Origin of the sequence: Desulforhopalus sp., from assembly GCA_030247675.1 — a bacterium.
Lineage (GTDB): Bacteria > Desulfobacterota > Desulfobulbia > Desulfobulbales > Desulfocapsaceae > Desulforhopalus_A.
Genome location: JAOTRX010000002.1, coordinates 461,374 through 576,716, shown reverse-complemented (window position 1 = coordinate 576,716; position 115,343 = coordinate 461,374). Strand labels below are relative to the sequence as shown.

The window sequence follows — 115,343 nt, the reverse complement described above, 5'->3', positions numbered from 1 at the left end:
GCGTTAACGGCCACCAACATTCCCAACCCAAGAAAAAACACCACCATCCCGGAAAACTCATGGAGAAAACCCTGGGCGGCATCCGAGCCAATCTTCGTTGCCAGGATCGCCGTAAATGTCAGTCTACAGATATTGGCAAAGATGGCAATGGGGGCTGCGGCTAAAAAGAGAATAAGCTTTTTTGATTTAGGCAAGGCTGAGAGGATCGCCAAGGCGCCGCTCAAGGCAAACAGGGTAACGAGGGACCTCAGTCCAGAACAGGCGGCGACAACCTCAAGGGTGGTTTGGGCGAGGTGAAGGACATTGCCCTCACGGTAGATGGGGATACCCAGCAGGTAAACAACCTTTTCGGTGATAGCCGAGGCAAAGAGCTGCATGGGGAAAGCCAACTTGTTCCAGATAATTACCGGCAGAGGCACCATAAAGATGAGGTAGGCGACCGGGAGAAAGAGCATCTTCAGATACTGGTATCCGAGGAAAAAGAGCACCAGCCCGAGGAGTACTATTATCAGCGAGGTCCTTTGCAGGAAATACTCGGAGCCGATTTTGGCAACGATCAATTGGCAGAGCCCGGCAACGACAGCAAGCAGACCGTAGGTATTCGGTTTAATGACCAGGCGGCGAAGCTCATCGCGCAATGTGTATATAAAATATCCGGTCAGAACAGGGATGAAATACCCATGGGAGTAGTCGTCGTTTGTTCCCCAGTCAACCGCCAATTTTTTCAAGAAGGGGAAATACAGGGCCAGCAGGGCAGCCAGTATGATCAGGCAGGAAAGGGTTTCCCGTCTTCCCCACGCAGATTGCGACTCGCTCATAGCTGTCTCCCCGGCAGATGCTCTTCGAGAAGCGCCATGGTCTTCTCGGCAAATTGCTTTAATCGGGCCTCTGTCGCTTCGATCTGTTTATCCGGTACCGTCGACATGATCCGCACGAAGGTGCCGTCCCTGCGCTGCAGAAGCATCGCATCAAGAACCAGATAGATCTTCTCCCAGTATTCCGAGGCGATTATCCGTCCCCGGTTCTGGTACCAATACATGACAATCTGATACTCTCCGCCATTTCTGATAAGCATCTGCGAAACGGTAGCCCTGCCTTCGCCTTTGCCTCCGGCCGCCAGTTCAACATTTTTCACCCCGTCGATACCCCAGCCGCCGCCGGGCAGGCAGTTCTTCGGGGAGTGATACGCCCCACTGACCCCGACTGCCGTATAGTACCCGACATAGAGGTTTATCCGCGAGCCGGCATCATCGACATAGTTGTATTGCAGGTAATCGTCCACTCCCAGCATGTTGAGCACTTCGGCGGAAGACTGAAAGGTCTTGGCAAGATGGTATTCCCCGACCTGATGGGGAAAGTTGGCGAGACTTTTCTTGATCGGCACCGGCGTCACTGCCGAGGTCGTCCGCAGCATAAACCAGGTAGCCGCAAACAGCGCCAAGATGGCGAATACTCTGATGTTGTTTGTCATGCTTGTTTGTTGTCCAGCATTTTTATGTTGTATTCACCTCATGCCAAGCCGTAAGGTAGTCGTCCCCTGAACAATGCGGTGGTTCACCAGGTAAACAGCTCCATCTCAGCAGCCAGAGACAGTATAAGCCGGTGTTCATCAAAACTGTCGTTCTCCTTGTCCGAGTCCTGGCGCAAATAGTCATAGGTTAATTTCATTGTATACCACTGAGCGAACCTGTATCCCAGGCTGGATCCGGTACTCAGACGCCGGCGTTTGATGGTATCGGTCTCGGTGACGATGCTGTTTTCCTCCCCGGAAGAAGCCTCGGACTGGCCCTCGGCGAGATATTGGGCGGTAACCTCCTCCAGGTCCTCGTTGCGATAGAGGGTAAACAGAGCAAACTGGACATTCTGCAATACTTGGTAATTGAAGTCAAAGCGCGATTGCCAGAATTCCCGCCTTCCGCTCTCTTCGGCACCCGTAAAGTTCTGCACCTCAAAACCACGATTGGCACTGAGGAGGAAGGCGCCCCGTTCCAGGGCGTACTTCACCTTGGCGTTGGCATTGTAGCCCCATTCCCCGCTCTGGCCCTCGGTCACCTGCACGGATGGCCCAGTACCAAGGTTCAGGGTGAAATTCTTAGCAATATCCCATTGCCAGCCACCGGTCAGGTCATGCAGGGCGAGGTTGTCACGATCGGCGGCGTCATAAACTACCCCAAGGTAGTTATAGGTAAGGCTCAAAGGGTGATGGTCGATGATGCGGGAATCAACAACCATTGAGCCATGATACTCATGCAGATTGCGGTCCTGCAGCGCTTCAACGGCCTCTTCTTGCTCAGTATCTTGCCGAATAGCGTCATACAGGCCGCGGACATAGCCCCCCGCAACATTGACAGCCCACACGGCATCGAAGCGATGGCCAGCCGTCAGCGTGGCGGCATGACGATCATAATCCTCCAGATTGCCGTCTGGGTCGGCATCAATGTGCCGGAGGTTACCGAGGGAATAGCCAAGGGACAGAAGGCGGTCCTGCCCATAGGTATAATCAGAAACAAACCCAAGGTCGTTGGTCCAGTAGCGTCGGCGCTCAGCGGTGTCGGAGAGTCGCGCGGTATCATCGGCTACCGCAGTTGCAGTAGCATCAGCGGTCTTGTCGGTCAAAAGATAGCGTTCATTGAGCTTGAGCGCCCAGTTGGAGCTTATTGCCCGTTTGAGTGTCGCCGTCAGATCGTGGTCGATATCATGGTCATAGTTTGCCATGTCGTAACGAAAGCTCGGCAGATAGCGCAAGACAAGATCATCGCGAGCCGAGACCGATGACACGGCTATCATCGGCGACATCCGCAAGCGGTTATAGTCGCCTGCGGAATTTGCGGCGGTGGTGCTTGATGCCCGCTCGCCCGTGGATTCCTCGGTGTCACTTCCATCTTCTTTATCATACTGCCGGTCACTGTATTCATAGCTGGTCGTCAAACCACCGCTCACCTTTATGTCCCGGGCCAAGGTCAGAGACGCCCACATAACAATCCCGGTAGCAAGGCAAGATGTAAAGACGGCGGAGAGATGGCCCACCGATCCTCGTGACGACGCACCTTCTTGCATAGTCTCTCTGACTAATCGACGATTATGATATCGTCGGCTTCAATGGGCAGGTTCTTGTCGAGATCCTCACCTTCAAGTAAATCCCCGTAATCAAAGTTGAGGGTGTTTCCCTTGAAGAGCTGCTTATTCTTTTTCGGCCCCTTGCGCACCAGGGTTATGTCCTTTTTCGCCCACTCGCTGAAGCCGCCGCACCGGGCAATGACCTGCACGATGTTTATTGGATAGTCAAGAAAGTACACCCCTGGTTTAGCAACCTTACCCATGACCGTGTACCGCTTGCTGTTCCCTTGTACCAGTACCACGGACACGATAGGATCAGAAAACACGGATGTATACAGCTCTTTCAGGTAGTCAGCCAGCTGGGTCGGGGTAAAGCCGACGGCGTCAACATCGCCGATATGCTTGAGCGAAATCCGGCCGTCAATCCGCACCTGCACCCCCGAGGCACCGGCCCTTGGAGAATCTTCATTCTGCTCGCCCTTGCCTGCTGTTCCGGCAGGAACAGCAAAGGGGGCCATATCTCCCTCACCATAAATCTGGACGTACAGCACATCCCCGTGGCCTATGACATATTGTTCTTCAGAAGGCAGCGACGAGGATTTGCCCAGCACCTTCTCACGGGCATCGGCCATGGACTTCTCGGTGACCGGAACATCCGCCGTCGACTGGGCCGCCCAAGCGAAGTCAACAGAAGAGACGGCAAGAGCCACCCAGAGTAACAAAATCTTAGATATCGGCATATATCCCCTCAACTAGGTATCGAACTATTCAATTACTCTGTACTTTTGCCAGTGTATTCATTGCTTCTCCATAGAGCACAGTCATCAGCCATCTAACACAATGTATCTCGAATCATAGTTGCCCACTCATGCCGAATACAATCCGGGTAGCACTTAAATACCTCGCCGTTTTTGGTTCGGAACAATTTCTTCAATTCCTCATCATTGACTGAATTGTCATAAACATAGCCACGATCAGCTAGTGTAAGCCCAAATGCACAATTAGCCATTGATCTATAATATCTGGAAATAATCTTGCTTATTGGAACATCGTGGCCACCGGCCATAACTCTCCTTGCCACATGGGCGGCATTAATTTCCGGGTCGTCGGTGCCGATGAAGAAAAAACGTATAAAGAAACCGCACTCCTTTGCCCGATCCATTGGGACCCGCAATAACGATGAGTTTTGGCTTTTTCATGTCCTGCTCGTACGCAGGGTAAGTTGGCGATTCCGTACAGCCTGAAGTTCCTGCTGTAAGTTTTCCTTAACTTTATCTTTTAACTCTTTTGACTGAAGCCTTACCCACACCCCGATCTCGTGGGTAATTTGATCTAACTCTTTCTCAGACAACTCTCTATTTTTCATATTAAACCCTCATTTCGGCCATGAGAGGAAATCTCCTCTTCTTCGCCAGGAAAATAATCCCTCGCTTTTTAAAGCCACCTAGCAATAGTATTCGTGTGGCGCGGGAGACAAGCTACCCCATTTTTACCTTGCGCATTCGAATAATATCGTCTGAAGTTTCATCCACATGAATTAGTCTTCTTTAGTGTTTACGGCCTTGACTATAACACATATCCCTATCACTGCAAGTTTGCCACTACTAAGCCATTTTGGGCAATCCGATCGACCAGCCACAAACTTGGTTACCTTCGCTGTACCCATAAACTGTTTATGGAGAACGTGGGAAAAATGAATAGGAAATCTTCGTAATTTTATATAGACTATCAGCAGTCTATTTAACTTTATTCTTCAAGAAGGATACTTGCCTTTATGGTTTTCTGTCTAGAGTGCCTTCACTGACCTCAATTTGTCGCGGCTTGACATTACTGTTGAACTTATTTCCCATCCTCTCCTTTCATAAGGTCCCCCATGATTTCCAACCGTCTTTTTAATATCGTATTCTTACTGATCTTTTTCTGTTCAGTACCTGCCTGCTCCGATGACAACCAGAAAAAGGAAAAGCATTATTTAAAGGCCCTCGAATACATCAAGAAGGCTGACGATAAGGCGGCTATTATCGAGCTAAAAAATGCCATTCAGCTCGATGGCAAATTCGCCGACGCCAGATACCAGCTCGGGTTACTACACCTCAAGAGCGGCGATGCCCGGACGGCCTTTGCCGAGTTGCAGCGGACCGCAAGCCTTGATCCGAAAAATTTCGATGCAGCGGTAAAGGTCGCTGAATTCTACTTCCTGTCCCGCAACAAGGTTGAAAGCCGCAAGTATGTCGAACAGGTGCTGGCCTCCGATCCCGAATACCGTGATGCCCTTGCCCTTCTCGCTAATCTCGAATTGATCGACGGCAATGTTGCGAAGGCCAATGAGGCCATCGACAAGGCCCTGAAAAATACCCAGGAAAGCGACAAATTACATAATATCAAGGGACGCATCCTGGCGGCGGAACAAAAATGGGACGAGGCCGGAAAGGAGTTTAACAGGGCCATAGAACTCAGTCCTGATAATTTCAGCAATTATCAGACCCTTTTGATGCTCCACGAGCAGCGCAAGGATCAACCGGCCGCCCAGCAACTCCTGGCAACGATGCAAGCGAAGTTTCCGGAAAATGCCCAACTGCACCTTTTACTGGCTGGGATGTATCAAAAATCCGGTGACCTGGAAAAGGCTGAAAAGGCCATTTTGCAGGCAATCGAGCTGCAGAAGGAATCGGCACAGCTTCGCTTGACCCTCGCCGAGTTTTACAAAAACACCCAGCAGTTCGACAAGGCCGAACAATGCCTGAAAGACGCGGTTGCCGCATTTTCAAAAGAACTGCCAATTCAGGTAAGCCTAGCCGAGTTGCAATTCGATTTGCAGAAGTTCACTGAAGCTAAGGCGATAATCGACGCCATACTGGCATCCAACCCGGCCAATGGCGGGGCTAACCTGCTTAAAGCACGCTTTCTCATCAAGGATGGGAAAAACGAAGAGGCAATCCAAGTCCTTACCCCCCTTATGACCGATTACCCCAAATGGGCAGACCCGTTTTATTTCTCAGCCCTGACTCACTTGCGTATCGGGAAAATAGAGTTGGCGCAAAATGCCATTGAACTCGCTTTGCAAAACAATCCGGCAAACGATCGTTACCACACCCTCGCCGCTCAAATCCATCTGGTCAAGGGCAGCAGCGCCGATGCCGGCAAAGAGGCCACCACCGCACTGCGCATTAATCCGCGCAACTTTATCGCCGTGAAGATCCTGGTGCAGTCTTTCGTCCAGGGGAAAGAGTTTGAAAAAGCTATAAAAGTTGTTGAGTCCATCGATTCCAAGGTGGTTGCTGCCGATGCCGAACTGCTCGGGACCAGCGGCATGGCTTATCTCGGTATGAAGAATACCGAAAAAGCCAAACAGACCTTTACCTCTCTGCTTGCCCTCGTTCCGGATAATCCGCGAGCACTTGGTATCCTAGCCGCTTTAACAACCGGCAACGACCTCAACAAAGCTATAGCCTTCGTCAAGAATCATATAAACAGCCATCCGGCCGGCGGCCACTACCTCCTCCTCGGTGATCTCTACAGGAAGAATAAAAATCTCAACGAGGCCCTGCAGGCTTTTGAAAAGGCGCAAGAACTCAGCCCGGAAAACCCGCAGGGCTACATCCTGCGCGCCCAGCTGCTCCACGCAATGGGCAAGACAGAAGAAACAATCGCCCAATTCAATGAACTTTTACAAAACCAGCCAAACTCTGTTTCAGCCCTCATGGGGCTTGCCACTGCCTATGAAAGCCTTGAGCGATACGCCGATGCCAAAGCAAAATATCAACGAGCCTTGGAACTCCAGCCAAATCTTCCGGCGGCGGCCAACAACCTCGCCTGGCTGATAGCCTCGGAGGCGAATGGCGATCTAGGTGAGGCACTGCGGCTGGCGATGCAGGCGAAACAGGCCCTGCCCGATCAGTCGAACATTGCAGATACTCTTGGATGGGTGCATTACAAACGAAACTCCTATGGCCTGGCTATAACCCAATTCAAGCAAGCCCTGGAGACTCACCCCGATGATCCGGCAATCCGCTATCATCTCGCCCTCGCCCAATATGCCCAAGGTGAGAAACAGCAGGCTATGGATCTATTGGAGCAGGTTCTTGCCAGTGATATTGCTTTCAAAGAGCGGGAAGAGGCAAAGGCGGCGCTGAAGAGCTGGAAACAGTAGGATGGTATAAGGTTCCTGGCCATATGGGCCGGGAGCCTTTTTCTACCAGAGACCCTTCGCTTTCAAGCAGGGCCTTGTCAGACCGGCATGATCCGCGGATTATTTCCCCAAACAGAATTGGGCAAAGATGACGTCGAGGATGTCCTCGGTGGTAGTTTCTCCGACGATTTCCGCGAGGGCATCCAGGCACTCCTTGAGATCGACGGCAATAAGATCGTTGGTAAGCCCAACTTGCAGGGAAACCAGCACCCGCTCGTATGAATCAAGAGCTGCAAGCAATGCCTGTTTGTGCCGGAAATTAGGCGCACAGCCGCCTTCCTCCCACTGCTCACTGCCTGAGGTAATGGCTGCGAAGAGGGCTTTCTTCAACTCCTCTATACCCGACTGTTTTTTTGCCGAAATTGGGACACAATGACCGATACCGCTGAGCGAAGAAAGGTCGGGCATATTCTCACCACAGATATCGGTTTTATTCAGCACAGGCAGGACGGGTTTGTGACGAATCTGTTCGTACAACTGCAGGTCACCATCGGCAACAGGCCGTGAACCGTCAAGGAGAAAGACAACCAGATCGGCCTTATTAATGAGTTCTCTCGCCCTTTGGATGCCGAGGACCTCCACATCACCGGCATTGTCGCGAATTCCGGCGGTATCGATAATCTTCACCGGCACACCGAAGATGTCGATAATTTCTTCAATAGAATCCCTTGTCGTGCCGGGAATCGCGGTGACAAGCGCCCGGTCTTCCTGCAGTATGGCATTGAGAAGGCTTGATTTGCCGACGTTCGGCAGACCGGCGATGACGATAGCAACTCCCTCGCGGTAGACCCTGCCCCTCTCAGCATTGCCCACCAGGCCTTTCAGTCGGCTACCGACTTCAGCCTGCAATGATTCAATCAGGAGAGGGCGATCAACAATCTCCACATCCTCGTCAGGAAAGTCGATTGCCACCTCGACCAGGGCCCGCATGCGCACAAGGCTTTGGCGGATCGGATCGATCTGTCGGTAAAGTCCTCCTGACAGCTGTTCCTGAGCCAGATCAATACCTTTTCTGGTTTTTGCCGCGAGAATATCGATAACCGCCTCGGCCTGAGTCAGATCCAGCCGGCCATTGAGAAAGGCCCGTTTAGTAAACTCGCCGGGGCTAGCAAGAGTGGCACCACTTGCCAAGATGAGTTGCAGAACAGTATTCAGGACAAGAAAGCTGCCGTGACAGTGAATTTCGACAACATCTTCTCTGGTATAGGTGTGGGGGGCGGCCATATACACGGCCAAGACTTCATCGAGGATTTTACCATCTTCCGGCTGGCGGACATGACCATAATACAACCGGTGGCTGGTATAAGAACAGCCCGAGTCCTTTGGTGTAAAAATCTTTTGCAGAAGAGGAAGCGATTGTTTACCGCTTATACGAATTATGCCGATGCCGCCCGCACCCGGCGGGGTGGAGATGGCGGCAATAGTTGCATCACTGGCTGGAAGATTCACTTCATACTCCCGGACATGCTGCTCTTGGTGGAACGATCACGATTCGCGGTTTTGCTTCGAACCATTCTTTCCTTGTCGGCCCTTTCCCTGGGGGCGTTTGCGGCCGCCTGGGCGATTGCCTTTACCGGGTTTATAGATGAGGATCTTTTTGAATAACCCGTCACCCACCGACCGGCTGCGGATCTCCTTATCTTCTTGAAAGAACATGTGAATAACCCTGCGCTCGGAGGGGTTCAAGCCCGGCAGTACCTGGGTTTTACCGTCTAATTTGACGAGGCTGGCCAGTTCGGCTGCCTTGATTTTCAGTTCTTCAAGTCTTTTTTCCCGGAATGTCCCAACATTAATGGTAATTCTCAGCCGCTCAGGCACCTTGCGGCTGACAATCTTGCGCAGAATATACTGCAGGCTGTCGAGTACCTTGCCTTCAGGACCGGCAAGATTTTCTTCAAAGTCACCACGCAGGGTACAGGTGACTGCCAGGCCTGCTGTTTCCACCTCAATGGCCGAAGGAAAGCCCATGAGCTCAATAATCTGTAACAATTCCGCCCGGACGATCTCAACACTTTCCGGGCTGGCGTCGTCTTCCTGTTCTGCTTCGCCGAGGATCTCTTCGTCCTCTTCTTCGTCGTCATCGGTGACAGTCGCCGAACTCGCTGGCACCTCAACCGGATTGGTCTCTTCCATCAGTGGTTCTGTAGTCTCTTCCTCACTGCCGGCTACGGAATCAGGTTCAATATACGCGGTCTGCTCATCGGCCGCGATTTTTATCCCAGCCCTAATACGTGCTTTTTTGCGAATCAGACCAAATATTCCGGTAGAACCAGTTTCCACAACCTCGATATCAAGATTTTCTTGAGGAACACCAAGTTCCTCACAGGCCTTTTTAATCGCCTCAGCGACATCCTTGCCGTAATAATCGTTTTTGTCTACAGACATTGAGTTACCTTTTTCAAAAATATCTCGGTGCTATCCACGCTTTGAATGTTGCGTCGTGGCTTGTATCATTCAGGCGACCTGCGTAGCTTTCTGCGAATCGCGGTTGATCAGCACCTGTTGCAAGATAGACAGGAGGTTGTTAACAAACCAATACAATACAAGACCGGAAGCAAAATTGAGAAACATGAAGGTGAATATCACCGGCAGAAACATCATTATCTTGGCTTGTGCCGGGTCGGCCGTGGTAGGTGTGAGTTTTTGCTGGAAAAACATTGATGCGCCCATAAGCAGGGTCAACACCGGCAATCCACCTAAATACGGAATATCGAATCCAATCCATAACCGGTCCGGAGCAGAAAGGTCGGTTATCCACAGCATAAACGGGGCATGGCGCAACTCAATCCCCATCAGCAAGACCTTGTATAGAGCAAAAAATACCGGAATCTGCAAAACCATCGGCAGACAACCACCAAGAGGATTCACCTTGTAGGTTTTGTATAGGTTCATCACCTCCTGGTTCATCTTGGCCGGATCACCTTTGTACTTTTCCTTGATCTTGACCATCTTCGGCTGCAATTTCTGCATATTCTTCATCGACTTCATACCCTTCTGGGATATCGGCCAGAAGACCGCCTTGAAGAGTATTGTGACTAAAATGATCGCTATGCCGTAATTGTGAAAGTAGGTATAAAACCAATTGAGCAACCAGAGAGTTGGCTTGGCTATAACATCAAACCATCCGAAATTGATTGATTTATCAAGATTGTAGCCGATTTCTTTAAGCATCGTCAGCTTCTTCGGCCCGTAAAAGACATTATATTTGTACTCTTTTTCGGCACCGGGCTGCAGGGTATCGAGACTTCCGGCAAGCACCATTTTTGTTAAATCATTGTTGCCCTGCATGGAAAAGGAAACACCCGAACCTTCAAGCGGAACGAGGCCGCAGAGAAAATAATTGCCCTCGTACCCCGCCCAGTCGATCGTACCGGTAAGGGTCAAGGGACCATCCTTGAATTTATCGGCAGCATTTTCTTCGAGAGTACCGTTGACATAGGCCGCTGGCCCGGCAAACAAGAAACTCTCAGCAGGGCTGTCGACTCCCAGGAAATGCTTGTTGACGAGATGCATCTGCGGCATCCCCTGGACCATGGTCGCAGAGGCATTTTTCACTTTAACTGTTAACCCGATCAGGTAGTTATCGTTGGTAAAACTAAAAATTCTCTCAACAGTCAGACCGTTGGCAGCCTGGGCAACCATCCGCAAGTCGGTTTTTGCTGCATCACCAGTAAGTTTGATGTTTTCTTTGTCGCTGTCGTAAAGAACCTGGGTGCCAACAACGCTCCCCCAGGAAAATTGCAGAGGTGCTCCCTGGCTTGCCTCGGTTTTCACCAACTGCATTCCCGGTGAATCTTTAGCCTGGGTCTCTTTGTGTTCCTTCAGAATAAAACTTCTGAGTGCCCCGCCATCTTCAGAGATAATCGCGGTATACAGCTCAGTTTCTATGGTGATCTCCTTTGGCTTCCGATCATAAACCGGCGCTGGAGGTGCTGGAGATGCTGGAGCGACAACCGGTGCCACTGGCGCAGCAGATTGCGCAGTTTGCTGCACGGCACTCGGCTTGAGCGGCTCACCTGCCTGCTGTGGAGCCGGTTGATCAACACTTGCCGGCTTATCAAAACCAGCAAAAAAATATTGATAACCAACGAGAATAACAAAAGAAATAATAATCGCTAGAAAGGCTCTATAGTTATCCATGATAGGTACCGTGAATTATGTCAACACCAAGGGGGGATGTGTCGATTAACAGGAAGATCCGGCAAATGCCCCGCCTACTGTACCGGATCATAGCCACCTCGAGAAAATGGATGGCAGCGAAGGATACGACGAAGGCCGAGGTAACTTCCTCGAATGGCGCCATATTTTTCAATTGCCTGAATTGTATACGTGGAACATGTGGGGAAAAAACGGCAGCTTGGCGGCAGGAAGGGTGAAAGAAAGTATTTATACCCCCGCACGAGCCCAATAAAAACTGCTTTAAGGAAGTCGCTTCTCATCTTTTCATGCTTCCCGGGAACAACCAATGCGGCACGCAAGAGGAAACACCGCCGTGCTGATATCCTGAGGATGTGGAAAGAAAAAATCAGGCCGGACGGCAAAAACTATATCAAAACCACCCGGATACTGTTCCCGCCAAAGCCTGAATGACTCCCGAATTATTCGTTTCAGGCGGTTTCTCTTCACCGCTCCACGAATATTTCGATGAACACTTATCCCTAACCTGCTCGCTCCGAGTGTGTTCGGCGAACAGATCAGGGTAAAACCATCACCGTGCAAACGCTTCCCCCGGCTATAAACGTGCTCAAACTCCCACCCTTTTCGCAACAGGGCGTCTTTGCTGAGTCGTTTACCGGCCAAAGGTTACGCCGAAAGCCTTTTGCGTCCTCTTGCCCGGCGAGCCTGCAAAACCGCCCGGCCTCCCTTGGTGCTCATTCTCTCACGGAAGCCGTGGGTACGTTTACGCTTGAGATTACTTGGCTGAAATGTTCGCTTGCTCATTTTTACTTCCTCATCGGTATGGCATGGCTAAACCATGATGTTTTATGCTTCTACGATCGAAAAAATCACCGCACCACATAGGCTTGGCGGCCGCTCTTCGAACCATCTATTTCCCGCCTCGGCAGCACGGCCATGAGCGGAACGACAAATTACAAAACGAGAATATTAACCATACATGCTTCCCGGTGTCAAACATTTTTGTCCTTGCTCCCCGCCATATCTTGCGGAAGAACTGCAGCTGTGCTATGCTCCTGCCTGCAAAAATTGGCGTTTTTCATGCCTCCCGTTCATGTCCCGATTATTTCTTATAAGGTCCTTCACCGGTTTGGTCCTGTATGCCCGAATCTCCTCTGCCAACGTATGCCGATATTGATTGGGCAGGTCTACGAGCCAATGCCTTCGAAAAAAAAGGCTGGGTGAATAAAGGCCCGAAAGAGTGGGACGCCAAGGCGGCTTCTTTTGCCGCACGGAATAAAAGTGCGACCTATATTGACCTTTTTTTAGCCCTTCTGCCTCTTGATTCAACTATGTCCGTTCTTGATGTCGGATCGGGCTCAGGCACCCTCGCCGTCCCCATTGCGCACAAGGTACGGTCGGTGACCGCCATCGATTTCTCCCAGGGCATGCTTGACGCTCTTGCTGAACAGGCATCAGCAGAAAAAATCACCAATATCCGCACCGTTCATTGCGCATGGGAAGATGACTGGCAGGCTAGAGGGATCGCCCCCCATGATATTGCCATCGCCTCCAGGGCGCTCGCCGTCAAGGACCTGCAGGCTGCACTTACAAAGATTGATGCCTACGCCACCAAATATGTCTTTCTCAGCGACCGGATCGGGGCAACTCCCTTTGATGTGGAGGCCTTTGCTGCAATCGGCCGCCCTTTTGCTGCTGGACCTGATTATATCTATACGGTCAACATGTTGTATTCAATGAATATTCATCCAAATATCTCGATTTTAACCCTCGACCGGGAAACCACCTTCGCGAGCATGGAGGAGGCTGTCAAGTCATATAGCTGGATGTTCAGCGATATCACTCCTGCAGAAACACTCGCTCTTGAAAGATATTTACAAAACCAGATCATCACAAGAGACAAGCACCAGTTAACGATACGTCGTAAAACCCCACCGCGCTGGGCAGTAATCTGGTGGCCAAAAGAAGCAGCTATAACGGACAGATTATGAATGAAGAATACGATGTAGTGGTTATCGGTGCCGGACATGCCGGTTGCGAGGCGGCACTGGCATCGGCGAGAATGGGCTGTAAAACCCTCCTTACGGTTATCAATGCCGATACTATCGGTGCCATGTCCTGTAATCCCGCCATCGGCGGCCTGGCCAAAGGGCATTTAGTAAGAGAGATTGACGCCCTTGGCGGTGAAATGGCCAAAAATATCGATGCCACCTCCATTCAATTCCGGCGGCTGAATACCAGCAAAGGTCCGGCAGTACGCTCTTCCCGAGCCCAGGCCGACCGGCTGTTGTACCGGCTGCGTATGAAATCGGTGGTGGAAAACCAGGAAAACCTCACCGTCAAGCAGACCGTGGTCGATGGACTCATCGTTCATAATGGCCAAATCGCCGGGGTTGTCACCTCCCTTGACGAGGAGATCCGCACCAAGGCCGTTGTCGTGGCAACGGGAACCTTCCTCAACGGACTGGTTCATATCGGACTGAAGAATTTTCCGGCCGGGCGCCTCGGTGATGCTCCGGCTAAACGCCTCTCCGACTGGTTTAAGGATAACGGTTTTGCCGTTGGCCGGATGAAGACCGGAACGGTACCAAGACTTGCCTCGCACTCAATCGACTACAGCGAACTGGAGATCCAGCGCAGCGATTATCCTCCGGCGCATTTTTCCTATTCCTCAAAGGGTGGCTACACCTTACCGCAGCTCCCTTGTTACATCACCTACACCAACGAGAACACCCATGCGGTCATCCGGGCAGGTATCGACAAATCGCCGATGTACGCTGGAATAATCAAAGGTATTGGCGCACGATACTGCCCTTCGGTCGAGGATAAGGTCATGCGCTTCCCGGAAAAGGACCGGCATCAGATTTTCCTCGAACCGGAAGGCCTTGACACCGTTGAGGTTTACCCGAATGGACTACCGACCAGTCTGCCGCTTGCCACCCAGACGGCGATGATCCACTCTATTAAAGGACTGGAGAAGGCCCAGATCATCAGACCGGGATACGCCATTGAATATGATTATATCGATCCGTTAGGCCTGCACCCGTCCCTCGAAACCAAGCAAGTGCGCGGCCTGTTCCTGGCCGGCCAGATCAATGGGACATCGGGTTACGAAGAGGCCGCCGCCCAGGGCCTTATCGCCGGTATCAATGCCGCCCGCCTCAGCAGACAGCTCGATCCATTGATTCTTGATCGTTCTCAAGCATATATCGGCGTCCTCATCGACGACCTGGTCACCTGCGGCACCAAGGAACCGTATCGGCTCTTCACCTCCCGAGCGGAATACCGTCTGCTGCTCCGCGAGGACAACGCCGATGCCAGGTTGACCGCCATTGGCTACGACATTGGCCTGGTGAAGGAACCTGCCTTTCAACAATTCCTTGTAAAACAACAGGCGATACAGGCCGGCAAAGATACCCTTGAAACAATAGCAGTAAAGCCAAGCCCGGAGACAAATGAATCCCTTGGTGCCCTTGGCAGCAGCACTATCAAGCAAAAATGCTCACTTGCCGATCTGTTGCGCAGACCGGAATTGTCTATTGACTCGTTTTCGTCCCTGCCGCTAGAGGCCAGCGACCAACAGGCCCTTGCCGGAGTCCTTGCCGAAGGGGTCAAAGAGGAAATTGAATTACAAGTGAAATTTAAGGGATATCTCGACCGTCAGGATGAGCAGGTTGCCCGTTTTAAAAAAATGGAATCGGTTTTGCTTCCCAAGGGAATTGATTATCGCTCCCTTTCGGGACTATCCAACGAGGTGGTCGAGAAGCTGACCAAGATACAACCCCTTTCTCTTGGTCAGGCATCGAGGATCTCGGGGATCACCCCGGCTGCCATCGCGGTGCTGCAAGTCCATCTGAAGAAATTGGCAAAACTGCCGTAACGGCCAGCAAACAGAAATCATGCAACTCTTTACGTTCCCGCAAATTGACCCGATAATTTTCAGCCTTGGCCCTCTTCATGTCCGCTGGTACGGCCTGATGTACGTCCTGGGTTTTATGGCCAGCTACTATCTGGTGCAAAAGCAGATACGGGAGGTAAAGTTTCGACAGCTCGAAGAACACTTCGAGAATCTCAATATGGTCCTCATTCTCGCCGTGGTTATTGGCGGCCGGCTGGGCTACGTACTGTTTTATAATTTCTCGTATTATCTCGCCCATCCCGCTGAAATCCCGGCCACTTGGAGCGGGGGGATGTCCTTCCATGGCGCCTGTCTCGCACTCATCATCGCCGGCTGGCTGTTTTGCCGGAAAAAGCGCATCGACTTTTGGCCAGCGGCGGATCTTTACGCGGCAACCTTGCCAATTGGCCTAGGGCTGGGCAGGATCGGTAATTTTATTAATGGTGAGCTGTATGGACGGGTCACCAACGTACCATGGGGCATAGTCTTTCCGGATGGCGGACCCTTGCCCAGGCATCCCTCGCAGCTTTACGAATCCCTCCTGGAGGGCCTGGTGCTCTTCATCCTGCTCTACGCCAGCCGCAAACGGCCGTGGATGCCGAACAAATTCTGGCCGCACGGCACTATCTTTGCGCTCTTTCTCTCAGGATATGGCTGTCTGCGTATAGTCGTCGAAAACTTCCGAGAACCCGATCAACAGGTAGGCTACTTCTTCGGCCTGTTTACCATGGGACAATTCTTAAGCGGAGCGATGGTGGTCGGTGGGCTGGTAATATGGAAAATTCGTCTGGCAGCCCAACAACAACCTCATCGCAAATAGCCACTGCCGGTCAAGCTGTTTTGCACCTCTGCTGCCAAACTTAGCGGATATTCGGCGTAAGCCCCCTAACGCACCTTACCTGAGAGCGTCTTCGCCGGTTTGAACTTTACGACTTTGTGCGAAGGAATGACAATGCTTTGTCCTGTCTGGGGATTCCTTCCTTTGTGTGCTGCCCTTGCCACGACTTTAAAAGACCCAAAGCCAATCAAGGTCACCCTCTCTCCATTTTCCATGGCATCCGCCATCTTTGCCAGCACCCTGTCCAGGGCGCGTTGCGCCTGAAGTCTCGGCATACCCCGGACTTCTGCAATTGTTGTAATCAAGTCACCCTTATTCATTGTAATCCGACCCTTATGTCAAGTTTGTTGCTAGTTTCCCCATCCCTATAGTTCGTGGGAAGCCCTTTAACAGAAGAGAACAATTCGCGATCACCGTTGCCGTTTTACAAAGGCAGAAGCCATGCAGATATTTTCTCAAAAGGACCAAAATCTAGCTGTATTTCTAGCCTCTTCAGCGAAAAATACAATTGTCGGATATACCTGTTTTTTATCTAGGTATTTCTACCTAGCGCGCCTCCTTTCATAGATTAATAGTGTTTAATTTCAATATATTACGCAAATCAACCCAACCGCCATGCAAACAGTCGGGATAATACGCGGGAAATTTCCTTACAGCTGTTTCGTTCTTAATCCCGAGCATGACCCAGGGCCTCCTTGGCGAGCTGCTTGATCAACAATTTCACCAAAGGAATATCCGCTGGCGCCCAACACAAGTGAGGCAACTCCTCCGGAGACAGCCAAATGATTTGATCGTGGTCACGGAGGAGAAATGTCCCACCCGTATGAACCGTGAGAAAGCCAAGAAGACGGACCACCTTACTACCGTAATCGTGAATAGATTCACCAAGAAAGGCGCTAACCTCGCAATAAATGCCAAATTCCTCCAACAGTTCCCGGCGCAGGCATTGCTGGGGAGTTTCTCCAGGTTCGACCTTGCCACCCGGAAATTCCCAGTATCCGGCCAAATGTAACCCCGGCCTCCTGCGGGCAGCGAGGACACAGCCATTCTTGACAATAATCCCGGCGGCAACATCAAGCACGGGATGTCGTTTCTTTTCAGGGGACACGGTGAGAGTTTAATGTTGTGCAGAGCATATATTCAATCGGCAGAAACAAAACCGTTGCGTACAGCGTAGTTGACCATTTCGGCGCTGTTTTTTCGGTTGAATTTTCGCAGCAGATTGGCCCGATGGTGGTCTATAGTTCGATGGCTAACGTGCAGGTTTTCAGCCATTTGCTTGCTGGTAAAGCCCTTAACGATCAGATGCAGAACTTCCTTTTCCCGCTTGGTGAGTTCCTGAAAAGGGCTCCTTTTTTCGTTTCGGTATAGGGTGATGACATCATTGGCAAAGTCACCAACCATATGAGGAGAAATATAGTTTTGGCCGGATAAAACCTTGGTGATTGCCACCAGAAGCTCACCATCTGAATCGTCCTTCATGAGATACCCATTGGCACCCGCCGACATGGCATCATAAAAATATTGTTTGCTGTTATACATGGTAAGCATCAAGATTTTTACATCGGGATATTTACTTTTGACCCTGCCAAGGCTCTCCATGCCACCAACCCCAGGCATTGAGATATCAAGAACGATGAGATCGACCACCATAGCCTCAAGAAAGGCCATCAGCTCCTCACCATTGCTCACCTCTCCAACTATCTTTAATGATTCATTCGCTTTTAAGATATTTTTTATGCCATGACGGATAAGGGCATGATCATCCGCAAGCAATATGCGAAATTCCTTCTTCCCTGAAAGCATCGTCGCCCTCCTCCCTGTGACATCCGCCAGATAAAAAAGTCCACCATCCTGATTTTTCCAGTACTGCCAACCCGTACAACGACAACCACTCCGCTTTTCATAACCAGAATTAAGAGAAAATGCAATTTTCAGTTCCCGATCAATTGACAACACCTGAATGGTCACAAGTATATTGGATATTACAAAAAAATTCTTTGAGCCCTGTTGACTGCAATTTCTGGAAAGCGAAACAATTCCGTGGAATTCCCCCAAGATGGGCCTCAGTCTCTTCACCACTTTGCAGAGGAACAAGTTGCCAAAACCCCGGTTTGCCGATACCATGCACCATGAATCAACGCACACCCCTTCCCATCACATGGCAAGAATGTACCCTGCGCGGCTGGAGCGACCTTGACGTTCTCCTCATTACCGGGGATGCTTATGTGGACCATCCCTCATACGGCGTGGCCCTTATCGGACGAGTTCTTCTCAGCCATGGCTATCGAGTGGCGATCCTCGCTCAACCTCGCTTTGACATCTCTGCCGATTTCAACGCTTTTCCTGCACCATTGCTTTTTTGCGGCATTACCGCCGGAAACCTCGATTCTATTGTTGCAAACTACAGTGGCAACGGCAAGGTTCGTGATACCGACGCGTATTCGCCACAAGGTAAACCGTGGCGCGGTGAGATACAAAGCAAGACAGAACGATGGCGCCCCGACCGTGCCACTCTCATCTACACCAGCCTGGCCCGGTCAGCATTTCGTGGTATCCCCATTGTACTGGGTGGCATTGAGGCTTCTCTGCGACGGTTCGTTCACTATGACTACAAACAAGGTGGACTTCGCTCCTCTTTTTTAACCGATGCCAAGGCGGATATTCTCGTCTATGGCATGGGTGAAAAGGCGGTGTTGGAAATTGCCGACAGGTGTCGGCAAAACCTGCCCCTCTCGAATATTGCCGGAACGTGCCAGCGCCTTACTGAGAAGGAACTCGCCGGATTTCTTCCTGAATTCCAGGGAAAGAATTCGCAAAAGCACCTCGTTCTGCCCTCCTGGGAAGAGATCCACGCCAAGCCGCAGCGTTTTCTCGATGCTGAGATTGCCCTCGACCGGCATGCCCGGGCCTGCTCACCGAGGATCATCCTGCAACGCCAGCAAACCCATTGGGTTATTCAACATCCAGCGCCTCCACCGCTTGATCCTGAAGAACTTGATGCCATTTACAACCTGCCCTTCACCCGCCGGCCGCACCCTCCTGGACAAGAGATCCCCGCCTATAGAATGATCCGGGACTCGGTGACTATCGTTCGGGGGTGTTCCGGCAATTGCTCTTTTTGTGCCATCACCAGACACCAGGGGCCAGCAATTATTTCCCGAAGCCGACAATCTATACTCCAGGAATGCCAACGTATTGCCGGGATGGAGGATTTTTCCGGCACCATCACCGATCTGGGCGGGCCAACCGCCAATCTTTACGGAACCACCTGCGCCATCGGATCCTGTAGCAAACGGGATTGTCTCTATCCAAGACTCTGCCCCAACCTGCGCATTGACGAAGAGGCCTTTCTGGCCCTGCTCAGGGATGTCTCAAAGATAAATAAAGTTGCCCACCTCTTCATTTCTTCCGGATTGAGAATGGAGCTGCTGCTCCATACGCCACGTTTGCTTGAGACAATCCTTCGATCCCACACACCTGGGGCCCTGAAAATTGCCCCCGAACACAGTGATGACGACCTTCTCAGTCTGATGCACAAGGAACCACACGACCTTCTGCAGAGATTTGTTGGCAAATGCCGGGAAATTGAAAAGAAAATAGGTAAGAGAATAGAGTTGACTCCGTATATTATTACCTCTCACCCAGGGTCGAGGCCAGAAGTCGTGGAAAAACTGGTAGGAGACTTACATAAGCTGGATCTGTCGGTGCGAAAGTTTCAGGATTTCACTCCCACGCCGGGCACCATCTCAACGGCAATGTATGTGACCGGGCTTCGGGCCGATAACAAACAGCCGCTCATCGTTCCCCGCAGCCACACAGACCGGCAGAAAGAACGCCGTATTCTTGAGGAGCATTTTCACAGAAAGCTTGCTGTCAGGAACAATCCCCATCACAAAAGAAAGAAATAAACCTGGCTTGAGCAGCTTGTCTGCTCAAAGGAAACGTATGCTCTTGCGGCATAAAAGAACTCTTAAAACGGCTCCGGAATGCTATCCACCCGGTCGAATCTATTTCTTTTTCCCGCGATAATAATCTTCGTAATACAAGTAGTTCTTGTTGATGAACCGAGAAATAATAAAGTTTTCCTTATGCCCGTTAAAAATCATCCCGATGATTTTTTGTTTGCCGATTTCTTCTATAGCCTTCTCAACCAAGGATCGAGTGGAGACACCATATCGCACAACCAACACTACGCCATCAACAACCTGAGCGAGAACCATCGACTCAGAGGCTACCTGCAGAGGAGGACTGTCAAAAATCACGAATCTATCAGGATAACGGGAAGAGAGTTCCCCAACGAGGCCATGCATTCTGGCCGAGCCAAGCAATTCGGCTGGATTTGCAGGAGGTATGCCACTGGCAATAATGGAAAGCTTTTCCATCGATGTTTTACGGATAAGGTCGGCCAGCTCCGCCTTATTTCGAAGATAATCGCTAAGTCCCCTGTCGTCCGGCACACCAAGGAGTTTAGCAAGAGACGGTAGCCGAAGATCGCAATCAACAAGCAAGGAGTATTGATCGACACACTGGGCGAGTGCTATACCCAAGTTCGCGGTGACAAAGGTTTTTCCCTCCTTAGGCAGGACGGATGTGACCATGATGGTCTTTGGAGCTTGCCGTCCATCCAGCGGCATCAAAATCTTTGAGCGCAAAACACGAAAAGCTTCCGATATCTGCCCTGAGAAATTCACCGCTCGCAGCAACCGTTCATCCCAATTGATAGATTCGGCTGCAGACATTACGCGCCCCTGGTCTTCCGAAATCTTTCCCGGTTCCGGGTAATTTTTCGCACTTTTACCGCCTGCCACGGTTGAGGAAGAATGGTTGACGATTGCCTCGAACGGGCTGTCGCTGTCTTGCAATTTTGGTGGAATTCCTCCTGCTGCCATCATTCAACCCATCCCAAAGAGTTTAAAAGATACCGGAAAATCGGCTGTAACCACCCTTTTTGGTAAGCATATGCTGCGCCGGCCCCTTCGAGTAACAAAACGCCAAAAGCAGTAGCAATCAGCATTCCACTCCAGAACGGTTTTTCCGGCCGCAGGAAGAAAGCACTCTCGTCACCGGGAATGAATAATTTGCTGGCACACTCACGGATTAACTGTCCATCAATCTGGATTCTATCCCGAGAATACGCTGCAAAAAGGGCATTATCACAAAGGATGTTTATCTGCCGCGGGTTACCATCGGTCGCTTCATATATCAAATCAAGTGCCCCACGGGTAAATAAGGGAGCACCTTTATACCCGGACCATTCCAGTCTAAAGCTTATATACTGCAAGGCCTCTTCCTTGCAAAGCTGTCTCAGGTGGTAGCGCACGGCGATGCGCTCACTAAGAGGTGAAAGCTGCTCCTCTGTCAACCGATTCAAGAGTTCCGGCTGACCAACCAAAAAGATGCTCAGGACATTTTTCACCTCGACCGCCATGTTCACCAACAGGCGTATCTCTTCAAGTAGTTCTGTCGGCAGGGCGTGTGCCTCGTCGACTATGAGTAAAACCTTTCTCTTATTCTTTTTGCTCTCCTCTAATAATTTCGTAAAAATAAACAGAAATTTGGCCCTATTGCCATCAAAGAGAAGCCCCAGTTTGGCGGCAAAGTAATGAAAGAAATCATCGATTCCCAGACAAGGATTGGAAATCACACAAAGATACCCTGGGTTATCAAGGGATTTTGAGAGCACATTGATAAGAGTGGTCTTACCGGTACCAACACCGCCAGTAAAAAGCAGAAAGCCCTTGTCGGAGACAACGCCCTGCTTCAAGACAGCCAAAGCCTCCTTGTGGGCCTCCCCGAGAAAGAGAATATTGGAATCGGGGTTCAATTCGAAGGGTTTTCGAATAAGACCAAAATGTTTTCTATACATAATATTTAACAACCAGCCTGCCAAGCTGTAGAAAACTCAGCGGTCGTTCAACGATAAAACTAAGTTGAGCAACTTGTCTGCTCAAGCGAAACGTATGCCCTTGCGGTATAAATAGCTCGTTTCTATGTCGAAAAACGGTATAAAGGGATGTTAAGAACTAGCCAAAAGAGTACTAGTAATTTCTTAACGGCCCCTAAATGACGATATAGCCCTTAAGCCAGGTGACTGCAAACAAGGCTGCCACGACAATCACCCCTGAGAAAAGAAAAAGACACTGAAATACCAGCACCCATTTTGATCGCTTCTGCTCTCGTTTAGTTTCAATATAGGGGACGGTGGTGAGTAAAGGGACACCCAGCAACGGTTCCAGTGTCTCCGGGTCGCGAATAGTTGTGTCAAAGAAATCAAGAACTATGACAAGCCCCACTCCAGCACCAAAGCCAATCGCCAGGGCAATGCCCATGATTTTTAAAAAATTCGGTTTAATCGGTTTTTCCGGTGTTCTTGCCGGATCTTCGACCTTGAACTGGCTGCCCTTCTGACGCTTCTCAAGATTGAGCATGGACTTCGCCTGAAGATCCTGTGAAACCAGATAATCATAATGTTTTTTTAACTGATCGTATTCCCGTGTGAGATTAGCCCATTCCGCTTCTCTCGTTGGCGTCGCTGCAACCCATTCTTCGTACTGGGAAATAACCTTTTTCTGATGCTCTTTTTCAGCCTTTATCGCCTCGATATTGAGGAGAACACTTTTTCGCTGGGTTTCCAGCTGGAGAATCACGGAATCGACTGACGTTCGGCCAGCCACTGCATCACCGCCCCCTTCGGTTGAGGCTCCGCCATTCGCCGAAGAGCCTTCGTTAATGCCGTTCCGCCGTTCGTTCTCGATCTCCGCCTCAAGCTTGGCAATGATTCCCTGGGTCCGTTTCACATCGGGATGTTTCTCGGTATAACGACTTAGCAGCTGTTCAAGTACAAGTTTGGCTTTTGCCAATCGCGCCTCATTGCTGAGAGGCTGCGTTTGAGGAGGGGGCTGGCTGGAATTTGCCGCAGCAACGTTTACCTCCGTTGCCGCTTCCAAAACCTTTTTCCTGTTCGTTATCTGATCTTGGATGAGAACTACAGTCCGTTCGAGATCTTGAATGCTATCCTGTTTACCTTGGTATTGTTGCTGGAGGGCTATCAAGCGGCTTACATTTGCATCGCGTTGTTCAGGCATTTCGTTGTAATGTTTCAATTTATAGTCACGCATCGCGTTCTCTTTGCGATCCATGGTCTCTTTGGCCATCAACAACTCATCACTGGTATAAGAAGAGGTTTCGCTTGCCTTTTCCTCTCGGTATTTAAGATTTTCTTCAATAAATTTGGCAGCGAGGGCATTAGTCACTTTCACTGCCTTATCCGGCGTACCGTAGCTAAAAGTGATTTTAAAAATGTCCCCTTCTTTTGAGGGTTCTATCTTAATTTGCTGCCGCATGGAATCAACTACATCTTCCATCGGCTTTTTTTTGCGTTCTTCGGGATAAAGGCTGAGATCAACTATAATTTTTTCAAGGTTGGTACGACTGGTGACAATCTGGGTGAGAGAACTGACAATGTCTTTAATTCTAGACGCAACGTCCGGCGACATCTTGTTAGGACTGATTTTTTGCTGCTCGTAGCTCAGCAGGCTCGTTGCCTGATACACTTTGGGCGTAAGGAGATAACTGCCTAAACCAACAGGGAGGCTTAATAAAAACAACGTGGCGACAAGCATCTTCCGTCTGAAAAACAGATCAATGAACTTGCTTGCCAGTTGACGTTGTTTTGAATCCATATGCGGGTATGCTTATTAATTTTGACGAGCAGCGAGACACAATATTAAAAACTATTTTTCTTATCATTACAATAAGTCTTCGTATTCTACTCCACCGTTGCTATCCATGGTAGTGGAGAAGAAACGGGCTAGACAAAATCATTCGGTGCAAAGGTAACAGCACCAGCAATGTTTTTATACCCCTTCGCCAACATAAAAAGGCGATCGACCCCCATTGCAATCCCCGCAGCCTCTCCCAACTTCCCAAGATCCTGAAGGAATCTCTCAGGCATCGCCGCGACCCTTCCGCTAGTGGTATGAATTGCCGATATTTCCTCCTGAAACCGGCGCCGCTGTTCATTCTGATCCGTCAATTCGGAGAAACCATTAGCGAGTTCAACTCCCTGAATGTAGAGTTCGAAACGCTCGGCGATATCCTGATCGGATGGGCATTTCCGAGCCAACGAGGCAAGTTGTCCGGGATAATCACAGAGAAAGGTGGGTGATCTCAGGCCAAGTCGGGGCTCGACATGCTCTGTCAGAATTTCATCAAAGCTTGCCGTATCGAGAGCTTGATCCAACGATACGGGGCTATATCTGGCAAAAGCCTCGGCAACTGTCAAACGCTGCCAAGGGGACTCAAGATTGATGTCCGGAAATATTCTTTGTCCTTCTGGGACACCGCTAGAAACCGTATAGCTTTGCATTGCTTCAAGCAGAAAGTGCAGGAGGTTCTCGCAATCAACCATTAGCTGATGGTAATCACAACTGGCCCTATACCACTCCAGCATCTGGAATTCCTCTAAATGAAGCCTGCCTCGTTCGCCTTTACGAAAGCAGTGGCTGAGCTGGAATATTTTCTCACAGCCTTGGGCAAGCAGCCTCTTCATGCACAATTCGGGTGATGTTTGCAGGAACTGATCTTCAGCAATGATTGGAACTATATTGCTTTCCGGAAGATAGACGGGTTGACGAAGCGGGGTATCGACCTCAAGAAATCCCTGCTCATGGAAGAAAATTCGGATGAAACGAAAAAAGGCTGCACGGGAGTGCAGCCCCTTGATACTCAGCAAAATCTTACTCTTTGACCCGGGTGACATACTCCCCGGTTCGGGTATCAATCTGAATCTTATCGCCTTCCTCAACAAAGGGCGGCACCTGCAATTCATAGCCGGTTTGCACAGTTACCGGTTTTGTGTCATTTCCGGAGGTGTCTCCCTTTGCCCATGGATCAGCTCGGGTAACGACGAGATTAACAAAAGTGGGAATGCTAATATCGATTGGCTTACCGTCAAAGAAAAGGACCACTACATCCATATTCTCCAGAAGAAAATGGATATTATCACCCATCTGCTCTTTCGTCAGACTGAGCTGCTCGTAGTTGTCGGTATCCATAAAATGGAATTCTTCGCCCTGATTGTAAAGAAACTGCATATTCCTCTCATCAAGCTCGGCCTTCTCAAACTTATCATTTGATCTATAAGTCTTGACCAGCTGATTGCCGGAGATCATATTTCTCATCTTACACCGGTAAAGAGCCTGGCCTTTTCCGGGTTTTGAAAACTCAAATTCCGTAACGATATAGGGGCTACCATCTATCTGAACTTTGAGACCTTTGCGTAAATCAGAGGCGCTGAGCATCGTACTTCTCCATATCTTCTTGATCTGAACCGTTTTGCCGGCGTAATTACTATCCTTGGTCGCACCTCACTGCAAGGCAAACCACGAAGATGCACTAACAGAATTGGCTAGACTTTTTTATGTATTAGAACCCCGCATTATAATTGTCTTCTGCATTTTTTCGCAAGCGCAAAAAGTAATTGACCTGGTTGCAGCACAATGTCAGAGCCTTTATCCAAGAATTGACAGAGAGATAACTCAAATCCATTGACCATGCTTTTTTTCAATGCGGCTCCCTCATGTCTGGTTATAATAGGCACTCAGCTCGAGGAGATTCGTCAATGAAACAGATCGGAATTCTTTCAGATACCCATATTTCCACGATTACAGATGATTTTCTTCATCAATGTACCACCGCCTTTGATCAATGTGAAACCGTGATCCACGCCGGTGATCTTATCGATATATCGATTTTGGCAGCCTTTCGCGGCAAGGAGTTGCATGCAGTCTGCGGCAACTCGTGCAATAACCTTACCAAACTGGCCCTTCCCAAAGAGAAATCTATCCGCATCCACGGGTTTCTTTTTGGAATTACCCATGGCTCTGGCTCCAGGCAAAATATTAAAGACCGGGTTTTCGATCGATTTCCAACTGCCGAGTGTATTATTTATGGGCATACCCACGTTGCCTCCTTGCATAAAATTGGCAACACTCTCCTCGTAAATCCGGGTTCCTTCCAAGGCACCGGGAAATTTGGCTGCAGCGGAACCTATGCAATTCTTAAAATAGACAGTCAAGGAATCCACCCTTCAATCCACACCCTGCCACCTTGCGTATGAAAACCCTATGGACACCCTGGCGAGTAGAACATGTTCTCGGTACTGCTGCCCAAAGGACCGGGTGTATTTTCGAACCAACTGGTCATGATCCTGCGGATAAAAAGCAACTTCTCCTATATCGGGACAACCAGGTAGTTGTTCTTCTCAACCGCTATCCATACACCAATGGGCACCTCCTGATTGCGCCAATACGCCATATTGCCTGTTTAACAGACCTTTCTCTGGAGGAAATCACTTCAGTTATGGCAATGATCCAAAAAGCAACAAGGCTATTAAACAAACATCTCAAACCTGAAGGCCTCAACATCGGATGCAATGTTGGCACAATTGCCGGAGCAGGTATTGCCGACCACCTGCATTTCCATATAGTTCCACGCTGGAATGGCGACCATAATTTCATCTCTGTCCTTGCCGACATACGCACCATCCCTGAGCATATCGAGGCGACTTATGACAGACTCGCTCCCGATTTCCTCGCTCTTAACACAAGTAAGTGAATATGGACATTACACCTAAAATCACGCCTATGCTCCAGCAGTACCTGGAAATCAAGGGGCAGCATGAAAACGCCATTCTTTTTTACAGGATGGGGGATTTCTATGAAATGTTTTTTGATGATGCCATCAAGGCCTCAAAAATTCTTGGTATTACTCTTACCTCACGTAACAAAAAGACCGACCAAGTACAGGTTCCGATGTGCGGCATACCTTACCATGCTGCCCAAACATATCTAGCTAAACTGATTCATGCCGGTCAACGAGTAGCTATCTGTGAACAGATAGAAGATCCAACCGAAGCAAAAGGAATTGTAAAAAGAGAGGTCGTTCGAGTCGTCTCTCCCGGGGTGATAACCGACGACCAGTTGCTGGACGGAAAAAGTAACAATTACCTATGTTCACTGGTAGGCAATCACCAAGGAAAGGGCCAAAACTACGGGATAAGCTTTCTTGATGTTACCACCGGTGAATTTCTTGTCAGTGAATTTCCCCTGCACCAAGAAAACTCATATGACATCTTTGACCAATTAACACGCCTCTCGCCTTCCGAGCTGCTTATATCTCGCGAGGATAAAGCCAGCCTAGACCCTTTACTTCAGCAGCTACGACTTTTGTTTCCCGATATCTGTGTCACTGAAAGAGATGGCACCATATATCGCTATGAGGCAGCAGAGGTCCTCCTCCTCGAGCACTTCAAAGTCATGACCCTTGATGGCTTTGGCTGTGGTCATTTTACTGTTGGTCTGCTTGCTGCCGCCTCCCTTCTAGAATATATTATTGAGACCCAAAAAGCGGCAGTTCACCATATTGACAAACTCGCTCCGCTTGACATCGGCTCCATCCTGCAGATAGACGATTCATCCCGGCGCAACCTGGAACTCACCCAGACCCTTGCAGGTGGACAAAGGCAGGGCTCCTTGCTTTCGGTTCTTGACCATACCTGTACACCCATGGGAGCCAGGCTGTTAAAACACAACCTGCTCTTCCCCCTTCAAGATTGTCTCCGAATTATCAGGCGCCTTGATGCTGTTACCTTTTTTTTCATGAACAGTTCATTGCGAAAGGAGCTCCGAAACCTACTCGACAGCGTATATGATCTCGAAAGGTTAAATAGCAAAATGATTCTCGGATCCGGAAATGGCAGAGACATGTTGGCTATGAAGAACTCTCTCGCCTGTCTTCCCGAAGTGCGCGCTCTCCTTGAGCACTGTGACCCCGATAGGCTTGTCAAGATCCGCCAGCACCTTGATTGTTTAATAGATTTACATACGTTACTGGACGCAGCCATAAATAATGAAGCCCCAATTGGTATTCGAGAGGGGCATCTGATTAAAACCGGGTACAACGATGAACTCGATCAACTTGTAGTGCTATTGCGTGACCAAAAGAAACTAATCCTTGAGCTTGAGCAGAGAGAAAGAGAAACCACTGGTATTTCCAAATTAAAAATTAGCTTCAACAAGGTATTCGGCTACTTTATTGAGGTCAGTAAGACTCAAGAGGCAAAGGTTCCTGATTATTATATACGAAAGCAAACTCTTGCCAATGCCGAGCGATTTATCACCCCAGAGCTCAAAGAGTTTGAAGACCGTGTCCTTGGAGCCCAAGATCGGCGTATTGCCTTGGAGTACCAGCTCTTTCTCGACATCCGGCAACAGATCTCTGAAAACTCTAACCGAATTCAGCAAACCGCCCGGCAACTTGCAGTGCTCGATTTCTTTTCAACCTGCGCTGAAGTGGCTTACAAATACAACTATCGTCGCCCTGAGATACACGAAGGCGATGATATCTGTATTGTTGAAGGCAGACACCCTGTCATAGAACGTTCCCTGCCTTCTAGCAAATTCGTCCCAAATGATGTCCATCTCGACCAAACTTCAGAAGAAATGCTCATCATTACCGGTCCGAACATGGCTGGAAAATCTACTATCCTCCGACAAACCGCTCTGATTGTTCTAATGGCTCAAATGGGGTCTTTTGTCCCCGCTGAATCCGCCAGCATTGGTATTGTTGATCGCATTTTTACCCGTGTTGGCGCCATGGATAATTTACGCCGTGGCCAGTCGACATTTATGGTTGAGATGAGTGAGACAGCCAATATCCTCAACAATGCGACAGAAAGGAGCCTAGTAATCCTTGACGAAATCGGCCGGGGCACTTCAACATTTGATGGCCTATCGATAGCTTGGGCTGTTGCCGAAGATTTAGTAGAAAAAAATGGCAAAGGAGTCAAAACTCTCTTTGCAACGCACTACCACGAACTGACCAGTCTAGCAAAAGAAAACCCACGTGTTCAAAACTATTCTATTGCTGTCCGAGAATGGCAAGGTAACGTAATATTTCTCCACAAACTTGTCAAAGGCGGGACAAGTAGAAGCTACGGGATCCAAGTCGCAGGACTGGCAGGTGTTCCCGACAAAGTTGTCAAACGAGCCAGTGAGATTCTAAAGGACATTGAACTCGGTACGTTTCAACAATTTCCCTTAGAAGCAACTCCCAACACCAAAAGCAAGACGTTCAAAAAATCTTCAGGCCAGCTCTCACTCTTTTCACTTCCCCAAGATCCGATAAGAGAGTACCTCAAAACCATTAATCTCGATAAATGCACCCCCTTAGATGCGCTTACCTATCTCTACTCTCTGAAACACCTGCTTGATAAATAATTATATTCTCAAAAGACACAGTCGAATTGAACTCGGTTGGCACAGATAATAACCTAATAGACCCGGCTGTATTCCAATTCGGTCCATTACCTAACACTGCCCCAAAAACACTCCACCGCCTTGCCTTAAGACCATATAGCCAAGTTCTCATAATGTTTTGCCATCCCTCGGTGTTTCCTGTATAATGGCGCCTTGTAGCAGTTCCCAGGTCAATTTTCCTAGATTAGCCACTAGTCCCTCTGAACGAGAATTTCAACCATAATGATTCGCACAGCTGTATGCATCTCACTACTCATTTTTTCTAGTTTGCTGTGCGTTTTTCCTGCCTTTGGCCAATTAGCAGATGACGATCGGGATAAGCCTCTGCCTGTCGGCAGACTTTATGACGAAGCAAAATTCTATTATAATCAGTTACAAACCAATTCAAAGCTTGCCTCGTCTCGAGATAACTGGCTGAAGGGGACGAGAAACTTTCGTCGGATTTATCTCTCTAATCCGAAATCCGAAATTGCTCCGTCCTGTCTTTTTATGCTTGGGCGTCTTTACTGTGAAATCTATGATAGGTTTCAAAATGGCCTCGATTTAGATGAGGCCATCACATACTTTTCCGATATTACCAAGAACTTTCCTCAACACCGACTTGCCGACGATGCTCTCCTCTCATTAGGACAGATTTACCTCGACAAAAAGCACAACCCGCAACAGGCAGCCGATTTCCTCAGTGAAATCGTGACCAATTATTCGAATGGCGACATGCATCCAGATGCGGAAAACCTTCTCAAAGTTCTTTCCCTTGAACACGATATTGCCCTGCCAAAGGTTATGGTATCGTCTTCCAGAGACAATAAACTTAATTACGTATTACCTGTTAAATACTGGTCTTCCGACAACTACACGCGGGTCGTGATTATGGCCTCCGGCCCTGTAAACTATAAAGAAATCCTTTTGGAGGAAACAGAAAACTCCCCAAGAAGATTGTATATTGATTTCAAGAAGAGCTATATCGAACCACAGTATCGTGCTCCGGTTCCAATTGAAGATGGCCTTTTAAAACGTATCCGCACCGGTCAGTTTTCACCGGATACTGTTCGTGTGGTTCTCGATATAGAATCGATTGGCAGCTATAAAATATATAGTCTTCCCGATCCATTCCGTGTTGTTATCGACGTAAGAGGCGAGAAATTATTAAAAGAAATTCCACAGACTGCCAGTGCTGCTATCAATGAGAAGCAGCCCGCTGTCCTGCCTTCTCCAGCTTCGAACACAAATGATCGCATCGTTATTTTGCGTGACAACAAAAAGATCGCAATTAACACAAAGCACACAACTGAAAACGTCAAAGTAGAGGCTGTTCCAGCTGTTAAGCCTCTCTCTCTTGCACAGCAACTTGGCCTAGGCGTGAAAAAGATTGTTCTAGACCCAGGACATGGTGGTAAAGATCCGGGGGCAATGTCTTTTGGTTTGAAGGAAAAGGATATTGTCCTTGATATAGCAAAAAAGCTCGCTCCGGCCCTAAAAAAAGAACTTGGTTGCGATGTAGTTCTTACCCGGAAGGATGATAGTTTTATTTCTTTAGAAGAACGAACTGCTATTGCAAATACTAACAGTGCTGATCTTTTTATCTCTCTACACATTAATGCCCATCAATCCTCCAAAGTAAGAGGTTTAGAAACTTACTATCTCAACCTAACAACTAATGCGGAAGCCATGAGGGTTGCTGCACGTGAAAATGCTACATCCACTCACCAGATGAGTGAACTTCAGGATATTCTTTCAGATATCATGAAAAACTCAAAAATTGATGAGTCCTCACGATTAGCTCAACAGGTGCATAATTCCATTCTATCCGAGGGAGATAAAAAGGGGTTCTCCGATATTAAGAATCTTGGTGTAAAACAAGCTCCATTCTATGTCCTTATTGGAGCACAAATGCCTGCAATACTCATAGAGCTTGCGTTCATAAGCAACGAAAAAGATGTTGAAAATCTAAAAAGCACGGCTTTTATTGATATGCTTACTAAAGAGATTTCTGATGGGGTGCGGGCGTATATTAGTGACACTACCGCAAGCAAATAGCACCATTAAGATGAAATAGTTTCGACTTGATCTGACACCTCACTTGAAAAGATGAGGGTTACCAGTTTTGATAAAGGTGCGAACCAAAAATCAAAACATATGGAGGTAACCCTCATGCTACATGGTAACGAACGAATCGTAAAACACAAGATCGGACTGCTCAATCTCGCCGAAGAACTCACCAATGTCTCAAGAGCCTGCAAAATTATGGGACTTTCTCGAGATACCTTTTATCGCTACAAAGCCGCTGTTGATAATGGCGGAATCGATGCACTCATTGATAAAAATCGTCGTAAACCAAACGTTAAAAATAGGGTCGAAGAGGCAATTGAACTTGCTGTCGTTGATTATGCGGTTGAGCAGCCTGCGCATGGTCAAGTGCGGGCCAGCAATGAGCTGCGCAAACGAGGGGTTTTTGTCTCCCCCAGCGGAGTGAGATGCATCTGGCTACGCAACCAGCTGGCCAGGTTCAAAGATCGCCTGAAAGCCCTGGAAAACAAGATGGCACAGGAAGGTACAATACTTACCGAAGCACAGGTTCAAGCTCTTGAAAAGAAAAAGAATGATGACCTTGTTTCTGGCGAAATTGAAACAGCTCATCCAGGGTATCTTGGGTCTCAAGATACTTTTTATGTCGGCACTCTCAAGGGTGTCGGCAGAATCTACCAACAGACCTTTGTGGATACCTATTCCAAAGTCGCGTCGGCGAAACTCTATACCACTAAGACGCCGATCACCTCTGCCGATCTGCTGAACGACAGAGTTCTACCTTTCTTTGAAGAACATCAGTTACCGCTTTTGCGCATTTTGACTGACAGAGGCACTGAATACTGTGGCAGGGCAGAAAGTCACGATTTTCAGCTCTATTTGGCTATTAATGATATCGAGCATACCAAAACTAAAGCCAGGTCGCCGCAAACCAACGGCATCTACGAACGGTTTCATAAAACCATTCTCCAGGAATTTTATCAGGTGACCTTCCGCAAAAAAATCTATTCTGATCTCGACCAACTCCAGCAGGACCTTGATGTCTGGCTTTTCCACTATAACAATGAAAGGACGCATCAGGGAAAAATGTGCTGCGGGCGAACTCCGATGGAAACCCTTGGGGATGGAAAGACAGTATGGCAGGATAAAAACTTGAACTGAATTTGATCTGACAGACACCCGCAAAAAACTGGTAACTGTCAGATCAAGTCGTAACTACTACAATTAAGATCTCTTGATCCTTCCCCCCCTTTCTATTAATTCAACCTAACTATGCCAGACTTTTTCGGGCTCCTGCCTGCATGCTATACTTGTCATTTGAAGTGATTTTGTCACATGCATGCTATTAGTAAAAAGTAATGTTGCCAAATTTCCAATTCTATCAGGTTTGCCTGTTTCATTGCTGACGAAATAGATTTGGATGAAAGCCATATCTAGGACCCATTTTTTTTACTATGTCTCAGAGTTAGATTGCTGTTTAAGATCAAGAGGTGAGTATTATTTACTGGGTGTGGAGCCATTTGCGAATCGATTACGGGCCAAGGGTCATTTGAATCCATTCAGAATATCGATATGCAATAGCAGGGAGAGAGCACTGAATAGAAACAGATAAGGGGGATTAACTCTTGAAAGAGTTAATCCCCCTTATTTTAAACCCACCTTTTAAAAGAGATGGATATATTCTTAGCGAATGCTTGAGGTTTTCAATCGAGCCAACGCCCTTTGCAAAGCAATTTCGGCCCTTCTTCTATTGAAATTCTCAGTTTGCTGAGCAGCTTGAGCCAAACGCTTTTCTGCTCTTTCCTTAGCTTTTAGAGCCCTTTCAACATCAATTTCACTACCCCTTTCAGCACTTTCTACGAGAAAGGTAATCTTGTTGTTTGAGACCTCACAGAAACCACCACTGACCATGAGGCTCTCACGCTTATTTCCTTTCTCATAAGTAAGAGTACCAATTTTGATTGTCGACAGAAAGGGTGCATGATTTGCAAGCACGCCGAAGTCACCACCAAAGCCAGGTGCATTAACGATATCGACATCCTCGTTAATTTTAGCCCCAGTAGGAGTTACGACTTCTAGTCTTATCTGTTGTCCCATCGAATTATCCCCTTATGCAGATTACTTACCTGCAGACTTAGATTTTGCATCTTTCTCAACAGCCTCATCTATAGATCCGACCATATAAAATGAGTTTTCATTGAGATCGTCATGCTTTCCTTCGAGGATTTCTTTGAAGCCCTGAACAGTGTCAGCAACCTTAACGAACTTCCCAGCCATGCCGGTAAAAACCTCGGCTACAGTAAAAGGCTGAGAAAGAAATCTCTGAATTTTGCGTGCTCTGGAAACAAGCTGCTGATCATCTTCAGAAAGCTCGTCCATGCCAAGAATTGCAATAATATCTTTGAGATCCTTATATTTCTGTAAAGTTACTTGAACCCCACGAGCAACCAAATAGTGATCTTTACCAATTACATTCGGATCAAGGATACGAGAGGTTGAGTCCAAGGGGTCAACAGCAGGGTAGATACCAAGTTCAGCAATCTGCCGTGAGAGTACAACAGTACCGTCAAGGTGAGCAAAAGTGGTAGCAGGAGCAGGGTCAGTCAGATCGTCTGCAGGTACATAAACGCATTGTACGGCAGTGATAGATCCTTTGTTTGTTGAAGTAATGCGTTCTTGGAGTGCACCAAGGTCTGTCGCAAGGGTCGGTTGATAACCAACTGCCGAAGGAATACGCCCAAGAAGAGCAGATACCTCAGAACCAGCCTGGGTAAAACGGAAGATGTTATCTATGAAAAGAAGAACATCCTGTCCTGCCTCATCGCGAAAGTATTCAGCAGCGGTCAAGCCGGTAAGAGCAACACGCGCACGTGCTCCAGGAGGCTCAGTCATCTGACCGTAAACAAGAGCCGCTTTAGGTAAAACACCCGATTCCTTCATTTCGTGATAAAGATCGTTTCCTTCACGAGTTCTCTCTCCAACACCACAGAAAACTGAAATACCACCATGATGCATAGCGATGTTGTTTACCATCTCCATCATAATAACGGTCTTTCCACATCCGGCGCCACCAAACAGCCCCATTTTTCCACCAAGTGGAAATGGCACCAAAAGGTCAATAACCTTTATGCCTGTTTCAAGAACACGCACCTCAGTATTTTGTTCAGTAAATAGAGGCGCTTCACGATGTATCGGCATATTCTTGGTGGAGGTTATCGGACCCAATCCATCAACAGGTCGACCAACTACATTCATGATCCTGCCAAGTGCAGCGTCTCCAACAGGGATAGTAATCGCTAAGCCGGTATCTTTTACTTTCATACCCCTGACGAGACCATCAGTTTGGTCCATGGCAATACACCGGCAAACATTGTCACCAAGGTGTTGTGCAACTTCAATAACAAGATTATCCTCTTTATCATTGATACCTGGGTTGGTAACAAAGCATGCATTGAGAATATTTGGTAACTTTCCTGGTTCAAATTCGACGTCAACTACAGGGCCGATAACCTGTGTGATTTTTCCTATTTTTTGTTCACTCATTGGGCCTTACCTCTCCTCAAAAGTATTAGACTATCATAGAGATAAATTGTTATTTCAGAGCTTCCGCGCCGCCAACAATATCCATCAGCTCACTCGTAACAGCAGCCTGACGTGCCTTGTTGTAAATGATGCTCAGGCTCTTCACCATATCTTTACATGCGTTAGTTGCATTGTCCATAGCAGTCATTCTGGCAGCATGCTCGCTTGCTCCTACTTCAAGCATCGAATGGTATACAATGACATTGAGGTAAAGAGGTTGTAACACATCCATGATTTCCTCGCTTGAAGGCTCATAGATGTAATCTCCAGAGAATTTTTTTTCAGCAACAGCTTCACCCTTAACAGGCTGTACAGGAAGAAGTGGCGCGACAGCGGGAACCTGCACCGCAACAGACTTAAAATGACCGTACAAGACCTCGACCATATCCGTTGCGCCACTCAAAAACTCAGATGCAACATCATTGGCGATTTCCCTGGCATTAAACATTTGGAAAGCGCCCATGATATCTCTGTAACTTTTCCTAACCTTACCTGTTTTATTGAGAATTTGACTGCCTTTCTTACCAACACAGACAAAGCTTACTTTTTTTCCGCTGGTTTCATATTCGGCCTGCATCCTTAAAGCTCGTTTTATAATGTTGGCATTAAATGATCCACAGAGCCCACGGTCAGAAGTTACAACCACAATCTCAACGGACTTGACATCACGAACCTCCATCAAGGGAAATGCTGTAGTGTTAGCACCTCCAGACAGATTGGACATCGCCTCATTGAACTTAGAGGCATAAGGTCGAAATGCCTCCATTTTCTCTTGGGCACCGCGCAGTTTTGCCGCGGCGACCATGTTCATAGCCTTGGTAATCTGCGCTGTCTTTTTTACGCCCGAAATCTTAGTTTTTACTTCTTTTAAACTCGCCATATCTTGACCTTTCCGTGATTAGTTAAGACCTTTAGACGCCTTGAAAGTATCACCAAAGCTGGTCAACACCTTATTGAGTTTTTCCTTTATCGCATCTGTGAACATTTTTTCTTTGGCAAGATCAGCAAAAATGCTTGGTTCATTAGACTCAATGTAGCTGTAAAGCTCTGATTCATAGTCAGCCAAGGTATTAACCGGCAGTTTATCAAGATAACCGTTAGAGCCAGAGTATATAATGACAACCTGTTTTTCCATCGGCAGAGGATTATATTGGGGTTGTTTCAATATCTCAACGAGTCTCTCTCCCCTAATCAATTTGGCCTGAGTTCCAGCATCAAGATCTGATCCGAAAGCTGCAAATGCAGCCAACTCTCTATATTGAGCAAGATCAAGGCGAAGAGTACCGGCAACTTGTTTCATTGCCTTTACTTGCGCGGCACCACCAACGCGTGATACCGAGAGACCAACATTGATCGCAGGACGAACACCGGAGAAAAACAGGTTCGGCTCAAGATATACTTGGCCATCTGTAATTGAAATAACGTTTGTCGGAATGAAGGCCGAAACGTCACCGGCTTGTGTTTCAATTATAGGAAGTGCGGTAAGAGATCCAGCACCAAGCTCATCATTTACCTTTGCAGATCTCTCAAGGAGCCGAGAGTGGTTAAAGAAAATGTCTCCAGGATATGCCTCTCGTCCTGGTGGACGTCGCAACAAGAGCGACAGCTCACGATAAGCAACAGCTTGCTTAGAAAGGTCATCATAAATGATCAGAGCATGTTGTCCATTATCGCGAAAGTATTCACCCATTGCGCATCCGGCAAAAGGAGCAATATACTGCATTGGAGCAGGATCGGAGGCACAGGCTGAAACTACCGTTGTATACTCCATGGCACCGTGTTTTCTCAGTGCCTCAACTACGAGAGCAACGGTGGATTTCTTTTGTCCGACCGCAACATATATACAGTGAATATCTGTATTTTTTTGAGCAATGATTGCATCAACACAGAGAGCGGTTTTGCCAATCTGCCGGTCACCGATAACCAACTCACGTTGACCTCTACCAACCGGGGTCATAGCATCTACTGCCTTTGATCCAGTATAGCAGGGCTCATGTACACCCTTTCTTGCAATAACACCAGGGGCTAACACTTCAATTTTCGAAGACAACTCAGACTTAATCGGTCCAAGACCATCGATAGGCACACCAATCCCGTCAACAACACGGCCTTCCATAGCAGGGCCAACAGGCACCTCAGCGATTTTGCCGGTTCTTTTTACAATGTCCCCTTCCTTGATATTGGACACATTACCAAGAACAGCACAACCTACGTTGTCTGCTTCAAGGTTTAACGCAAGGCCCATGATTCCACCAGGAAACTCCAAGAGCTCCATAGCCATACAATTCTGTACGCCATAGACACGGGCAATACCATCACCTACTGAGATAACTGTCCCGGTCTCATTCAGATCTATACTAGTCTCGTAGGCTCCAATCTGATCTTTGATAATCTGACTAATTTCTGCGGCTTTGATCTGCATCTATTCTCTCCCCTTAATGGAATCTTTTAAACCTGCAAGTTGTGTCCGTATGCTTCCGTCCAGTACCAAGTCACCTACCTTGGCGATAATTCCACCAATAATCGTTGGATCAACACTGGTCGTCAGCTTAACCTTCTTGCCAGTTAACTTTTCTAAAACCTTTTGAACATTAGCTTGTAAAGCATCATCTAATTCCACCGCTGAGATGACATTGCCATGACTGATGTTTTTCGCTCCATCAACCATCGATTGATAGGCCTCAGCGATTTCGGGCAGCAATTCAGCGCGTTTTTTTCTAACCAAAAGATTCAAGAAGTTGCCCATAACCGCATCTACGCCCATAGAGGCCACCATGCCTTTCATGACCTTTTCTTTTACATCCATGGGGTACAAAGGATTAGTCACGGCATCAGCGACTTCAGGGTGCGAAATATACAATGTAGCCAAACCCTGTAAGACATCATTGTATTGTTCATACGTCTCTTGGTCTTGACCTATGGTAAAGATGGCTTTAGCGTAACGTCGTGCGAGGATTGTCTGTTTCACTGTACGGCCCCCACTTTAACTAAATAATTATCGATGATCTTCACCTGATCGTCCGCAGTGAGATTGTTTACGATGAGTTTTTCAGCCATAATTGCTGCTTGCTCGGCAACCTCATTCTTTAAGGTTCGACGCGCCTCGGTCAATTCATTCTGAATAGCCATCTCAGCAGAACGTTGAATATCGTGAGCAGCCTGTTCAGCCTTCTCTAAGATTTTTACTTTTTCGATTTCGGCTTGAGCCACTGCCCTGTCTACAATTTTATCTATTTCTGACTCTACCGTTGCGAGTTTGGCCTGGAAATCATTATACGACTTTTCAGCATCTGCTCGTTTTTGTTGAAGATCCTCGATTTCATCCTTAATCTTTTTCTGCCGTGCAGCCAAACCTGCACCGATTGGTTTAGCACCAAACTTCACAAGGATTATCATTAGGGCAATAAAGTTTACAACCCTCCAGCCAAGATCTTTTACCTTAGCCGCTGACAAGCTATTAGACACCTTGCTCGCACCATGTCCACCATCGGCTGTCACGGCATGGTCGGTTGCCGGAGCCGCCTGGCCGGCCTTATCAGAGGCAAACGCCGAGCCGCAGGACAGGGCAAACCACAGGGCTAACGACAACAGGCTGATAAACCTGGCAATGCGCTTCACTTCACTCATAGTTAGAGACTCCTTCCCAGAATTTTGCTCGCCATGTCGGCTGCGAATCCATCCAAACTCGACCGCAGATTTGTTCTGGCGCTCTCGACTTGAGCTCTAAGCTCAGCAAGCTTCGCCTCTTTGGCCGCATCGGCTTCAGCCCGTATCGCAGTGAGCTTCGCATCGCCAGCAGCCTGTGCTTCCGCTCGGGCAGAATCCAATGCTGCCTTTGCCTTGCCTGACGCCTTTGCCATTTTTGCGTCCACTTCTTCCTGTCGCAATTTGGCATTTTTCTCAAACTTCGAGATGTTTTCCTGCATGCCCTGCAGTCTTTCAGATCTCTCCTTAAGGATGTTTCTTATAGGCTTATAAAGCACCCCATTAAGGAGAAACATGAGCACAACCATGTTAACAATCTGAATAAACAAAGTAATATCCGTCGTAATCATGTTAGTAGCTCCTGCTCAACTAATAAAAACGAGAAAACATAACATTCATCAACACGATGAATGATGACCGCATACGATAATTTTACAAAATAACGGCTAAAAGCGAGTAATTGGAACTGAACGGCCATTCACAATAGCAAAAAATTCTTACTGTAAATATGTTACTCTGTCAACTAATTAATGTGTGCAATTCAACCGGCTCGACAATAGCAAAAGGAGTAGCAAACAACATTTGAAGGCTATCGCAAAACTATCCCCCCAGTAATTCACTCCCTCATCCTTCAATGAGTTTCCTGACTACATTTGGCACCGAACTAATTGCTTCGGCCAATTTGTCTACCATCGGTCCACCTGCTTGAGCCATGTCCGGCCGTCCCCCACCTTTTCCACCGACGATTTTTGCGACAATGTTGATTATATCTCCAGCCCTTATTTTGCTCGTCAAATCCTCGGTTACGATAGCTAAAAGAGCCGCTTTACCATTGATACTGCCACCTAGTACCGCGACCCCAGACTTAAGAGTGTCGCGGACTCGATCTCCAACCTCCCGTAATGTTTTTTGGCTATCGAGTTTAATTTCTGAAGCAATGACTTTAACTCCGGCAATTTCGTGAGAATTGGTCAACATACCTTCGAGGTCTGAACTCGCCAATTGCCGTGAGATATCTGCTAGTTGTTTTTCCATACCTTTAATGTTTGCCAGCAGAGCCTCTACTTTAGTAACTATTTCTTGTGGATTGCCTGTATTGAGGATCGCAGCGACCTGCCTTTCTCTACGACTTTGAGTCTGTAATATGGTGAAGGCAGCTGCCGCAACTGCGGCTTCAATTCTCCGCACACCTGACGCGACACCGCTCTCTGAAAGAATTTTACAGACCCCGATCTCACCGGTGGCCGTGACATGGGTACCACCACAAAGCTCCTTACTGAAATCATTCATAGAAACAACTCGAACGCTTTCCTCATATTTTTCCCCGAAGAGAGCCATCGCTCCTTCCTTAAGAGCCTCCTCTCGCTGCAAAATTCGGGTAGCAACCGGCGAGTTTTGCCAAATCTGTCTATTTACAAGAAATTCTATTTCCTCTATTTGCTCCTGCGTAAGGGGTGAAAAGTGTGTAAAATCGAAACGTAATCGATTGGAGCTAACCATGGATCCCGCTTGTTTTACATGGTCCCCTAAATGTTTACGAAGAGCGGCGTGTAGCAAATGTGTTGCGGAGTGATGAGCAGCAATATTTTGACGTCGATCTCTATCGACAATTAATGTCACCTCATATTGTTCAACCAGCTTGCCCTCGGTGACCTCGATTTCATGAAGAACAAGTTTACCTGCCACAACCGAAGTTGCCTGCACCTTGGCCCTCCCTCCTTGCCAGAGAACCTCTCCTTGGTCACCGACCTGGCCTCCCGATTCTGCGTAAAATGGTGTAATTTGAACGTATAATCTGCCAATTTCTCCGGCAGAAATGCTGCTCACCCTTTTACCTTCGGTATTCAAAAGGCCTTCGACTTTTGTCGTAACCGAGAGATCCTGATAACCGATAAATTGTGGCTTTTTCCCCGCTTCTGCGAGACTTTTTACTCCCTCTTCGAGGAGTTTTACACCTTCGTCTTTGCGAGATGATCGCGATTTTTTTCTTTGGTTCTCCATTTCCTGAAGAAATCCCTGCTCGTCAAAATCCAGCCCCCTTTCCAAGGCAATATCCCGCACAACATCGAAGGGAAAGCCAAAGGTATCATAGAGTTTAAAGACAAAGCTGCCTGGAATGCACCTTGAGTTCTCTCCTTTCATCCGCGCTATTTCGTCGTCAAGCAAAGTCAAACCGTTTTCAAGCGTCTCATGGAAACGTTCCTCTTCCTTGGTGACAACCTTGGTTAATAGAGAGAGGGCATCATTGAGGTGCGGATAGGCGTCAACCATTTCCCCCACAACAGCTTGACAGACATCCACCATAAACGGCTTATCCAGTCCGAGATGCTTGCCATACCGTACTGCCCTCCGCATGATTCGCCGCAGCACATACCCAGCGCCCTCATTCCCTGGCAGCACTCCATCGGCAACGAGGAAGGTCGTCGCCCGAGCGTGGTCGGCTATCACCCGCATTGCGGTATCGTTATGGCTGTCTTTCCCGTACTTCTTTTGTGTTAAGAACTCGATTCTGGAAATAATAGGGCCAAAAAGGTCTGATTCATAGTTATTGAACTTCCCCTGCAAAACTGCGGCAACCCGTTCAAGGCCCATACCGGTATCAATGCTCGGCTTCGGCAAACGAGTCATAGTGCCGTCTGCTGCGCGGTTGAATTGCATAAATACCAGATTCCACAACTCTAGGAACCGGTCACAATCGCAACCAAGTGCACAATCCGGCCGCCCACAACCGGCGTCTGCACCTTGATCAATGTGAATCTCCGAACAAGGCCCGCATGGGCCAGTATCTCCCATTGCCCAGAAATTGTCCTTTGCCCCCATTCGCACAATACGCCCCTTAGGGAGAGTCTCTATCTTCTCCCAGAGGACTTGGGCTTCGTCATCATCTTCAAAAATTGAAACCCACAGTTTTTTGGGTGGAAGACCCAGTTCAACCGTAAGGAAATCCCATGCAAAACGAATGGCATCTTCTTTGAAATAGTCGCCGAAAGAAAAATTGCCAAGCATCTCAAAGAAGGTATGATGCCGGGCGGTGTAGCCGACATTTTCAAGGTCATTGTGCTTACCGCCGGCCCTGACACAGCGTTGACTCGTCACAGCCCTGACATAGTCCCTCTTATCTTCGCCCATGAACACCATCTTGAATTGAACCATCCCGGCATTGGTAAAAAGAAGGGTGGGATCATCTTTTGGCACAAGCGAGGAGCTATCCACGACAATATGACCATTTTTCTTAAAGTAGTTGAGAAACCTGCTTCGAATTTCGTTACCTTTCATAATTTCCAAATATTACGTCAATAATTTATCATTGAGACTATGCCCACCCGCCATCGGTAGACCTTTAATATAATTTCCGTGGATACTAGGAGCTCCGATTAATGATAAGCGGCAGTACCTGCTTAAACTCGGCGGTTCCTGCCCTGCCCAGCAACTCGTATATAAGCATTTCCGCTGGACCAATAATCCCTCCAACACTTTGCAAACGAGCAAGGCCGGCTTCATGATCAGCCCTCTTTCTTGATGATACTCCATCGGCAACGATCCAAACCTTAAGCCCCAGATTCAATAGACCCATTGCAGTTTGGTAGATGCAGATGTGTGTTTCTACACCCACTAATGCTATCGTCGTTACAGTTTTGGGAAGCTCGCCGATAAAGGTTGCCGTATCCTCATTGGCTAAGGCGTTGAACTCCACCTTGTCAAAACGTGGAATACCTTGCACAAGTTCTTCAAGATCTGCAGCATAGGGACCTAGCCCTTTGATATATTGGGTATTGGCAAGAATTGGCATTTTGAAGATTCTGGCACAGCGGATCATGAGGTCGACAGTCGATGCAACCCTCTCCGCATCATCAATTTTTGCCATAAGACTTTGCTGAACATCAACTACATGCAAGCAGACATTCCCCGGAGTCAGCAACGAAGTCGTCATTATCCATCCTCCTTGTCTATAGTTCAATGCCTCAAAAAATCGTTATCAATAAACCCTTTTCTCATCCTAGATTCAAGTTTATCCTTTCCATGCTGCAAAAAAGACAACGCTACTTTCAGCCCACTTCCTGCCTCATGCACTGCTACCTAGGTATATTAATGTTGCCTGATAACCTCTTTAGGCAGTATGGTTCACTTCCTATCTCCTGTTAATCTGATCCTGTGCGCAACTAATGCCTTCTCAGGCAACGAGGAAGGCACGTTGAAGGTGTCAGCCTCTGATACCCAGACAAGACTGCTTAAAATCCAGGCGATCCTCCAAAAAAACCTTTACAAAAACATAACAACTATTACATTAAAAACTGAAATACTACCATGAGGGGGGAGAATGCAAGACGAGCAAATTGACGCAATGGCGAAACTTCTAAAATCGATGTCTCACCCGATTCGTTTGAAAATTCTCTGTCTTTTGCAGGACAAGGAGCTTTCTGTAGGTGACATAAGGGAGCAAGTTAAGACAACCAACGCAAATGTATCCCAACATTTAAATATCTTGCGAGGCCAGGGTATCATTGACTACCGCAAGGATGCAAATTTTATCTACAACAAGATCGTCGACAAGCGTATTCTCGAACTTATCAAGAGCATGCGACTGCTTTTCTGCCCAAATCTTTAAAACGCTGCGCATCAAACGAAAGGACAATTGCCATGATAATCACTGATTGGATCCATATTATTGCCGGTTTTTTTATTCTTCTCAGTCTTTCCCTTGGTGTCGAGATCAGCCCTTTTTTCCAAAGTAATTATTGGCTCTTGTTAACGGCATTCGTCGGCCTCAACCTCTTCCAGTTTGGATTCTCAAAGTTCTGTCCAATGGGTCTCATTCTGAAAAGACTTGGGGTTCCTGAAAACAGAGATTAATTTGTCACCCTAGCCTTTATTCCTCCCGAATCATCAATACAGAGCATGACCCTTGCCAACAACAAGCAGTTTCAGCGCACCTTTCCCGTTGCCGGAAGCACGGGATATTGCCCTCTTGCTCTTGGATCCTGCAGATAAGTTCGGCGAGTTTAACCCCCTTTTCCTGTGGAACCCCCAAGAATAGTGCCTTTTTCCGGGCCAATGAAAAAAGTTTCGGGCCTTTCCTGAATCTTTTCGTATCCGACATCTTTTTCCTCCCCAAGCTTGCAGACAACCCTATTCCAAAAATCACCGTCACATCATTCCATCGGCCATCTCCATCCCTCTACCACCATTAAGAAATCGTCACAACTTGTTACCCGGCCGATGTTTACCGTTTAATTTTTTAACCCTACATGTATTTTCGTTTCTTAAACACTATATCGGCAGTATGTGGTACTCCTCAACTATTGAATGAGCCCCATTCAAGACCTGGCCATTACGGCCATCAATAGAAATCGGATCGCCAAAAACGATTTTGACTCCGGCAATTTCGCAATATTGCTCGGCCTCATATACCTTTAAGCTCCTACATCCGACGACACAGGTCTTCTCCAAGCGTACTGCAACAACCGAAGCATGAGAGGTCTGCCCCCCTCTGGAAGTAAGCAAGCCATCAGCCTGGCTCACCGCTTTGATATCCTCGGGAACGGTATCCTGACGAATAAGGATAAGTGGCGTCACCGGATCGGTTTGTCTCAGTTTGCGAATATTATCTTCAGTGAATACAGCACGACCGGAAAGCGCTGATCCGGAAACCCCCACACCTTTGCCGAGATAAGATGCCTCTAAGGCTGGACTTTCAACAAAGACATTCAGGTGCTCCTTTTTCTTGATGGTTATCATATCTCGGGTCTGCAGAAGATAGAGTTTATCAGGCTCAGGCCCTTCAAAAGTAAACTCTATCTCTTGCGGATTCCATCGTTTCTCATAGACAAGTTCTCTTGATATATCTAATAGTTGTTTATATATTTTCGGAAAATGGTGCTCGAGAGTTTCCTCTTCCGGCCTGCCGTCGAGTTTCGCCTGTTCAACCGAGATCGCATGGCTCGATACCAACCCGGAAACAATATCCTCACCTTGATCCCCATAGGCATAGTCACCCCAGAGTGCTACACGCTGTACCTTGCGATACGGGTGCGCCGTAAAAACGACACCCGACCCTGCATTGCCGCTCTTATTGCCAAAGACCATGGCCTGGACAATCACCGCCGTTCCCCACGAATCGGATACATCCATAATTTTGCGAAACTCCTGGGCCTTCTGAGTTTCCCAAGAATCCAAAACCAACTGAATAGCATTGACCAGTTGGAGCCAGGGATCCTCAGGGATGACAATCCCCCGTTGCCGGATTAAACCTCGGTACGAAAGGGCAAGCTCCTTCATTTGCTCTGGGGAGAAATGCCTCTTTAAAGTCACATCATATTTAGCCTTGGCGGCATTCATCAAAACCTGGAAATCCTCTCGGCCGACCCCGGAAATCATCGCCCAGGATTGCAAAAATCGCCGATAATTGTCCCAGGCCAGATATTCGTTGCCATGATTGACGATGAGATCGGCAATAAGTTCTTCATTGAGTCCGACATTTGCCACGGTGGCCATCATTCCCGGCATGGAAATGGCGCCACCACTCCGCACAGACAAAAGCAAAGGCCTAACCGGTGAACCGAAGGTCCTTCCCGTCAACTGTTCAATCTCCGTCAAGGCTTGGCGAATGCGCTCCATGAGTTCCTGACGGGTCTTGTCATACCCAAAGACAATCTCCCGGCAACGAAATATTTCCGTTGTTAGGACAAATGCCTCCGGCACGCGCTTTCCTTCAGCAAGAAGAGTCGCCAGATTAAAACCCTTGTTCCCAAGATGAATGAGGTTGTTGGTGTATGGATTCGGCCGATGCAATAACGACAGCACCCTCTCCGGATTGTAGGTCATGAGCAGGTCTAACCGTTCCTGATCGAGGAGATCTTTTTGATTTTCAAGAGTTTGTAGTATCCTAAGAATGAAATTGTCAAGATGCTGCAGCCCAAAGGTTGAGGAAATTAATTCCCGGAAGAAAACCTCCGACAATCTCTGTACAGTCGTCCCTACCTCCGTCTCGTCATAGAAATTGGCAAATTTCTCAAGAAGATTTTCTTTACCGATCTGAGGGATGATGATCGACAAGTTATTCTGGTGAATATTGGTATAGAAGGCGTAAATAATGTCCTTCACTCCTTCAGACATCCCACGAAAGATATCAAGATACTGAGTGTAGGAAAATCTTCGAACCTTCAGTGAGGCTTCCAGCAGCGAGAGATAGGTTGAGAGTCGCCTGGAGGTTATACCGTCAATCGCCAAAGCCCGGAGAAATAGGTTGATACAGCGAACAATATTATAAAAAGTGGCCTGGGTAATAATCGATAAATTAACAGTTTCCGGCAACTTTTCTAAATACAGGTTGGCAAAATTTTCGAGACGAAAGGTAAGACTGAGGGCGTCGAACTTGCGTTCCTTGTAGCGTCCGTAGACAGAAGGAATATCTGCGGCGATATGCCGCTTGTAGTATATATCCTCCTGTGCCTCGAAGGTTTCCTCGGAAAGAATGATTTTTTTCAAACCTTCCAAGGCGGTAAGCAGCGCTTCAAGGCAATGCTCTGTATCAGCATGATCAAGATCGGCTAGAAGCCGTTCCATCTCCGGAAAACCATCGTTGACGGCCTTTAAAATTTCCGAACGGAGTTGTTGTACGCCCAAATTATACTTTTTGTAGAGCAGCTTGTACATCCGCACCAGCAATTCAAAACGGCGGATCTCCTCTGGCCGAATATCCTTCTGGCTTTCAAGGTAGTGGCTGATCGTTTCCTTATCTTTAACGAGGAGGTCCTGCACTCTATTGATGGCCATTGCCGACCAAAATCGCTCACTGAGAAGCCGAACATCGTCGATATACTCACCGTTGATGGCTACTTGGCTGTAAACTTCCTCTGGAATAAAGGGGATGAGAAGGCTTTTATCGCCTGTTTTCCAAAAAAGAAAAATCGCCTGAACAAAATCGACAATGAGGTTGGAACTCTCCACATGTCCCTGTTTGCGGAGAAAATGTATCAGCACGTCCTTGCGCCTATGGATCTCATCGAGTTCTGTCGATACATCCCGCAACTCACCTTCAGAGCCAATTTCATTAAAGAATACCGGCATCAATTTTGCGAATTGTTTCGAAAGATTATAAATTGGCTCTATTGGATGATTGAGCAGTTGGGTAATATCCCTCTGAAATAAATCAGTATCTTTGACACAGGTGCCGGAGAGTTTGAGATGAATGATCAGTGCCGAGAATAGAGTAGAACACCATTTCGGCTCCCGCATGATCAGGTGAAGCCAGACCCGAATATTAGCAAGGTGCGCCGGATTCGCGAGTGGTTGCCAGTTTTCATCAACGCCAACAACATTGGCGTGTTGAAAACCAAAACGCACTACACCCCAGAGAAAGGCCTCGACCATGCGACTGTTGCCACGGTCGAACACCTCTCCACCCAACACCTGAATACATTGCAGGGAGGTGTGAGGAAATTTGCGCACATTGGCCTTAAGCAGCTTAAAAGCAGTCAGGAGGAAATCCTCAATTTCCTCAAAACTTTGTTGCCGAATAAGCTGCACAAGGCTCCGATTAATCTCCCGCAGAGTCTCTTCATGGATGAGATACAATCCATCCGTATCCATTATCTTAAACAAAAACAGCAGCTTTCTGTTTTCGGTAAAATGATGGAGATGGGTTATTCCCTGCTCTTCAATCTGCCTAAAGACCGCCTCTGCCGCCACGAGATTATTCGGCATCGCCCTGTAATATTTAACAATATCAACATGTTCCGGATACTCAAGCATGGTTTGCAATGCCGTGGAAGGACCGTTAGTTATGTCTAGTCCAGTCACCTCCTCCAGTTGACGCTCCATCGTTTCATGGGAAATTGCCTGAAAGAGATTAGATGAATGAAAGTCCGCAACCGGTATGCTGCAGCGGTCGAGAAACCAGGTCAGCGGATCATCTTCCCTCAACCAATATCGATAGCAGTTACTGAGAATAGTCTGGAGGAGTCGGGCAAGCGGCGTAAAATCAAATTCAACCCGATCTTGTGCAGTAAGAGCAAGGAGTTGTTTGGCAATTTTGACAAAAGGGTGCTGCCCCTGAACAATTTGCATCATAACCTGCTTGTCTGTTCTGTCCAATTCCGCCAATCGTTCGAATACGATGTTTAACTCCATTGCAAAACGACGCAAATCATCACCGGTAAGCTGACTAGTTAATTTATCAAGCCAGACCATTTGGGCACTAACCGCCTGGGACAACAGACCGGCATCCCGAGTAGTGTCGTGTATTGCCTCAAAAAAAATCCGACTAAAAATACAAAAGGCATCCGGTCCACGCAGGTGTGTTCGGTAATGGTTGGAGTTCTTTAAGGCAAAACTACGCAGCTGCGGCAAAATAATCTTCCAATTGCGAAACGGGTGACAGATCTCCAATAGAAGTTTTTCGAGGGCCGTATGTAATCCGTTGAATTGTTCAACAGCCTCAAGCAACACCAATAAATCTTCTTCGATAACCACGCTCCCCGCAGTCTCGATGAGATTTGCCCGTAAAGCATCCGATTCAATAATCTTCTCTTGAGGCGTGGCTTCCATATCAACCTATAATATATTTTCTTGTCAGGCAATTATTTCCCCATATACACCGTGAGTATATCGAAGACATTCCCGCCGTGGCAAGTGATAAAAAAAACGCCTTTGTGACGAATCAGCAAAGGCGTTCGTACTATTGCTTCCTTCCTTACTAGGATATCAAATTGCCTTATTCGCCTCCATATGGAGAATAAGATCAAGCATTCTATTGGAATACCCCCACTCATTATCATACCAGCTCATCACTTTAACCGAATTACCTATCACCTTTGTGCACTGAGCATCAATAATTGAAGAGTGCGCATTGCCCTGAAAATCGATAGAGACAAGGGGTAATTCCGTATAACCGAGATATCTACTAGCCGCATCCTTTAAGGCCTTGTTCACCTCTGCCACGGTGGTCTCTCTTTCCACCTCCATAACCGCATCGACCAAGGATACTGTCGGTGTGGGTACTCGAACAGCCAACCCATCAAATTTGCCCTTAAGTTCCGGTATTACTAAAGACACCGCTGCCGCTGCGCCAGTCTTTGTTGGAATCATCGACAATGCCGCAGCCCGTGCTCGGCGTGGGTCGGAATGCGGAAAATCGAGCAGTCTTTGATCCCCTGTATATGCATGTACTGTTGTCATCAGGCCGCGCTTGATGCCGAACTTATCGAGAATCACCTTGGCAAATGGGGCAAGGCAATTAGTGGTGCAGGAGGCGTTAGACACTATGTGATGGGTGACAGGATCATACTCATCTTCATTTACTCCCATAACAAAGGTCTTCACATTGCCTTTTGCCGGTGCTGAAATAACCACCTTTGATGCACCCGCATCGATATGGGCCTGCGCTGACTCTGCATCGACGAATTTGCCAGTACATTCGGCCACATACTCGACACCAAGCGCTCCCCACGGAATCTCAGCGGGATTGCGAAAATTTGATACGGCTACCTGCCGGCCATCCACCATGATGCCTTTCTCATTGCTCTGCACGTCTCTGGCATACACTCCCATCACTGAGTCATATTTCAGCAGATGGGCAAGTGTCGGGTTGTCAGTGAGATCGTTAATTGCCACAACCTCAATATCGGCAAATGCACTATCCTTATCTATTGCCCTGAAAATATTTCTGCCAATCCGGCCAAAACCGTTAATTCCAATTTTTATCGTCATTGTTTTCTCTCCTTAATCTTCCGGCACTGTTGGCACTCCGAAACCGGTAGTAATTTGTCCATGATCATTGTTGCATCATGATTTTTAGCGTGTAATTCCTGGCATAAATGACCAGAGGCCCCTCATTCACGGCATAGTTGCTGTTTTCTGGCTTTACGGTAAAGCTCCAGGTATTTCCGCATTACCTTCGACCAAATATAGTTTCGTTCTATCTCCTGCACCGCCTGCAGCTGTATCTTTCTCATCAGCCCCTTGTCCGTATACAAAACCAGCGCCCGCTCCAGGGCTTTCAACAAATCCCCAGGTGCATTACCTTCGTATGTTATCCCGGTCACCCCATCGATAACTTTTACCAAACCACCTACGCGATGCACTATTGGAATATTACCAAATAATTGAGCAATGAAATCTGTCAATCCACACGGTTCGTATCGAGAAGGAATAACGAAAAAATCTCCAGCAGCAAAAACCCTGTTTGCCATTTCCGGACTAAATCCTTGTAAAAAACACACCCGCCCAGCAAATCCTTCCCGCTCGGCCATACGGATTAAACTGGTATTTATCTCGCTTGCACCAGTTCCAAGGATTATGACCTGAACCTCCTGGTTTTTGGCGAGCAACTCAGCAAGAACCGTTGTGAAAATATCAATACCTTTTTGCTCATTGAGTCGGCCTATAAAGGTAATAAGTGGATTTTCGGTCTTTCTGTCGATACTGCCAAAACACCGCACACCATTAAGGGAAGTGCGATGATACAAATCTTCGAGAAGCAGTTCTTTGCAGCGTCTTTTGCCGGCTAGATTATCTTCTTCTTTTCCAGGGGAGAAAATCAATTCGGGGTTACTCCCGGCTATTGCCCTGGAACAGAAAAAGTCCGGATCGATGCCGTTGGTCACACCTTCGAGGGTTACACCGCGCCGTAACAGCTCGTGGCCCAACCATCCTGTCAGGTAATCACTGTCCGTCTCCCGTAACTCTCTGGCATAATTTTCACTCACCGTGTTGATTATGGCATACTGGCCGGCAACAAGGAAGGGATCAAACTTAAAATCGAGCTGGTTGTCATCAATGACGTGCTTTGGCAAAGCAGTTATTGAGACAGCATAGGGAATGTCAATAACCTCCTGATGATAACCATACCCCGCGTTATGAATAGTGACTATACACCCGGTTTCGCGAAAATAATTTCGATATCCGGCATTCTCCCTGATAAGCGCAGGCAAAACTGCCGTATGTCCATCATGGCAATGAATAACATCTGGCTTTTCCCCAAGAACAATCATCAGTTCGAGAGCCGCCTTTTGCAGGAGCAGATTCATTGCGAAGAAGTCATGATGACCCATCGATTTTTTCTGCCAAGGCACCAAATTTTCGTCTTTTTCACTGTAGGTATACACATCCGACTTTTGTCGGTAGCGCTCCGCGTCGACAAGGTACAGGCTTACCTTATTGATCTTTTTATAATAGTAGTGAACTTCTTCGAGTATTCGTTTGTCGGGTTGGTGCATATCAATCCGCAGCCTTAAAATGCGATCCGGGCAGAAGGGATCCCTCAAAGGCAAGAACCCCTGTTCTCGCGCGTTGACAAAACCATATAGGGGCAACACCACTTGTAGGGACCTGGCAGTTCCTTTGGCAAGTGCCTCGGCGAGTTGACAGACAACATCTTTGACCCCTCCGGCTCCGGCAAGCTCACCGTACTCTCGGCTCACCATCCAGATATTTTTTATCTGTTCAGCTTGTTCTACCATCACGGTACCTCTATCCCTTGAGGCGCTAAGTGAACGTCGCCTTCAATTAAAGATATTATTGAAAATGCGCACCAAAGGGCATTTCTCTGGGCCTTGCATCGTATCTTGACGAATAAATAATACGCAAATATTTTAAAACAGCAGATATCTCTCCTGTGAAGGTATAGCTATTTGGTACGCCTGTATTGTATTCGTATTGTGGCACAAGTCAAGAAGGGCTACTATGCCAATATAAGCGAGAAGGCAGCAAATATTCCTTCTTCCGGGATTTATCCTGTTTAATTGATGCGGCGTTTTTATCCTTCCCCGTCTTCTCTAGACCACTCCAGCAAGCTTAACATTTGGGTGCATCTCTACAACAGGTCATGCCGGGCAAAGATTGACTGAAGGATTAAAAGAACCTATACTAAGGGATTCTTTGTAAATGTATCGATATCAAGCCAATTCCAACGTCGTAAGAGCTATTCAAGTAAGCAAGGCACACTCGCTTTAGCCGCGACGATTTCTCAATGCCTCTACGCCTCAATACATATAAAGGAGGGGCTATGCCCAACGGCCAATTGAAACTCTCCACGACATCAAGTGTGGAACTTGTCAACATTACAAGCGAAATTGACAAAATTATCCAGAGCCAAGCGATCTCTTCAGGAATTATTCACCTTTACAATCCACATACCACTGCGGGTCTTATAATTAATGAAGGTGCGGACCCAGACGTCTGCCTGGATATCCTGCAGGGCCTTGCGTATATGGTCCCCCGCAACCTTGGATATAAACACCGTGAAGGAAATTCACCATCTCACATAATGGCCATGCTGACCGGCACCCATCTCACCATATTTATTGAGAACGGCAAGATGCAGCTTGGCACCTGGCAGAAGGTTTTCTTTTGTGAATTTGACGGCCCCCGTGCCCGCTCAGTTCGCTGGAAAATTATTGCAGACCATCAACAGCCCTTTTCCACCAAACTCACCGCATAAACAGCTCATGACCCTTCAACCCGAAAAAATGTGCTTCGGCTTGGCCGAGGAATTGGATCGACTCTCATTTGCTACCTTTCTGCAACTTGCAGGTCGTCCGGAATTTGCCAAAATACTTTCTGAAAGGCTCACCTGCGAAGAAATCAACCAATTCGTGGATACCTTTTTTGGGCTCTTAAAAAAACACCTCGACAAAGATGAGTACCACCGGCTCTTTTTGCTCGACCCTGATCACCAGCATAAGGAGTAATGCGTGGCTCTCGACAAATTATACGACCTGCGCAGTTATCTAGACCTTCTTAAAAAAGAAAATCAACTGCTGCTCATTGAGGAAGAGGTCGACCCCTATTTGGAAATCGCCGAAATTCATCGTCGTGTAATCTCTCGGGGTGGACCAGCGCTGCTTTATACCAAAGTCAAAGGCTCAAAGTTTCCGGTTACCACCAACCTCTTTGGTACCAGCAAAAGACTTGAACTTGCCTTCGGTAATAAGCCACAGCAATTTGTCCGCGACGTGGTTCGACTCGCCGAATCTATTATGCCGCTGTCTATTACAAACCTCTGGAAGAATAAGCAACTTTTCCTCGATGGGTTGAAGATCGGCCTAAAAAACGTCTCCAAAGGCCCAATACTTGAAAACTGCCAGCAACCGCCACGGCTTAGTTCTATCCCCATGCTCACCTCCTGGAGCAGCGATGGCGGTGCCTTCGTAACCCTGCCGCTCGTTTACACGGAACACCCAGAAGGCCGGGGTCATAATCTCGGCATGTATCGCATCCAGCGCTACGATGATGCCACTACCGGTATTCACTGGCAAATCCATAAAGGAGGTGGATACCATTATTATGATTCGGAAAAGCTCAACAAGGCTCTCCCCCTGACTCTTTTTATTGGTGGTCCTCCGGCTCTTATGCTTTCTGCCATTGCGCCGCTTCCCGAGGATCTTCCTGAGCTCCTCCTCACCTCCTTGCTTATCGGCGACAAACTCTCCATGACCAAGGATCCATTAGGAGGGCACAAGCTTGTTGCCAATGCCGAATTTGCAATCAAGGGCCTGGTTCCTCCTCACCTTCGTCGGCCTGAAGGTCCGTTCGGCGATCATTACGGTTACGACTCTCTGCAACACGATTACCCGGTATTCCAAGTCAGCCACCTTTATCATCGTAATAATGCTATTTATCCAGCGACGGTTGTCGGTCGTCCTCGACAAGAGGATTTTTTTATCGGCGACTATCTCCAAGAATTGTTATCACCGCTTTTTCCGTTTGTTATGAAGGGGGTCAAAGAATTAAAGACATACGGCGAAACTGGTTTTCATTGTCTTGCTGCCGCCAAGGTCTCTGATCGTTATCCACGTGAAGCATTTGCCTGCGGTTTAAGAATCCTTGGCGAAGGGCAGCTTTCCCTTACAAAATTCCTTATTGTCACAGACGGTGATATCGATATCACCAATTTTCCAGATTTGTTGGTTCACGTATTGGAAAGGGTAAATTGGGAACAGGACCTCTTTGTCTTTGCCAACGTTTCCCAAGATACCCTCGATTATACCGGGCCGTCTGTTAATAAAGGTTCCAAGGCCATGCTTTTGGGCCTAGGTAAAGCGAAAAGACGCCAACTCCCCGAACACTTCAACACCTCTTTACCAGAATATTGTTCAAAACCAGTAGTTTTCCTGCCAGGGGCACTGGTTGTCCAAGGTTCGCCTTACCAAGAAAAACCTACATTGGCGAAAGAGCTAGCCGAGTTTACTGCAGTGCAGGATTGGCCAATAATCTTTCTGGTCGATGATAGCAGGGAGGCGACTTCCTCGACGCAGGACTTTCTCTGGACCATTTTCACCAGATTCGAACCAGCTGCGGATATTCATGCCCGTTCAAACGCAGTACATCGATTTCATGTCGGGTTGCTACCGCCTGTGGTCATTGATTGCCGAATGAAACCTTGGTACACAAAAGTCCTTGAGGTTGATGCAAAAACAAGGGAAAAAGTCGATAGACAGTTCACAAAAATTATCCCTGCTGAATGGCGATGAGTATGCTGGTAAGACTACAAAAATACCTTGCCCAATGTGGAGTTGCCTCGCGGCGAAGAGCTGAAGAACTCATTTCCGAAGGTCTTATCAGCGTGGATGGAAAGGTTGTCACAGAAATGGGCATTACCATAAATCCAGATTCCAGCATCGTAACCTTTGCCGGCAAACTGGTAAAAGCCAAGGAGCCTCTGGTTTATTATCTTCTCAACAAACCAAGGGGCTATGTCACCACGCTTTCCGACCCGCAAGGCAGGCCTATTGTTACCTCTCTTATTAAAGGAGCTGGTGTGCGACTATTTCCCGTCGGGCGCCTTGACCTTGATACCGAGGGAGCACTAATCTTGACCAATGATGGCCAACTCGCCCAGCAGATACAACACCCGAGCAACGAAACTAACAAGACCTACGAGGCCTTAGTCAAGGGCAATCCCTCCAAAGAGAAGATTGAACTTCTCAGAATAGGAGTTGAGCTTGATGGGAAGTTAACCTCACCTGCCCGCGTAACAGCCATTGCCTCACAAGGTCCTAATTGCAAAATGAAAATCACCATTCATGAGGGACGGAAACGGCAAGTGAAAAAGATGTTTAGCCTGATTGGCCATCCTGTATTGCACCTCAAACGTATCGCTTATGGCAAGCTGACTCTGGGCCATCTCCCTGTTGGTAGCTACAAGCAACTTAACTCTGCAGATTTAAAAAAAATATTTTTTTAGAATTCTCTTTACAAAACCAAGATTAGCTGATTAAATCTAAGTAGTTAGGGGTAGACAGCTAGCCTACGACCCAGATGTGATTCCAACTGCTTGATATTTAACACTATTTATCAACCCAGGACTTCAGGTGTTTGCGCTTGGGTGTTAGTTTTATTACTACGTTACTATGTGACTGTATTTTTTGATAATGCATCCCAATTTGTTTTTCACAAACAGGAGTTACGTATGAACAAATCAGAACTCATCGAGGCATTAGCGCAAGATATCAACATACCTCACCGAGAAGCTGCGGCGATTACCAACACCGTGATCGAAACAATGACAGAAGCGCTTGCCAAGGGAGAGAGCATTGAAATACGAGGCTTTGGGAGCTTCGTTATTAAAGAATACGGTTCTTATGAGGGCAGAAACCCAAAAACTGGTCGAAAAATTGAGGTAAAACCCAAGAAGCTTCCTTTTTTCAAAGTTGGCAAGGAGCTACGAGAAAAAGTTAACAGCAGTAAATAAATTTATTTTTCCAGACTGCAAACCGCGAAGAGCCCTAGGCAGCAATTTGCTTCCGGGCTCTCCTGTTATGCATTTTGCTGCCTATCGTTAGCCCCGCTCTCTTCAACAATCCCTCCGACTAAATCATATACCTGAGAGTCGGTGATGGCGACGTTGACGATATCACCAGGATTGGCCACGCCGTCGTTTATGAAAACGATGCCATCGACTTCCGGCGCCTGATATTTTGTCCTTCCCTGTAATAGAAGGTCGGTCTCGCTACTCAAGCCTTCTACCAAAACCGGCTCGATTCTCCCGACATACTTCTTTTGAATTTTTGCAGATAGCTCAGCCTGTATCGCCAGAAGATGATTCTTCCGTTTATTTTTCACCTTTTCTGACACCTGCTTGGTGAATTTTTCTGATGGAGCCCCTTCCTCATTTGCATAAGCGAAGACACCAACATGGTCAATTTCAACTTTACGCATAAATTCTTCAATCTCCCTGAAGGCCTTTTCCGTCTCTCCCGGAAAACCGACAAGAAAAGTAGTTCTGAGGGCAATATTCGGCACACGTGACCGTATTCTTTCAACAAGCCTGAGCAAATCACTTGATGTGTAACGACGATTCATTGCCCGCAGCACCGTGGTATTAACATGCTGCATCGGAATATCCAAATAGGGAACAATCCTTTCATTCTTCGCCAGCAAATCAAGCAGCTGATCAGTCACACCCGTGGGATAGAGATACAACAGACGAATCCAAGGAATTGAGGTTTTTTCAAGCAGTTGCTCAAGCAATGTCTCAAGACTGATCCCCAAACCCAGATCATTGCCATAAGCAGTGCTATCTTGAGCAATGAGGGAAAGCTCTTTCACTCCATGAATTTCTAGTCTTTGTGCTTCACGAACTAAATCATCAATTGCCCTGCTGCGCAGCTCTCCCCTGATCATAGGGATCATACAGTAAGAACAACGGTTGTTACATCCCTCGGTGATTTTCAACCATGCACGAAAAAACGGAGTCGATATTTTTCTCGGAGTATCGCTGGACATCAAAAACCGAGCTGGCAGAAGCAAGCGCTGGTTCATCAGCCCATTCTCCAACTGCTCAAGTAATCCGGCAAGCTCTACAGGTCCTTCAGTTCCGACAAACAGGTCAACCTCCGGCAAATCCACAGCCAATTGTTCCTTGTACCGCTGAACAAGACACCCAACAACGATTATACGTTTTTCTGGGTAACGCTCTTTAATTTTAACCAATTCAAATATCTCACCGATTGCCTCTTCCACGGCACCCTGTATAAAACCACAAGTATTAATGATCAAGACACTTGCTTCCACTGGATCTTCGGTAAGCTTCCAACCACGCATATCCATGGAACCAAGAATGACTTCCGAGTCCACGAGGTTTTTTGCGCATCCTTGGCTTACTAAATAGAATAAGCCCATTACAACTCCTTGTATTTAGAGATGTATGATACTACTGTTTTGAGAGCTCTAGCCTTGCTGTGAAGAAAAGCTCCTTCTGAAAACCCAGGCCGCCACGCCTTACCGGATAGCTCATCTGAAACAACCAAAACTGCGGCAAACTTAATATTACGAAAGCATGCAACCGCGCAAAGTGCTGAGAACTCCATATCAACTGCGATAACCCTCTCGGTTGAGTAAAGGTTTTTAAGGGTTCGGCGATCCTCTCGGTAGACTGCGTCAGTCGACCAAACACGCCCAGAACCAACAGGGGTATTATTTTCCTGAAAATGTCTCACTATATTTTCACGAAATACCTTTTCAGGTATAGCAGGTGCATTTAGTGGATAATACTGTGAGGTACCTTCACCGGCAAGGGCCTCGCTTGGAATCAGAATATCCCCAACCTTGAGATCAGGGGAAATTGCTCCACACCAACCGAATAGAATAATTCTTTTCGCCCCAAGAACTATGAGTTTTTCCAGGGTCAAAGCCGCCATAGGTGAACCGATTGCCGGACCAGCTGCAAAAAACGATTGGTCTACATCTACAGTCAAGTTTGAGTTAAAAAGCTGCTGAGACTCACCTCCGAATTTCTTTAACTGCTCATGGCATAGAAATGCCTCGGACGGGTTTACAAGGAGTATCCCATTTTCAGGAAGGACTTTTTCTTTTTTACCCCGTCGCGGATGAATGAGAATATTTGCATCAATATCCTGATCCATATTTTCCCTCCTTGTAACCGTATTTTAAAACAAAAGAGGGCCGCAGAATACTCTGCGGCCCTCTTACCCGATCAAAGAACGATCGGAATGGTCTTCTCATCTAACTATTTTACAAGTGGGTTTGCATAAAGGAGAATGAGCGAAATAACCAGGCCATAGATAGCTACGGACTCAGCAAGCGCCATACCAAGAATCATGAAAACCATCAATTTGGGCTGTACTTCTGGGTTTCTGGCAAGACCTTGACATGCGCCATTACCAACAGAACCAATACCAATACCAGCTCCAAGGCCTGCAAGACCAATTGACAGAGCAGCACCAATACAAACCAGAGCGTACATAATATTTCCTTCCATTTTCTTCTCCTTAAAAAGTTTTTTTGTTTTGGCCTTCTTCTATATGTAAATCAATCGAATCCAACTCAATGAGCGTGTTCTTTAGCTTGGGAGAAATAAACAACCGTAAGCAGAACAAAAACCATGGCTTGAACAATAGAAACAAGCACTCCAAGTATCATGATTGGCAATGGAGCAAAAAATGCTCCGGCAAGCATGAACAGGATTGCCAGCAAAGTCTCTTTTGCCATTATGTTTCCAAAAAGACGAATAGACAGAGAAAGCAAGCGTGCAAGATTACTAATAAGTTCGATTGGTAACAGCAGGGGTACCAGCCACCATACCGGGCCCATAAAATGCTTATAGTAATGCAACCCGTGCTCCTTGAGCCCTATTATGTGGTGAGATACCCAGACAATCAGGGTGAGGGCCAAGGTGGTATTTATGCTCGAGGTCGGAGACATAAAACCGGGAATAAGGCCAATGAGGTTGGCGACGGCAATATAAAGCGCGAAAGTAGCTATCATCGGGAAGAATTTGTCAGCCATTTCCCTTCCCATATTATCGGCAAAGAAATCATCCATGCCACCAATGACCAACTCCCAGAAATTCTGCCCCTTACCAGGGATCATCTCCAAATTTCCAAGGGTGAGTTTGGCCACCAAGAAAAGAAACGCCATTACCAACCATGTATATGTCATGTACGGCGCACACAGCTGCTCAATAAATGAATGCCCTACAGGACCATGCGGAATAGGCAATCCCAATTTTTCTAGGATAATCGAAATAAATAGTATCGGATGTTCCATAACTCCTCTTACCTCCTCCCTCTGAAGAAGTAGTGCCAGGCCACATTCAGCGACATGAGGGTGACCGTTAACACTACCGTTGACAAACCCAAAATTAAGCCGAAGATGTTGACCGCCTGGCTCTTAATAACAACCAGCAGAACAACACCAATAATTGCAAGTCGACCCCAGAACTTCAGCAGATATTTTTTTTGCCCCTGTTTGGCTTGTGCCTGCCGATCCTCTTGGGACGGTAGCGAGGCGATCGAACTGATCATTCTCATTACCTCTGTCTGCGATACCCAAAAACTGCCTATTGAAACAAGGCCGCCAACAAGGACCGCCAGAGCGAACTGAAAAGACACGACAACCGCCGCTCCAACTATCATTACTGCCAAACAAATCCAGCTTATAACCTGCATTCTCTGCAGCGTCAACAAATCTTCAGTCACACAACCCTCTTAGTCCTCTCGTTTCGGCCGTTCTTCTTTCTCTTTGTTGTGCCAGAGGATCTCAAGCAGAGCCTTATACGCGGCGGCAATACCAAACCCCAACCCTATGAATGTAAACCAAGGAGAAGTTCGACCATCGAAGACCTTTTGGTCGAGATAAATTCCCCCGCCCAAGCCGATAACGATAGAGGCGACAAAAGTGAAGCCGATGTGCCCGTAATTCGCAAGCAACTGAACAAATTCTTTTTTAACACCCGACATTTTGTCCACCTGCTTCAGAGTTACAACAAACCGCTGTGATATAACCTGGTTTGGTATCATGGCTCCCTAGTAAAGTCAATAAATTTTCACTTTTCGAGCAACTTTTTGAATGACCATTCAGTGGTTTTTAATGCTTTATCAAGGTCCTTGTCGCTCTGTGCAGCTGAAACAAAGGCCACTTCAAACTGTGACGGTGCGAGATAAATTCCTCCCTCTAGCATCTGACGATAATGTTGGGCATATCTTTTGGTATCAGAAAGCATCGCTGATTCAAAATTAGTCACAGGCCATTTGGAGAAAAATGCCGTCATCATACTTTCCACGCGATTCACGGAGACCTCAATACCCGTCTTTCTAACAATTTCTCCAAAACGCTCTGCGAAATAATCCGCCTTGGCTTTAAGTTTCTCGTAAAAATCCGGTTTTTGCAAAATCTTCAGGGTAGCAACACCAGCAGCCATAGCCAAAGGATTGCCGGACAGGGTCCCGGCTTGATAGACTGGCCCATCAGGAGCAACGCAATCCATAATGTCTACCTTCCCTCCATAAGCGCCAACCGGTAATCCACCACCAATTATTTTCCCAAGACAAGTCAAATCGGGAATGATGTTGAAGTAATGCTGCGCGCCCCCATAGGAAAGTCTGAAGCCAGTAATTACCTCGTCAAAGATTAATACTATCCCCAGCTCACTGGTAACTTCACGAAGTTTTTTAAGAAATTCCAGTTGTGGCGGAACACACCCCATGTTCCCGGCTACCGGTTCGACAATCACACACGCGATATCAAGGTACTTTTCCCGCAAGGTTCTTTCCATCACGTGGAGATCATTGTAAGGGATGGAGATAGTGTGCTTCACCACATCATCAGGTACACCAGGACTACCGGGAATTCCTAAAGTTATGATTCCCGAACCGGCTTTTATCAGAAATGAATCAGCATGGCCATGGTAGCAGCCGTCAAACTTTACAACTATCTTCTTTCCCGTATATCCCCGAGCGAGCCTGACTGCGCTCATGGTTGCTTCGGTTCCGGAATTTACAAAACGGACTTTTTCAATTGCGGGCATGGCTTCCACAACCATGGCAGCCAAGTCTATTTCGCCCGGAGTAGGCGCCCCGTAACTGGTACCTAAAGCTGCAGTCTTACAGACAGCCGCAACAATGTCAGGATGAGCATGTCCCGCAATCATCGGCCCCCAAGAACAGACAAAATCGACGTATTCGTTTCCATCAGCATCCCAAAGACTAGATCCAGAGGCCTTGGTGATGAAAACTGGGTTACCGCCCACTGCCCGGCAAGCCCTAACAGGACTGTTCACTCCTCCGGGAATAATTTTCTTAGCCTGTTCGAATAACTGATTGGAAATGGGGAAATTCATTCATAACTCCTTTTTCAAAGATATAAGGACTGATGGCATTATCCAAAGCTTCAACTTTTTTAGTGGACAGCCGTCAGTTTTTGGTAAATCGTCTTGGTGCTTATGTGAGTTTTTTTGGCGAGGAGACGCACCCTGCTTGCATGGGTTTAAGGGAAGGAATATAGCATGAAGAACGTTTTTGTGTCAAACACCCTCCCCTTGATTTCTAAACAATTATGCACATTGTAGAAAACCTCTTGTGACAGATTTTGGCTCGCTGCGCTGAACATCTTTTTCTACTTGTCAGTCAACAGAGCAGCAGGTAAAGTTGACAGATGGTTGCCCTGCGGCGATACTTGCTGGCTATGCCTTCAACCCTATACTCACTTCACATCCAAAGGAGATAATAATGGCTACTGATAAAGTTCTGCAACTAAGTGATGCGGAGTTTGATACTGTTACAGCTTCCGCAACACCGACGCTTGTTGATTTTTGGGCACCATGGTGCGGACCATGCAAAGCGATAGGCCCTGTCATTGAAGACCTCGCCAGCGAATATGAGGGGAAGGTCACGATTGCCAAGATGAATGTCGATGACAATCCGGCGACACCCGGAAAATTTGGCATCCGCGCCATCCCAACCTTGATCCTTTTTAAAAGCGGTCAAGTTGTTGATCAAATCACCGGCTCGGTTGGCAAATCACAGCTTGTTGCACTTATTAGCAAGGCGAAATAATCAGAGCCTCGGAAAACCTCCATCGGCAGAACCTCTATCACTCCAGGTAGTTATTCACCTTTCTGTTCCCAAAGGAATCTCCAAGACACAATGAAAGAACACTACGAACTAGTCATCCTTGGCGGTGGCCCAGCTGGTTTATCTGCTGGGCTCTACGCCGCTCGTGCGCGCTTAGATCATGTCTTGATAGAAAAAGGAGCACCCGGAGGACAAGTTTTGCTCACCCACTGGGTTGATAATTATCCCGGATTTCCCGAAGGCTTGACCGGTTTTGACCTGGTTGAGAAGATGACGGAACATGCCAAACGATTTAATCTGAACTCAGAGTTAGCCTGCGTTACGAAGGTAGATCTGAGTAACGACAGACAAAAGGTTCTCCATCTTGAAGATGGTGGGATTGTTACCTGTGACTCGCTGATTATTTGTACCGGGGCAAGTGCCAACTCCCTTGGTGTTCCCGGGGAACAGGAACTCCGGGGAAAGGGTGTCTCCTATTGCGGCACCTGCGATGCTCCTTTCTACCGAAACATGCACGTTGCTGTTGTTGGAGGGGGAAATACTGCCATCCAAGAGGCCGAATATCTTACCAAATTCGCCAGCAAAGTAACGGTAATTCACCGCCGCGACAGTCTCAGGGCAACAAAAATCATCCAAGAAATCGCCTTTGCAAATCCAAAAATCAATTTCCTGTGGAACAAGCGAGTAACAGCAATTGAGGGGCAGGCTGGTGTCGAACGGCTCCATCTCTTAGACAATGATGGTACATCTTCGACCCTTGACGTCCAAGGCGTTTTCGTTCTAATTGGGGTAACTCCCAGCAACGTGGGATTGCCACTCGATTTACTTAATGCCGATAAATGGGGCTTCATCCCCACCGATATCGAAACGCGGACTACCGTTCCCGGGGTTATGGCTGCTGGCGATATCCGCAGCAAAGACGTCCGGCAGATTGTCAATGCTGCAGGCGAAGGCGCAGTTGCCGTTCTCGCTGCGGAAAAATACCTGCAAAGTTTTAAATAACCTCGACATGTGGCCATCGATGCAGTCAATAAACAAAAAAACCGCGATCCATTTCTGCTTGGTTGTTCTGGCTTTTGGATTACTTGCTAGTCTCAGCGCTTGTAGTGATTTCAAAAAAACCTTTAATTTTACTTCAATCGACGAAGACGGGGTTGAGGCAAAAGCCGACATGAATTTACCGGCGAGAAACCTTTTAGCTCAAGGAATGGATGACTACAACGTGGGCAAATATTTTACCGCCATTGAATTCTTTCAAGAAATCCTCAACCGCTACCCTTTCAGCCCAGAGGCACCCCTTGCAGAACTGAAAGCTGCGGACTGCAGTTTCCACCTTGGCCGCTATCTCGAAGCGCTGGTTTTATATGAGGAATTTGCGAATCGCCACCCCACCAACGAGAGTATTCCCTACGTTATCTTTCAGAAGGGAATGTGCAATTACAAGCAAATTGACCGAGTTGACAGGGATACTACTGGTGCAGTCAAGGCTATTGAGTTTTTCAAACAGCTTTTGAAATCTTACCCCAACTCACCATATACCAACGAGGCTAAAGCCCGAATTGCAACAGCCACAGAGTTTCTTGCCGACCATGAGTATTTTGTCGCTGAATACTACGTCAGAACTGAAAAATACGATCAAGCTAAAGTGCGCCTCAAGTTTCTTCTCGCCAAATATTCCGAGCAACCAATAGCCGCCCAGGCTAAAGACTTGCTGGCAAGACTGGAGGCCGGCGATCCACCGAAATCAGCACTCACCTCATGGCTCCCCAAACTGGGTCTGGGGAATTGGTCCTTCTCCGGTCAGGGAGCCGCGGATAATGGTTCTTCGACCGACTGATCTTCTTTGATTATTGAGCCTCTTACCGATATCTTCTCTGGACGCATCCAGCAGCGAGCATCTTAAATAGCAGGGTTAAGGACATAACACCTTGTCCTCAGCTTGCCTGAGACTATAGTAACAAGCCTTCGGCAAGAATCCAGTCATCATTAAGAGATACCGCCATTGCACGTACCGGGCAAATTGGCACGCAGAGGCTGCAGCCTGTACATTTTTCAGCATCAAAGATCACCGCCATCGTCGGTCGCTGAATGTATAGTGCTCCAGAAGAACAAACTCCGGTACAGGCCCCGCATTGGAAACAGTTTGTATCGTCACGGCGAATCCGGGTGGCTAATCGCTCAATTTTCACGCCCATCCCTTTCAAATAGTCGAGACCAGCGACGACATTGGCTTTACTGCTGCCCTTCAGCTCAATGATCATAATACCTTCACGCTGCAGAAGAATGTCGGCTTTAAGAATATTAAATTCAATATCATATTCCTTGACCAACCGGTAAATAAACGGTTGATCGCTGGTATCTTTTGGAAATCGCAGGATATATATTTGAGTGTACAATGTCTTGCCTCGTTTCTTGACAATAATTGGTCTTTCATCAGTCTTTGACCGTTGAAAGAGCATCGCAGTTAAAGTGTTATAAATGTACTTTCCGGGTTTAGTTATAGCAAGGAACTTTTGACCAGACACCCTGCTCCTCCAACCCCATGGCGTTGCTATTTCGAAATCCCCGAAGAAGGCTCTCTCCTCATTCTACTGGTTTTATGTAATAGTACGTGCCAAACCTTGCAAGATTCGGGCTTTGCGTTATAATCGCAGCGTTCGATGGCAATCGCCTCTCATGCCGCCCATTTTTTGCTCTCTCATCCAGGAAAATTCAGGAAAATCATATGAATACAACACTCAAAGTGAAATTTGCCTTCCTCGTGATGGTTATTCTCCTTTCTATCAGCACCGTCCTGCCGTCATTCTACTCAGGTACTCCCGATTGGTGGAAGACCTATCTGGCGCCTGGCGGGCTGCGTCTGGGACTTGACCTTCAAGGCGGCATGCATCTGGTGCTCAAAGTCAACCTCAAGAAAGCCGCTGAAAACACTCTTGAATTTTCCGCAAACGATCTAAAAGATGCCCTCGCCGAACAATCAATTTCCGCTGTACGTACATCCGGACCTGCCACTGACACTATCATTTTTACTCTCCCCAACACAGGGGCTATCGACAAGGTCAAGAAACTCGTTGCCGACAGTTTTTCCGACATTGACGCTAAGATAGAAGCAAAGGAAGGCAGTTTTCCACGTATCTTTCTGACCCTAAAAGACGAGAAAATTCAATTCATCAAAAATCATGCAGTTAATCAATCCTTGGAAATCCTTCGCAATAGGATCGACCAATTTGGAGTAGCTGAGCCTGTTATCATCCGCCAGGGAGAAGACGAAATCGTCATTCAACTGCCCGGTGTCAAAGATCCTGAGCGTGCCCTCAAGCTTCTCGGAGATACTGCGCAGCTGGAATTCAAGCTCGTCGCTGACGCGGCCGGCCTCAATCTGCAAGAGATGATCACCCAGGTTAAGGCCTCCAAGGAGTGGCAGGATGGGGAGAGCATCAAGAAACTCAATCGTGCCCTGCAAAACAAGCTGCCTGACAACACCTCGGTAAATTTCGAAAAGGAGACCGACAAGATCACCAAGAAAGATATACTCGTTCCAATCTTGCTGGAGAACAAGACCCTTATGACCGGCGATATGATTAAAGACGCCCAGGTTCGTATTGGGGGCAGCTTCAACGAACCTTATGTCGGCCTCGACATGACAAGCCATGGCGGTAAAATATTTGCCCATGTCACCGAAAATAATGTCGGCCGGCGATTGGCAATCGTCCTTGATGAGGTTGTTCGTTCCGCTCCGGTCATAAGAGATCGCATACTTGGCGGCTCTGCACAAATAACCGGTAATTTTACCCATGAGGAGGCAGCCGACCTGGCCATTGTCTTGCGAGTCGGTGCCCTGCCTGCCCCTGTCGATATCATCCAAAACATGAGGGTCGGGGCAAGTCTTGGACAAGATTCCATCTCAAAGGGCCTCACCTCCGGTCTCTGGGGCGCTATTTTAGTTCTTGCCTTTATGATCATCTACTACCGACTGTCGGGAGTCATTGCCAATACGGCAATGATATTCAACATCGTCCTGCTTTTTGCTGGCCTTGCCGTGCTCAACGCGACGCTAACCCTTCCCGGAATTGCCGGTATTATCTTGTCAATTGGTATGGCGGTTGATGCCAACGTTCTTATCTACGAACGGATGCGCGAGGAATTTGCCTTGGGAAAATCCGTCCGCTCCTGTGTTGAGGCCGGCTACGAAAAAGCCTTTTCCTCTATCGTCGACTCACAGGTTACCACCCTTATCACCGCGTTGGCCCTGTTTATGTTTGGAACCGGCCCCATCAAAGGCTTTGCCGTAACCCTTTCTCTCGGTATCATTTTCAACCTTTTCACTGTTCTCTTCTACTCACGTTTTGTCTTCGACTCAATCAATGTAATTAAACCGCTGAAGCGTATCAAGTTTCTAACATTGCTGACGAAAACTTCCTTTGATTTCCTGCGTATTAGAAACTTTGCTTTCGCCTTTTCGGCCACGCTGATTGTCATTGGATTTATCGCCCTCATTCAAATATACCGGGGACATGCCAATATGGGTGTAGACTTCTCCGGGGGATCATTGCTGCAATACAAAGCTGCCCAAGACTTTACAATGTCTGAAGTCCGTGAAGCCTTTACGAAAAGTGATGCTCCTGATGCCGATCTGCAGAAAGTTGAAAACGAGCAACGACTGATCATAAAAACAAAGAAATCCCAAGAAGTTGTCTCGAAATATGCCGAAAAATTTAGCAGTGTACTTACGGCTGAGTTACCGGAAAAGCAATTTTACCTTGAAAGCGAATCGGAAATAGGTTCTTCCGTGAGTTCTTCCTTACGAAACCAGGCAATCCTGGCCATTATTATTTCATTTGCCGGGGTAATCATTTACCTCGCTTTCCGCTTTGATATCCGTTTCGGCGTTGCCGCAGCCATTTCCACCTTTCATGATATCATTGTAATGGTCGGTTTGTGCTGGCTTTTAGATATAGAATTTACTCTGCTCATTGTTACTGCTCTACTTACCCTGGCTGGATATTCACTCAATGATACGGTAGTTGTTTTCGACCGGATTAGGGAAAATGCCTTAAAAAATACAAACACTAATCTTGACGTGACAATCAACACCAGCATCAATGAAACCCTTAGCCGTACAGCCATTACCGGCGTAACTACGCTATTTACGCTTCTCGCCTTGATGTTTTTCGGTGGTTCAGTCATCCATGATTTCGCCTTTGTCCTGACCGTTGGTATTCTTTTTGGAACCTATTCGTCAATTTTCGTCGCCAGCCCCCTTCTCACCCTGTGGAAGAAGGAATCGGTTTTGGGTTATAGCCATGGTTGATTCTTCCCAACCAGAGCAGGATACTGCCCCTATCGATACACTTGAAAGCTTTGCCTTCGCATGCCACCCCGGAGTGGCATGCTACACAGAATGTTGCCGCTTGCTTGAACTTGCAATTTCCCCATATGATGCGCTGCGGTTACGTCAAGCAACCAGTCTACCCTCACAACAATTGCTTGAGAAATATTTCATTATCGAGCAGGATCCCGGAGAAGCCTTTCCCAGGGTTTATCTGACGATGGTCGATGACGGCCGAGCCAGCTGTGTCTTCGTTACGAAGGCCGGCTGCTCGGTCTATGAACACCGGCCAGGAGCCTGTCGGACGTACCCTCTTGGACGAGCTGTTTCCCGCATCGCAGGTGGGGTCAATGAACGTTTTGTGATCTTAAGGGAAAATCACTGCCAAGGGTTTCTGGAAACCGCTCAACAGACTCCCAGAAACTACATTACCGACCAGGGACTAACCCGATACAACACCTTTAATGATGCAGTGATGGAGATTCTTCAGCACGAGGCAATCCGCAATGGATTTATTCCATCACGAAGCGATGTTGAGCTTTTTATCCTGGCTCTTTATAACATTGATTCATTTCGCGAGCATTTGTTTCACAATCGCCTCCACTTCACCGTTATGAGCCATAACGAAAGGCAACAACTAGAGGATGATGAAAGTTTGCTGCGGTTTGGCATCGATATGTTGCATAAGCAGATTTTCTCCCAGTTCATCGGAAATATTTCCTAATAATCCTTTCCGTTCTCAGTATTTTCGCCGGAAATTATGCTTAAACTCATCGTATTCGATTGTGATGGAGTTATGTTCGACTCCAGAGAAGCTAACTGCATGTACTACAATCATCTCTTGCATCATTTCGGGTTGCCGCTGATGAGCAAGATCGAGGAGGAGTTTGTACATATGAATAGCGTCAATGATTCAGTGCGGCAGATATTCAGCCATTACCAGGAGCCGACACTTGAAGCAGTTCACGCCTTCAGGCGGCAAGGTGATTATTCCGCCTTCTTGCCCTACATGAAGATGGAGCCTGACCTTATTCTGTTTCTCGAAGAAACAAAAGAGAGGTATAATCTGGCTATTTCCACCAATCGCACCACGACTATGATACCGCTGCTACGCAGCTATAACATTGAGGACTATTTTGGCAAGGTTATGACCGCCGACGCAGTTGCGAGACCCAAACCGGCCCCTGACGCCCTCCTAGAGATACTTAAACATTTTGACTGTCAACCGGACGAAGCAATCTTTATCGGCGATTCAATCATTGACGAGCAACATGCGGCATCTTGTAATGTCCCTCTCGTTGCCTTCAGAAACAGAAACCTTCGTGCCCTATACCATGTAGACTGCTTTCTAGATATTTTGCGGCTCCCACCCCTGCAATAGCTTTCATCCGCAAAAGCCAAACGAAGGTTGTTAGTGCTTCTTCTAGAAAGCAATCAGCCGAATAAAGAGAACAACTATTGTTACTTCACTGTCAATATTGCTGGGGGTATCACTGTTCCTGATCCTCGTCCACTCTTTGTACTCCCTCCATCAGAAGCAGCATAAAATCGCCAATCTCGGTTAATTGCATATGCTTTTGATCCAGTCCAGTAGTAAATCTATATCGCCCGGTTTTTTCAGCAAGAATCTGAAATATCGCCTCCTCATTTCGTAACTCGCCGTATTCCGCGTCAACAATCCCCCCTTCACGAAAGACAACTATCCCGTTACCCTGAGATAATTCTAAAGTCAAAACGCCAGTTTTTTGATGCATGTGAAAAATCTGAAAGAGCTCAGCTGGAACAATTTTATCGATTCGCCCACTCATGCAGGATTTGAAATCCTTGGCTCTGGCGGCATTAGTACGGCGTAACCGGACAGCAAGCAGTTTGGCCATGAATGATTGCACAGCTGGGTTATTGCCGTACAAGCAACCAAACACATCACCGGCAATAGCCAAAACCTTTGAGTTTTTTGTAGCCAAAACAGTTGAAACCGCGACATCAGCCCCGAGATAACTCATCTCCCCGCAAAGATCCCCATCTGTCAATGTTGCAAGAAGCAATTCTCCATCCTCAACTCGGAACTCACCTGCTATAACAATGTACAGATTTAGATTTTTCTCACCTTTTCTTATTAGTACACATCCTTCCTGAAGAGAGATCTCACGAAGATGTCCGGACATCGAAACAATTTCTTCTTTAGGAATGAGTTTAAACAGCGGCCATTCGAGAGCGGAGCTTTCTGTCAATTTCCAATGCAGGCCAACAGTCGCTACCGTTCCAACCACTCCTGCTGCTGTCACCCGCGGGACATGTTCATGGAGTACCTGAGAGAATTTAATCAATCCTCTGCAATCACTACAGTTGTATACCGTTTTTTCCCAATCCAAACTGTAATAGTCTGTTTTTTTGAGCAATTTAAACAAGATTTCGGTTAAATCCCTGACAAGTATCAGGCAAACCTCTTTCCCCTGTGGACAGGCAAGGGTCTTTTCCGATAATATCAATCTCTCACCAACAACATAAAGGGGGCAGTTTTTCTCAGCCACAATTTCAAAAAAAAACCTGAGCATACTTATTGCCACCACTATTTAAACTCGCGATTGGGAATACTAAGCCCTTGCCAGATCAATAATTTTTGAATATTTTCGCCGCTCAATTCTGTCACATGAGCAATTTCTTTTTGTGTTGCTCAAATAAGTTGCTATACTAGCCGTAACAATCATATAACCTATAATTCCAGCAATAATACATTATGTCAGTGTCTCCCGACCAGCTAAGCGAAATCTACCGTCACTTGAGAGATTTTATAGATTCTCAACAGGCTGTCAGTATCAAACCGATGAAGGGAGATCCGCCAGAACAGTATGAAGTTACATATAATATTTCTGGATTTAGCAAGCCGGGCAAAGGTGAACCCTACCTTACGACAGGTCATAAGATCGAAATGACCATCCCTTTCGGTTTTCCACATTTCCCCCCGAGTTGCAAGCCCAAAAGTGATATTTTCCACCCCGATTTTGATCCTGCCGCCATCTGTCTTGGCGAATTCTGGCACCAACATCGACAAATTCCGGATCTTATCGTTTTCATAGGAAGACTTATTAACGGTGAGAGTTTTTCTACGGTCAACGCCTTTAATGAACAGGCCGCAACATGGTATCAGGAACATAGTGATTCTTTCCCAATCGCAAAAATTCACTGGTCAGACAGGCAACCCAACCAACCGGAGACAATCCAAGCTCCGAAAGCACAAATTGACACCCTTAACGATGATGATCTCACACCCGACTTCAGTTTTTTATCGATGGCCAGCGATAGTCCAGGTCAATTCGAACAATCCTCATTGCAGACATCCTTACCGCCTGAGAGTCCTCTTCCCGACGCCGACCTCGCTTTCCTCGATCTCCTGACTAAACAAAAAAAGTTTTTTAAAATTCGCCAAACTCTTGGAGGCAACCAAGCAATTTCCGCACAAGTCCAAGATGTAATATCATATGCCGAAGAAGCAATTAAAAGGGCTGACCAGTTGTACAAGCTAGCTAAGAAAGCTGAGTATGACGATGACTTACAAAACGCTTTACGCCTTTATGAACAGGTTGGAGCAACCACCTCGGATTTCCCCAACCTTGAAGCGGACCAAAAAAGAGTTTCTCAGTCCATTGCTCTCTTCGAAGAAATTAACCAACCCGCGACACCTGATTTTTCTGATTCAGACTTTGATTCTTCTCATGAAAATCTTCCTCCGGTTCCAAACAAAGCAGCAAGCCGTGGCGCAAAGAGCAAACAACATAACAATGCACAGGTCCCAAATAGTTTTTCACCTATCCAGAAAATCCTGAGCAGTAAATTCACAATTACCTTTACTGCTGGTATTTTGTGCGTAATCTTGCTTTGCGGTGGTGGCTACTATCTTTTTCTTGCCAGAAAACTCGAGTCCTCAAATACTGCCTTTTCCAAGTGTGCCAATCTTATCGAAAAAGAACAATTCGAGGATGCCAAGCAAACCTGCAGTGATGCTTTTAATGACCTAGAAGGTCTTACTTTTTTTCAGCAAGAGCGTATCAATGAATTACGAGAAAACATTAACAACATTCTTCAATCAGAAAAACTTTCGCAAGGTCTTGCCGGAAATGTGTTGGTTAACGGCAAATATATCTCAAAAAAAGATGCTGTAATTCTCAATAACTACGCACTGATTTTAAAAGAGGGTGGAGAATTCTTCGATCAGGAAAAGTGGTCAGAAGCAGAAGAGTGTTTCAACAAACTTTTAACAGTTTCAGGAAAAAATACACTTCTCCCCGCCAGCACCATTGAAGATATTAAGAGTAAACTCAGTTTTACTCGTTTTAGCCTTGCCTTCAACGCGGCCAAAGCCTTGCTTGCTAATCAAAAATGGCAAGAAGCTGCAACGGAGTTGAAGAAGGCTAAAATCCAGTTTGAGACATTACCAGAGAAAGATAGACGTAAATATTCAGTTGAGTTAAACACCGCCCTTGCTAAACTCAATTTCGAAGAGTACCGCAAACAAGGAGATGATTTTTTTTCGAAAGCTGACTGGTTAAATGCAATTTCTTCTTATAAGTCTGTTTTACCCTCCGTTGAAAACGGCAATCTGGCCCCCCCAGAAACCCTCGAAGCTCTAAGGGAAAACATAAGCAGGGCCGAACTCTATGCGACGATTGACAAAGGAAACAAGGCGTTTGCTGCTGGTTCATGGGATGAGGCCATTCAAGAATACTATAAGGCAGAGGCAATCCTGACTTCAAGTCAAGCCCTGATAAAATTTTCCGATCCAGACGTAACTCGCCGGAAAATTGAGAGAATAATTCTCCAAACAACAATAGTCCGGGATCGACAGGCTGCTACAAGCCAGCAAAAAGACAAAAAAGATTTAGTGACCGCAAGAAATATTTATCGGCAAATAGTGGCAAATATTACAAAAAGTGGATTCGCCACAGAGACGGAATTTTCCGAGATTAAAAGGGAAAGCCTTGCTGCCATTCAATCTCTTGATGAAAAAATTTATCAAGCCGATAAGGAACAATATCTGAAAGACAATTTCCGCAACCTCTTTACCGAAAATTATCCAGCCACCATTCCCGAGAATCTTAATAATCCAGTTGTCACCTATGTTAAAGAAAGCGATGGCAAAATGATCTTCCGAATGCAATGTATCGAGACTGGTGCAGGAAGACCGCTCATGCTCATAATGCTTTATGCCTACGACAAGGCAAACAATCGTTGGGCATTCTTCTCTGAGCAGCAATAGCCGCCCTCTTCTCACAACACCGTTGCCACTTTCATTTCAGTTTCAACTCAAGGTGAAGACGAAAAGGTGATCAGCGGCTTTGCCTGCTGGGCTTCTTATTGAGTTGAGATACTCAAACAAGAAACCGAAATTCTCCCTTACCCAGTAAATTATGAAGATGCAGGAGGCCAATTATAATTCCATCATCATCGACTATTGGCAAGGCTGTGATCTCGTGGGTTTGCATTATGCTCAGTGCATCTGCAGCAAGTCTCGAACTATCTATGCAGATAGGGTTCTTTGTCATCAACTGGTATGTGCTTAGCTCTGAAATCGGCCTTGTCCCAACAAAGGCCCTACGTATATCACCGTCGGTGACTATTCCTAGCAGTTTATTAGCCCTGTCAGCCACGAGAAGAGCCCCCATATTCTTCTCATTTAATACTCTAATAGCCACGATCGCTGAAGCCTCGGGAGAAATAACCGGGATGTTCACTCCAGTGAACATCACCTCCGTCACTCGCACTTTCAGTCGCTGCCCAAGGCTCCCGCCTGGATGATTCTGCCGAAAGTCCTCTTCCTGGAATTTTTTTCTATTCAAAAGTACTACCGCTAAAGCATCTCCCATCGCAAGAGTAGCTGTCGTACTAGCTGTTGGAGCCAACCCTAAGGGACATGCCTCTTTAGGAACTCTGATATTTAAAACAGCGTCGGCTGCTAAGGCAAGTGATGAATTTTCACCTCCTGTCATCGCAATAATTCGATTGCCTCTTTGTTTCAGGGTGATAAGTAATCCATTCAATTCAGCTGTTTCACCAGAGTATGAAATCGCGAGAATCACATCTCCAGACATCACCATGCCGAGGTCACCATGCATCGCTTCAACAGGGTGGAGAAAAAAGGACGGAGTTCCCGTGCTGTTCATAGTTGCAGCTATCTTTTGCCCCACTAGACCTGACTTTCCTATACCAGTAATAACTACCCTGCCGGGTGCGGCAAGAATCATTTCAACTGCACGGATAAAATCTTCCCCAATACGTTCTCGTATTGCGGCCAAACCCTGCTCTTCAATGAGCAATACTTCCCTAGCATCCTCAACAGACATTTTCAGCGATCCTTTTTATGTATACAGAACATTCTTCAGCATCAATTATCCAATTCCAGCTCAAACTCCAAAAGCGAGAGCACGAGCACATTACTCTTTGTCGATTTTCAGCCCTGCCATCATAATCACAGTTTTTCCCCTGAGCAAGCAGCACCCATCAATCAGGTTGAAGACCTTTGAAAAACAATGACACTTTTTTCAAATACTACTTTTTTATCATTCCCTAAAGCTTTTCTCCTTGCTTTCTTCGTAATTGGTGTATAATTGAGGTTTTTCTGTTCTACCAACTGTTCATTTAATTTCCCATTTACCCATTGGAGTGTATATGTCAGAAGAGTACCTTTTTACCTCAGAATCCGTATCGGAAGGTCATCCTGATAAGGTCGCTGACCAGATTTCCGACGCTATCCTTGACGCCATTCTTACACAAGATCCTGCCGCAAGAGTAGCTTGCGAAACTTTGGTGACAACTGGGATGGCTGTAATTGCGGGTGAGATTACCACTTCCGCATGGGTTGATATGCCTGATGTCGTTCGGCAAACCATCAAAGAAATTGGCTACAATTCTTCAGACATGGGGTTTGATTGGCAATCCTGCGCAGTTATTACCTCTATTGACAAACAGTCCCCAGACATTGCCCAGGGCGTTAATGAAGGTTCTGGCCTTGATCTTGATCAGGGTGCCGGTGATCAGGGTCTTATGTTCGGCTACGCCTGCAATGAAACAGAAACCTTGATGCCGATGCCCATTTCCTTTGCCCACAAATTGACTAAACGCCAATCAGATGTTCGAAAAGCAAATACCCTTTCCTGGCTCCGACCTGACGCAAAAAGCCAAGTCACCATACAGTATGTCGATAAGATCCCCACGCGTATTGAGGCGGTTGTCCTTTCCACCCAGCACGATGCTGCTGTCAGCTATGCCGATCTTAAAGAAGGTGTTATGGAGGAGATCATTAAGCCTGTTTTGCCTAGCACCATGATCGATGCCAATACCAAGTTTTTTATAAATCCAACTGGCCGCTTTGTAATTGGTGGCCCGGTTGGGGATTGCGGAGTCACTGGCAGAAAAATCATTGTCGATACCTATGGCGGCAAGGGATCTCATGGTGGAGGCGCTTTTTCGGGCAAGGATCCTTCCAAGGTGGATCGATCTAGCTCCTATTATGGTCGATATGTTGCCAAAAACTTAATCGCCGCTGGCCTAGCTGATGAGATTGAGGTCCAGGTCGCATATGCCATTGGCATTTCACAGCCGGTTTCAATCAATGTCAATAGCTTTGGCACTGGTAAGATTTCGGATGCCGAAATCAAAAAGCTTATCTTGCAGTTTTTTGACCTTAGACCAAAGGCAATTATTCAGCAACTCGATTTATTACGTCCCATTTATCACTCAACTGCAGCCTACGGCCATTTTGGTCGCGAACTTGAGACCTTTACATGGGAGAAAACCGATAGAGCTGCCATTCTCCGTGACGCAGCTAAGCTCAAGTAACAATTTCTCTCTGACAAAAACTGACATGTTCAACATCATTAACTAATGGATTTTAATACTATGACAAATTTTTTTTCCGACTATAAAGTTGCCGACACCAAGCTTGCCGAGTGGGGGCGCAAAGAAATTGCCATCGCCGAGACGGAAATGCCTGGTCTCATGGCACTGCGCAATGAATATAAAGGAAAATCTCCTCTCAAGGGAGCTCGGATTGCCGGCTGCTTGCATATGACCATTCAGACTGCTGTTCTCATGGAGACCCTTGTAGATCTTGGTGCCGAATTGCGATGGTCGAGCTGCAATATTTTTTCCACCCAAGATCACGCCGCTTCAGCTGTAGCGGCTTCTGGGATACCTACGTTTGCATGGAAGGGTGAAAACGAGGAGGAGTTCTGGTGGTGCATTGATCAGACAATTTTTGGGCCTGATGGTTGGCGCCCAAACATGATTTTGGATGATGGTGGTGATCTGACTCTCGTACTCCATGACAAATACCCTGAATTACTCTCCTCGATTCGCGGCATAAGTGAAGAAACAACTACTGGTGTTCATCGCCTTAATGAAATGGCCAATGCTGGCAAGCTTGCTTGCCCTGCCTTCAATGTCAACGACTCCGTTACAAAATCAAAATTCGATAACCTTTATGGTTGCCGTGAATCTCTCATTGACGGTATCAAACGGGCAACAGATGTAATGATAGCCGGCAAAAATGCTGTAGTTGTCGGCTATGGTGATGTAGGGAAAGGGTGTGCTCAGGCTCTTCGAGGCATGGGTGCAACGGTCTACATTACTGAGATTGATCCTATCTGTGCTCTGCAAGCTGCCATGGAAGGATACCGAGTTGTTACTATGGATGAAGTGGCGGCCATTGGTAACATTTTCGTAACCTGCACCGGAAATTTACGGGTTATCACAAGAAAACACATGGAGATCATGCCTGATCAGGCTATTGTCTGTAATATCGGTCATTTTGATTCAGAAATCGACATCGCGGGGATACGCAACCTCCAATGGGACAACATAAAACCGCAGGTTGATCATGTAATTTTCCCTGATGGTAAGAAAATCATTGTTCTAGCAGAAGGGCGCTTGGTAAATCTTGGATGCGCTACCGGACACCCGAGTTTCGTAATGAGCAATTCTTTTAGTAACCAGGTTCTTGCACAGATTGAGCTCTGGCAGAACTCTGAAAATTACGAGAACAAGGTGTATTTTCTACCAAAACATCTGGATGAGATGGTAGCAAAAATGCATTTGAAGAAAATCGGCGCCAATCTTACTCAGCTTACTAAAGAGCAAGCTGACTATATCGGCGTATCAATTGATGGGCCGTATAAACCGGAGTATTATCGCTATTAACCGGAGCCACCAGAAAAGACCGGCAGATTCGACACGCTCTGCCGGTTTCAATCCTCGTGCGCAAGCCTCACATCTCCCGAAAGTACCGTGTGTATTTGGCCGTCTGAGACCTTGATGTGCAACTGCCCTTCCGAATCTGGACCTAAAGACACTCCAGAGATGCGCTTTCCCTCTAAAGATACACATTCCATTCTCTTTCCCAATAGAAAATCTCGAAGCTTCCATAGGGAGAGTACTGGTTGAAATCCATTTCGGACGAATGTTTCAATCTGCACGAGAAGTTCAGCATGTACAGCTGAGAAAACCTGCCGCACATCATGGCAAATCCCTGTTTCCAGGAACAGGGATGTCACGGTACCCCGCAAATAGTCAGGGAAATCATCCTCTCGGGAGTTCAGATTCAACCCAATACCGACCACGGCATAGCGTGTGCCAATTGGTTCATTCAAGGATGAGGACTCGGTAAGTATTCCTCCACACTTTCTCCCATTAATGAAAATGTCGTTTGGCCACTTCAGTTGCGTAGAAGCTCCAGTAATGCGCTCTACAGCAATTGCTACAGCCAGTCCTGCTGTCAAAGTGATTTTTGGGTAATCTACTATGGCCAGATCCGGCCTAACAATAATCGAACAGAAAAGACCTTTTCCAGGAGTGGAATGCCAGGTTTTGCCAAGGCGGCCTCGCCCTTTGGTCTGGCGAGCAGCGATAATGGCGGTACCATGCGGAGCACCTTGCCCCGCATATTTCTTGGCGAGATCATTGGTGGAAGGAAGGCTATCGAAGAAGTGGATTTTATACATAACAAAAAAAGGGCATAAAGAATTACATTCTTTATGCCCTTTCCTATCCGGAGTAGAAGCAGATTACTCTACATTGCCAAGTCCGTCAGCACCTTCTTCATTCTTAATGCGGCCGGGGATTGCATACATGGTGGTTGATCCGGAAGACCAGAACATCAATTTTCCTTCTCTTACCATTTCGTTGGCAATATTTTTCATGTCTCTTGGCTTGGTATCAGGATCACAAGCATAGAAATCTTTAATATACAGCTGCGGTTTTGGAGATGTGGTCGCTTTCTCCTCGATGGCTTTTTTCAGTTCTTCTTTGCTAAGTGCCATAATTTTACTCCTAAGTAGGTGAAAGAAGAAAGCATCAATAGGACCAGGCAATTCATCTTTGCCTGGTCCATAAACATCATTCTTGTCTTACTACTTAATATGACTAGTAAACTTAAACTGGGTAGTTGTACGCCAGGTGTCATACGCAAGACGATAGTCGTCGATGCTCTTTATAGTGAACGGAATGTCACATTTCTCAAAGAATTTCTCCCAACCAATTCTCTCTGCCCATTCACCGATGCGCTCGTATTTTTTCGCATCAGCAGCATAGGCAACCAAGATCTTCTTGACAGCAGCAACCGTCTCCGGCCAACGCGGAGTAGTGTTCGGCAAGAAGGGGATGACCAGCTTGGAGAATTTCGGCGCGCTAATCCTGTTGGATACTTTTCCACCTACCAGAATGGCAATACCGTCACCTTCTGGATCAGCAAGAGGCATTGCGGGACACATGGTGTAACAGTTACCGCAGAACATACAACGCTCAACAGTTACCTTGACCGTCTTGATCTCTTTGCCATCCACCTCAGCCTTGGCAGGTTTAACTGCTCCAAGCGGACAAGAAGCAATCGCCAGCGGCAACTCGCAAACACCAGAGATGCGGGTGTTGTCAATCATCGGCGGTTTCCTGTGGATACCGAGAATTGCGATATCAGAAGCGTGTACAGCACCACACATGTTCAAGCAACATGCCAGAGCAATACGCACCTGCGCCGGCAAAGTCATGGAGGTGAAATAGTCGAACAACTCGTCCATTACTGACTTCACAACGCCAGAGGCATCGGTAGCCGGGGTATGGCAATGTACCCAACCTTGGGTATGAACAATGTTGGTAACGCCTGCGCCAGTTCCGCCGACCGGATACTTATTGCCATAGCTGGCAAGAGTATCAAGAAGAGGCTGAACTTTAGCGCGGGAATCAACCATGAACTCCACATTGTTACGAGTAGTGAAGCGCAGGTGACCATCACAATGCTTGTCTGCGATATCACAAATTTCACGAATATACTCGATAGAAACTAACCGAGCGCAGCCAACACGTACCGAGTAAACCTCATCACCGGTTTCGGATTTGTGCATCAAGACCCCTGGTTGAATGATCTCATGCCACATCCACTTGCCTTTGTTGGCCTTGATGACTGGTGGGAAGAACTGTTCATAGTGGGGTGGACCAAGATCTGAGATACGACCGTCCATTGGCTTGTCTGGATTATAACCCATGGTAAATCTCCTTATATTTAATATGAATTGTTAGCTCAAATTAAAACAGCATCATGCCTTGTGAAGAGCACGGAACTCATTGATATCACGCTCAAAACCACCTGGAACCTCTTCTTCTTTCCAGAAGATATAGGGGTTGCTGCGTGGCTCTTTAACATGCTGCGGAATAGGCTCAACACCCATTACCGACAAGAAGGTCGGCAGGCCTACGCGCTGCATGGTTTCACCAACACGCTCACGATTTTTACCAACTTCCATCCACCAATCCCACACCTTCTCAATAAAATCAACCAACTCCTCAAACTCATTCTCTTTGTCCATTTTGATAAATGGAACAACGAGAGTTGCGAATTGGGCGCCATCAAGGATTGGTGCCTTTGCACCAACACAGATGGAAGCACCTTTGTCGAGACCGGGGCGCAGTGCGCGAGGCATGACGTTAATGCAGTGCATGCAGCGGGTACACTCTTTTTCATCGATCTTCAGCTCTGCACCTTCCATCCACATGCACTGGGTAGGGCAAAGATTGATGACTTCCTTGGTGATATCGAACTTACCCCAGTCTCTGCCACTATGGGCACCGCCATTGGGGGGATAATTGCCGGCCACGTATTCTTTAACGGCGGCCTGATCGATACGGATTGCATCTCTCCAGGTACCGATAACGGATATATCGGAACGGGCGATAGAGGCAACGCAGTCGTTCGGGCAACCGGAGAATTTGAACTTGAATTTGTACGGGAAAGCGGGACGATGAATCTCGTCCTGATACTTGAGGGTCAGTGCATGACATGCTTCTTCGGTGTCGTAGCAAGACCACTCACAGCGGGACTCACCGATACAGTTCGCCGGAGTACGCAGGTTGGATCCGGAGCCGCCAAGGTCCTGGCCCATATCGTGGGTCAAATCCCAGAAGAAGGGCTCGAGGTTCTCGGTACGGGTACCAAGAAGGATAATGTCACCAGTCGAACCATGGAAGTTGGTCATACCGGAGCCATATTTCTCCCAAAGATTCATCAACTGACGCAGGTTGGCGCTGGTGTAATACTTCGAAGCAGGCTGAGCAACTCGAATGGTGTGGAAATGCTCAACACCCGGGAACAGCTCAGGAACATCAGCGTAACGTCCAACAATACCGCCACCGTATCCAAAAACGCCGACGATACCGCCGTGTTTCCAGTGGGTGATTCTGTCTTTGTAGGACAGCTCCAGGATACCAAGAATATCCCAACACTCAGGCTTGGTCTCCGCCTGGCGCTTAATGTCGGTCACGAAGCTTGGCCACGGGCCACTCTCCAATTGGTCCAACAAGGGCGTCTCACGTTTTGCCATGATTTCCTCCTTTAAATTACTGTTTAACTGCAACCTTAACCAAATTTTCTACTCAAAACCGGGACCCAGCCTTCGGCTTGTCTTTTTATCGTAATCATCGCTCCATCCCCTTGATATTTTTCATGTCATATGGGTAGCGAACCAAGATTATGAATTTTTGAATTAGGGTGTGAGAATAGCTGTGCGAGATAGATTTGTCAACAAAAATCCAATTGTCTCCCGGCCCAAAATGAACCTCCATTCATCAAAAAAGCTTGTCCTTCAGAGCCTCTCAGACATTTGATTCAGAAAGAGATTTTCCAACTTCTCGCTTTTCGAAGAAGGTTCCGTCATAGCGTGTAGAAATCCTGCCGCAAGAACCTTGCCCAACTGCACTCCTTCCTGGTCAAAAGAATTAATATTCCACGCAAAGCCCTGGAAAGTTATCTTCGCCTCGTATATAGCCAGCAGGGCGCCCATCACCCGAGGTGTCAGCCTATTTGCATAAAGAAGGCATGATGGGCGATTACCGGGAAAACTTTTATTAGGATTTGAAGACACTTGTCCCCCTGCCATCGCAACCATCTGGGCAAACAGATTGGCCAGCAATTTTTGCTGTGAACTGGAACCATCTACGGTTATGTCCACCCCATATTGCGACTGACGAAAGCCAATAAATTCCACAGGAACTATCTCGGTGCCTTGGTGGAGGAGCTGGTAAAAGGCGTGTTGCCCGTTAGTTCCCGGCTCACCCCATACAATCGGGCCCGTCTTGGTAATCACGGCTGCACCTTTCCTGTCAACCGACTTACCGTTGCTTTCCATATCGCATTGCTGAAGATGGGCTGGGAAGCGATGTAACCTTTGACTATATGGAAGAACCGCTAAGGTCGGATAACCAAGAAAGTTATGATTCCAAATTCCCAGCAAAGCCAAGAGCAAGGGAACATTTTTCCGAATATTCACTTCTTCGGCATGACAATCAATCGTAGCGGCCCCTTGCAGAAACTCCATCACCCGGGGAAATCCCAGATAAAAGCCAAGAACAACAGCCCCAACCATTGAGGTCGAACTATACCTCCCACCAATATAGTCAAACATATGGAATGATCGCAGATACCTCTGTGAATTATCCATCGGACTGTTTGCCCCTGTCACCGCCAGACAATGCCGTGCCGGGTCGAGGCCGGCCCGCTCAAGAGCATGGCGGGCGTGCTGTTCATTTGTCAACGTTTCCAAAGTAGTACCGCTTTTAGAAACTATGTTGACAAGAGTAGTTGCAAGGTTTACCTCAGCCAAAACCTGCGCGGCATCATCGGGGTCAACGTTAGCAATAAACCGTACCTGCCGTTTTGGAAGACCAAAAGCCTTGAGAGCCTCGAAGATAGATCGCGGACCTAGGTCGGAGCCACCGATGCCAATATGGACCATGGTATCAAAAGGCTGGCCATTTTCATTTACTAACCGCCCGGCATCTAGATCGCCAAGAAAGGTCTGGAGCTTCTCAATCTCCCGACGGGCTGCCTTACTGGCTTCTGGCTCGGCCGGTTGGGCATCAAAAATGTCGCGGCTGGCAGTGTGCAGAACCTGGCGATTCTCTGACGCGAACCCCTCAATGCGGTTCATCACCGCCCCCCGCCGCATCATTTTGAATTGCTCCACCAAATGCAACTCATTGGCGAGATCCTGCAACCTGTCCATCACTATATCATCAACTCTTTCCGTGCCATAATGGAGATCCCAGATGGCCGACCGGCACACATATCGAGCCAGTCGTCCGTCTTTCTGTATGGCGCCGGGTTGTGTCAGATCATAAGGATTTTTGGCGAGCCGCAGCAGTTCGCCAAATACAGCTGCGTCGGCAAGTCCTTTCGGTTGAGAAGCCATTGTTCCGCCTCCAGTGCCTTATCAATTACGGATCGAACCGAGCACGGCCATTTTTCTAAGAGCCTCAATGGTGTCACGGTAATTTTTACTGCCATACACCGCAGAACCAGCTACGAAAATATTTGCCCCCGCCGCAGCAATATCTTCAATAGTTTTTCCGCTGACCCCACCATCGATCTCAATATCCACGCTCAGCCGCTTCTCTTCAATGCGCCACCTGAGTTGTCTGATCTTCTCAAGAGTTGAGGGGATGAACGATTGCCCACCGAAGCCGGGATTAACCGACATCAGCATGACAAGATCAATCTCTTCAAGTATATAATCGAGAGTGGCCAGGGACGTCGCCGGATTGAGCACCACTCCCGGCCTCTTGCCCAGTTCACGTATCCGCGACACGGTTCGCTGGAGATGACTGCATCCCTCAACATGCACGGTAATCCAATCGGCACCGGCAGCGGCAAAGGCATCAATATACCGATCGGCGTCGCTAATCATCAGGTGAACGTCGAGGACCTTGCTGGTGACAGCCCGCGCTGCCTGAACGACAAGAGGGCCAATGGTGATATTTGGCACAAAGTGCCCATCCATAACGTCGATATGGATAATGTCGGCGCCCGCCTCGTCAACTGCTCGAATCTCCTCCCCCAAACGGCAAAAATCAGCTGACAATATTGATGGGGCTATCTGTATCTCTTTGCTCATTATTCCTCGTAGTTTTCAGTCGATTTTATTGTAACACAGCACACACAAAGTGGCTACGCTACAAGGCATTGGATACTCTTCGCACCCTGTCTCCCGGCAGCATCTCCACCCAACCATCCAATTCCAGCACAAGAAGTAATTCGCTGATCCGAGCTGGAGAAAACCCGGTTTTGCCAATCAGTTCCTCGCGCTGTTCCGGGTAGGAATCGAGATACCTGAGCAAAACTACCGCATCCGGCTCAAGATCGAAATTCTTTTCTGGCTGTACTCCAACCTCCTCGGTCTGGCCAGGTGATGACGAAACATCAAATTCTTCAAGGATATCTGCGGCGCTCTGCACGAGTTTGGCCCCTTGCTTCAACAACCAATGCGTTCCCTCACTCTTACAGGAGTCGATATGGCCGGGTACGGCAAAGACATCCCGCCCACAATCGAGGGCAATCTGAGCAGTGATAAGCGAACCCGATCGTTTCGCTGCCTCAACGACAACGACCCCTTTGCTCAAACCGGCAATGATGCGGTTTCGTGCAGGAAAACGGTATCCTTCCGGGCGAGTACCAAGTGGATACTCGGTTACCACGGCACCAGCTTCTGCAATCTTTCGAAAGAGGGCGTGGTTCTGGCGGGGGTAGATTACATCAAGGCCACAGCCGAGGACAGCAATGGTACTACCTTCACCAGACAGGGCACCGGCGTGGGCCTCCGCATCGATGCCAAGGGCGAGCCCAGAGACAACAGTAAACATTGCATCCGAAAGTCTACTGGCGAGCCCAAAGGCCGCTTTTCTGCCATAGCCAGTTGCAGCCCTTGATCCAACAACAGCCACAGCGGGTCTTTGCAACAACTCTTTTTTGCCGAGAATGTACAGCACTGGCGGGGGATCGATCAACTGCCGGAGCAACGGCGGATAGTCTGGATCTTCAAAGGAGAGAGCACTGCCGCCGACCGCAGATAAACCCTCAAGCTCTCTCATCCCGTAACCCGTTATGTCTGCTGGAGAATGCAGTTGCGATACCAACTGCTGGCGAATACCATTCACCCGAAGCAGTTCTTTTGGTGATGCGGCAAGCACTGCGGCAGGAGAATGGAAATGATCAATCAGCCGCCAGTAACTGGCGAGTCCCAATCCCGGCACCAAGCTAAGACTTATCCAATCGAGAGTGGCTGACAATGTTCGTTTATCCTTGCATGAGTGCGGTACTCCGCCAAACCTTTAATAAAATCAAAAAACCGTTTAGTTCAGTTTAAGATTAGTGGATTAGACGCACATCAAGGCACTCATATTCCTTTGCGGGGTGTCGGAACAGCCAGGCCGTTTATCAAAAAACCGACTGTTAGTCTATCAATCGGTCATGAATACTTTGAGCTCTTCAACCCGGGATGGGTGCTTGAGTTTCATAATTGCCTGGGCCTCAATCTGCCGGATGCGCTCCCTGGTAACCGCGAAACATTTCCCGACTTCCTCAAGCGTGTGATCACAATCAACATCAATTCCATAGCGCAGTCGCAAAACCTTGGCCTCTCGGGGAGAAAGGGAGGACATCACCTGACTCAGACATTCCCTGAGGCTGGCGACCATCGACACCTCATCCGGCCCGAGTTTTTCCTTGTCCTCAATAAAATCACCGAGAAATGTCTCACCATCGTCACCAACCGGGGTGTCGAGAGAGATCGCGTCCTTGGCGATCTTGAGGGCCGACTTCACCTTACCGACTTCGGTTCCCAGCTGTTTAGCCATCTCTTCAGGCGTTGGTTCTCGATGTTCTTCAAGCAGAAAATCTTTGGACACCCTGAGCAGGCGGTTGATGGTTTCAATCATGTGCACAGGCAGGCGGATCGTCCGCCCCTGATCAGCAATACCCCGGGTTATGGCCTGGCGAATCCACCAGGTGGCATAGGTACTGAACTTGTATCCGCGGTGATAATCAAATTTCTCCACCGCCTTCATCAATCCGATATTCCCCTCTTGAATAAGGTCGGAGAACTGCAGACCACGGTTGACAAATTTCTTGGAAACGGAGATGACCAGGCGCAGGTTCGCCCGCACCAGTCCTTCTTTTGCATGCTTATAAGCATCCCAGCCTCCATCAATTTCCTGGAGGATTTGCTGTAACTGCAGTTGATCAATGCCCGACTCTTCGAGAATCTGGCGATTAACTTGCCTCTCCAGGGTTTCGGGCAAAACGGCAGAGGAGGCCGTCGCCGACTGCCTGGCCTGTTCCGTCATAAGTCCGACAAGAATTTTCCGAAAGCGCTTTGCCAACTCTTCAAGACCGTCGGCCATTGCCTTGATACACTCGACACAAATGAACTTTTTGGCAAAAAGCCCGGCGATGCCCTCACCAATCTGGAGAATTTCCTGGAAGAGAACAACCGCCTCAGGGCTCTCATCAGGCAATTGCAGATACGCTGTTAGCAAATCATCTCTTTTTTTGTGGAGGACAACGGCCTGATCGACCAGGGCCAGGAAGTCCCGGCTCTCCTTTTTCACCGTACTCGGCTTATTATCCTGAATCCCGCCGAGGATCTGACAAATCCTGTCACTGTTGGCATCAAGACCCTTCACCACCTCCAAAAGCGCCGGGATGGCAAGAGGCGCTTTGAGGACGGCATCTTGAACCCTTTGCTTGCCAGCCTCCATCATTTTGGCAAGCTTCAGCTCTTCCTCGTGATTGAGAAGGGTAAGGGTCCCCATTTCTCGAAGGTAGATATTCATCGGGTCGATCGACCCTTTGGACTTAGTTACCTTGTCCTGATCTTCGGAGTATCGCGCGGCCCTTCGCCTGTCCCTTTTCCTCCGGTCGCTGAGAACGCCGCTCCGGCGATCCTGGACCTGGCCGGCCCTTTTCTCATGCGGCATATCTGGAGTATCGAGAGGGACAACCATTTCATCGGAAAGATCTTCAGGGAAATCTTCTGTTAAGCTAAAGGACGATGAGTCATCTTCCAAGTCGTATTCTCTCATGACCTCATCGGCCTCCCTATTTATATCGTCTTCATTACCTACCAATGTCATGCATCTCTCCTCTGATCTCATCGCGCAAAGCTCCAACGACAATTTCTCCTGTCAGCTTTACCTCCAACCCCACAACACGGCCGAACCGCGATAAACCGTTGACATTTCCAACCCCTCCATCAATCAAACCAAACCGATGGAAATGTCAAGAAATTTCCGCAATCCAGCAAAAAGTAATTTGCGCTTTCGGCAATCTCAGTCTGGATAAAGCCAGGTTCTGCAGCTTGTCTCCTCAAACGAAAAGTATGCTCTTGCGGTATAAAACCTCTTTATACGGATTGGTTGTGAAACTTTCTGGTGATCTCGATCTTCTCTGCCATCAACCTTTCCAGGAGCTGATGATCACCAGCGCTCTCGGCGCCTTGAATACGTTGCAGTAGATCATCGGATTGTTTTTTCAACCGAAATTTCTGCAGGTAATCAAGCAAATCGTTCAGTCCCTCTGTGATAGAGTCTGCAGTCTCCTCTCCTTTCACGGAAGAGGCACGCAGAAGGAGATCGGTGACCAAGTCCCGCTCAGCACCCTCCGGCAAACACGTTAACAGATCTTCAGGTTCCGCCAGGGGTCTGGTTTTCAAGAGGTTTTCCAGCTGTAAATAAAGTATTTCACCTATTCCGCCGGCAAGGCTTTCTCGCAAACCGCCCTCGGCAAGTCGAGAAAAACACTGCGGTTGAAGAATCATGAATTCAATGAGCTGGCGTTGCGCCATGGATACGGGAACCTTAGGGTCTTTTCTTACAACTTTTTCGGGCTGCGATTGAGGACCGGACGCCACTGTGATTGCCGGCGCAAGACCGGCATCAAGCTGCCCCGCGGCAAGTCCAAGTTTCTCGGCAAAATGGGTAACAAAGAGCGTACGCTGCAGGGGGGACACGGCTGCGGCAATCAGCGGCCGAAGCTCCTCAATAATGCGGGTTTTACCATCAAGGGACAACCCGTGCCGGTTGATCATTTCATCAAGGGCGAATTCCGGCAGAGTCACTGCCTGATCAAGAAGGATATTGAGTTCTTCGAGCCCCTTTTCTTTAATAAAGGTGTCAGGATCATGCCCCCCCGGAAGAAAGGCCACTCGACCGGGTATCTGTTCAGCGAGAAAGAGCGGCACGGCACGGACCGCCGCCTTTTTCCCGGCGCTATCACCATCAAACAGCAGGGTCACCTTTTCGGCAAAACGCTTCAGTAGCCGCAGTTGCTCACGGGTCAAAGCCGTACCGAGCGGAGCCGCGACGTTATTGCAACCGGAGGCGGCAAGAGAGATGAGATCGAAGTTCCCTTCCACCAGAATGGCATGATTCTGCCGCCGTATAAATTCTTTTTGCTGATACAGACCGAGTAGCAGTTTGCCCTTGCTGAAAACCAGACTTTCCGGCGAATTGAGATATTTTGGCTGTCCTTCGCCGACAATCCTTCCGCCAAACCCACAAACCCGTCCGCTTATATCGGAGATCGGAAAAAGAATCCGGTCGCGAAAGCGGTCGTAGCTGCCACCCTGCTCTTTTTCGACCAGCAACCCAGCTTCAATGGCTATCGCCAGTTCCTCCTTGGCGAGTCGGCTACCGAGGAAATTCCACCCTGCTTCTTCTGCGGCCGGTGCATAGCCAATGCGAAAACGCAACTGCAGCTCGTCGTCGACCCCCCGCCTCTTTAAATATTCCCGGGCAACCCGGGCTTCTGGTGCATCGTGCAGATACCGGCTGAATATTGCTGCACATTTTTCATTTACAGCATAGAGCTGCTGGCTTTTTCGGGAGCGCAGCTCTTCTTCTTTCGATTGGCGGCGTTCCGGCAGGGTTATATGATATCGTTTGGCCAGCTCTTTCAGAGCACTGGGGAAGTCAAGATTGTAATATTTCATCATAAAACTAATAACATCACCTGACTCACCACAACCAAAACAATGGTAAAACTGTTGACCCGCATGTACTGAAAATGAGGCCGTTTTCTCGCCATGGAACGGACAGCGGCCAAGAAAGCGCACACCGCTGCGCTTCAGCTCAACGCATTCGCCGATAATCTGCACAATATCGGCCCGTTCCTTAACGAGCGCGGTGACATCGTCTCGTGATTCCTGAACTACCATAATTCCATCCCCAAAAAAGTTCGGTGCATCTCCCGTGCTTCCGTACTATACTATCGTAGCTCGTGGGACGCCACCGTTTGACTGGCAGTTTCCCGCCACAGTCCATCTAGCCCCCTGGTTTTCCTCATGGAAGATTTTGCAAAGGCCATCGCTTATGAAGTTAAACAGGAAATTGCCAGCCGGTACTTTGGTTTTCGAACCCGCATTGAGCGGGAATCAGAAGATTTCCTGGCAAGATTGAAGGAAACCGGCCAGGAGCTTGACGCCAGGCTCCGTCTCGATCTCTGTCGCATGCAGTTTCTCCTCTGGGAACCACGCCTTTTCTGCGATTTTCTCCTTCTTGCCGGACTGCCGAGAGAGTATACCCTCGGTCTTACCAAACGGCAAAACACACCTCTTGTCAAAGAACTCTTCACAGCCGTGAGGGGTAAAGGTTTTACCCGCTGGAGAAGATTTCGCAGGTTGGCGACAACCATCTACCTGTCCCTGGCAGAAGACATTGCGGCGTATTACGAGGCATATCTCGACCTCCAGGAAGAACATGCCGAGATCTGTGAGGAAATCGCAATTTTTGAGCGCAATAACGACCTCTCCGATATCCTCTGTTACCTCCGCAACCTTGATGTTTCCGATTCCGAACGATCAAGGCTCCTCCCCGCCGGCCCAACGATACATGCCGGCACCTCCTTCGAACAGGATCTACGAATTCCTTTACCCGCTCCTGTCGATAAAGTCTTAACTGTGTTAAAACTTCTGCCTCCGCTCAACGAGGTCGATGAGCAGTTCACAGGACTCCTGAAACAGGCCTACACCCACTACGACAATTCTTGTTTAACCGATCTGCCATTTTAATTTTCCATTTTCTATCAGGACATTACCTATCCTTCCTGAAAAAAATTCCCAGAAATTTGCTTTTTGCCAATCGAAAAATATATACTGAAGTGACATAATCAATTTCCACGCGAGGAAAGACGATTCTCCGGCCGGCAGAATAAATTTAATCCACCCCGTATTCCATGACCGCCAACAAGTATCTTCAGGCATCGGATCTGGTCTCAAGCCAGTATCTCAAGGAGTTCGTTCACCCGATCTGTCCGGCGGCTCTTTTCCTTGCTTCGGGCACCCTCCCATCTCCTGAAGAACTGGGCAAAGCCACCCTGGTTGTTGCCATCGATCCTGCCGACGAAATCCGGATGCTCATGGAACAGGATTCTTTGCCGGCCTCCACCCCCGTTCTATTGCTTAGTATTCAGACCACCATCCCACCCTTTTTTTCCAGATATCGAGACAGATGGTTACTTGATTATCTTACTGTTCCAGTACCTTTAGAAATTTTTCTTCACAGAATTTCCTTTCTCTGTCGGGTCCAAAGAGTTAGTGCCGAACACCATACCAATTCCGTCACCCTCAGCAGACAACTTGATGCCCTTGCAACCCGAGATGGCTTGACCGGATTATACAATCGCCGGCAATTGACAACTACCTTAGTGCAATCCATGGAGGTGGCTAAAAGCCATGGTGCTGAGCTCTCTCTGCTGGTACTGAATATCGATTTCTTTAATGCGGTGAACAAGACCTCCGGACAGAAATACGGCGACTTTATTCTAAATGAAATGGCGGCACGGCTCACTACCACGTCCAAGGAACCGAACACCTGCTACCGCTTCTCCGGTGAAGACTTTATGGTACTCATGCCAGGTACAGCCCTTGAAGAGGCAAAGAATACTGCCGAAAGGATCCGCAGGGTCTGTTCGGAAAAACCCTTTGTCCGGGGCAAGACAAGCCAGTCCATAACCGTCTCAATGGGCCTTGCATCCCTGCTGCCCCACCAGCCCGAAAGCCATGATGAATTTATCAATATGGCGGAAACCGCCCTGTTTCTCGCCAAGGCGGAGGGGCGCAACAGATTGCGGGTTTTTGATCCTCTGCACCGCAGCGGCCATCTCACCCCGCGAAAGACAATGGCTTTTCTCAAGGAATCGCTGCAACATATCATGGAAAGAACGAGAAGTTCAGCCATCGCCTCCGTGCAACTCCTTGCGAAAAACGTCGCCGGCCCGGAACATCAGGCCCATGCTACCACCGTCTCCCACTATATCAGTCTCCTTGGCCGACAGCTGGGCCTGCCGCCAAAACATATTGAAACCTTTCATAACGCCATTGCCCTCTGCAACAGTTTTCGCTCCCTGCTGCACAATGACCTTATCAGTAAACCCGTGCAGCTGTCACAGAAGGAGCGAAAACTTATCGACGATCTGCCCTTTAAGTTGACTGAACTGACTAATATGTTCGACTACTTCGCTAATGAACGCGAGGTCTTGATGTGTCAGGGTGAACGATATGATGGAACCGGCCATCCACGCGGTTTAAAAGGTGACGGCATTCCTCTTGGCGCCAGGATTTTCACGCTTATCGATGCACTGGCAGCAATGAACGCCGATCGTCCCTACCGGCGGAAGTTGACGGCGGAGGAAATCGTCGCGGAACTGATCAAGGGATCCGGCAAACAGTTCGACCCATTTTTAGTTTCCCAGATTCTCACTGTTATCGAAAACAACCATCTTCTCAACCTGGACCATAGTGTCCTTGAACAAGCCCGACAGGATCTGTTCAACACCTTCCCTGAAGTTATTTTATGACCGATCAATATCTTAACGCCATCAATGACCGGATTGAATCGTTTCCGGCACTACCAGCAATCGTCAGCAAGGTGATGGCTGTAACCGCCAACCCCGAGAGTAATATCAACGAACTGGTCAAGGTAATTCTGCCCGATCAGTCGATGTGCGCTACCATTCTCAAAGTGGCAAACTCAGCCTTTTTTGGCATTCCCCGGGAGGTTAACAGCATCGAAAGGGCGATTGTCGTCCTCGGTCAGGAAGAGATCAAGAACATTATCATCGGCAAGGCAATCTTCGCATCTTTTCCCAAGATGACCAGAGAAGCCAACCACTCGATAGGCCTTTTCTGGGAACACACCTTCACCTGCGGGTTAGCGGCCAAGATCATCGGCGAACACTTCCAGCTTTCGCCAAGCGAACTCTTCGTTGCCGGGCTCATTCACGACATTGGCAAACTGGCAATGTTTCTGACCTTTCCGGATCGTTATCCGCTCCTCGAGAAACTTGCCAACCATCCCCTGCTTGACACCCTTTCCCTGGAGCGCAAGAACTATTCAATAAGCCATGAACAGGTGGGATTGCAACTGGCAGAGAAATGGCTGCTGCCGGAACAGCTGGTCACTGCTATTGGCTTCCATCACGCCCCTCAGGACGCCAGCAACTTCGGCAAATACCCGCACATCATCCATGTTGCCGACATACTGTCGCTGTTGTATTGTAGTCCGGAACATCTCAGGGCCGAGGACATCTCGAAGATGTTTGCCGATTTCCTGCCGGAAACCGGCAAATTCTGGCGGAAAGCTGGGCTCGACTGGCAGGACGACTACCTCGGCCTCTGGTTTGAAGGTTTAAAACGCAGCCGGCACAGTGATCAGGCCATACTCAGTATATTTACCTCCTCATGAAAATCACCTCGATCAAACGTACCATCAGAAACACGCGAAGATTCGCCGAGATAATTGCTGTATTATCAAAATTTGGATTTCGCCAGCTGGTGCAGGACACCGGTCTTAACCGTCTGCTTGGCGGCAAGGATGAACCTGAGTTCCCTGCCGGCAGCGGCAACGGCACTGAGACCTTGCCAAGACCGGTTCGGGTCCGGATGGTTCTCGAGGAGCTTGGCCCGACCTTTGTCAAGATTGGTCAGATCCTTTCCACCCGCCCGGACCTCATTCCCCCGGAATGGGCCAACGAATTCAAGAAACTCCAGGACAACTGTCAACAGATTCCCTTTGCCGATATCTACCAAGTCCTCACCCTAGAATTTCCAGGGCGGCTTGACCAGATCTTTACTTCAATAGACGAGACTCCTCTGGCCGCCGCCTCCATCGCCCAGGTTCACCGGGCGATTATGCAGGATGGCACGGGGGTGGTGATCAAGGTTTTACGCCCCGGGGCAAGGGAGCTGATTGAAGAAGACATGGCCCTGGTGGAGAGCCTGGCACAACTGCTCGAACAGTACTTCTCCGATCTCGGCTACAGCCCGACGGCGGTGGCCAAGGAGTTCTCCCGGGAACTGCTCAAGGAACTGAACCTGACCGTCGAGGGCCAATCCACCGAGCGTCTGCGCCGCTATTTTGAAGGCGATGCCAATATCAGTTTCCCCAAGGTGTACTGGACGGCAACCACCCGGAATATCTTGACTATGCAAGAGATACACGGCAGACTTCTGGCAACCGTCAGACCGGAGGATCTGACCCCGGCGGACCGGCGGGCGGTGGTCGCCGTCGGAACCGACGCAGTCTTCAAACAATGCCTGCGGTTCGGCTTCTTTCACGCCGACCCCCACCCGGGCAATATCTTTCTCCTGCCAGGCAACAAACTCTGTTTTATCGATTGCGGAATGACCGGTCAACTTGACCGAAAAACGACGGAACAACTCATCAATCTGGTGGCGGGGGTAGTCAAAGGCGATATTGATAAACTGTGCCGGGTGGTCATCGAACTCACCGAGGTTGACCCGACGGTCACCGACAGCCGGGACTTCCGCCTTGAACTTCGCCAACTGACCGAACATTTTCGCAACACCGACCTGCAGCACATAAACATCGCCGTTTTGCTCTCCGACTTCTTCGGCATGCTGCAACGCTACCGAATCCAGTGCCCCAGTGATCTGATGCTGCTCACCAAGGCCTTAACAACCATTGAGGGAGTGGCTGCGCATTTCGACCCAACCTTTGATGTCCTCAGCCATGTCGAACCGCTAATCCAGGAAATCGTCGTTAACAGATACAGTTTAGACTCGATCCGCAAACGCATTTACAAGACCGTGGCCAGCTCCCTTGAGATCCTCGAAGACCTTCCGGGCGACCTGCAGCGTTTCCTTGATCACGCCCGGCACAGCCGTTTTACCCTCAATCTTGAGCTGAAACGTATCGAACACCTCTCCGAGCAGCTCGATACATCCAGCCGCCTCATGGGCATCGCCATGATCATCTCGGCGCTGATCGTCGCCTCTGCCATCCTCATCCTCGCCGATCGGATGTCAAAGCAACCGGGATTTATCGGTACCCTTGGTATTCTCGGTTTAATCCTTGCCGGCATCAACACGGCGATCTTCGTCATCTCCTTTCTGCTGCCGCGCAAACACAAGTAGCCGGGGCAAGCGCCGTTTCCCTCAGCAAAATTCTTGGGTATCCGCAAAGGGAAAATCAGACAGGTACAGCCTGCCGGCAGATGGCCCAAAAGGAGTCTGGGTCAAGACTTGCCGCCCCGACAAACACTCCGGATAATTGGGAAAGGTGCAGATACGAACCGGCATTGTCGGGTTGCACGGAACCGCCGTAGACAACCGGCCAGACATTAAAGAGCTGCTGGATACGGCCCACCGACTCGGCAACCCTGGCCGGCAACTCAGGAAACTTGGCCGTCATCCCCTCCACCGGGGTGAAAGCAACCAATAGCGGCTCGGACCGGGTATCATCAAGGGCCCCAAGCTGGGCGAGGGCATTTGAACTGTCAACGCAGACAATGGGGACGAGTCGGGCATCGATGAGCTCCGCCACTTTATTCACCACATCGCCATTGGTTTCGTGGAAATAGCGGCGACGTTCGCTATGACCGACGATAACGTAGCGAACCAGCCTAGCCACCATGTCCGCGGCCACTGCCCCGGTATAGCTGCCCTTCGGGAAGGGCGAAATATCCTGAGCCGCAAGGAAGACATTGGCAAGCCCCAACGAAGCGACATGGGCCGCGAGGCCCTCCAAACTGAGAAGAGAAGGTGCCACGATGACATGCACCTCGGGATGCGGCACATAAAGTTTGGCAAAGCGGTTAAACCACCGTCGCCCTTCGTCAGTGCTTTTGTGACATTTCCAGTTGGCGATAAGATAGCGTTTCATCTTCCTCCCCTGCCGGTATTACCGGCAACACAAATCAAGGCACTGCGCAACCCTGCGACGCGCCTCATCTTCGCCCAGTCCCTTGATGATCAGTTGCTTTCTCCGCCCCTGCACCCCCGACTTGAGAACAATATTGCGGCCAGGCACCCCGAAGTAATCCGCCAGAAAGCGGATCACCTCTTCATTGGCCTTGCCGTCCACCGGCGGCGCCTGGATGGCAAGCTTCAGGCAGCCGTCAAAGAGCCCGACGATCCTGGTTTTTGAGGCCTTCGGCTGGACATGGAGGCGAACGAGAAGGGTTCCATCAGATGATTGCGAGAGATAGGGCATGAGCTGCGTCGCTCTTCACCAGGCCGCTCTGTTTACCTTAAAGGTCCATGGTGATGTTTTCAATATCATCAGGTTCCGAGCTATCATCATCCGGCAGCAAAATACTCTCAAAGAGATCGGAGAGATCATCCTCCTTGTCGGTCTTTTCATGGCCAGGGAAAATCTCCAGGGCCTCAAGATAGGAGTGGAGCATCGCCCGCAACTCTTCACGCACCTTGATTCTTTGCTGATGAAGTTTTTCTATCTCCTTCGGCAAACGCGACAATTCGGCATTAGCCTCCTCCCGGAACCTCTGAACGTCAGACTTGGCTTTCTCCATCATCCTCTGCGCCTCCTCCTCACTGCTTTGGCGCAGGTTGTCGGCAAACTTCTGGGCGGCGAGAATGGTAGTTTTGAAATCAAGTCCCTGTTGTTTCAGCTCCTGATTCTGCTCTTCAAGGAGGGCAATCTTACTGTTCAGCTTGTCGATTTCCGCGTGATCATGGAGAGTTGCGCCCGCACCACCAGCAATTTTATTCTCCAGATCAACAACTTTCCGCTGTAAAACCCGATTTTCATCCTCAAGTGCCTGGGCGGCGGTTTTCGCTGCCTCGACCTGCTGCAGAAGATCGGCAATCTCCTTATCCTTCAGTTGGAAACGGCTATCGATAGCAGCTTGAATGCCCTCGGCATTTTCTCTACTTAATCGCACCTCGGCGGCAAGACCATCGACTTCTTTTTGCAGGATATCTCGCTTCGTTATCAGAGAGTCGATCTCTTCCATTTGCAGGCGATTCTGTTCATTCAATTCGAAGAAATCTTCTGCAAGCAATTCCAGGTAGGCCTTCACTTCGATTGCGTCATATCCCCTGAATTTAATTTGAAAATCCTGATCTTTAATTGCCTGCGGTGTTAACATGGCTGGCTCCATTATAGGTGTATTGTAGTGATGGCGGATTATCAGTTACCGGACAAGCAAGAATTTCTCCCACGCTGTCAACCCATGCGCATAGCAAGCTGCCGGAGCGTCTGGACAAGAAAACTTTGTAAAAACATAATGATCAGAATAAGGATCATTGGCGAAAAATCGATGCTGCCGAAACTGATGGGCAGATACCTGCGAATGCGACTCAAGACCGGTTCGGTTGCCTCATAGAGAAACCGGACAACTGGATTATACGGATCGGCATTGACCCATGAGATAATTGCCCGTCCGATGATTATCCACATATAGGCGGTCAGCAGGAAATCGAGGAGCTGAGCGATCGCCGACATAAAATTGTTCACCACAAACATAATTGTCTCCTTGTCGCCTAGGCGATCTTGCTACCGGGCGCTACCTTATCACGCACCGAGGAAAGCACCATCTTCTCTTGGCCATCAACCACTGTTTTCGCCACCAGTACCATTCCGTGGGAGGTGACCCCCATCAGCTTGGCCGGTTTGAGGTTGGCGACGATGGCCACCTGGAGACCAACCAACTCTTCTGGGCGATAGGATTCGGCAATACCTGCGACGATGGTTCTTTCCTCCGGGGCCAATACCGTCAACTTCAACAGTTTTTTTGAATTCTTTACCGGTTCGGCGGCAAGGATCTCGGCCACCCGCAGGTCAAGCTTCTGAAAATACGAAAAATCGACGAGTCCAGCCGAGGTGGCGTCTCCCCCATCCTGCTTCTTCTTCGGAGCAGCAACCTCTTTACTCTTCGCGGTTTCCTCTGCAGCACTGGCTTTTCCTTCCAGCCGAGGAAACAGTGCGGCGGTGGCGGTTAATTCACCGCCCGGGACAAGCAAGCCCCATTTGCCACCGTGATCAAGGGAGGCAACGAGCGGATCATCCTCGGCAAGGCCTAGTCCCGCGGCCATCTTCACTGCTGCACCCGGTATGACCGGACGCAAGGTAAGCGCCAGGAGGCGGAGACATTCCAGAAGATTGTAAAGAACGGTATCAAGCCGCGCCTCCTTCTCCGGATCTTTTGCCAAGGCCCAGGGCTCATTGCCAACAATATACTTGTTGGCAAGGCCGACCAGTTCCCAAATCGCCTGCAGGGCGAGGTGAAAGCGAAAATCGCCCATGGTCTGACGGTAGGTGGTAATCATCGCCAGGGCCGCTTCGAGAAGGGGCCGATCATCTTCACCGAACGCACTCGGAACAGGTACCCGCCCTGCCCGGTATTTCCACACCATAGTTACCGCCCGGCTGAAAAGATTGCCGAGATCGTTGGCCAGGTCGGCATTTTGCCTGGCGACTATCGCCTCTGAACTAAACGAGGAATCGAGGCCAAAGGACATCTCGCGCAGGGTAAAATAGCGGATGGTATCGGCTCCATAGGCATCGACCAGCTCTTTCGGACGGACAACGTTTCCGATACTCTTGGACATCTTGGTGTCGTCGACATTCCAGTAGCCGTGCACATGGAGCTTCTGGTATAGCGGCAGGCCCATGGCCATAAGCATGGTTGGCCAATAGATGGCGTGGGGTTTGAGAATATCCTTGGCGATAAGATGTTCGGCAACCGACCAGTATTTCGTGAAATCCGGGCCGTCCGGATAGCCGATACCGGTCAGGTAGTTGATTAGGGCGTCGAACCACACATAGGTGACGAATTTATCGTCAAAGGGCAACTCAATCCCCCAGGTAAGCCGCGATTTCGGCCGGGAGATGCACAGGTCAGTGAGCGGCTCGCTGAGAAAGGCCAAAACCTCATTACGATATCGCTCCGGGGTAATAAAATCCGGGTTGTTGCGGATGTGCTCAATCAGCGGCTGCTGGTAGCGCGACATCCGGAAAAAATAATTCTGTTCGGCGATTTCCTGAGGCGGAGTCTGGTGGTCCGGACAGTTGCCGTCAACCAGTTCCTTTTCCGTCAGATACCGCTCGCATCCCCGGCAATAGAGGCCGGAGTACTCGTCAAAATAGATATCACCCCGGTCGTAGACCTTCTGAAGGATTTCCCTGACAACCGCAACATGCGCCGTATCGGTGGTCCTGATAAAATTGTCGGCCTCAATCTGCAGCAGCGGCCAGGTTTCCCGGAACTGGGCGCTGATCCTGTCGACATATTGGCGAGGCGGGATGTCTTCTTGTTCAGCCGCTTTGACGATCTTATCGCCATGCTCATCGGTGCCGGTTTGAAAGCGAACCGTTTCTCCGCATAACCGTTTGAAACGGCTGTAGGTATCGGCAACAATGGTGGTATAGGCGTGGCCGAGATGCGGCTGGGCGTTCACATAGTAGATTGGAGTAGTAATATAGGTTGTCATAGTTCCATCAGTTATTATTGCACAACCGGCGGTGGCGAGCCTCCCCGGTCGGGTTTTGGCGGCGACGATTCATCGGACTCACCATTCTTTTTTTCTCTCTTTTTTTCAACTACCTCTTTTTTAACCTGCTGGAACATCTTCCAATCTCGCTTGGTGAGGATAACCTCCTCACCGGCGCTGTTTTCGGCAACCACTGATTCCTGCAGAGGATTTTGCCGCTTCACCAGGTACTCATCGTTGTCGATCTTGATCCGTTTGCCGGCTTTTGGCATATTTTTTCGCTGCTTCCGGTAGGTCTCATATTCATAGGTAAGGCAACAGAGCAACCGGTTACAAACCCCGGAGATCTTCGTCGGGTTGAGAGGCAGATCCTGCTCCTTGGCCATCTTGATGGATACCGAGTCAAAATTCTTGATAAAGGACGAGCAGCATAATTCCCGGCCGCAGGTGCCGATACCGCCAATCATCTTGGTTTCATGGCGAACCCCGACTTGCCGCATCTCTACCCGGGTGCGAAATTCCTGGACCAGATCTTTGACTAGGCTGCGGAAATCGACCCGGCTGTCGGCGGTGAAATAGAAAATCATCTTACTGCCGTTAAAAAATCGCTCGACCCTGACAAGATTCATGGTCAACTGATGGGTTTTTATCAACTCGTTGCAAACCTTATAGGCCCGGCCTTCACTCTCTGCAAGTCCGACATATTTTTCCCGTTCTTCGGCCGTGGCCAGGCGCTCGATAACTGAGCTTGCCAGCCGGGTTTCCCCCCGGCAGCTGCACATCGGCGAAGGGCCGATGATGACCGCCGGCTCGAGGCCGTGATCAGTGCGCACCAGAACCACCGTGCCAGCCAGGCATCCAGGAATTTGGGAAGCAGCGGTAACGAGCTGGCCTCCCTTGCGAAACTGGATCCGGTAAAAGATTTCGTCATCACTTACCGTCTCTGCACCGCTGTCATTTATCGCGTTTTCTGTCATGTAATCTCATTATCTCCGATAATACCCCATAAGGGTAGGTGCCATTCACAGAGTATTTTCTTGATCCTGCTCACGAAAACGATCCGCAAGACACACATTCCCGCCGGAAAGGGCCTTATTGCAAAGCAAACAGCAGCACCTCGCAGACCAGACTGCGATTGCAATTTCTGGCAAGTTCCTGCTCCGCTTTGGAAATTGCCTGCAATTTAGCAAATAGTTCAGCCGAACTCCAGCTTTTCCGTGGTACCTGTTGCTCCTTGGCGGTATCGCCAGCCGCCTGCCCGGTCAACAACAGATCGCGAATCCAAATCTTCAGGAGACCAAGAAAGGGCAGCAGGTCTTCCTTTTGCGCCGCCATCTTTTCCGCTAGACGAAGCAAGAGGCCGACATCACGGTCCGGCAGAATAGCTGGATCGGCAAGCACACCCGCAACTTCACGCCATAAGGCCACCATTTCACTCTTTTGAAAGAGCATGGCCTTGCCGGGGCTGCCCTCGGACAGCCGGGCAAGGGCCAAGGCCACATCCGCCGCCAGGCCGCTCTTGGTCAGTATTGTCGTTGTATCTTCAATATTCAGCTGGCTAAAAGGCACGACCTGGCATCTTGAAATCAGGGTGGCAAGGATCTCCTGCGACGATTCGGCGGTGAGGATGAGCAGGTTATCTGCCGGTGGCTCCTCAAGGGTCTTCAGGAGGCTATTTGCCGCCTCCCGGCGCATGGTATGCACGTCCTCCAGTACCACGATACGGGTTGCCGATTCGAAGGGCGGATAACTAAGTTCCTTGCTCAGCTGGCGGATCTGCTCGATTTTAATCACCCCTTTCACCGGCCGAATAACCAAAAAATCCGGGTGATTCCCCGAGCGAAACTTGCTACAGGAGGGACATCTGCCGCAGGCAGCCGCCCCAACCCGCTCCCGGCAGTTGATTGCCGCCGCCACCCCTTGGGCAAAAAGCCTTTTACCGACCCCGTCCGGCCCCCTGAAAAGATAGGCATGGGGAACCCTGCCCGCCAGCAAAGACTTGCTGAACAATCGTTTTGCCTTTTCCTGGCCATAGAGGCTGGTGTAACAGATAGGTGTGGTATCGAACATCAGGAGCAATTCCCATTAAAAAAGCGAAGGCTGTTTGCTGACGCTTTCCGTTCGAGCCTCCTCTGACGGGGGCTCTTGTTTCGTCAGGCCGCCAAGGTACAGATAGCGTTCGAGGGGGCGCTGATATTCCGTCCACTGCAGGTCAGCCCCCTCCATCTTGCGACGCAGCTGTTCAGTGATATTGATCTTGGCATCAAGGTCATCAAGAAAGCTTAAAATTAAGGCCTCAACGGTCATCGGCACGGTCGGTGAGCCAAATTCCTGCCGCCCATGATGACTCAGTAAAAGGTGCTGCAGCTGTTCCAGCAGGTCCTCGGGGAAATCTCGTATCTTTTCAGCAGCCTGAGCAACCATCTCGCTGCCGATCACCAGATGCCCCTTCAGTCGGCCCCTGGCGGTATAATCGACGACTCCCCCGACCATGGTCAATTCCTGCAACTTGCCGATGTCATGGAGAAGGGCGCCGGCGATGAGGAGGGAGCGATCGACCCCTGCATAATGCCCGGCGAGGAAATCGCCAATCCGCGCCACCGAAAGCGAATGTTCCAGCAATCCACCAACGTAGGCGTGATGAACGCCCTTGGCGGCGGGGGCCTCCTGAAATTTTTCCCAGCATTCGCCTTTTTTAAAGAAATGACTGAGGAGCTTTTTCAGATACGGGTTACCGACACTATGCAGCAGGGCGTGCAGTTCATCGGCCATTTCCTGGCGGTTTCTGGTCGAGGTCTGGATAAAGTCACCGGCGTCGATGCCTTCCTGCGCCACCTTATAGGCATTGTCGACCTTCAGCTGCGGCTTTTCCCGGTAGGACTGAATGACCCCGACCAGGCGAATCACCTCGCCGGGGGTAAGGACATTTTGCAGTGCATCGACGTTATCCCATACCGGACCGGAAATCTCACCGCTTTTGTCCATTACCGTCACGACCAGATACGGCTTTCCCACCCTGGTTTCGCCGAGCTTTGCCGACTTGACGAGAAATAAATCATCAATTCGCTCACCTTCTTTTAAATCCGCCACAAAAACATTCTTTTTCATTGGTACATCCAGTCACAGTTTTCATCGTGCTTGTCACTCGCCTTGGAGTGCCTTAGATCGTAAATTACACAAGGAACCAGTAAAATACATCCATTAAATCGCGCCAGGCCCTTGAAGCGCCCCCCGGCGAATGGCCGATAGGGAGTGGAATACAGCATTTTTACTTCTTGATGATTTCTCCAAAGCGTGGAATAATGGCCGATTCCGCTGCCCTCTGGGACAAAAATCACAACGATTCTTTTAGCGGTAATACCAATCCCTGGCAGGAGTTCCAAGCATGAAGAAACATATGATAATTTCCGTGATGTCGAAAGACCGGCCGGGGATAATTGCTAGTATTACAGGGGCCATCTACCATCTTGGCGGAGACCTCGCCGATCTTAATCAGACCGTACTCTGCGGCTACCTAACAATGATCCTCAGCGCCTCGTTCGATGCTGAAATTACCAAGGAAGATATGGTTGCCGCAATCTCCCACATCAAAACCGACAGCAAGTTCGAGGTCTCCATCAAGGAATTGACCGCCGGAGCCGGTGCCATCGATGTCCCGCCGGAGGAGACCTATATCCTCACCGTCCAGGGCCCGAATCGAGCGGGGATTGTCCATGGCATAAGCCAATTTTGTTTTGACCACAATATCAACATCCTCGATCTCGCTACGACCCTGAAAAACGACCTGTACACGATGGCCCTGCAACTCGACCTTCGACACTGCAGTGTCAGTCTTGAGTCCCTCCAGAAGGCCATCAGCGACTATTCGCAGCAAAGCGATCTGACGGTAATGATCCAGCATAACGACGTTTTTCAAGCAACCCACGAGATAACCATGCGCTGATCGCCCCCTTCCCCGGGAATGCGCTTTTGCCGCATTGCGAGTACGACCGAACTACCTTCCAACCATCGAATCAGGAGAGATGTCCATTATGTTACGTTCAGACCAGATCCTTGCCACCGTTGAGATGATTCAAAAGGAAAATCTTGATGTCCGGACAGTAACTATGGGCCTCAATCTCCTCGATTGCCGAGGCGGAGGCATTGACCAGACCTGTGAAAAAATCCGCAGCAAGATCGAGAGTTATGCCGGGAATTTTGTCCCCACCTGTGAGGCGATGAGCCGGAAATACGGGATTCCGGTGGTCAACAAACGCATTGCCGTCACCCCTATTGCCTTTGTCGGCGCTGGATTTCACCAGGATGATTTCGTCCGCCTGGCCATCACCCTTGATGAGGCGGCAGCGGCGGTGGGCGTCGACATTCTCGGCGGTTTCTCGGCCCAGGTGGAAAAGGGCCTAACCGCAACCGACCGTGAGTTTATCGCCGCAATTCCCGCCGCCTTGGCGGCGACAAACAAGGTCTGCGCCTCGATCAATATCGCCAGCACCCAGAAAGGCATCAACATGGACGCCCTGGCGATGATGGGCAAGACCGTCAAGGATCTGGCGGAGATGACCGCCGACAAAGGTGGCTTCGGAGCCGCCAAGTTCGTGGTTTTCTGCAATCAACCCGGTGACAACCCGTTTATGGCCGGGGCAATCCACGGCCTTGAAGAGGCGGAGGCGGTACTGAATGTCGGAGTCAGCGGTCCGGGGGTTATTGCCCGGGCGCTTGAGCGACTGATCCACAACCATCCGGCCCCGGGCACCCTGCAACTCGATGAATTGGCGGAGGAGATTAAGCAGACCACCTTCCGGGTAACACGCTGCGGCGAGCTGATCGGTCGGGCGGTTTCCCTGTCCCTCGGCATCGAATTCGGTGTCGTCGACCTTTCGCTCGCCCCAACCCCAACCATCGGCGACAGCGTCGGCGAAATCTTCAAGATTCTCGGTGTCGACGCCATCGGCGCTCCCGGCTCAACCGCCATCCTCGCCATGCTCAACGACGCAGTAAAAAAGGGTGGAATTTTTGCCAGCCGCAATGTTGGTGGACTCAGCGGCGCCTTTATCCCGGTCATGGAGGATGCCCTGCTCGCCGAGGCGGTTGGCAACGGCTCATTGTGTCTGGAAAAACTTGAGGCAATGACCTGCGTCTGTTCGGTGGGCCTTGATATGGTAGCCATCCCCGGTTCGGTCGATGCCGACACCATCTCGGCAATCATTGCCGACGAAATGGCCCTCGGAGTTATCAACTGCAAAACCACCGCTGCCCGGCTTATTCCGGTCCCCGGCAAGGAGGCCGGCGATCATGTTAGCTTCGGTGGTCTTTTCGGAGCCAGTCCGATCATGCCGATTAGAAATGTCGGGATGTCCAGCCGCTTTATCGCCTGGGGCGGCAGAATGCCGGCGCCGATCCACAGCTTTAAAAATTAAGCTGGCAGATTCGCAAAACTGCTTAAAACTGGATCAATAGATCAAGCCACCATAGGCAAGGCGCGCCTTACCAAGATCCATCATGCGGCCGCAGCAGTCCGTGCCTCGCGTAACCTTGCGATGAGATAACGGCCAAAATCGGTATCATCGTCAGGCAAGTCAAAGCAGTAGCCGTCGCTGCCGCCAAGTCCACCGGGGATGGATTCACCCCGTCCTTCCGGGTCTGTAATCATATCCTCATAAAAACAGACAGACAACCATCTGTTTGCTGGATCGTCATCGATAACATCAATAATGGCAAAGAATTCCCGGCCATTGCCGTTATTGAGGCGGGGCCGAAGAGAGTAACTCACCCCTGGCCTGGCTATGAAAGCCAGGGATACCTCCGACATCATTACCAATTCCTTGTAAAAAATTGCAAACCAATGGCGCATCGGCTGATGCTCTCCATACCAATCTCCAAGGAAGGACTCTATCTCACTCTCAACATCTTTATCTTCAATCATCTCGCCACGTTTACTGATTAATGACAACCGTATGTTTGCCAAAGTTAACAAAAAATAGTATACAATTCACAGACGGTATTCCAGTATTCGTCCTGTCGCATCCATCGCCCGGAGATCGTATGCAGATTATTACCTCACCTTCCAAAACCCAACACTTCAACGGCCGGGAATACAGCGACTACTCCCTGCCACGTCTGCAAAAGAAAACCAAAACCCTCATCGACCTGTTAAAAAAAATGAGCCGTGAGGAACTCGCCTTGTTGCTGCATACCAGCGAAAAACTAACAGATGTCAGCTATAGACGAATCCATAGCCTTACCACCAAGGTCACACTACAAAACGCCAGTCAAGCCCTATTCACCTACCAAGGGGATGCTTACAGCGCCATCACCGCTGACCGATACAGCGACGAGGAATTGAGTCATGCTCAAAGGCATCTCTTTATCCTTTCGGCACTACATGGAATCCTCAGGCCTCTCGACCTTATCCAGCCGTATCGTCTGGAAATGGCCACCCCCTTGGCTATTGATAGTAACCAAAACCTGTATCAGTATTGGCGAGATCCGGTTACCGAAATCCTCAAAGCAGATCTTGCCAAGGATAATGAGCGCACGCTCATCATCCTTGCCTCAACGGAATACGCCAAGCTAGTTGATAAAAAGGAATTTTCGGGCGCGATCATAACCATTTCCTTCAAAGAACGCCAGCAGGGAAGATATCGCACCATCCCAGTTTATGCCAAAAGGGCACGCGGTCTCATGGTCCACTATGTCATCAGTAAACGGATTAGCGACCCCCTCCTGTTGAGGGATTTTCGCGAGGATGGCTATGGGTACTGCGCAACGGAATCAACAGAGAGAGAATGGGTATTTTGCCGCAAGAGCTGAAGAGATCCGGTCGCTCCGAAATCTCCATCTTGTACAGAGAATTGGTGGTGAAGAAGCCACCACTTCTACCCGGACTTTGACGTATGCGCTTGTATTAAGTTGAGGACGGTAGTAACAGCCTGCGGAACAGCCAAGGCGACCTCGTCGGTTAATCCCGTACCCAATTCGTCAAAGCACCTGCCTTCAACACCGACGAGAAAGATTTCTTTCGGTACCCTTTCCGGATACAATTTCAGCCCAACGCTAATCGCCTCGCGGATACCGATACCGTGACCGCTCACCGGCCGGGCTGGGCTGACGGGAAGCTGCTGCCAACCAAGCTGGTGAATGGTACCGGGGGGGGCACCCAGTTGCACCCCGTCAACCACCACCAGCAAGGACTCACCATCGATTTCCTCAAGCAGGTCGATCCCTCCCAGCCCGAGGAAAACAAGCCGGACATTTTCTGTTACACCTCTTTCCTGGAGTCGCTGATAAACTACCCATCCAACCCCGTCGTCGGCTACCAGTTCGTTACCGATGCAGACAACCAGAGCGGCAGCGCTCATAACTGCGGACGAGCAGCGCTAAAGGTCAGGCTGAAGGTGCAGTTTTCCCCGACAGAGAGGGTCTTCGGCCGGGCCGGGCAGCCGGAGAGCTCAGCAAGGATCCCGGCAAGATAATAGTGAAACATCTGGCAAGCCTGGCCATCGAGCTCCATGCTGCGGTTTCTGCAGACACTGCCGACAGGACAGTCATGCAGCGACAGAGTTGCCTCCGCCCCTGAAACCTGGCCACTTATCTCCATGCGTTGAATCTTCAAGATCCTCACCAGCTCATCAACCGCCATCGCCGGGGTCTTCTCAACCATATGGGCAGGCATATTAATAGCCATTTTTCGCCCAGCAGCCACCGCCAATGATGGTGTCGACTTGCCGACAAAGGTGGTGATGGTATCGATGAGCATATCAAGAAGGAAAGAGACCTCGGTAAAGGCCTTATCATAATCCTCGGGAGCCAGTGTCAATTCACTGTTGCCTATCATAGGAATTTCTCCATCCGCTTGCTGAATTCAATGTTGCGATAAAAATTCTTAACCTCGTGATGATTCTTGTGGCTGATCGCCCCGGATGGACAAATAAAGGCACAACTGAGACAGCCGATACAGTTTTCAAGAGCTGCCACCTTGGCCTTACCGGTATTGACATCAAAGGAAAAACACTCGGTTGGACAGACCTCAAGGCAGAACTGACAGCCGCGGCAGCCCTTCTCATTTATTGTCATTTCAAGCATCTCAGTTCCTCCGCATTTGGCGTACAATCCGGCCATTTCTGCGTATTTCCACTGCCATTGCCATCCGGCCGATGGCGTGGGTCGAGCAAGCCAAGCAGGGATCATAACAGCGCACGACAAACTCAAGAGCATTGAACATTTTCTCATCCTCCGCGCCTTGCATGAGGGCATTGGCGCCTTCTTTCAGGGATTTATTAATAACGGATGTGTTTTGCTGGGTAGCGATGATCATATTGGCCGCCCGCACAATTCCTTTTTCGTCAATTTCATAATCGTGAATGAGGGTTCCCCGAGGGGCCTCGATGTGGGCCACGCCGCGTCCACCCTTGAACTGCACAGGTACCCGGTTTTCGCCGCGCAGAGCAGGGTCATTGATCAATTGCTCGGCACGTTCGCAGGCGTATACCATCTCGATGAGCTTGGCATACATCTGGATCACTGCGTTGTGACAGGGTCGGCCAAAATTCGCCCGGAACAACTCGAATTCCGCCTGGGCGAGCGGGGTATTGATGCCATCAATGACGTTCAGCCTGGCCAGGCTGCCGACCCGGTACATATGCTCACGCCCCTCAAAATCAAAGTACACCTCCTTGGCGTAAGAGGTGGTCACTGCTCTCTCGGCAAGGAAATCAAGATACTGGCTCGCGGCAAATTCAGTCTTGATGCTCCCCGACTCATCCATGGCCCTGATTTGTCCGTCGTAGAGATTCAGCATCCCATCCTGCGCCACATTGCCCACATACCAGCTTGATACATTGAGGTTGGCAAGCAGCTGAGGGTTATTATCGAAAAGCCGCATCAACAGTGCTTTCAACGGTCCAGCGAGCTCTGTGGCCAGGGCGACAGCTTCAGCAGTCAGCTCGCGGAGGCGTTGAAACTGCCCGTCACTGAGAGCAAAGGATATGCCGCCCGCCACGGCGGTGACCGGATGTATCCCCCGGCCACCAATGGTCTCATTGATCTTCTGCCCAAGGCTTCGAAGACGCAGGCCCTTCTTCGTCAATTCCGGTTCGGCTTCAACCATACCAACAATATTCTGTTTGGCTGGGTCACCCTTCAGGCCAAACACCAGATCAGGGCCGGCCAGGACAAACAGCGACAAGGCATGGGAGTGGATGACATGGCCCATATACATATATTCCCGCAACAGCTTGGCCGCTTCCGGGATCTCCACGCCGGCGGCGTTGTCAAGGGCCTTGGCCGCCACGAGATGGTGGGCGGTGGGGCAAACTCCACAGATACGCGCCGTCACCTGCGGTAGGGTATGGGCCTGCATGCCCACAAGTATCCGCTCAAAACCGCGAAGCTCGTTGACGCAAAAAAAGGCTTCCTCAACCTTATCGTTTTCATCGCAGTCGAGGAGAATACGGGCGTGCCCCTCAATCCTGGTAACCGGATCGATTTTAATCGTTTTAGACATTATCGTGCCTCCCCTTCAGCAATCCACTTGCGAATGAGAAATGTTGGTTTGTTACCGATCATCTTGGTTGCCATGGCATAGGCGAACTGGGTCTTTGCTGACCGCTCAATATATTCCCGCACACTGTCACTGGGAATTTTGGTCAGCCTGGCCATTCTTTCACTGATCTCGGTCCGGATATCTCGTGTCGGTTCGGTGAGGATCTGCATGGTCGGGCCTGCACAGCCACTGCAGGGCATACCGTGGTTCGGACAGGGGGTGAGACAACGGTCGAGGGTCACCGATCCCTGACAAATATATCCCTGACTGAGAAAGCATGTTGCATTATCCGGTACCCCATCGGTAATCTCCTTGATAGCAGATACCTCGGTTTTCACCATGGTGCGGCGACAACCGGCACAGACACTTTCCTGGCCGGCCCTTGGCTTACGATTTTCAATGAGTGCGCTTAGCCCTTCGAAGATGAAATGGGGATGGGGTGGACAACCGGGCAAATACAAATCAACGTCGATGACCTCGTCGATAGGTGTGACCATCTTTTCCAATCCGGTTATCGAATTGTTCGGTATGAATTCGGTCCGGGTGCTTGGACTATGCCGGTAGACATGATCCATTATCTCTTCACGGGTGTGCGCCAAACCGGCGCCATGCAGCCCGCCAAAGACGGCACAGGTACCAAAGGCAATGATGGTCCGGCACTTCTTGCGCATCTCTATGGCGGCATGGCGGTCATGTTCGGTACGGATCGAACCGGTGAGAATTCCGATGTCCGCCTCGGGATAACCTTTTTCGTCGGTAAGTACCGGGCATTTCAGGATCTCCACCGCCGCCAGTACATTCAAAATCTTTTCATGGAGGTCAACCAGGGCGACATGACAACCGCCGCAATCACACAACCACTCGGTATTCAACCGAATTTTTTCCCCGCTCATTGATATCCTCTTTGTTTTTTACCCTGACTGACAGATTGGTAGCCGTCGACCATTGTCACCGGTAGACCAACCCAAAATTCGAAATTATGCGAATTAGCCTTCCACGGTCAGCATCTTTAGACAGGCATTCTCCCCGGCATGACGAATTTCCAGGGTGGCCTTCTTGCCCATAATTGTTTCCAGAGCCCCAGCAAAAAAACCGTACATCATATTGCAGAGAGATCCTTTCTGGGGATGGCCAAAACGGAGAAGGGCCTGGCGGATCATGCAATCCCGGAACACCAGCAACATTTGCCGCTCCCCTTTGGCATTTCTGGTAATGAGCTCCGCCTGCTCCTTCGGCTTGAAGGGTTCAAACCCCCATAGACAGCTATTGGACTCAAGAATATGGCGCACCTCATTGACAGCCTCAAGAAGGTCATCTGTTCGCCGCGCCGATGCAGAAAATTTGCGCCCGAGATTTCGCCCTGCGGACATGGTCATGCTGTTTGCACCCCGTCCGAGAATCGGTTCCATCCCAGCCGATAATGCTGCCATGAAATTCATGGTTTCCTGGAGCGTTCGACGCTTTTTCAATATTTCTTCCACCGCAGATCTCCATTGGTAATATTTCCTTGTAACTGAAACTGGTTACCTCTTTTCATCTAATCTATCCAATGCCGCCAACTCGATCTTTCCCGGGGAATTGACAGTAGTTAGGCTGATGGTACCCAGCAAACTATTATTTAATATCTTAGCGAAAGTACGAAAGAAACTCAAGCAAAAGATAGTGAAAGCCGTTCTCAGAGAAGAATATTTCTCAATAAGAAAAATTGCTGAGCAGGACACCCAAGCAAAAAAATGATGAGTCAAGGCCAACAAACAACTAACACCAGCAACACCTTCTGATACTCTTTAAGGCAAGGAGGAATCCGGCCAATATTGGTAAAGAACACGCCATTCAAAATAAAGTTGGTTTGAGCAGCTTGCCTGCTCAAACGAAACTTAAGCCCTTGCGGTATAAGATTACCCACAAGAGCCCAGTTAATTCATCGATTCCAACCGTGCTCTCCGACCAAATCAACAAACCTGACTCCTACTAGAGAAGTAATGGTAATTTTTCCGTCTTTCTTTTCTAGAAGCTGTAGAACTTGTTCGTATTGATCACCAACCGGGATGATCAGGCGACCGGGGTCGGCGAGTTGGGCGATCAAAGGGTCAGGAATCTCCGGCCCTCCGGCGGTAACGATGATGGCATCATACGGACAAAAATCCACCCAACCCGTTGTGCCGTCGTCAAGTTTTGATCGGATATTGAAATAGTGCAACTTATCAAAAACCCGTCTGGCACCGGCAAGTAGGGAGTTTATCCGTTCAACAGTAAATACCTGGCTACACAGCCTTGACAGCACGGCGGCCTGATAACCGGAACCAGTGCCTATTTCCAGAACCTTTTCATTGCCCCGTAACCCGAGGGCCTGAGTCATGAGAGCGACAATATATGGCTGGGAGATAGTCTGTCCGGCGCCAATCGGCAAGGGATGATCACCATAGGCCCGACCATGCATGGCATCATCAACAAACCAGTGCCTGGGAACCTCAGCCATCGCTGCAAGGGTGCGGGGATCGGAAATGTCGCGATTCAGGAGTTGCTCCTGAACCATGCGCAATCGTCCTGTTTCGTACGGATCGATCACTTTTTTTTCTCTTGCCAGGAAAAATCCTTGGACCAACTCAAATCGTCCTCATCGGAATACGAGTAATCGCGGGCAATAACAACACCATTACGTAGAGTTACTGCGACCTTATAGATCTCTGGAGAACCCAGTTTGCTGCCGACCAAGGGGGTATTCTGGAAAAAGCTGCTATTCTTTTCCTTATACAACCACTTCTGGACACCATCTCCCATATCCTGCTGTTCATCTGGCTCGCCCAAAAAAATCAGCACATCCTCACGGGTCGTTTTACCGACCTGTAACAGGGCGATATCCGAGGCAAGATGCCTGACGGGTTGGGTATAACAGCCGGAAAGGAAGCAGAAAGCCAGAACCGGGACAAGAAAGAGACTAAATCGTGAAGCCATACACTTCTCCAATGCGCGGACGGGGGGTGGTACTGAGATCAACAACTCTATAGCCTGTGGGCTTCAATTTTTCAATGAATAACTCTGTTGAGCAAACCAGGATCCACGAGAAAAGCGGTATATCACCTTGTCGTGGTATACCGCTTTTGATCTCTCAATCTTCCTTAGCCCTCAACCACACGACCGAGGATACGATAGTTTCTCTCGACCATCGCTAGAGGATCGACAACAAGCCCGGCCTGGATCATGGCGTTATCATGAATCTGCCGTGCCACTTCGGCGGCAAAATCTTCATCCCGGCCATGCAGGGCGGCAAGCTTTTTGATTAATGGGTTACCCGGGTTGATTTCCATTTTTTTCTTCGATGCACCCATCCCCGGCAGACCATGCTCCTTCCTGCTCGCCGCAAGAATCCTCTCCATTGAGGATGTCATGTAGCCGTCAGGATTGACAATCATCGCCGGGGCATCGACCAGCCGTTTTGAAACCACGACATCGGAGATGGTTGCTTCAAGGACCTTTTTCATCCATTCGGTCAACTTCGCCAAGGCGTCCTTGTCGAGTTGTTCACCACCGGTTTTCTCTTCAGCCTTAACTTCTTCCTCATCTTTAGCAAGTGCCAGGTCGGCTCGATCGGCGGAAACCAGTTTTTTCCCGTCGAACTCGCCGAGATGATTGAGGACGAAATCATCGATCGGCTCCAGGGTATAGAGGATTTCAATGTCCTTTTTCTTGAACATCTCCACGTACGGCCCAGCCTCAATGGCGGCCCGACTCGGTCCGTTGATGTAATAGATCTCCTTCTGCTCCGGTCCCATCCGCAGTACATAATCGGCCAGGGCGATGGGTTTGCCCGCCTCGGACTTTGACGACTCGAACCGAAGCAACTTGCCAAGTTCCTTCTGAAATTCATAATCGTTGGTTGCCCCTTCTTTGAGATAGATGCCGAAGGTGTCCCAGAACTTCAGGTACTTTTCACTGTCGTTTTTGGCATCATCTTCAAGGTGTTTCAGAAAACGTTTGGTGATGACCTTGCGAATCTTCGCCACCAGGGCATTATCCTGGAGGGCCTGCCGGGAAATGTTGAGTGGCAGGTCTTCGCTGTCGACCACCCCCTTAAGAAAACGCAGCCATTCCGGCAGGATATTTTTAGAATGCTGATCGATGAGGATCCGCTGGCAATAGAGGTTGACCCCGGGGTCGACCTTGCCAAAGCCAAACATCTCAAAGTTCTCCGCCGGGACAAACAACAAGGCGTTGATGGCCAGCGGCGCATCGGCGGAAAAATGCAGGCGGTACATCGGCTCGGAAACGGCCCCGCCTATGAATTTATAAAACTCACTGTACTCTTCTTCCTTGATGTCACTCTTGTTTCTCGTCCACAAGGCCTGAACGGTATTGACGACCTCTCCTTCAAGCATGATCGGAAAGGACACAAAGGCGGAATACTGCTTGATGATGCCTTCAATCTTCCACTTTTGGACATAGTCCTTGGCATCATCCTTCAGTTCGATGATGATCTTCGTGCCGCGGTGCAGCCCTGGCATCTCGGAGATGGTGAAGGTACCGGTACCGTCGGACAGCCATTCATGGCCTTCGCTTTTATCCCACGACCGGCTTTGCACTCGCACCGTATTGCCGGCCATAAAGGCGGAATAGAAGCCAACGCCAAATTGGCCGATAAGACTAACATCCTTTCGCGCCGCCTCGGCAAGCTGGGACATGAAGGTGTTCGATCCAGAGTGGGCGATGGTGCCGAGGTTATGCTCAAGTTCGGCACGGGTCATGCCTATCCCGGTATCGGTGATTGTCAGGGTGTTGTTTTTTTCATCCAGGTCGATGGTAATCTCCAACGGCAGGTGGCCGTCGAAGACATCGGACTCGGTGAGACTCTCATGGCGAAATTTCTCCAGGGCATCGGCGGCATTGGAGATCAACTCGCGGATAAAGACATCGCGCTCGGTATAAAGGGAGTTGATTACAATATCGAGGAGCTTTTTGGTTTCTGCCTGAAATTCGTAGGTTGCTGTCTTGCTGGTCATGGTTCACCTCGTACTCTGTGCATATTCGGGAAAGGGTGCTGAACGCCCCCTTTCCATTGATTTTTTCCTGAAATTCGGCGAAAATGGTAAGCATTGAAGCGTGGCTGTCAAGCAGTTTGCCCCTCCCGGCTCACCTCTGGCAAATGACCAATGCAGCATGAATATAATTGCCTTCAGCGATATCCACATGGCAACCAGCGAGGCCGCCAATATTCCCGGTATCGGCGAGGCTGACGTGGTCATCCTGAATGGCGACCTGACCAATCTTGGCGGGGTGCGGGAAGTGCGCAGAGTCCTCGACTACATTCTCGCTCTAAACCCGAAAGTACTCGCCCAATTCGGCAACCTTGACCGTCTGGAGGTAAACGGGTATCTCGAAGACCTCGGTATCAATCTGCACGGCCAGGCAAGGCTGGTTGACGGCGAGGTGTGTTTGGTTGGAATTGGTGGCTCCAATATCACACCCTTTTCGACCCCCTCCGAATTCTCCGAAAAGGAAATTTTCACCCTGACGGATCGGGCCTTGGCACAGGGCCGTGAATATATTACCCTGGCCGAGCCTCTATATAACAGACGTATCCCGTTGATCCTGGTGTCGCACGCTCCGCCGCACAATACCAGGGTTGACATGCTTCATAGCGGCAAACACGTGGGGTCCACAGCCATCCGATCACTGATTGAGCAGCACCGTCCGGACCTCTGTATTACCGGCCATATCCATGAAGGCAAGGGAATGGATGCCATCGGCACCACGCCCATCTACAATACCGGCATGCTGAAGCGCGGCGGCTGGCTAACAATTTCCGTAAACAAGGCGCAACTAAAAGTACACCTACAATGACTACTGCCTACCAGACTCTTATCATCGGCGGAGGTATTTCAGGCCTCGTCGTCGCCCATAAACTCAGACTGCACAAACCGGGCCATCGTTTCGCCATCCTTGAAAAGGCTGAACGAACCGGCGGGGTTATTGCCACGAACTGCGACCAGGGATACATCAGTGAGATTGGTCCACACGGTTTTCTCGACAACTGCGAGGAAAGTCGGCGGATTCTCACGGAAACCGGTCTCGACCGGGAAAGCATCAAGGCGCCGCTCATCGATTTTGTCCGTTATGTACGGTTACATGGCAAACTGAACCTCATTCCCCAGACCCCGGGGAAAATATTCATGGCGCCTCTCATTCCCTGGAGCGCCAAACTGCGCGTTCTCGCCGAGCTCTGGCAACCGGTGGTCACTGGTGAACCAACGGTAGCCAAATGGTGCCAGCACCGCTTCGGCCCTGCCCTTCTCCCCTATATGGACGCAGTGTATACCGGCACCTACGCCGGGGACTTCGACAAACTCACTATCGACAGTGTTATGCCCGGGGTACGGGCCCTGGAAAAGAAATACGGTTCGGTGCTGCGTGGTCTGCTATCAACCATGCTCGCCAAAAGGAAGAACCGGACGGGCGGCAAAAAACCTTTTACCATGCCGGCGATGACCAGTTTTCCGCAGGGCATGCAACGCCTTCCACAAAGGCTGACAGAGGGCCTTGAGCCTGGCCGCGATCTCTTTCTCAATACGACCGTGACCAAGGTGCAAAAGACCGGCAATGGCTGGCTGGTTGAATCGTCCGCAGGAGAATTTCATGGCCAAAACGTGGTTTTTGCCCTGCCGATCAATGCGGCGCTGCGACTTCTGACCGAGCTCGATCCAACCATCCCTGAGAGATCAGTCCCCTCTACCTGGCTTGCGACCGTAGTTCTTGGCTTCAAGGATACCGTCAAGCTCCCCCCGGGCTTTGGCTTTCTCACCCCGGAGGTCGAGAAACGCTTTACCCTCGGGGCACTCTTTAGCTCAAACATGTTCGCCGGAAGGGCGCCGGATGGACATATGGTCTTTGAGGTCCTTATTGGTGGCAGGAGACATCCGGAGCGGCTGCAACTTGACGATGCAAGCCTGACCCGCAAGGCCCTCGACGATATCCGCGAGATCCTGAACCTGCCATCTGAACCTGCCTATCAAACAGTGCTGCGCTCTGCCGGGGGCATTCCCCAGCTGGAACGAAACTATCCCAGCCTTCTCGCCTGGCGGGAGAAATTTCTTGCCGACCAGCGGGGCCTACATATCTGTGGTTTTGGTTGGGATGGTATAGGGCTAAACGACATGATGAAACACGCAACTCAGGTTTCCGAGGCTCTCTTGCAAGACAGCGGCACGCTCCGTGGTGGACCGGAACTCAAGGGGGTTTACTTTTAACAATCTGGAAATTAGCTGACTTGAGAGCTTGTCGAAAGGAAGTGTCTTGCGGGAGGCTGTTGGTACAATTTTGTGAATCGCAATCAAACGATACGACACGATGCGGTGGGAATATTGGGCCCACCGAATCGGAAAATTTACTGCCTGGGTATTAAAGCTGCTTCACTTTATTGCCAAGGATCTCCAGCTGGGCACCAACCGAGCTGTTACGCACCGCCTGGCTGCCCACCGCCTTGATGGCATGCAAGACCGTCGAGTGGTCGCGGTTAAAGGCCCTGCCGATATCGGCCAATGACTCTTCGGTATATTTTCTCGCCAGATACATGGCAATTTGACGAGGAAAAGAAATTGAACGCTTTCGCGAACGAGATCGCAGATCCTCCAAGCTTACCTTGAATTGGCCGCTCACCAGCTCGGCGATGGCGGCTGCGGAAAGCATCTGATTTACCCCGACAATAGACGCCACCACCTCCCGCACCAGATCAAGATCGACATGACCGCCAAGAAGATTGGCCTGAGCCCGAATGGCGATAAGCGCCGACTCGATCCTGCGAATATCCCCCCGTATATTATTGGCCAGATAGCCGATCAGCTCTTCGTCGAGAGTTAATTGTTGGGTCAGGGCCTTCTTCTCGACGATGCGAAAACGGGTATTGATATCCGGGGCTTTGATGGCAGTCACCAAACCGGAAGTCATCCGTGACTGAAACTCGGTATCGATACCGACCAGATCACGCGGAGCGCGATTGGCGGTAAGAATGACCCTTTTCCCCGATTTAATGAGGGTATCGAGGATATCATTCAGTTCTTCCTGAGTCTTCTTCTTGCCGGTTAAGGAATGCACGTCCTCGACAAGCAAGATATCGCAGTTTTCCTGATATTTCCGTTTAAACTCGTCCATTGCATTATGCTGAATCCCCCGCACCATCTCTGCCGAAAACTGCTTGGCAGTAACATAATGCAGCCGGGTCATCGGCGATTCGGCGAAGATCTGATGGGCAACCGCATGGGTCAAATGGCTCTTGCCAAGACCGGTATCGCTATTGATATACAGGCATGGACCGACCATGCCATCCTTGTGAACCATCGACCGGCAGGCCGATTCAGCGAGAATATTGCTTTCACCAACCGTAAACTCGTCAAAGGTATAGCGCGGATGCAATGCCTTCACCTGCGAGGTATTCTCGGGAATGGAAGGGAGGCGCAACGGGGTGCCAGCAATTCGCGCAGGAGATTTGCCTCTTTCTTGCGATCTCGATTCCTCACAAAACACCACCTTTTCAGGACCACCGCCATGCTCCCTGAGCCTTTCGGTTATGGCTTCGAGAAAATTTTGCCGGACATAGGCACTAAAGTACCGGTCCGGACTCCTGAGATACAGACAGTCATCCTTTATCTGGACATATTGGATCGGCTCAATCCAAAGCGCGAAGATATTCTCCGCCATTGCTTGTTTCAAACTCTCTTTGACACTTTCCCAGACCATACGAACCCCTTTCCCCATGTCACCTGCAAAAGCAATAATCACCCGTATAAGGTAATTTCGAAGAAAAAAAACAATCTTCGTCTCCCCTAATTGCTGCCTGGTAATGCCCGTTCAACAGCCTTG

The 115,343-nt window shown here is 48.8% G+C and carries 104 protein-coding genes (1 of these 104 running past the window's edge); 35 read left to right on the top strand and 69 right to left on the bottom strand.

Annotation, left to right across the window (positions count from 1 at the left end):
- The 5 genes from OEL83_02565 to OEL83_02545 form a co-directional block, all read right to left on the bottom strand.
- A protein-coding gene (locus OEL83_02565; protein MDK9705911.1) for an exosortase/archaeosortase family protein crosses the window boundary here: on the bottom strand, positions 1–818 show its 5' portion. 34 nt of this gene lie to the left of the window's left edge; only the first 818 of its 852 coding nucleotides appear in the window; it begins with the start codon at positions 816–818; the stop codon falls past the left edge of the window.
- Positions 815–1,471, bottom strand: coding sequence for an EpsI family protein (locus OEL83_02560; GenBank protein ID MDK9705910.1), 657 nt, complete (start codon positions 1,469–1,471; stop codon positions 815–817). The genes OEL83_02565 and OEL83_02560 overlap by 4 nt, the downstream gene beginning before the upstream one ends.
- A gap of 83 nt (positions 1,472–1,554) precedes the next feature.
- Positions 1,555–3,057, bottom strand: a complete 1,503-nt coding sequence (locus OEL83_02555) for a hypothetical protein (protein MDK9705909.1) — start codon at positions 3,055–3,057, stop codon at positions 1,555–1,557.
- An 11-nt stretch (positions 3,058–3,068) separates the two neighbouring features.
- Complete coding sequence (locus OEL83_02550; GenBank protein ID MDK9705908.1) at positions 3,069–3,797, bottom strand: polysaccharide biosynthesis/export family protein; 729 nt, start codon at positions 3,795–3,797, stop codon at positions 3,069–3,071.
- Between the two features lie 455 nt (positions 3,798–4,252).
- On the bottom strand, positions 4,253–4,423 hold the full coding sequence (locus OEL83_02545) for a hypothetical protein (protein ID MDK9705907.1): 171 nt from the start codon (positions 4,421–4,423) through the stop codon (positions 4,253–4,255).
- 507 nt (positions 4,424–4,930) lie between these two features.
- Between OEL83_02545 and OEL83_02540 the strand changes: the two genes are divergently transcribed.
- Complete coding sequence (locus OEL83_02540; protein ID MDK9705906.1) at positions 4,931–7,207, top strand: tetratricopeptide repeat protein; 2,277 nt, start codon at positions 4,931–4,933, stop codon at positions 7,205–7,207.
- A gap of 99 nt (positions 7,208–7,306) precedes the next feature.
- Here OEL83_02540 and mnmE read toward each other — a convergent pair whose 3' ends face one another.
- From mnmE to rpmH, 6 genes are all read right to left on the bottom strand, one after another.
- Positions 7,307–8,695 carry a tRNA uridine-5-carboxymethylaminomethyl(34) synthesis GTPase MnmE gene (mnmE, locus tag OEL83_02535; GenBank protein ID MDK9705905.1) on the bottom strand — a complete coding sequence of 463 codons (1,389 nt, stop codon included), beginning with the start codon at positions 8,693–8,695 and terminating at the stop codon, positions 7,307–7,309.
- A gap of 36 nt (positions 8,696–8,731) precedes the next feature.
- Entirely contained in the window at positions 8,732–9,631 is a 900-nt protein-coding gene (locus tag OEL83_02530) for a Jag N-terminal domain-containing protein (protein MDK9705904.1), read from the bottom strand.
- 69 nt (positions 9,632–9,700) lie between these two features.
- Positions 9,701–11,386, bottom strand: coding sequence for a membrane protein insertase YidC (yidC, locus tag OEL83_02525; protein ID MDK9705903.1), 1,686 nt, complete (start codon positions 11,384–11,386; stop codon positions 9,701–9,703).
- 74 nt (positions 11,387–11,460) lie between these two features.
- Positions 11,461–11,685, bottom strand: coding sequence for a membrane protein insertion efficiency factor YidD (yidD, locus tag OEL83_02520; GenBank protein ID MDK9705902.1), 225 nt, complete (start codon positions 11,683–11,685; stop codon positions 11,461–11,463).
- Positions 11,686–11,689: 4 nt separating this feature from the next.
- Positions 11,690–12,046, bottom strand: a complete 357-nt coding sequence (gene rnpA, locus OEL83_02515) for a ribonuclease P protein component (GenBank protein ID MDK9705901.1) — start codon at positions 12,044–12,046, stop codon at positions 11,690–11,692.
- Positions 12,047–12,049: 3 nt separating this feature from the next.
- Positions 12,050–12,187, bottom strand: a complete 138-nt coding sequence (rpmH, locus tag OEL83_02510; protein MDK9705900.1) for a 50S ribosomal protein L34 — start codon at positions 12,185–12,187, stop codon at positions 12,050–12,052.
- Between the two features lie 335 nt (positions 12,188–12,522).
- Between rpmH and OEL83_02505 the strand changes: the two genes are divergently transcribed.
- Genes OEL83_02505 through lgt form a run of 3 tightly spaced genes read left to right on the top strand, consistent with a single transcriptional unit; the run spans position 12,523 to position 16,101 of the window.
- Positions 12,523–13,374, top strand: a complete 852-nt coding sequence (locus tag OEL83_02505) for a class I SAM-dependent methyltransferase (GenBank protein ID MDK9705899.1) — start codon at positions 12,523–12,525, stop codon at positions 13,372–13,374.
- Entirely contained in the window at positions 13,371–15,263 is a 1,893-nt protein-coding gene (gene mnmG, locus OEL83_02500; protein MDK9705898.1) for a tRNA uridine-5-carboxymethylaminomethyl(34) synthesis enzyme MnmG, read from the top strand. The genes OEL83_02505 and mnmG overlap by 4 nt, the downstream gene beginning before the upstream one ends.
- Before the next feature lie 19 nt (positions 15,264–15,282).
- Complete coding sequence (gene lgt, locus OEL83_02495; GenBank protein ID MDK9705897.1) at positions 15,283–16,101, top strand: prolipoprotein diacylglyceryl transferase; 819 nt, start codon at positions 15,283–15,285, stop codon at positions 16,099–16,101.
- 65 nt (positions 16,102–16,166) lie between these two features.
- On the opposite strand, the gene OEL83_02490 is transcribed toward lgt, so the two are convergent.
- The 3 genes from OEL83_02490 to OEL83_02480 form a co-directional block, all read right to left on the bottom strand.
- A complete protein-coding gene (locus tag OEL83_02490; GenBank protein ID MDK9705896.1) occupies positions 16,167–16,439 on the bottom strand; it encodes an HU family DNA-binding protein in 273 nt (90 codons plus the stop codon).
- A 347-nt stretch (positions 16,440–16,786) separates the two neighbouring features.
- Complete coding sequence (locus tag OEL83_02485; GenBank protein ID MDK9705895.1) at positions 16,787–17,200, bottom strand: (deoxy)nucleoside triphosphate pyrophosphohydrolase; 414 nt, start codon at positions 17,198–17,200, stop codon at positions 16,787–16,789.
- A 59-nt stretch (positions 17,201–17,259) separates the two neighbouring features.
- Positions 17,260–17,925, bottom strand: a complete 666-nt coding sequence (locus OEL83_02480; GenBank protein ID MDK9705894.1) for a response regulator transcription factor — start codon at positions 17,923–17,925, stop codon at positions 17,260–17,262.
- 326 nt (positions 17,926–18,251) lie between these two features.
- On the opposite strand from OEL83_02480, the gene OEL83_02475 reads away from it, so the two are divergent.
- On the top strand, positions 18,252–20,030 hold the full coding sequence (locus OEL83_02475; protein MDK9705893.1) for a YgiQ family radical SAM protein: 1,779 nt from the start codon (positions 18,252–18,254) through the stop codon (positions 20,028–20,030).
- Positions 20,031–20,129: 99 nt separating this feature from the next.
- Here OEL83_02475 and OEL83_02470 read toward each other — a convergent pair whose 3' ends face one another.
- The 5 genes from OEL83_02470 to efp all read right to left on the bottom strand — a co-directional run bounded on the left by OEL83_02470 (position 20,130) and on the right by efp (position 25,424).
- Positions 20,130–21,014 (bottom strand): polysaccharide biosynthesis tyrosine autokinase, encoded by an 885-nt coding sequence (locus OEL83_02470; protein ID MDK9705892.1) that lies wholly within the window; start codon positions 21,012–21,014, stop codon positions 20,130–20,132.
- Positions 21,011–21,886, bottom strand: coding sequence for an AAA family ATPase (locus OEL83_02465; GenBank protein MDK9705891.1), 876 nt, complete (start codon positions 21,884–21,886; stop codon positions 21,011–21,013). Before OEL83_02465 ends, OEL83_02470 begins: the two co-directional genes overlap by 4 nt.
- 295 nt (positions 21,887–22,181) lie before the next feature.
- Positions 22,182–23,804, bottom strand: coding sequence for a hypothetical protein (locus OEL83_02460; protein MDK9705890.1), 1,623 nt, complete (start codon positions 23,802–23,804; stop codon positions 22,182–22,184).
- Between the two features lie 128 nt (positions 23,805–23,932).
- Entirely contained in the window at positions 23,933–24,883 is a 951-nt protein-coding gene (epmA, locus tag OEL83_02455) for an EF-P lysine aminoacylase EpmA (GenBank protein MDK9705889.1), read from the bottom strand.
- Entirely contained in the window at positions 24,861–25,424 is a 564-nt protein-coding gene (gene efp, locus OEL83_02450) for an elongation factor P (GenBank protein ID MDK9705888.1), read from the bottom strand. The genes epmA and efp overlap by 23 nt, the downstream gene beginning before the upstream one ends.
- Before the next feature lie 320 nt (positions 25,425–25,744).
- On the opposite strand from efp, the gene OEL83_02445 reads away from it, so the two are divergent.
- The 5 genes from OEL83_02445 to OEL83_02425 all read left to right on the top strand — a co-directional run bounded on the left by OEL83_02445 (position 25,745) and on the right by OEL83_02425 (position 32,627).
- Positions 25,745–26,242, top strand: a complete 498-nt coding sequence (locus OEL83_02445) for a metallophosphatase family protein (GenBank protein ID MDK9705887.1) — start codon at positions 25,745–25,747, stop codon at positions 26,240–26,242.
- Complete coding sequence (locus tag OEL83_02440; GenBank protein ID MDK9705886.1) at positions 26,239–26,739, top strand: HIT domain-containing protein; 501 nt, start codon at positions 26,239–26,241, stop codon at positions 26,737–26,739. Before OEL83_02445 ends, OEL83_02440 begins: the two co-directional genes overlap by 4 nt.
- A gap of 2 nt (positions 26,740–26,741) precedes the next feature.
- Positions 26,742–29,402, top strand: coding sequence for a DNA mismatch repair protein MutS (gene mutS / locus OEL83_02435; protein ID MDK9705885.1), 2,661 nt, complete (start codon positions 26,742–26,744; stop codon positions 29,400–29,402).
- Positions 29,403–29,663: 261 nt separating this feature from the next.
- Entirely contained in the window at positions 29,664–31,478 is a 1,815-nt protein-coding gene (locus tag OEL83_02430) for an N-acetylmuramoyl-L-alanine amidase (protein ID MDK9705884.1), read from the top strand.
- Between the two features lie 114 nt (positions 31,479–31,592).
- Positions 31,593–32,627, top strand: a complete 1,035-nt coding sequence (locus OEL83_02425; GenBank protein ID MDK9705883.1) for an IS481 family transposase — start codon at positions 31,593–31,595, stop codon at positions 32,625–32,627.
- A 522-nt stretch (positions 32,628–33,149) separates the two neighbouring features.
- Here the strand turns inward: OEL83_02425 and OEL83_02420 are convergent.
- The 9 genes from OEL83_02420 to OEL83_02380 form a co-directional block, all read right to left on the bottom strand.
- Positions 33,150–33,563, bottom strand: a complete 414-nt coding sequence (locus OEL83_02420) for a F0F1 ATP synthase subunit epsilon (protein MDK9705882.1) — start codon at positions 33,561–33,563, stop codon at positions 33,150–33,152.
- Positions 33,564–33,584: 21 nt separating this feature from the next.
- Positions 33,585–35,009: a F0F1 ATP synthase subunit beta gene (gene atpD / locus OEL83_02415; protein MDK9705881.1), complete on the bottom strand. Its 1,425-nt coding sequence runs from the start codon at positions 35,007–35,009 to the stop codon at positions 33,585–33,587.
- 49 nt (positions 35,010–35,058) lie between these two features.
- On the bottom strand, positions 35,059–35,928 hold the full coding sequence (gene atpG, locus OEL83_02410; protein MDK9705880.1) for an ATP synthase F1 subunit gamma: 870 nt from the start codon (positions 35,926–35,928) through the stop codon (positions 35,059–35,061).
- An 18-nt stretch (positions 35,929–35,946) separates the two neighbouring features.
- Positions 35,947–37,470 (bottom strand): F0F1 ATP synthase subunit alpha, encoded by a 1,524-nt coding sequence (gene atpA, locus OEL83_02405; protein MDK9705879.1) that lies wholly within the window; start codon positions 37,468–37,470, stop codon positions 35,947–35,949.
- Entirely contained in the window at positions 37,471–38,016 is a 546-nt protein-coding gene (locus OEL83_02400; GenBank protein MDK9705878.1) for a F0F1 ATP synthase subunit delta, read from the bottom strand. It abuts the gene before it with no gap.
- Positions 38,013–38,675, bottom strand: a complete 663-nt coding sequence (gene atpF / locus OEL83_02395; protein ID MDK9705877.1) for a F0F1 ATP synthase subunit B — start codon at positions 38,673–38,675, stop codon at positions 38,013–38,015. The genes OEL83_02400 and atpF overlap by 4 nt, the downstream gene beginning before the upstream one ends.
- A 2-nt stretch (positions 38,676–38,677) precedes the next feature.
- The gene (locus tag OEL83_02390) at positions 38,678–39,103 is read right to left on the bottom strand and encodes an ATP synthase F0 subunit B (protein MDK9705876.1); all 426 of its coding nucleotides are present in this window, start codon (positions 39,101–39,103) and stop codon (positions 38,678–38,680) included.
- Between the two features lie 274 nt (positions 39,104–39,377).
- Positions 39,378–42,029, bottom strand: a complete 2,652-nt coding sequence (alaS, locus tag OEL83_02385) for an alanine--tRNA ligase (GenBank protein ID MDK9705875.1) — start codon at positions 42,027–42,029, stop codon at positions 39,378–39,380.
- Between the two features lie 85 nt (positions 42,030–42,114).
- On the bottom strand, positions 42,115–42,684 hold the full coding sequence (locus tag OEL83_02380; GenBank protein ID MDK9705874.1) for an isochorismatase family protein: 570 nt from the start codon (positions 42,682–42,684) through the stop codon (positions 42,115–42,117).
- A gap of 387 nt (positions 42,685–43,071) precedes the next feature.
- On the opposite strand from OEL83_02380, the gene OEL83_02375 reads away from it, so the two are divergent.
- Positions 43,072–43,359: a metalloregulator ArsR/SmtB family transcription factor gene (locus OEL83_02375; GenBank protein ID MDK9705873.1), complete on the top strand. Its 288-nt coding sequence runs from the start codon at positions 43,072–43,074 to the stop codon at positions 43,357–43,359.
- Positions 43,360–43,391: 32 nt separating this feature from the next.
- Positions 43,392–43,604, top strand: a complete 213-nt coding sequence (locus OEL83_02370) for a DUF2892 domain-containing protein (protein ID MDK9705872.1) — start codon at positions 43,392–43,394, stop codon at positions 43,602–43,604.
- A 417-nt stretch (positions 43,605–44,021) separates the two neighbouring features.
- Here OEL83_02370 and OEL83_02365 read toward each other — a convergent pair whose 3' ends face one another.
- The 3 genes from OEL83_02365 to OEL83_02355 form a co-directional block, all read right to left on the bottom strand.
- Positions 44,022–48,299 (bottom strand): PEP-utilizing enzyme, encoded by a 4,278-nt coding sequence (locus tag OEL83_02365; GenBank protein MDK9705871.1) that lies wholly within the window; start codon positions 48,297–48,299, stop codon positions 44,022–44,024.
- Positions 48,300–48,455: 156 nt separating this feature from the next.
- Positions 48,456–49,460, bottom strand: a complete 1,005-nt coding sequence (gap, locus tag OEL83_02360) for a type I glyceraldehyde-3-phosphate dehydrogenase (GenBank protein MDK9705870.1) — start codon at positions 49,458–49,460, stop codon at positions 48,456–48,458.
- Between the two features lie 122 nt (positions 49,461–49,582).
- Positions 49,583–51,211 (bottom strand): glycogen/starch synthase, encoded by a 1,629-nt coding sequence (locus OEL83_02355; GenBank protein ID MDK9705869.1) that lies wholly within the window; start codon positions 51,209–51,211, stop codon positions 49,583–49,585.
- A gap of 545 nt (positions 51,212–51,756) precedes the next feature.
- Between OEL83_02355 and OEL83_02350 the strand changes: the two genes are divergently transcribed.
- The 5 genes from OEL83_02350 (at position 51,757) to OEL83_02330 (ending at position 55,443) form a co-directional block, all read left to right on the top strand.
- Positions 51,757–52,191, top strand: a complete 435-nt coding sequence (locus OEL83_02350; protein MDK9705868.1) for a secondary thiamine-phosphate synthase enzyme YjbQ — start codon at positions 51,757–51,759, stop codon at positions 52,189–52,191.
- 7 nt (positions 52,192–52,198) lie between these two features.
- Positions 52,199–52,441 (top strand): hypothetical protein, encoded by a 243-nt coding sequence (locus OEL83_02345; protein MDK9705867.1) that lies wholly within the window; start codon positions 52,199–52,201, stop codon positions 52,439–52,441.
- Positions 52,442–52,444: 3 nt separating this feature from the next.
- Positions 52,445–54,223: a UbiD family decarboxylase gene (locus OEL83_02340; GenBank protein ID MDK9705866.1), complete on the top strand. Its 1,779-nt coding sequence runs from the start codon at positions 52,445–52,447 to the stop codon at positions 54,221–54,223.
- A gap of 2 nt (positions 54,224–54,225) precedes the next feature.
- A complete protein-coding gene (locus tag OEL83_02335; protein MDK9705865.1) occupies positions 54,226–54,936 on the top strand; it encodes an rRNA pseudouridine synthase in 711 nt (236 codons plus the stop codon).
- A gap of 225 nt (positions 54,937–55,161) precedes the next feature.
- On the top strand, positions 55,162–55,443 hold the full coding sequence (locus OEL83_02330) for an integration host factor subunit beta (GenBank protein MDK9705864.1): 282 nt from the start codon (positions 55,162–55,164) through the stop codon (positions 55,441–55,443).
- Between the two features lie 65 nt (positions 55,444–55,508).
- On the opposite strand, the gene rimO is transcribed toward OEL83_02330, so the two are convergent.
- The 7 genes from rimO to hemL form a co-directional block, all read right to left on the bottom strand.
- On the bottom strand, positions 55,509–56,873 hold the full coding sequence (gene rimO, locus OEL83_02325) for a 30S ribosomal protein S12 methylthiotransferase RimO (protein MDK9705863.1): 1,365 nt from the start codon (positions 56,871–56,873) through the stop codon (positions 55,509–55,511).
- Positions 56,873–57,616 carry a nucleoside phosphorylase gene (locus tag OEL83_02320; protein ID MDK9705862.1) on the bottom strand — a complete coding sequence of 248 codons (744 nt, stop codon included), beginning with the start codon at positions 57,614–57,616 and terminating at the stop codon, positions 56,873–56,875. The genes rimO and OEL83_02320 overlap by 1 nt, the downstream gene beginning before the upstream one ends.
- 104 nt (positions 57,617–57,720) lie before the next feature.
- Positions 57,721–57,972 carry an ATP synthase F0 subunit C gene (gene atpE, locus OEL83_02315; GenBank protein MDK9705861.1) on the bottom strand — a complete coding sequence of 84 codons (252 nt, stop codon included), beginning with the start codon at positions 57,970–57,972 and terminating at the stop codon, positions 57,721–57,723.
- A 65-nt stretch (positions 57,973–58,037) separates the two neighbouring features.
- Entirely contained in the window at positions 58,038–58,760 is a 723-nt protein-coding gene (gene atpB, locus OEL83_02310; GenBank protein ID MDK9705860.1) for a F0F1 ATP synthase subunit A, read from the bottom strand.
- Between the two features lie 8 nt (positions 58,761–58,768).
- The gene (locus tag OEL83_02305; GenBank protein MDK9705859.1) at positions 58,769–59,191 is read right to left on the bottom strand and encodes an ATP synthase subunit I; all 423 of its coding nucleotides are present in this window, start codon (positions 59,189–59,191) and stop codon (positions 58,769–58,771) included.
- Between the two features lie 9 nt (positions 59,192–59,200).
- Entirely contained in the window at positions 59,201–59,452 is a 252-nt protein-coding gene (locus OEL83_02300; protein MDK9705858.1) for an AtpZ/AtpI family protein, read from the bottom strand.
- Positions 59,453–59,538: 86 nt separating this feature from the next.
- Positions 59,539–60,831, bottom strand: a complete 1,293-nt coding sequence (gene hemL / locus OEL83_02295; GenBank protein MDK9705857.1) for a glutamate-1-semialdehyde 2,1-aminomutase — start codon at positions 60,829–60,831, stop codon at positions 59,539–59,541.
- Between the two features lie 388 nt (positions 60,832–61,219).
- Between hemL and trxA the strand changes: the two genes are divergently transcribed.
- From trxA to OEL83_02280, 3 genes are all read left to right on the top strand, one after another.
- Positions 61,220–61,546 (top strand): thioredoxin, encoded by a 327-nt coding sequence (gene trxA, locus OEL83_02290; protein ID MDK9705856.1) that lies wholly within the window; start codon positions 61,220–61,222, stop codon positions 61,544–61,546.
- Positions 61,547–61,636: 90 nt separating this feature from the next.
- Positions 61,637–62,566 carry a thioredoxin-disulfide reductase gene (gene trxB / locus OEL83_02285; protein ID MDK9705855.1) on the top strand — a complete coding sequence of 310 codons (930 nt, stop codon included), beginning with the start codon at positions 61,637–61,639 and terminating at the stop codon, positions 62,564–62,566.
- Entirely contained in the window at positions 62,502–63,401 is a 900-nt protein-coding gene (locus OEL83_02280) for an outer membrane protein assembly factor BamD (GenBank protein ID MDK9705854.1), read from the top strand. Before trxB ends, OEL83_02280 begins: the two co-directional genes overlap by 65 nt.
- Positions 63,402–63,513: 112 nt before the next feature.
- On the opposite strand, the gene OEL83_02275 is transcribed toward OEL83_02280, so the two are convergent.
- Complete coding sequence (locus tag OEL83_02275) at positions 63,514–64,089, bottom strand: 4Fe-4S binding protein (protein MDK9705853.1); 576 nt, start codon at positions 64,087–64,089, stop codon at positions 63,514–63,516.
- 200 nt (positions 64,090–64,289) lie between these two features.
- On the opposite strand from OEL83_02275, the gene secD reads away from it, so the two are divergent.
- Genes secD through OEL83_02260 form a run of 3 tightly spaced genes read left to right on the top strand, consistent with a single transcriptional unit; the run spans position 64,290 to position 68,274 of the window.
- Positions 64,290–66,875, top strand: a complete 2,586-nt coding sequence (secD, locus tag OEL83_02270) for a protein translocase subunit SecD (protein MDK9705852.1) — start codon at positions 64,290–64,292, stop codon at positions 66,873–66,875.
- Positions 66,868–67,617: a YkgJ family cysteine cluster protein gene (locus OEL83_02265; GenBank protein MDK9705851.1), complete on the top strand. Its 750-nt coding sequence runs from the start codon at positions 66,868–66,870 to the stop codon at positions 67,615–67,617. Before secD ends, OEL83_02265 begins: the two co-directional genes overlap by 8 nt.
- A gap of 36 nt (positions 67,618–67,653) precedes the next feature.
- Positions 67,654–68,274, top strand: a complete 621-nt coding sequence (locus OEL83_02260) for an HAD family hydrolase (protein MDK9705850.1) — start codon at positions 67,654–67,656, stop codon at positions 68,272–68,274.
- A 109-nt stretch (positions 68,275–68,383) separates the two neighbouring features.
- Here the strand turns inward: OEL83_02260 and OEL83_02255 are convergent, their stop codons facing one another.
- A complete protein-coding gene (locus tag OEL83_02255; protein ID MDK9705849.1) occupies positions 68,384–69,448 on the bottom strand; it encodes a DUF4388 domain-containing protein in 1,065 nt (354 codons plus the stop codon).
- A 182-nt stretch (positions 69,449–69,630) separates the two neighbouring features.
- Here OEL83_02255 and OEL83_02250 point away from each other — a divergent pair, with 182 nt between their 5' ends.
- Positions 69,631–72,147, top strand: a complete 2,517-nt coding sequence (locus OEL83_02250) for a ubiquitin-conjugating enzyme E2 (protein MDK9705848.1) — start codon at positions 69,631–69,633, stop codon at positions 72,145–72,147.
- 112 nt (positions 72,148–72,259) lie between these two features.
- On the opposite strand, the gene OEL83_02245 is transcribed toward OEL83_02250, so the two are convergent.
- Positions 72,260–73,231 (bottom strand): KpsF/GutQ family sugar-phosphate isomerase, encoded by a 972-nt coding sequence (locus OEL83_02245; GenBank protein MDK9705847.1) that lies wholly within the window; start codon positions 73,229–73,231, stop codon positions 72,260–72,262.
- A gap of 325 nt (positions 73,232–73,556) precedes the next feature.
- Here OEL83_02245 and metK point away from each other — a divergent pair, with 325 nt between their 5' ends.
- Positions 73,557–74,726 (top strand): methionine adenosyltransferase, encoded by a 1,170-nt coding sequence (metK, locus tag OEL83_02240; GenBank protein MDK9705846.1) that lies wholly within the window; start codon positions 73,557–73,559, stop codon positions 74,724–74,726.
- Positions 74,727–74,786: 60 nt separating this feature from the next.
- Entirely contained in the window at positions 74,787–76,085 is a 1,299-nt protein-coding gene (gene ahcY, locus OEL83_02235) for an adenosylhomocysteinase (GenBank protein ID MDK9705845.1), read from the top strand.
- 47 nt (positions 76,086–76,132) lie between these two features.
- On the opposite strand, the gene OEL83_02230 is transcribed toward ahcY, so the two are convergent.
- From OEL83_02230 to dnaG, 9 genes are all read right to left on the bottom strand, one after another.
- Entirely contained in the window at positions 76,133–76,885 is a 753-nt protein-coding gene (locus OEL83_02230; protein ID MDK9705844.1) for a biotin--[acetyl-CoA-carboxylase] ligase, read from the bottom strand.
- A 63-nt stretch (positions 76,886–76,948) separates the two neighbouring features.
- Complete coding sequence (locus OEL83_02225) at positions 76,949–77,203, bottom strand: dissimilatory sulfite reductase D family protein (protein MDK9705843.1); 255 nt, start codon at positions 77,201–77,203, stop codon at positions 76,949–76,951.
- 90 nt (positions 77,204–77,293) lie between these two features.
- Entirely contained in the window at positions 77,294–78,421 is a 1,128-nt protein-coding gene (gene dsrB / locus OEL83_02220; protein MDK9705842.1) for a dissimilatory-type sulfite reductase subunit beta, read from the bottom strand.
- Positions 78,422–78,472: 51 nt separating this feature from the next.
- Positions 78,473–79,753 (bottom strand): dissimilatory-type sulfite reductase subunit alpha, encoded by a 1,281-nt coding sequence (gene dsrA / locus OEL83_02215; GenBank protein MDK9705841.1) that lies wholly within the window; start codon positions 79,751–79,753, stop codon positions 78,473–78,475.
- A gap of 261 nt (positions 79,754–80,014) precedes the next feature.
- The gene (locus tag OEL83_02210; GenBank protein ID MDK9705840.1) at positions 80,015–81,619 is read right to left on the bottom strand and encodes a glucose-6-phosphate isomerase; all 1,605 of its coding nucleotides are present in this window, start codon (positions 81,617–81,619) and stop codon (positions 80,015–80,017) included.
- A 21-nt stretch (positions 81,620–81,640) separates the two neighbouring features.
- Positions 81,641–82,321: a ribulose-phosphate 3-epimerase gene (gene rpe / locus OEL83_02205; protein ID MDK9705839.1), complete on the bottom strand. Its 681-nt coding sequence runs from the start codon at positions 82,319–82,321 to the stop codon at positions 81,641–81,643.
- Positions 82,322–82,379: 58 nt separating this feature from the next.
- The gene (dprA, locus tag OEL83_02200) at positions 82,380–83,492 is read right to left on the bottom strand and encodes a DNA-processing protein DprA (GenBank protein MDK9705838.1); all 1,113 of its coding nucleotides are present in this window, start codon (positions 83,490–83,492) and stop codon (positions 82,380–82,382) included.
- A 171-nt stretch (positions 83,493–83,663) separates the two neighbouring features.
- Positions 83,664–85,337, bottom strand: coding sequence for a sigma-70 family RNA polymerase sigma factor (locus OEL83_02195; protein ID MDK9705837.1), 1,674 nt, complete (start codon positions 85,335–85,337; stop codon positions 83,664–83,666).
- 269 nt (positions 85,338–85,606) lie between these two features.
- Entirely contained in the window at positions 85,607–87,418 is a 1,812-nt protein-coding gene (gene dnaG / locus OEL83_02190) for a DNA primase (protein MDK9705836.1), read from the bottom strand.
- A gap of 126 nt (positions 87,419–87,544) precedes the next feature.
- Between dnaG and OEL83_02185 the strand changes: the two genes are divergently transcribed.
- The 4 genes from OEL83_02185 to OEL83_02170 all read left to right on the top strand — a co-directional run bounded on the left by OEL83_02185 (position 87,545) and on the right by OEL83_02170 (position 92,635).
- A complete protein-coding gene (locus OEL83_02185; protein MDK9705835.1) occupies positions 87,545–88,270 on the top strand; it encodes a hypothetical protein in 726 nt (241 codons plus the stop codon).
- Positions 88,271–88,434: 164 nt separating this feature from the next.
- Positions 88,435–90,057, top strand: a complete 1,623-nt coding sequence (locus tag OEL83_02180) for a diguanylate cyclase (GenBank protein ID MDK9705834.1) — start codon at positions 88,435–88,437, stop codon at positions 90,055–90,057.
- Complete coding sequence (locus tag OEL83_02175; protein ID MDK9705833.1) at positions 90,054–90,944, top strand: HDOD domain-containing protein; 891 nt, start codon at positions 90,054–90,056, stop codon at positions 90,942–90,944. Before OEL83_02180 ends, OEL83_02175 begins: the two co-directional genes overlap by 4 nt.
- Positions 90,941–92,635: an AarF/UbiB family protein gene (locus OEL83_02170; protein MDK9705832.1), complete on the top strand. Its 1,695-nt coding sequence runs from the start codon at positions 90,941–90,943 to the stop codon at positions 92,633–92,635. Before OEL83_02175 ends, OEL83_02170 begins: the two co-directional genes overlap by 4 nt.
- 55 nt (positions 92,636–92,690) lie before the next feature.
- On the opposite strand, the gene OEL83_02165 is transcribed toward OEL83_02170, so the two are convergent.
- The 8 genes from OEL83_02165 to OEL83_02130 form a co-directional block, all read right to left on the bottom strand.
- Positions 92,691–93,383, bottom strand: coding sequence for a triose-phosphate isomerase (locus OEL83_02165; protein MDK9705831.1), 693 nt, complete (start codon positions 93,381–93,383; stop codon positions 92,691–92,693).
- A gap of 18 nt (positions 93,384–93,401) precedes the next feature.
- Complete coding sequence (locus OEL83_02160) at positions 93,402–93,713, bottom strand: DUF167 domain-containing protein (protein ID MDK9705830.1); 312 nt, start codon at positions 93,711–93,713, stop codon at positions 93,402–93,404.
- 37 nt (positions 93,714–93,750) lie between these two features.
- Complete coding sequence (locus OEL83_02155) at positions 93,751–94,611, bottom strand: DivIVA domain-containing protein (protein MDK9705829.1); 861 nt, start codon at positions 94,609–94,611, stop codon at positions 93,751–93,753.
- A 77-nt stretch (positions 94,612–94,688) separates the two neighbouring features.
- The gene (locus OEL83_02150) at positions 94,689–94,988 is read right to left on the bottom strand and encodes a YggT family protein (protein ID MDK9705828.1); all 300 of its coding nucleotides are present in this window, start codon (positions 94,986–94,988) and stop codon (positions 94,689–94,691) included.
- Between the two features lie 17 nt (positions 94,989–95,005).
- Positions 95,006–96,955 (bottom strand): methionine--tRNA ligase, encoded by a 1,950-nt coding sequence (gene metG, locus OEL83_02145; protein MDK9705827.1) that lies wholly within the window; start codon positions 96,953–96,955, stop codon positions 95,006–95,008.
- A 14-nt stretch (positions 96,956–96,969) separates the two neighbouring features.
- Positions 96,970–97,932, bottom strand: coding sequence for a regulatory iron-sulfur-containing complex subunit RicT (gene ricT / locus OEL83_02140; protein ID MDK9705826.1), 963 nt, complete (start codon positions 97,930–97,932; stop codon positions 96,970–96,972).
- Between the two features lie 115 nt (positions 97,933–98,047).
- Positions 98,048–99,025: a DNA polymerase III subunit delta' gene (holB, locus tag OEL83_02135; GenBank protein MDK9705825.1), complete on the bottom strand. Its 978-nt coding sequence runs from the start codon at positions 99,023–99,025 to the stop codon at positions 98,048–98,050.
- Positions 99,026–99,040: 15 nt separating this feature from the next.
- The gene (locus OEL83_02130; protein ID MDK9705824.1) at positions 99,041–100,063 is read right to left on the bottom strand and encodes an HD domain-containing protein; all 1,023 of its coding nucleotides are present in this window, start codon (positions 100,061–100,063) and stop codon (positions 99,041–99,043) included.
- A 277-nt stretch (positions 100,064–100,340) separates the two neighbouring features.
- On the opposite strand from OEL83_02130, the gene OEL83_02125 reads away from it, so the two are divergent.
- Positions 100,341–100,898, top strand: a complete 558-nt coding sequence (locus tag OEL83_02125; GenBank protein MDK9705823.1) for a hypothetical protein — start codon at positions 100,341–100,343, stop codon at positions 100,896–100,898.
- Positions 100,899–100,986: 88 nt separating this feature from the next.
- Positions 100,987–102,369, top strand: a complete 1,383-nt coding sequence (locus tag OEL83_02120) for a PFL family protein (protein MDK9705822.1) — start codon at positions 100,987–100,989, stop codon at positions 102,367–102,369.
- A gap of 80 nt (positions 102,370–102,449) precedes the next feature.
- Here the strand turns inward: OEL83_02120 and OEL83_02115 are convergent, their stop codons facing one another.
- On the bottom strand, positions 102,450–102,875 hold the full coding sequence (locus tag OEL83_02115) for a hypothetical protein (protein MDK9705821.1): 426 nt from the start codon (positions 102,873–102,875) through the stop codon (positions 102,450–102,452).
- A 119-nt stretch (positions 102,876–102,994) separates the two neighbouring features.
- On the opposite strand from OEL83_02115, the gene OEL83_02110 reads away from it, so the two are divergent.
- Positions 102,995–103,762 (top strand): peroxide stress protein YaaA, encoded by a 768-nt coding sequence (locus OEL83_02110; GenBank protein ID MDK9705820.1) that lies wholly within the window; start codon positions 102,995–102,997, stop codon positions 103,760–103,762.
- A 65-nt stretch (positions 103,763–103,827) separates the two neighbouring features.
- Here the strand turns inward: OEL83_02110 and OEL83_02105 are convergent, their stop codons facing one another.
- The 9 genes from OEL83_02105 to htpG all read right to left on the bottom strand — a co-directional run bounded on the left by OEL83_02105 (position 103,828) and on the right by htpG (position 111,490).
- Complete coding sequence (locus OEL83_02105) at positions 103,828–104,310, bottom strand: hydrogenase maturation protease (GenBank protein ID MDK9705819.1); 483 nt, start codon at positions 104,308–104,310, stop codon at positions 103,828–103,830.
- Positions 104,307–104,786, bottom strand: coding sequence for a hypothetical protein (locus tag OEL83_02100; GenBank protein MDK9705818.1), 480 nt, complete (start codon positions 104,784–104,786; stop codon positions 104,307–104,309). Before OEL83_02100 ends, OEL83_02105 begins: the two co-directional genes overlap by 4 nt.
- Positions 104,783–105,034 (bottom strand): 4Fe-4S dicluster domain-containing protein, encoded by a 252-nt coding sequence (locus OEL83_02095; protein ID MDK9705817.1) that lies wholly within the window; start codon positions 105,032–105,034, stop codon positions 104,783–104,785. The genes OEL83_02100 and OEL83_02095 overlap by 4 nt, the downstream gene beginning before the upstream one ends.
- A gap of 1 nt (position 105,035) precedes the next feature.
- Positions 105,036–106,454, bottom strand: coding sequence for a Ni/Fe hydrogenase subunit alpha (locus OEL83_02090; GenBank protein ID MDK9705816.1), 1,419 nt, complete (start codon positions 106,452–106,454; stop codon positions 105,036–105,038).
- The gene (locus OEL83_02085) at positions 106,454–107,386 is read right to left on the bottom strand and encodes a hypothetical protein (protein MDK9705815.1); all 933 of its coding nucleotides are present in this window, start codon (positions 107,384–107,386) and stop codon (positions 106,454–106,456) included. Before OEL83_02085 ends, OEL83_02090 begins: the two co-directional genes overlap by 1 nt.
- A gap of 93 nt (positions 107,387–107,479) precedes the next feature.
- Complete coding sequence (locus OEL83_02080; protein MDK9705814.1) at positions 107,480–107,974, bottom strand: hypothetical protein; 495 nt, start codon at positions 107,972–107,974, stop codon at positions 107,480–107,482.
- A gap of 440 nt (positions 107,975–108,414) precedes the next feature.
- Positions 108,415–109,062: a protein-L-isoaspartate(D-aspartate) O-methyltransferase gene (locus tag OEL83_02075; protein MDK9705813.1), complete on the bottom strand. Its 648-nt coding sequence runs from the start codon at positions 109,060–109,062 to the stop codon at positions 108,415–108,417.
- Positions 109,059–109,448 carry a hypothetical protein gene (locus OEL83_02070; GenBank protein MDK9705812.1) on the bottom strand — a complete coding sequence of 130 codons (390 nt, stop codon included), beginning with the start codon at positions 109,446–109,448 and terminating at the stop codon, positions 109,059–109,061. Before OEL83_02070 ends, OEL83_02075 begins: the two co-directional genes overlap by 4 nt.
- 164 nt (positions 109,449–109,612) lie before the next feature.
- Positions 109,613–111,490, bottom strand: a complete 1,878-nt coding sequence (htpG, locus tag OEL83_02065; protein MDK9705811.1) for a molecular chaperone HtpG — start codon at positions 111,488–111,490, stop codon at positions 109,613–109,615.
- Positions 111,491–111,590: 100 nt separating this feature from the next.
- Here htpG and OEL83_02060 point away from each other — a divergent pair, with 100 nt between their 5' ends.
- Entirely contained in the window at positions 111,591–112,331 is a 741-nt protein-coding gene (locus OEL83_02060) for a metallophosphoesterase (protein ID MDK9705810.1), read from the top strand.
- On the top strand, positions 112,328–113,734 hold the full coding sequence (hemG, locus tag OEL83_02055) for a protoporphyrinogen oxidase (GenBank protein MDK9705809.1): 1,407 nt from the start codon (positions 112,328–112,330) through the stop codon (positions 113,732–113,734). Before OEL83_02060 ends, hemG begins: the two co-directional genes overlap by 4 nt.
- Before the next feature lie 151 nt (positions 113,735–113,885).
- Here hemG and dnaA read toward each other — a convergent pair whose 3' ends face one another.
- On the bottom strand, positions 113,886–115,238 hold the full coding sequence (gene dnaA / locus OEL83_02050; GenBank protein MDK9705808.1) for a chromosomal replication initiator protein DnaA: 1,353 nt from the start codon (positions 115,236–115,238) through the stop codon (positions 113,886–113,888).
- Positions 115,239–115,343 lie beyond the last annotated feature (105 nt).

What these genes read in the sequence shown, in the direction of transcription:
- OEL83_02560 (MDK9705910.1), bottom strand. Translation starts at nt 1,471, where the DNA reads ATGACAAACAACATCAGAGTATTCGCCATCTTGGCGCTGTTTGCGGCT.
- OEL83_02555 (MDK9705909.1), bottom strand. Translation starts at nt 3,057, where the DNA reads ATGCAAGAAGGTGCGTCGTCACGAGGATCGGTGGGCCATCTCTCCGCC.
- OEL83_02550 (MDK9705908.1), bottom strand. Translation starts at nt 3,797, where the DNA reads ATGCCGATATCTAAGATTTTGTTACTCTGGGTGGCTCTTGCCGTCTCT.
- OEL83_02545 (MDK9705907.1), bottom strand. Translation starts at nt 4,423, where the DNA reads ATGAAAAATAGAGAGTTGTCTGAGAAAGAGTTAGATCAAATTACCCAC.
- OEL83_02540 (MDK9705906.1), top strand. Translation starts at nt 4,931, where the DNA reads ATGATTTCCAACCGTCTTTTTAATATCGTATTCTTACTGATCTTTTTC.
- OEL83_02530 (MDK9705904.1), bottom strand. Translation starts at nt 9,631, where the DNA reads ATGTCTGTAGACAAAAACGATTATTACGGCAAGGATGTCGCTGAGGCG.
- yidC (MDK9705903.1), bottom strand. Translation starts at nt 11,386, where the DNA reads ATGGATAACTATAGAGCCTTTCTAGCGATTATTATTTCTTTTGTTATT.
- yidD (MDK9705902.1), bottom strand. Translation starts at nt 11,685, where the DNA reads ATGAGAAGCGACTTCCTTAAAGCAGTTTTTATTGGGCTCGTGCGGGGG.
- rpmH (MDK9705900.1), bottom strand. Translation starts at nt 12,187, where the DNA reads ATGAGCAAGCGAACATTTCAGCCAAGTAATCTCAAGCGTAAACGTACC.
- OEL83_02505 (MDK9705899.1), top strand. Translation starts at nt 12,523, where the DNA reads ATGCCCGAATCTCCTCTGCCAACGTATGCCGATATTGATTGGGCAGGT.
- mnmG (MDK9705898.1), top strand. Translation starts at nt 13,371, where the DNA reads ATGAATGAAGAATACGATGTAGTGGTTATCGGTGCCGGACATGCCGGT.
- lgt (MDK9705897.1), top strand. Translation starts at nt 15,283, where the DNA reads ATGCAACTCTTTACGTTCCCGCAAATTGACCCGATAATTTTCAGCCTT.
- OEL83_02490 (MDK9705896.1), bottom strand. Translation starts at nt 16,439, where the DNA reads ATGAATAAGGGTGACTTGATTACAACAATTGCAGAAGTCCGGGGTATG.
- OEL83_02480 (MDK9705894.1), bottom strand. Translation starts at nt 17,925, where the DNA reads ATGCTTTCAGGGAAGAAGGAATTTCGCATATTGCTTGCGGATGATCAT.
- OEL83_02475 (MDK9705893.1), top strand. Translation starts at nt 18,252, where the DNA reads ATGAATCAACGCACACCCCTTCCCATCACATGGCAAGAATGTACCCTG.
- OEL83_02470 (MDK9705892.1), bottom strand. Translation starts at nt 21,014, where the DNA reads ATGATGGCAGCAGGAGGAATTCCACCAAAATTGCAAGACAGCGACAGC.
- OEL83_02460 (MDK9705890.1), bottom strand. Translation starts at nt 23,804, where the DNA reads ATGGATTCAAAACAACGTCAACTGGCAAGCAAGTTCATTGATCTGTTT.
- epmA (MDK9705889.1), bottom strand. Translation starts at nt 24,883, where the DNA reads ATGTCACCCGGGTCAAAGAGTAAGATTTTGCTGAGTATCAAGGGGCTG.
- efp (MDK9705888.1), bottom strand. Translation starts at nt 25,424, where the DNA reads ATGCTCAGCGCCTCTGATTTACGCAAAGGTCTCAAAGTTCAGATAGAT.
- OEL83_02445 (MDK9705887.1), top strand. Translation starts at nt 25,745, where the DNA reads ATGAAACAGATCGGAATTCTTTCAGATACCCATATTTCCACGATTACA.
- OEL83_02440 (MDK9705886.1), top strand. Translation starts at nt 26,239, where the DNA reads ATGAAAACCCTATGGACACCCTGGCGAGTAGAACATGTTCTCGGTACT.
- mutS (MDK9705885.1), top strand. Translation starts at nt 26,742, where the DNA reads ATGGACATTACACCTAAAATCACGCCTATGCTCCAGCAGTACCTGGAA.
- OEL83_02430 (MDK9705884.1), top strand. Translation starts at nt 29,664, where the DNA reads ATGATTCGCACAGCTGTATGCATCTCACTACTCATTTTTTCTAGTTTG.
- OEL83_02425 (MDK9705883.1), top strand. Translation starts at nt 31,593, where the DNA reads ATGCTACATGGTAACGAACGAATCGTAAAACACAAGATCGGACTGCTC.
- OEL83_02420 (MDK9705882.1), bottom strand. Translation starts at nt 33,563, where the DNA reads ATGGGACAACAGATAAGACTAGAAGTCGTAACTCCTACTGGGGCTAAA.
- atpD (MDK9705881.1), bottom strand. Translation starts at nt 35,009, where the DNA reads ATGAGTGAACAAAAAATAGGAAAAATCACACAGGTTATCGGCCCTGTA.
- atpG (MDK9705880.1), bottom strand. Translation starts at nt 35,928, where the DNA reads ATGGCGAGTTTAAAAGAAGTAAAAACTAAGATTTCGGGCGTAAAAAAG.
- atpA (MDK9705879.1), bottom strand. Translation starts at nt 37,470, where the DNA reads ATGCAGATCAAAGCCGCAGAAATTAGTCAGATTATCAAAGATCAGATT.
- atpF (MDK9705877.1), bottom strand. Translation starts at nt 38,675, where the DNA reads ATGAGTGAAGTGAAGCGCATTGCCAGGTTTATCAGCCTGTTGTCGTTA.
- OEL83_02390 (MDK9705876.1), bottom strand. Translation starts at nt 39,103, where the DNA reads ATGATTACGACGGATATTACTTTGTTTATTCAGATTGTTAACATGGTT.
- alaS (MDK9705875.1), bottom strand. Translation starts at nt 42,029, where the DNA reads ATGAAAGGTAACGAAATTCGAAGCAGGTTTCTCAACTACTTTAAGAAA.
- OEL83_02380 (MDK9705874.1), bottom strand. Translation starts at nt 42,684, where the DNA reads ATGACGACTTCGTTGCTGACTCCGGGGAATGTCTGCTTGCATGTAGTT.
- OEL83_02375 (MDK9705873.1), top strand. Translation starts at nt 43,072, where the DNA reads ATGCAAGACGAGCAAATTGACGCAATGGCGAAACTTCTAAAATCGATG.
- OEL83_02370 (MDK9705872.1), top strand. Translation starts at nt 43,392, where the DNA reads ATGATAATCACTGATTGGATCCATATTATTGCCGGTTTTTTTATTCTT.
- OEL83_02365 (MDK9705871.1), bottom strand. Translation starts at nt 48,299, where the DNA reads ATGGAAGCCACGCCTCAAGAGAAGATTATTGAATCGGATGCTTTACGG.
- gap (MDK9705870.1), bottom strand. Translation starts at nt 49,460, where the DNA reads ATGACGATAAAAATTGGAATTAACGGTTTTGGCCGGATTGGCAGAAAT.
- OEL83_02355 (MDK9705869.1), bottom strand. Translation starts at nt 51,211, where the DNA reads ATGGTAGAACAAGCTGAACAGATAAAAAATATCTGGATGGTGAGCCGA.
- OEL83_02350 (MDK9705868.1), top strand. Translation starts at nt 51,757, where the DNA reads ATGCCCAACGGCCAATTGAAACTCTCCACGACATCAAGTGTGGAACTT.
- OEL83_02345 (MDK9705867.1), top strand. Translation starts at nt 52,199, where the DNA reads ATGACCCTTCAACCCGAAAAAATGTGCTTCGGCTTGGCCGAGGAATTG.
- OEL83_02335 (MDK9705865.1), top strand. Translation starts at nt 54,226, where the DNA reads ATGCTGGTAAGACTACAAAAATACCTTGCCCAATGTGGAGTTGCCTCG.
- OEL83_02330 (MDK9705864.1), top strand. Translation starts at nt 55,162, where the DNA reads ATGAACAAATCAGAACTCATCGAGGCATTAGCGCAAGATATCAACATA.
- rimO (MDK9705863.1), bottom strand. Translation starts at nt 56,873, where the DNA reads ATGGGCTTATTCTATTTAGTAAGCCAAGGATGCGCAAAAAACCTCGTG.
- OEL83_02320 (MDK9705862.1), bottom strand. Translation starts at nt 57,616, where the DNA reads ATGGATCAGGATATTGATGCAAATATTCTCATTCATCCGCGACGGGGT.
- atpE (MDK9705861.1), bottom strand. Translation starts at nt 57,972, where the DNA reads ATGGAAGGAAATATTATGTACGCTCTGGTTTGTATTGGTGCTGCTCTG.
- atpB (MDK9705860.1), bottom strand. Translation starts at nt 58,760, where the DNA reads ATGGAACATCCGATACTATTTATTTCGATTATCCTAGAAAAATTGGGA.
- OEL83_02300 (MDK9705858.1), bottom strand. Translation starts at nt 59,452, where the DNA reads ATGTCGGGTGTTAAAAAAGAATTTGTTCAGTTGCTTGCGAATTACGGG.
- hemL (MDK9705857.1), bottom strand. Translation starts at nt 60,831, where the DNA reads ATGAATTTCCCCATTTCCAATCAGTTATTCGAACAGGCTAAGAAAATT.
- trxA (MDK9705856.1), top strand. Translation starts at nt 61,220, where the DNA reads ATGGCTACTGATAAAGTTCTGCAACTAAGTGATGCGGAGTTTGATACT.
- trxB (MDK9705855.1), top strand. Translation starts at nt 61,637, where the DNA reads ATGAAAGAACACTACGAACTAGTCATCCTTGGCGGTGGCCCAGCTGGT.
- OEL83_02280 (MDK9705854.1), top strand. Translation starts at nt 62,502, where the DNA reads ATGCTGCAGGCGAAGGCGCAGTTGCCGTTCTCGCTGCGGAAAAATACC.
- secD (MDK9705852.1), top strand. Translation starts at nt 64,290, where the DNA reads ATGAATACAACACTCAAAGTGAAATTTGCCTTCCTCGTGATGGTTATT.
- OEL83_02265 (MDK9705851.1), top strand. Translation starts at nt 66,868, where the DNA reads ATGGTTGATTCTTCCCAACCAGAGCAGGATACTGCCCCTATCGATACA.
- OEL83_02260 (MDK9705850.1), top strand. Translation starts at nt 67,654, where the DNA reads ATGCTTAAACTCATCGTATTCGATTGTGATGGAGTTATGTTCGACTCC.
- OEL83_02255 (MDK9705849.1), bottom strand. Translation starts at nt 69,448, where the DNA reads ATGCTCAGGTTTTTTTTTGAAATTGTGGCTGAGAAAAACTGCCCCCTT.
- OEL83_02250 (MDK9705848.1), top strand. Translation starts at nt 69,631, where the DNA reads ATGTCAGTGTCTCCCGACCAGCTAAGCGAAATCTACCGTCACTTGAGA.
- OEL83_02245 (MDK9705847.1), bottom strand. Translation starts at nt 73,231, where the DNA reads ATGTCTGTTGAGGATGCTAGGGAAGTATTGCTCATTGAAGAGCAGGGT.
- metK (MDK9705846.1), top strand. Translation starts at nt 73,557, where the DNA reads ATGTCAGAAGAGTACCTTTTTACCTCAGAATCCGTATCGGAAGGTCAT.
- ahcY (MDK9705845.1), top strand. Translation starts at nt 74,787, where the DNA reads ATGACAAATTTTTTTTCCGACTATAAAGTTGCCGACACCAAGCTTGCC.
- OEL83_02230 (MDK9705844.1), bottom strand. Translation starts at nt 76,885, where the DNA reads ATGTATAAAATCCACTTCTTCGATAGCCTTCCTTCCACCAATGATCTC.
- OEL83_02225 (MDK9705843.1), bottom strand. Translation starts at nt 77,203, where the DNA reads ATGGCACTTAGCAAAGAAGAACTGAAAAAAGCCATCGAGGAGAAAGCG.
- dsrB (MDK9705842.1), bottom strand. Translation starts at nt 78,421, where the DNA reads ATGGGTTATAATCCAGACAAGCCAATGGACGGTCGTATCTCAGATCTT.
- dsrA (MDK9705841.1), bottom strand. Translation starts at nt 79,753, where the DNA reads ATGGCAAAACGTGAGACGCCCTTGTTGGACCAATTGGAGAGTGGCCCG.
- OEL83_02210 (MDK9705840.1), bottom strand. Translation starts at nt 81,619, where the DNA reads ATGGCTTCTCAACCGAAAGGACTTGCCGACGCAGCTGTATTTGGCGAA.
- rpe (MDK9705839.1), bottom strand. Translation starts at nt 82,321, where the DNA reads ATGAGCAAAGAGATACAGATAGCCCCATCAATATTGTCAGCTGATTTT.
- OEL83_02195 (MDK9705837.1), bottom strand. Translation starts at nt 85,337, where the DNA reads ATGACATTGGTAGGTAATGAAGACGATATAAATAGGGAGGCCGATGAG.
- dnaG (MDK9705836.1), bottom strand. Translation starts at nt 87,418, where the DNA reads ATGGTAGTTCAGGAATCACGAGACGATGTCACCGCGCTCGTTAAGGAA.
- OEL83_02185 (MDK9705835.1), top strand. Translation starts at nt 87,545, where the DNA reads ATGGAAGATTTTGCAAAGGCCATCGCTTATGAAGTTAAACAGGAAATT.
- OEL83_02180 (MDK9705834.1), top strand. Translation starts at nt 88,435, where the DNA reads ATGACCGCCAACAAGTATCTTCAGGCATCGGATCTGGTCTCAAGCCAG.
- OEL83_02175 (MDK9705833.1), top strand. Translation starts at nt 90,054, where the DNA reads ATGACCGATCAATATCTTAACGCCATCAATGACCGGATTGAATCGTTT.
- OEL83_02170 (MDK9705832.1), top strand. Translation starts at nt 90,941, where the DNA reads ATGAAAATCACCTCGATCAAACGTACCATCAGAAACACGCGAAGATTC.
- OEL83_02165 (MDK9705831.1), bottom strand. Translation starts at nt 93,383, where the DNA reads ATGAAACGCTATCTTATCGCCAACTGGAAATGTCACAAAAGCACTGAC.
- OEL83_02160 (MDK9705830.1), bottom strand. Translation starts at nt 93,713, where the DNA reads ATGCCCTATCTCTCGCAATCATCTGATGGAACCCTTCTCGTTCGCCTC.
- OEL83_02155 (MDK9705829.1), bottom strand. Translation starts at nt 94,611, where the DNA reads ATGTTAACACCGCAGGCAATTAAAGATCAGGATTTTCAAATTAAATTC.
- OEL83_02150 (MDK9705828.1), bottom strand. Translation starts at nt 94,988, where the DNA reads ATGTTTGTGGTGAACAATTTTATGTCGGCGATCGCTCAGCTCCTCGAT.
- metG (MDK9705827.1), bottom strand. Translation starts at nt 96,955, where the DNA reads ATGACAACCTATATTACTACTCCAATCTACTATGTGAACGCCCAGCCG.
- ricT (MDK9705826.1), bottom strand. Translation starts at nt 97,932, where the DNA reads ATGACAGAAAACGCGATAAATGACAGCGGTGCAGAGACGGTAAGTGAT.
- holB (MDK9705825.1), bottom strand. Translation starts at nt 99,025, where the DNA reads ATGTTCGATACCACACCTATCTGTTACACCAGCCTCTATGGCCAGGAA.
- OEL83_02130 (MDK9705824.1), bottom strand. Translation starts at nt 100,063, where the DNA reads ATGAAAAAGAATGTTTTTGTGGCGGATTTAAAAGAAGGTGAGCGAATT.
- OEL83_02125 (MDK9705823.1), top strand. Translation starts at nt 100,341, where the DNA reads ATGAAGAAACATATGATAATTTCCGTGATGTCGAAAGACCGGCCGGGG.
- OEL83_02120 (MDK9705822.1), top strand. Translation starts at nt 100,987, where the DNA reads ATGTTACGTTCAGACCAGATCCTTGCCACCGTTGAGATGATTCAAAAG.
- OEL83_02115 (MDK9705821.1), bottom strand. Translation starts at nt 102,875, where the DNA reads ATGATTGAAGATAAAGATGTTGAGAGTGAGATAGAGTCCTTCCTTGGA.
- OEL83_02110 (MDK9705820.1), top strand. Translation starts at nt 102,995, where the DNA reads ATGCAGATTATTACCTCACCTTCCAAAACCCAACACTTCAACGGCCGG.
- OEL83_02105 (MDK9705819.1), bottom strand. Translation starts at nt 104,310, where the DNA reads ATGAGCGCTGCCGCTCTGGTTGTCTGCATCGGTAACGAACTGGTAGCC.
- OEL83_02100 (MDK9705818.1), bottom strand. Translation starts at nt 104,786, where the DNA reads ATGATAGGCAACAGTGAATTGACACTGGCTCCCGAGGATTATGATAAG.
- OEL83_02095 (MDK9705817.1), bottom strand. Translation starts at nt 105,034, where the DNA reads ATGCTTGAAATGACAATAAATGAGAAGGGCTGCCGCGGCTGTCAGTTC.
- OEL83_02090 (MDK9705816.1), bottom strand. Translation starts at nt 106,454, where the DNA reads ATGTCTAAAACGATTAAAATCGATCCGGTTACCAGGATTGAGGGGCAC.
- OEL83_02085 (MDK9705815.1), bottom strand. Translation starts at nt 107,386, where the DNA reads ATGAGCGGGGAAAAAATTCGGTTGAATACCGAGTGGTTGTGTGATTGC.
- OEL83_02070 (MDK9705812.1), bottom strand. Translation starts at nt 109,448, where the DNA reads ATGGCTTCACGATTTAGTCTCTTTCTTGTCCCGGTTCTGGCTTTCTGC.
- htpG (MDK9705811.1), bottom strand. Translation starts at nt 111,490, where the DNA reads ATGACCAGCAAGACAGCAACCTACGAATTTCAGGCAGAAACCAAAAAG.
- hemG (MDK9705809.1), top strand. Translation starts at nt 112,328, where the DNA reads ATGACTACTGCCTACCAGACTCTTATCATCGGCGGAGGTATTTCAGGC.
- dnaA (MDK9705808.1), bottom strand. Translation starts at nt 115,238, where the DNA reads ATGGGGAAAGGGGTTCGTATGGTCTGGGAAAGTGTCAAAGAGAGTTTG.